Source organism: Haemophilus sputorum HK 2154 (assembly GCF_000287615.1).
Taxonomy (GTDB): Bacteria; Pseudomonadota; Gammaproteobacteria; order Enterobacterales; family Pasteurellaceae; genus Haemophilus_A; species Haemophilus_A sputorum.
Map to the genome: position 1 here is coordinate 115,344 of NZ_ALJP01000009.1, position 115,343 is coordinate 230,686.

Consider the following 115,343-nt stretch of genomic DNA (forward strand, 5'->3'; position numbering starts at 1 on the left):
TTTAGCCGCTTGGATTTTCGCTTCGTTACCGGTTAATCAGGCGCAGCCAAAAGGGGAAATTACGCTATTTTTAGTCAGTAATGGCGTTCATACTGATGTGGTTATGCCCTTGAAAAATGAGATTTTTGATTGGACTAGTGTTGTAAATCCAGTCGATACTATTACTGATGATGCCAATGTAGCCTATGTCGGGTTAGGATGGGGGGAGCGTAATTTTTATTTGTACACGCCAGAATGGAAAGATTTAAGTGTATCTAATGCACTTGGGGCATTAAGTGGGTTAAATCGCACACTGATTCATATCACATATTATAACTTTGAACCAAAAGAAGATGATTATATCGTGAAATTTTCTGCTACTTCTGAGCAATATCAACGGTTAACAAAATTGCTATCGGAGAGTTTTAAGCAAGAAGATGGGAAAACTATCTTACTTAAAGGTATTCATTATCAGTCTAATGATGCTTTTTACGAAGCGAAAGGGCGTTATCATTTATTTAATACTTGCAATACTTGGTTAAATGACCGATTAGTAGAAAGTGGGCTGAAAGGTGTTTATTGGACGCCATTTTCCTCACCATTGCTAGATTTGTATCGGTAGTTTCTAGTTTTCAAGCTAGCCTAATAGACCGAGCTGCTTGTAGTAGAGGTGGAGAAAAAGCAAAATAAAAAAGCAGATCACAATGATCTGCTTTTTTGTATTCTCTAGAGAAAATTAAGCGTTACCGCCAGTGATTTTTGCAACTTCTGCTGCGAAATCTTCTTCAACTTTCTCGATACCTTCACCAACTTCTAAACGGATGAAGTTAGAAACTTTAGTATTTACAGATTTTAAGTAGTCACCTACAGATTGTGAAGGATCCATTACAAATGCTTGACCGGTTAATGAAACTTCACCGGTGAATTTCTTCATACGGCCTTCAACCATTTTTTCTGCGATTTCTTTTGGTTTACCAGAGTTGATTGCGATGTCAATTTGGATTTGACGTTCGTGTTCTACTACATCTGCAGAAACATCTTCTGGGTTAACGAATTCTGGTTTAGAAGCAGCAACGTGCATTGCAACTTTTTTCAATTCATCTTCAGAACCTTCACCAGCAACTAATACACCGATTTTTGCACCGTGTAAGTATTGTGCGATTACTTGGCCTTCTAAGTATTGAACACGGCGGATATCCATGTTTTCACCGATTTTTGCTACTAATGCAGCACGTTTTTCTTCAAATTGTGCTTTTAATGCATCGATAGTGGTGCCTTTGTTTGCTGCAGCAAAATCAACAACTTCGTTTGCTAAGCCTAAGAAGCCAGCATCTTTTGCTACGAAGTCAGTTTCACAGTTCATTTCAACTAATACGCCGAAACCTGCGCCAACGCGTGCAACGATTACGCCTTCAGCTGCTACACGACCAGCTTTTTTAGCTGCTTTAGCTTGACCTGATTTACGCATGTTGTCGATTGCTAATTCGATATCACCGTTTGCTTCTACTAACGCTTTTTTACATTCCATCATGCCAGCGCCAGTACGCTCACGAAGTTCTTTTACTAATGATGCTGTAATTTCAGCCATTTTAATATCCTCAGAATAAATTTAGATAAGAAAACAGGGACGATATTTTGCCCCTGTTTTTGGTAAATGAAGGGCTAAAGCCTCAGAATTATTCAGCTGCTAATTCAGCTTCAACGTTTGAACCTTTACCTTCTTTGATTGCAGCTACAGCTGAATCTAAGTAAAGTTGGATCGCACGAGTTGCGTCATCGTTACCAGGAATGATGTAGTTTACGCCATCCGGTGTAGAGTTGGTATCAACGATAGCAAATACAGGAATACCTAAGTTGTTTGCTTCTTTGATTGCGATATGTTCGTGGTCTGCACCGATTACAAAAATTGCATCAGGTAAGCCGTTCATATCTTTGATACCGCCTAAGCTTAACTCTAATTTTTCTAACTCACGGGTACGCATTAACGCTTCTTTTTTAGTGATTTTGTCAAAAGTACCGTCTTGAGTTTGAGCTTCTAAATCTTTTAAACGTTTGATTGATTGACGAACAGTTTTCCAGTTAGTCAACATACCACCTAACCAACGGTGGTTAACGTAGAATTGTTGGCATTCTACTGCTGCTGCTTTAACTGCTTCAGATGCTGCACGTTTTGTACCAACGAATAATACTTTACCGTTGTTGCTTGAAATGCGAGTTAACTCAGCTAATGCTTCGTTGAATAATGGTAAAGTTTTTTCTAAGTTGATTACGTGAACACCGTTACGCGCACCGAAAATGAATGGTTTCATTTTTGGGTTCCAGTAACGAGTTTGGTGACCATAGTGAACGCCCGCGTTAAGCATATCGCGCATAGAAACTTGTGCCATAAGAATTTTCCTTTTATGTTGTTTGCCTTGCCACTTATGAAAGACAAGACGGGGTTTAGCCTCCACATATCCTAGAAAATCAACGATTTCTCGCACCCCAATCTCTAGCTGATGATATGTGTGTGTTTTAGTGTTAAAAAATAAATCCTGTTTAACGTCTATTAGATAGACGAAAAACGGGCGAAATTATGCCAAAAAAACAACCAAAAATCTAGTATAAATTTGCAAGCGGTCGAAAAAATTTGACCGCTTGTAAAAACTAAATCGCATAAGCGCATTCATAACGAGGCTTACCTAACATGAGCTGTTTATTATGGAAACTTTGTAAGGTACCACGATGACCAACACTGATGATAATACTCTCCGGCAACCAATGTTTTACGGTTCGATAAAGCACCGCCTCAGTTGGTTCATCTAAGGCAGAAGTGGTTTCATCTAGGAAAATCAATTTAGGTTTCGCTAGAATAATACGCACGAACGCAACACGTTGTAATTCACCGGGAGAGAGTGTTGCTTGCCAATCAGTCTCGATATCAAGTGCGTGTGTATATTTATCTAATGCACACACTTCCATCGCTTGCTTAATTTCAAAATCAGTTGCTTCAAGGTGAGGGTAGCAAATTGCCTCACGTAAGGTGCCTTGTGGCATATAAGGTCGCTGAGGTAAGAACAATTGCGAATCAGTACAAGTATGTTCAGCCTCACCAAACGTTTCAAACGGGTAGATACCTGCAAGTGCCTTTAACAAGGTCGTTTTACCGGCACCTGAGGCGCCTTGAATCAGCAATGCATCTCCTGCTTGTAACTCAATATTGATATCTTGTAGTAGCACTTTACCTTCAACATCTTTTAACCCAAAATTTTTAAGATGGAAGCCATTTGCACAAGGCATAGGTTTCTTTTCTGGTAGTGCATCTAGGTTATCTAAGGTTGTAAAAAAGCCATAAAGACGATTTAACCTGGCTTGATAAAGGGTAAATTCCTCATAAAACAGGCGGAAAAATGAGAGCGCGCGCATTAAACGGTTAAATGATTGAACCGTTTGGTGCATATCCCCAAGGCTGGCACTACCTGCAAAGAAGCGCGGCGCTTGTAGCATCAGCGGCAGGATCATTGCGATTTGCGTGACCCCAGTATTAAATCCATCTAATCCCAACATTTTGCGCACAATTTTCCAACGATTTTGAATAATTGCCTCAAATTTATGTTGCAAATGCGTCTGTTCTTTCTCTTCGCCTGAATAAAACGCGATACTTTCAGCGTTATCTTGAACACGAATCAGAGAATAACGATAATCCCCTTGTAGTTTTTCTTTATTAAAGTTGAGATTGATCAGTGGGCGACCAATCCAAATTGACAAGGTAGTAGCAATCAAAATAAAAAGATAGATAAAGAACACGACGCCTTTTGGTATTTCAAGGCCAAATAGCGGAAGAATACCTGAAAGCCCCCAAAGAATAATGGTAAATTCAATTGTCGCAACCACCGAATTAACGACACCGCGCACCATTTCAATGGTTCCTGAAATGAATGCTGTGGCATCTTGTTCAATACGTTGGTCGATGTTATCTGGTAATTCTTTCTCATATTGAACACGAAAGTAATTTTTGTTGTTTAACCAACGCAATAACATCTCTTTATTTAAACTTTCCAGCCATCGAATTTCAACCATTTGGGTCAGAAAATAGTTGAGAATAGAGTGAATGATTTTAGTGATGACTAAAAGTGCATTGATGCCCGCAAAGAACCAAAAGGCACTGGCATCTTTGTCTTGCAAGGATTTATATAATCCGTTGTAAAAAAAAGAATTAAGCACGCTAATGCGCACTTCAAGTAACACCATTAAGAGAAGTAATAATGCCAAGACGATGGCTTTAGGTTGATTAGCTTTTTGCCAACAAGGGCGGGTAATATGCCAGAATTTCTGCCCGAAGGGTGTTTGGCGGATTAGATAAGCGCTAATCACTAGCCCACATGAGGCATAAATAAGCGCCATTATCAGCCAAGAAAAACTTTGGTTGAGTTCAGTTTGCCAATTCATGAATGGTAGAATGTTAGATAAAATCTCTATGACAAAAGGTGCGCGCGAGGCACACCTTCTTGATTACGATGCAAGCGGTCGAATTTTCGTAAAAATTTACCAAAATGAGACCGCTTGTTTTTTTATGTTTAGAATGAATATTCCATATTTGCCCAGTAAGTACGTGGCATACCTAACACCGCAAAGCTGCGGTCATATTGTCCACGTTGAACTTGCCAGTAGTGTTTGTTGAAGGCATTTTCAACGCCACCACGGAAAGTTAGGCTTTGTTTATCACCCATTTTTACTACATATTTTGCGCCGAAATCTACAGTGGTGTAAGAAGGCAATTTGTAGTTTGCAGCTGTATCTTGGTAAGAGCTACCGTAGTATTGTAGTGCTGCATTTAAGGTTAAGTTTGGTACAAATGCAGGATCCCATTCAATAGCAGATTTCGCAATCCAGCGTGGGCTGGTTACTTGTACACCGTTAATAATCGTGTCTTTAAAGGTTGGGAAATCAAATACTTTCGCTTGGTTATATGCCATGCCGATAGATGGACGTAGGCTATTGTTTAACAAGCTTGCATAGGCATTGAATTCTACGCCACGATTACGTTCTTTTCCGTGTTCTTTACCTGCCAGTGATTTCATCGCCTTGGTATTACCACGAATGATGCCTGGACGACGGATTTCATAAACGCTTAAAGTGGTGGTTAGCCATTCATCCCAGTTTTTACGTACACCGACTTCAAGTTGTTTACTCACGCGTGGGCTATTCATTTCCCCAGTTTCTGGATCGGCATTACCTGGTTCTAAATCTTCTAAATAGTTACTGTAGAAAACGGTATCTGGATTTACACTATATGCTAATGCCACCATTGGGCTGAAACGGTTAGCTGTTAATTTTGTGCCATCAGTTTTGTCTAATTGCTTAATCCATTGGAAACGTCCACCCAGGGTTAAGCGAAGGCTATCTTCTATAAAACCAAGTGTGTCAGCAAACGCAAAGCTGCGAGCGGTAAGTTTGCTGTCGGTGTTTTGAGTGGTTGGCGCTAAACTAAAGCTTGAAGCAAGATTGCCAAAAGTTGGTGAATAAATAGAACCGCCAGAAATACGACCATTGGTTTTTGCACTATTATCGTGGTCACGTTGACGAACCACTTGATCATAAGAAAGGTTCCAGTTGTGAGAAACTAGGCCCGTAGCTAATTCACCTTGTAATTTCAGGTTGCCACTGGTTGTGCGGGTGCGGAAATCAAAGCCACGAATACCCGTTACATCAAAATTACCATTTTGTTTAATTGAAGTGATTTGACCAAATGCACCATCGTATCTTGATTCCATATGACCTAAACCACCTGAAAGCATCATGTTGTATGGTAAATCATATTCAAAGGTTCCCATCACAGTTTCATCACGCGTTGTTTGACCAATCCATGCTGGGTTTAAGTTAGTTTTGCCATTAGGGGCAGAAGGTACGGTATAGCTTAAGTTTTGCAAGTCTTGCAAACGTGCACGACCACCATTGGTATCACGTTTATTGATCATGTAATCTACGCCAACACGTAATTTATCACCACGATAATCCGCGCCAATCGCTAATTCTTTAGCTAATTCATCATAATGATTACGTGCGGTATCGCCATCACGATATTTCCCGCTAACGCGTACGCCCCATTCTTTGTTTTGTCCAAAACGACGACCAAAATCGAAGGTTTCTTGTAAACGATTATTGCTATACCAACCAAAACCAATTTTATTGATATCTTCATCGGTTGCGCGTTTGGTTTCAACATTCATTGAAGCGCCTGCAGAGCCTTCAGGATCCATCCCTGTCGTTGCAGTAGATGCCCCTTTAATTAACTGTGCTGCAGCAACGCCGGCGGTTGGCGTATTATAAGTTGAGTATAATCCAGCTAAGCCATTTACACTGATTTGGCGAGCATCTAGCTGTAAGTTACGAACATAAACGCCAGAAATTGTATTAGTTTCGCCACCGAAGTTCATCACTGAAGCATCAGTTTTCGCAATCGCATCAACCACGTTACGTGGTGCTTTGTCTGCAAATGCTTTTTCATCATAATTCACGACAGCAATAGGTGAGTTGAATGCAGTTTGACGACCTAATAGACTTAAATTGACGATTTCTTTTTGTTTATCGCCAGCCGCTTTGGCTTTTTCAAGTTGAGCTGTAACATCAACGTGTTCTAAATCTGTTGCGCTTTCATTAGCAAATGCAAAAGCAGGAAGGGCAAATAATGCCGTATAAATCATGTTGTGTTTGAATTTCATAATAACCTATCAAATTTAATAAAAAGAATTAAAAATGGCTGAGTATATTACCTGATATTGAAATGAAAATCGCTCGCAACTGATTTGAATTTACGTTAATTTACAACGAAAGAGTGAGGAGAAAGGAAATAAAATAAGGAAAGCAAGCGGTCAAATTCTTTTCATTTTTTGCAAAAAAATCGAAAAATTTAACCGCTTGTATCAAAGTTTATTATGGCGCATCACCACGTAATGCTCTTGGGAAGAGAATATTGTTTTCTAAATGGACATGCTCCATTAAATCTGCCGAGAAGGTTTTTAAACCCGCATAAAGCGTAAGCCAAGTATTGCAAGCACCTTCTGGCGGAGTAAGGTTATTCGTTAATTTTTGAATATCCTCTAAATCTCGGCCGGCTTCATCATGCTCAGATTCCATCACTGAAATTGGCATTGCAGCCATTGGGCCTCGACCAGATTTAATCAATGGGAATAACACTTGCTCTTCTTTCATCATATGATTTGTTAAATCATCATAAACTTTACGCACAATATAAGCTAAACCTTTCGGGCAGTTAGGATGATCTTGATGTACGCTTTCTACTTTTTCCGCCATCATAATCAGATCCGGTAATTGCTCACGGTGCGTGTTGTGATAACGCGGAATAATAAAATCAACAATTTCCGCTAACGGAGCTTCAGACCAGTTACGGGTTGATTCACTTGGCTGTTCCGCAATTACAGCAAGAGAAGCTTCAATCACGCTTACATCTAATCCTTTAGCTTGCGCTGCAGCAGCTAAAGTTTGTTTTCCACCACAGCAGAAATCCAACCCTAATTTTAAAAATAGAGAAGTTGAACGAGGTAATTTGGTGGCAATTTCACCTAAAGTTAAATCTTGATAGGACATAATCAGCTCCATAAAAGAAAGGAAAAATAGTTGAGTTATATATAAGGATTTTACGCCGAGAGGAAGAAAGAGAGAATAATCAAAAATGGGTATGTGTTCGTATTCTTTATTGACTAAAACGGATAATTTTGGAGTGAAATTCATAAACTTCAAACAATTTTAGAATTGCTATTGTCATTTTAATCTTAATGTTATATAAATTTGACTTAGACAATTACTATAATAAAAAATTCATGTTTAACGTATATTTTAAGGATTAAAATATGGACGAAACTTCTTCTTGCTATATTCAAACTCAATCATACTACGCCCATTCTGCGCAAGATAAACATCTTGACGGCACGTTCCACCTAACCATCCTAATGTGTGCCAAACACCGCAGCCAAAAGTTCGATGAGAGCCGAGGTCGTCTGAAAAACGGTAAATCCTACCGCGTCATCGCCACTTCATTAATTGAAGCCGGTGTGGATGTGGATTTCCCGCTGGTAATGCGTGCCGAAGCAGGCTTAGACAGCGTTGCCCAAGCCACCGTTATGCGCTTGACCGCTGACAACTTTTCAGACGACCTCATTCCACAGATTTTCGACTTTTCAACACTTCAAGCTAATTTATATAGCTTGTTCGTTAAATTTTGCGCGTTTTGAATTTGGAGAATCGATGTGAATTTCAACTATATAGCCCATGTCCGCAAAGCAGACGGGCAACCGCAATCTTTGCAAACCCATCTGACGGAAACCTCCGAGATCGCCAAATTATTGGCAGCCAAGCTGGATTTGGAGCAGGAGGGCGAGTTACTCGGACTCATGCACGATTTCGGCAAATATTCTCACAAATTCCAAAAATATATCCACGATGAAACTGGGTTGTTCAATCCTGACTTGGATGATGAAGAAAGTACGCCGAACGGCAGTAAAGTGGATCATTCCACCGCCGGTGCACAATGGGTTTACCGCGAATTGAGAAAAATTGGTGCAGAGCAGGGCATCGGCGAATTGTTCGGACAAATGCTGGGTTTATGCATAGCATCACACCACGGTGAAGGCTTGATTGACTGTTTGGATGGAGAGGGTAATCCGAAATGGATTGAGCGGTTTAATAAAACTGATGAACTGACGCATTTGGCAGAATGCGAGCAAAATGCCGATGAAGTCGTTCAGCAAAAAGCACATGAATTGGCAGGAGAAAACCTGATTCGCAACCTGCTCAAAGCAGTAAAACTGATACTTTCCGATTCAACGACTAATGACAAAATTAAAGAATTCTATCTCGGCTGCCTGACCCGCTTTTTATTCAGCTGCCTGATTGATGCCGATCGTATCAACAGTTCGGATTTTGAACGGGAAGCGCAAAAAGAAGTCCGTCGCTTGACGGAAAAACCTGATTGGCAAATGGTGATTGATCAAGTGGAAGCCAAATTAGCAGGTTTTCAAAACCGTTATCCTATTGACGAAATCCGCCGTCGAATTTCCAGCGACTGTCTAAAAAGAGCGGTCGACCCTCAAGGTATTTATACACTCACAGTGCCGACCGGCGGCGGTAAAACATTGGCCAGTCTGCGCTATGCCCTTCATCATGCGCAAAAGCACAATCTAGATCGCATCATCTACATCATTCCCTATACTTCCATCATCGATCAAAACGCCCAAGTCGTACGCGAAATTCTTGGCGAAGATTGGGTACTGGAACATCATTCTAATCTAGAACCCGAAAAGCAAAGCTGGCAGGACAAACTGCTGTGCGAAAACTGGGATAAACCCATTGTCTTCACCACGATGGTGCAGTTTCTAGATGCGTGGTTCGGCGGCGGTACGCGCGGCGCGCGCCATATCCACCCCATGACCAATAGCGTTTTGATTTTTGATGAAATTCAAACTTTGCCGGTGAAATGCGTCCATCTGTTTTGCAACGTATTAAATTGGCTAACGAAATTCGGTAAAAGCACGGCGGTTTTGTGTACGGCGACGCAGCCTTTGCTCGGCGAATTGGGTTTGCAGAATTTTCCTGAAGATAAAAGGGGAGCCATTACCGCACGTGGTTTGTTAAGATTGCCTGAAAACGCTGAAATCATGGGCAAGTATCAGGATTTAGATAAATTATTTGCTGATTTATCACGCGTAGAAATCCGATTCAACGAAAAATCAGGCGGTTGGAATGTGGAAGAAGCAGGCACATTTTTGCTGGAACAATTTCAGACGACCCCAAGCTGCCTGTTTATCGTCAATACAAAAAAATGGGCGCAGGAGCTTTATCAATATTGCCAAAAGCAGAATGTGCCGCCAGAGGCCTTGTTTCATTTAAGCACCCACCAATGCGCGGCGCACCGCAAAGCGATTTTTGACACTATCAAAGCTCGTCTAGAAAACAAAGAACCAGTTATCTGCATCAGCACCAAGTTGATTGAAGCAGGCGTGGATATTTCCATGGCTTGCGTGATTCGTGCTTTGGGCGGATTGGACAGCATTGCCCAAGCGGCGGGGCGTTGCAACCGGCATAAAGAAGTAGATAAAGGATTGGTTTATGTATTGAATTTACAGGAGACAGATTTCTCACAGATACTTCCTGACATTGCAGTTGGGAAGGAAAAAGCGGCAACTATTTTCAGAGAGTTTGAAGAAAAAGATATATTACAGCCCAAAGCCATGAGTCGATATTTTGAGCTTTATTTTTATAATCGTAGCGATGAGATGGTATATCTCATAAATGAAAAAGACAAAAATGATGGTTTACTGCACTGGTTAAGCGATAACTGCTTCAATGCCGGAGCAAAATTTAAAGGCTATTTCAAGAATGATATTTTGAGAAAGCGTGATTTATATCCGTTACTTATGCAGTCCTTTAAAAGTGCAGGACGTATTTTCCAAGTTATTGATGCTCCAACCCGCTCCGTGATTGTGCCGTATGGTAAAGGCAAGGAATACATCACTACTTTATGTGGGGCGTGGGATGTAAAAGAGATGAGTGAAGCAAAGAAAAAAGCCCAGTCTTACAGCGTGAACGTCTTTCCAAAAGTGTGGAATAAGTTACAAGAGAAAAAAGCTCTGCATGAAACCATTAAAGGTTCGGGCATTTATTATCTAGATGAATGCCATTACAACAATGAATTCGGCTTGTCTTTAGATAAGATAAGCGAAATGACTTGCTATATATCTTAAGGAGTAATATGGACTATAACAACCATAAATTCAGTTTCCGTGTCTGGGGGCGGCAAGCCTTGTTTACCGACCCCGTCACCAAAATTGGCGGCGAAAAATTCAGCTACCAAGTGCCGACATACGAAGCCATTAAAGGCATCGTTAAGAGCATCTATTGGAAACCCACCTTGATTTGGTATATCGACCGCATCCGTGTGATGAAACCCATCCGCACCCAAAGCAAGTCCACCAAGCCACTGGATTGGAACGGCGGCAATACTTTGGCGATTTACACCTTTTTGCAGGACGTGGAATACCAAGTAGAAGCCCATTTTGAATGGAATGATCATTGGGAAGAATTGGCAGGCGACCGCAATTTCGGCAAACATATCGCCATTGCCAGAAGAATGTTGGAACGTGGCGGGCGGCAGGATATTTTTCTTGGCACGCGCGATTGCCAAGGCTATGTCGAGCCATGCACTTTCGGCGAAGGCGAAGGGTTTTACGATGAAATCGATAATTTAGATTTTGGCCTGATGTTCCATAGTTTCGGCTATCCCGAAGAAACTGGAAAGCCTGAATTGGTCAGTCGTTTTTGGATGGCGAATATGCAAAATGGTGTGATTGAATTTCCAAGCATCAATGACACAGAAGGTCGTCTAAAAACTCGATTTATCCGTAAAATGAAGCCTGAAAAACCGTTTAAGCGCGGCGAGAATGTGGAACTGGTGGAAGATGAAGCCAAGGAGCTGGGGTTATGAGCTGGATGCAGAAACTTTATCAGACGTATGAATATGTCCAAGAACAAGGTTTGGATGATGAAGACTTGGCATTGCCGTTTCATATGTCTAAAGCGGTTCACTTAAGAGTAGTTTTAAATGACAAAGCGGAGCTTGTTCATGCAGAATCAATTAAAAGACAATTACCTATTCAGGCACCTGAAAACGTATTAAATAAAGCAGGTTCAACAATAGCTCCTAGTGCACTTCATGATAGTTTGAAATATATTGCTAAAACGGCAGAAAAATATCTGACTATTGAATATATTAGCGAAGTGGCAAAGAAGAGAGCTCCACAAAAAGGCGGAAAAAAATGGCAAGAATTTTTAGTAGGCTCAGAAGATAAGAAGCGACAATTTCTAGATAAACAAAAGCAAGAATATAAGGAAAGTTTTATAGCTTATGAAGAACAATTATTCAATTGGGTTCAATTTAGTAACCTACCAGAATTAAAAATTGTTTTGCAATATATTCAAAAAGGCTCATTGATTGAAGATTTGTTAGCGAAACAGATTTTTTCTTTCAAAGACAATATATTGTCGTCTGGAAAAAATGATCCTTTTAGCTTGACTGTTATATGGGCTGTTGAAATACCTAACGATCTACATTCTGATCTATGGAATAAGCCGCGGATACAGAATCAGTGGATTGAGTATCAAGAAAGTCTGATACAAAAAGGTCGCCATAAATCTTTATGTTGTATTACCGGAGATTTAGATTATCCGACTGAAGCCTATCCGAAAATAAACGGTAATGCCAAATTGGTTTCAGCTAACGATGATACCGGATTTACCTTTAGAGGAAGATTTTATGGTGATAAAGATAATGGAGCTAAATCAGAATTAGGCAGTCAGGCTGTGATACTAGGAAAAAATGCTTCACAGAAGGCATTTAGCGTATTGAAATGGATGATTAATCGACAAGGAATACGAAATGGTAAGCAAGTAATTTTAGCTTGGTCGAGCAATTGCATATCGGATGAAGATAAACTTCTATCAGATCTTTATCAAGACGATGTCGTTTATACTTCTTTATTTGCGAAAGATAATATTGATCATTCAGCTGATCTTGGTCTAAAAACTGTGGAACAATTAAAGAAAAAATTCCATGGCTATAAAGAAAAGCTGGCAGCTAATGAGCAGATTTCTTTATTAATGGTTGATGAGCCATCGAAAACGGGTGGCAGAATGTCTTTGACATTTTATCAAGAGAAATTAAGGGATGATTATTTCCGAGATTTAGACGAATGGCAGGATGATTTTGCTTGGTATCAAAAATATAAATCCTCTTGGATTTTTGCTGCACCGTCCTTAGAACGTATTGCAGAAGTAGTGTTAACCAAGACGGAGTTTGGAGATAAGGACAGAAAATCGAGAAGACAGCTTTATGCCCGCCTTCTGCCTGTGATTTCAGGTGGTAAATCGGTGCAGATCCCTTATGACTTGGTGCAAAAAAGTTTTCAGGTAGCCTGTAATCCTTTTGCAAATCATCGCCCCGAAGACGGAGAAAAAATCCGCTCTGAAAATTGGCAAAGAAACATCGGCGTCGCCTGTGCCTTATACAAAGGTTGGTACGCCCGTAAATATACATTACAACGGAGATATTCTATGAGTTTAGATACTAAAAACCGCTCGCGCGATTATTTGTATGGTCGATTAATTGCACAAGCAGAAAGCATGGAGTGGTATGCCTTATATTTGCAGAATGGCAAAAAAACACCGACTCGAGCAACTAATGCAGAACGTTATTTCCAGCAATTTGCACAAAGACCATATAGCACATGGAGAAATCTTGAAAGTGAGAAGTTGGTACCGTATAGAAATTATTTAACGAGTCAAGGAAAAGATTTCTATAAAGACGCCATTAGTGAAATTGTCGAGTTATTTGAAGTCAATGATTTCACCCGAGACGACAAATTAAGCGGTGAATTTCTTTTGGGCTATCACTGCCAAAAAATGGAAATAGCCCGCCGTATTGCCGAGCTTTCCGCCAACAAATCCAAAACTGATGAATAATCCAACTTAAAGGAAAACCAAAATGAGCTTAACCAAAAAAATCGACTTCGCCCTCATTCTGAAAGTAACCAACGCCAACCCTAACGGCGACCCTTTAAACGGCAACCGCCCGCGTGCTGATTTCCAAGGTTTCGGCGAAATGACCGATGTGTGCTTGAAACGTAAAATCCGCGACCGCCTGCAAGACGGTGGCGAGAGCATTTTTGTACAATCGGACGAAAAGAAAACCGATGGCATGACCAGCCTAGCCAACCGTGCTAAAGACAAAGATGTCGGCTTGGGTGCGGATGCCTTTAACGCCAAAAAAGCCAACAAAGATGATACCGCCAAGAAAGCCTGTGAAAAATGGCTGGACGTACGTAGCTTCGGACAAGTCTTTGCATTCAGCGGCGACGGCAGCAGCGGCATATCCATCGCCGTGCGCGGCCCCGTTACCATTCAATCCGCATTCAGCGTTGAGCCGATAAACATTACCAGCACCCAAATCACCAAAAGCGTCAGCGGCGAAGGCGATGGCACGAAAAAAAGCTCCGACACCATGGGCATGAAACACCGCGTCGATCACGGCGTGTACATTGCCTTTGGTGCGATGTCGCCGCAGCTTGCCGAGCGCACCGGCTTTTCAGACGACGATGCCGAAAAAATCAAAGCCGTACTCACCAAACTCTTTGAAGGCGACGCATCATCCGCCCGCCCCGAAGGCAGCATGCAGGTGTTGAAACTCATCTGGTGGGAGCACAACAGCAAATCAGGACAATACTCTTCCGCTAAAGTGCATGGCAGCCTGAAAGTGAATGCCGATGGTAGCTATGAACTGGAAAAACTTGATGGTTTAACTCCGCAAGAAATCGACGGCTTCTAAAATATTTAAAAAAATGACCGCACTTTCAACCGAAAGCCAAGGGGACAATCAGGACACGCGTCTGATTCCCCTTTCCGCCCTGCAACACTACGCCTTTTGTCCGCGCCAATGCGCGTTGATTCACAACGAGCAGGCGTGGGCGGAGAACTATTTGACCGCGCAGGGAAAGGCGCTGCATGAGCGGGTGGATTCGGGCGAGCCGGAAACGCGCAAGGGCGTGCGCTTTGAGCGGACGGTGCATGTGTCGGCGGAGAAGCTGGGCATCAGCGGCGTGTTGGATTTGGTGGAAGTGGATACAAAAACAGGCCGTCTGAAACCCGTGGAATACAAACGTGGCAAGCCCAAACCCGACCCGATGGACGAAATCCAGCTTTGCGCCCAAGGCTTGTGCCTGGAAGAAATGACGGGGCAAATCGTCTCTGATGGCGCGCTGTGGTATATGCAAACCCGCCACCGTATCCCCGTCGTGTTTTCAGACGACCTACGCACCCAAACTCTCGCCACCATCGCCGCCGTGCGCGAACTTCTAAACAGCGGACAAACTCCGCCGCCCGACTACGGCAAACGCTGCAAAGCCTGCTCGCTGGTGGAGATTTGCCAGCCGGAGTTGCTGGGGAAACGGGATAGGAGTGTGGGGTATGTAGCGGAGTTGTTTGGTAAATGCTTTTGATTTATTGGTATTTTTAGGAGAATATATGAAAATATTTTTCGTTATTGTTTGGTTGCTTTTGGCTTTTATTACAAATATTTTTGATAAGTCTTTTCTGGGATTGAATCCTAATAGCTGGTCCATGATATTTGGTGCTTTGTCGTTATTATTTGGAGCTAGTTACATGAGAGATAGATTTGTTAAAAATAATATAAGTGCTAATTTAAATGGAGATAATATACAAAATATTCAAAATTCTGGAAAAATTAATGGCAACATAAATATTAATCAAATAAACAAAAAGGATTAAAAAATGGTTTTGGGAAAAAAATTAACATTATCTCAGGGTGAAAATTCTGTATCTTTACAAAATCAAGGAGACATCACTGGTAATATAAATATTGGGCTTTCAGTTTCTGAAATTCAAAATCTATTTGAGGAACTATTTTCTGATAAGTTACCTAGCTTGATAGAAAATGCAAGATCTGAATCATATAGAGCCATTGCAGATTTAGCATTTAAATTCCATGAAAAGCTAAATTCAACTGTCGATGAGGCTGTAAGTGGTCGAATTGATGAAGAAATGGAGAAAAGATTTGCTTCTTCTGAAGTACAAAGTTTAATTAGTGAAATGGTTAACCAAGTTGGGACAAAGAATGATATTTCATTAAATGAGGTATTGGCAAATTTGTTAATGGATAAACTAAGTAGTAATAATAATGATTATTTAATCAATCAAGCTATATCATATCTAAAATACTTAAACAAGGATCAGGTGTTTTTCTTGTGTTTCATCAAATGCCTTAGAAAGCCTCTTTATGTTTCGGTTCAGCATGATGATGGAGAGTTTTATAGTGATTTTTTTAACGTTTATCAAAAGATTGTTAGTAATGTTAATTCAAAAGAATCCCAAACTAATTTAATACAACAGGCAAAGGAACTTTACAAGAAATATATAAACGGTATTTCAAAATTCTTTATGGAGAATATTTCTTCCCCTGTAAATATTGATTTACTCGCTTTGAATAATATGGTTTTTTCTGATAAATCTTATAAGATTAATACGTTAAAACTTTTGGGTGATTCTCTAGGCGTAAATAATTATAAAACAGAAAATATAAAAACTGACTTCCCAGATCTTATTGAGTTTATTGAATTTATGAAAATAGATGTTTCTGAATTTGACGCGTTAATTAAGCCATTAACTCCATTTGGAGAATGTATTGCGAAAAATTGCAATATAAAAATTGATTAAAAATCGTAGTGTGTATTTAGGCATGTATATTGATGGATTATTTGCTTTTTATTTCAAGCTATCTACAAGTATGATTTTTTAGACAGTCTAAATTGACAAGCCGGTTCAAAACAAAACTGCTGTCAAACCTTAAGGAGTTCTACATGCGCAAACTGCAAAACACACTCTATATCACCACCCAAGGCAGCTATCTGCATAAGGAGCGGGAGACGCTGGTGGTGGAGCAGGAGCGTAAGAAGGTGGCGCAGTTGCCGGTGCATTCCATCGGGCATATTTTCTGTTTCGGGAATGTGCTGGTATCGCCGTTTTTGTTGGGATTTTGCGGTGAAAATAATGTGAATTTGGCGTTTTTTACCGAAAACGGACGTTTCCTGGGACGGCTTCAGGGGCGGCAGAGCGGCAATGTGCTGTTGCGTCGGGCGCAGTATCGGGTGTCGGAGCAAAATCCCGTGCCAATTGCACGCAATATCATTGCGGCGAAGATTCAGGCGAGTAAGCGGGTGCTTCAGCGGCAGATTCGCAATTACGGCGAGAATGCGGCGATTCAAAGTGCGGTCGATGCTTTGAATATTTCGCTGCGGCAGTTGAAGGGCGCGGCCGAACTAGACGTGGTGCGTGGTATTGAGGGCGATGCGGCGGCGCGTTATTTCGGCGTGTTCGGGCAGCTTTTGAGCGAAAAAAGCGGTTTTTCTTTTGACGGGCGCAACCGCCGTCCGCCCAGAGACGGGGTGAATGCGCTGTTGTCGTTTGTGTACAGCATTTTAGGTAAGGATATCAGTGGCGCGCTGCAAGGCGTGGGGTTGGACCCTCAGGTGGGCTTTTTGCATGCCGACCGACCGGGGCGCGATAGTTTGGCGCAGGATATTTTGGAAGAATTCCGCGCGTGGTCGGCAGACAGGTTGGTGTTGTCGCTGATTAACCGAGGACAAATCAAACCGCAGGATTTTGTTACCGAGGCGAGTGGCGCGGTGAGCCTGAAGGCCGATGCGCGTAAGCTCTTGTTCCAAGCTTTGCAGGCGAAGAAGCAGGAGAAAATCGTTCATCCGTTTTTAGGCGAGGAAGTGGAAATCGGGCTGCTGCCGTATATTCAGGCCATGCTGTTGGCGCGGCACTTGCGCGGAGATTTAGCGGAATATCCGCCGTTTTTGATGAGATAAACTATGTTAATGCTGATTACTTACGACATTTCTTTTGACGATCCAAACGGGCGAGCACGATTGCGCCGCATCGCAAAACATTGCTTAGATTACGGCGTGCGGGCGCAATATTCGGTATTTGAATGTGATGTCACGCCCGACCAGTGGGTCATATTGAAAAACAAACTGTTGGAAACCTACGACCCCACATGTGACAGTCTGCGTTTTTATCATTTAGGCAGTAAATGGCGTAATAAAGTGGAACATCATGGCGCAAAACCGGCTGTTGATATATTTAAAGATATACTTGTCATTTAGTTCGCTAACCTATTGTTCTCATTAAAACCCTGATAGGATAGCGATCCTTATTTTCTTTAACAATTTGAATAAGTTAATAATTTGTGTAACAACTAAATGTTAGTTATACTTCCTGATACTCCTTATATTTTAAAGGATAGCGAAATACAGTAAATAACTTACTGATTTTTATCATCTTTTTATATAGGGAGCAGCCGCCTTCGGGCGGCTGTGTGTTGAAACATTAAAAAAGCGGCTTGCCTCCGCTTTAGTCTCAAGCAGCCGCCTTCGGGCGGCTGTGTGTTGAAACACTTTACACCAGTAGTTGCTGGCGCTGGCGCAAAAGCAGCCGCCTTCGGGCGGCTGTGTGTTGAAACGATAGGGATGCAAAAAAGGCCACCAATACTCCGCACGCAGCCGCCTTCGGGCGGCTGTGTGTTGAAACTTTTAAATGGTAAACAAGGAGAATCCATATGGAAGCAGCCGCCTTCGGGCGGCTGTGTGTTGAAACCGTCATATAGCGATCACGCGCGTAAGAAGTTACCCGCAGCCGCCTTCGGGCGGCTGTGTGTTGAAACCGGAAACAATTAACGCTACTCTTGATCAAGATGCGCAGCCGCCTTCGGGCGGCTGTGTGTTGAAACTTCAATAACAACAGTTGTGATACGTTTTTGTTGGCAGCCGCCTTCGAGCGGCTGTGTGTTGAAACCGTATGAATGGGCTTTATCTGAATTAGTCAAAGCGCAGCCGCCTTCGAGCGGCTGTGTGTTGAAACTGGTTAGGCTATTACCATAGCCGCGCCCCTTGCTTGCAGCCGCCTTCGAGCGGCTGTGTGTTGAAACTTTATATCTTGCTCGCATCCAATCAATATGGGAAAGCAGCCGCCTTCGAGCGGCTGTGTGTTGAAACTTTGAGTAATGTCGAGCGTGCAAAGTTTGTCTCGCGCAGCCGCCTTCGGGCGGCTGTGTGTTGAAACTTGCCGATCAAGAGAAATTAAAAGCAATGTTTGATGCAGCCACCTTCGGGTGGCTATTTTTACTTAATTGATTAAGAAAGGAAAAACTATCTATATTTATTCCCCATACCCTTCACAAATTGCTTGCCAATCGGTTTCATTAAAATGAATACCTAAGCGGGTTTGCTCTTTGTGAAAAGAGCGAAGAAGGCGGTTGAGGTTGTCTTTTTTCCAAGCATCATTGGGGTGAATTTTACATTTGTCAAAATCAATCAGCCAACATTGACCTTTCTCATCAAGCAAGATGTTATGAATATTTAGATCAGTATGGCAAACTTGGCGATCATGCATTGCGCGAATGACCTTTCCAATTTGATGATATTGCGCAAGAGGAAGAGGAGCTTGTTGTAACAATTTGCTTAGATCTTGCGTGTTAGGAATCTTTTCAATCATAATTTCTGCACGATAATAGCAGTGATGTTTTTCAATTTGAAAAGCAATAGGCTGTGGAACAGGTAGCCCCCATTGGTGCATTTGTTTAAGTAAATCAAACTCTTGTGCTGCACGTGTTTGAGCGAAAGACAGGAACCAATACTGATCTTTAACCAACTTACCAAATAATCCACCTCGATAATAATGACGTAAAACGATATCTCGCCCTAATTCGTGTTGTGCATTTAAAAACCAAGTAATACCGCGCCCTTTTGAATAGCCTAACAAGCGGTCAGATTTTTCAAAATTTTTGCAAGCGAAGAGTTGTTCGATAAATGGCTGTTCGGCGGTGGGGACTAAATCTGAATTAAAGTGCGTGTAAATCATATTGTTAATGTTATCTAAGCTGAATGAGCGCATTTTAGTGCTATTTTTTTTGATGTCAATTTGCTAGAATTCCGCTCTCAAATTTAGAGGAACCCGAATGAATATTATCTCCACTGAGGCGCAAAAAGTTCGCCAAGCATTGTTGGCTAAGGGCATTGAAACCCCAACAGTTGAATTAACTCAAGATAAAGATACTCGTCGTGCAGAAATTCAATCTCATATGCGACAGGTAATGGAATTACTTGGGCTGGATTTAACAGATGACAGTTTGGAAGAAACGCCACATCGCCTTGCAAAAATGTATGTTGATGAGATTTTCAGTGGGTTAGATTATGCAACATTCCCGAAAATTACGAATATTGAAAATCGCATGAAAGTAAGCGAAATGGTGTTGGTTGATGATATTACTTTAACTTCTACCTGCGAGCATCATTTTGTGACGATTGATGGTAAAGTTGCGGTGGCATATTACCCGAAAAAATGGGTGATTGGGCTGTCTAAAATTAACCGTGTGGTGCAATTTTTTGCACAACGCCCGCAGGTTCAAGAGCGTTTTACTGAACAGATTCTTACTGCATTTCAAACGATTTTAGAAACCGACGATGTTGCAGTTTATGTCAAAGCAACACACTTTTGTGTGAAATGTCGCGGGGTAAAAGATACCAACAGTTATACGGTAACCTCAGCATTCGGTGGTGTCTTCTTAGATGATCGAGAAACCCGCAAAGAATTTCTCCAGTTAATTCAAAAATAATTTTGCAAGCGGTCTGATTTCGTTAAAAAATGACTAAATTCGACCGCTTGTTCGTTAGATAAAGATGAAAATAGCATTAGGCATAGAATATGATGGCGCGCGTTATTTTGGTTGGCAACGCCAAGATGAGGTTGAAAGCGTACAACAAACATTAGAAACGGCACTTTCAAAGGTGGCCAATGCACACGTTGAGGTATTTTGTGCAGGTCGAACCGATTCAGGTGTGCATGGTACAGGACAGGTGGTGCATTTTGAAACTGATGCGATTCGTCCAATGCAAGCTTGGTGTTTTGGTACAAATGCTAATTTGCCAGATGATATTGCCGTGAAATGGGCGGTAGAAGTAGATGATTCATTTCATGCAAGATTTAGCGCAACGGCAAGACGTTATCGTTATATTATTCTAAATCAAAAATTACGCTCAGCCATTTTACCTAAAGGGGTATCGCATTATCATGTCGATTTAGATCATGAAAAAATGCATGAGGCAGGGCAGTATCTATTAGGTGAAAATGATTTTACCTCTTTTCGTGCTGCGAAATGTCAATCACATACGCCGTGGCGAAATGTACACCATCTTCAGGTAAGCCGCCGTCAGAATTATATTATTGTTGATATTCAAGCTAATGCTTTTGTTCATCATATGGTCAGAAATATTGTTGGCAGTTTGATTGAGGTAGGTCAAGGTAAACAACCGCCTATTTGGATAAAATGGCTACTTGAGCAAAAGGATAGAACATTAGCCGCACCAACGGCAAAAGCAGAAGGGTTATATTTAGTTGATGTGATTTATCCTGAACATTACGGCTTACCACATAGTTCACTCGGTCCGTTATTTTTGCCCGATGAAGCATAAAAAAACAGCTAATTAAGTAAACTCAATTAGCTGTTAATCAATTAGTTTAATGAGAAATTAATGTTCTTTTTTCTCTTTTAAGCGAATCAGTTGAGATTCTAATTTGGTTTGTACTTCATTGATTGCCGTATAGAGATCAGCATGCGTTGCTTTTGCAACTAAATCACCTAATGGAGAACCGATAGTTGCTTCTACTTCATAGTCATTAGGTTGTTTATGAATCATAAAGTGCGGATTGATAAGCTGGGTATGGAATTTATCCAATTTTGCCAAACGATCTTCAATATGACTACGAATAGCAGGGGTAATGTCCATTTGTTTACTAGAGATATTGAGTGTCATAATGTTGCCCTCTTTATGATTAGGTTGTGTTTTGGTTTAGTTTTAAAGTATGCTTTTCATAAGAAAATATCAAGGCTGATTACTGAATAAAAGTGAATTTTGTGATCTAGTTAACATTTTTAAATGCCCTTAGCCGATAATCTAAACAAAAAGAGGGAATAATGGACAGTAAGAGTAAATTTCCGCCATTTCAATGGCGTTTTCTTCATCCTCGTTATTGGGGATTATGGATTGGATTAGGTTTTTTCCGTTTACTACTTTGCCTACCTTATCCAGTATTAGTCTTTATTGGTAAAGGATTAGGCAAGATCTTTGCTGCATTAGGATTTGGTAAACGCCGTATTCGTATTGCGCGCCGTAATCTCTCACTTTGTTTTCCGCATTATAGTGAAGCAGAAATTGATCGTCTGATCGACCAAAATATTGAATCTGTCGGCATGGCGATTATTGAAACAGGGATGGCTTGGTTTTGGTCCGATAAACGTATTCTTAAATGGTCTCGCATTGAAGGATTAGAGTATCTGAAAAATCAACCTGAAGGAACAGGGATTATTTTTGTTGGAGTCCATTTTTTAACACTAGAATTAGGTGCAAGAATTGTTGGGTTACATCATCAAGGAATAGGCGTGTATCGCCCTAACGATAATCCGTTATTAGATTGGATTCAATTTCGCGGACGAGTACGTTCAAATAAAGCGATGTTAGATAGAAAAGATCTACGAGGCATGATTAAAGCATTGAAAAAAGGCGAAACCATTTGGTATGCACCAGATCATGATTATGGGCGTAAAAATAGCGTGTTTGTTCCGTTTTTTGCAGTAAAGGATGCGTGTACAACCACTGGCAGTTATATGCTACTGCGTTCAGCATCCAATAGCGAAGTGGTGCCATTCTCTCCAATTCGTCATGCGGATTATTCTGGCTATACAGTAAAAATTTCTCCAATGGTTGATTTTAGCGATTGCCAAAATGAATATGATACGGCTGTAAAAATGAATCAGCTCGTTGAGCAAGAAATCTTACAAGCACCAAGCCAATATATGTGGCTGCATCGACGCTTTAAAACCAGACCAGATATGGATTCACCAAGTCTTTACGATTAAAAATTTAGCACATCAATGTTAATTGATGTTTGAAAAGCATTTTTTAATAAAAAATACTTGCATATTTCAAATGAATTGCGCAAGCTATTGAACACACAAGCATCATAAAAAGAGGAAAATATTATGTCTATGCCTTTATTTCATGGCAGTATTGTTGCACTCGTTACGCCAATGACACATGGTGAAGTAAACTACACAGAATTAAAAAATTTAGTAGATTATCATGTAAAATCAGGTACGCACGCGATTGTCTCAGTGGGAACAACCGGAGAATCAACTACTTTAAGCATTGATGAAAATGTAAAAGTGATTAAAAAAACCGTTGAATTTGCTGATGGACGAATTCCAGTGATTGCAGGTACTGGCTCTAATGCAACAAGCGAAGCTATCACGCTCACTAAATTATTAACAAATTCAGGCGTTGCAGGTTGTTTAAGTGTTGTGCCTTACTACAATAAACCGACCCAAGAAGGCATGTATCTGCATTATAAAGCAATTGCGGAATCAACAGATTTACCTCAAATTTTATATAACGTACCAGGACGTACCGGTAGCGATTTAAAACCAGAAACGATTGCTCGTTTATCTAAAATTGAAAATATTGTGGGCGTTAAAGAAGCGACGGGTGATTTAAGTCGCTTACCGCTGATTAAGCAACTTGCAGGCGAAGATTTTATTTTCTTAAGCGGTGATGATGCAACCGGACTAGAGGCAATGAAATTAGGTGCTCAAGGCGTGATTTCTGTTACGAATAACGTTGCCGCAGCTGATATGGCAAAAATGTGTGAACTTGCATTAGCGGGTAAATTTGAAGAAGCGGATGCTATCAACCAGCGTTTAATGGCACTTCATCACGATCTGTTTATTGAAGCGAACCCAATTCCAGTTAAATGGGCAGCTTATAAATTAGGGTTAATTAGTGAACCGAATTTACGCTTGCCATTAACTACTTTATCAGAATCAGCACAACCAGTGGTATTAAAAGCATTACAACAAGCTGGATTGATTTAGTCTTTTTCAACATAAAAGCTCAATATGGATAATATTGAGCTTTTTTTGCGTTTTCTTGGTACAATCAGGCATAACTTCGCGAACAAGCGGTTAAAATGTTACAATTTTTTGCAAATATTTAATTAGATTCCTCAATGAAATCACTGATACCTTTTCTTTCTTTATACCGTACCCACTGGGGGCGTTTACTTCTCGGCGTTATTTTAGCGATTACCAGCCTTTCTGCTAGCATCGGTTTGTTAAGTTTATCTGGTTGGTTCCTTGCCGCTTCTTTTCTTGCTGGTTCTGCACTGGTTTTTAACTTCTTTTACCCATCTTCTGGTGTACGTGGTTTAGCGATTGGACGGACTGTTTCTCGTTATTTTGAACGTTTAGTGACTCATGATGCGACTTTTAGAGTACTCGCTAATTTACGCGTGACTATCTTTAAAAAATTGATTCCATTAAGTCCAAGTGGATTAAAGCGTTATCGTAATAGCGAATTATTGAATCGCTTAGTGGCTGATGTAGATACGTTAGATACCCTTTATTTAAATTTGGTTACGCCATTTGTAAGTGCCTTAATGGTGATTGCCTTTATGGCTATTGGCCTTTCTTTTGTTTCTGGCTTACTTGCAGTTATTATTTGCGGAACGTTATTAGCCTTATTAGCGATTTTTCCAACCGTTTTTTATCATTTAGGCAGAAAATTAGGACAGAATACCGTACAAAGTCGTGCGCAATATCGAGCACAGTTTATTGAATGGATTCAATTACACGCAGAATTCTTGTTATTTGGTTTAGTACCAGAAATGACGACAAAACTGCAAAAAACTGAAGAACAATGGTTAGAACAGCAAAGTAAAGAGAGTCATCTCACAGGCCTATCAAATGCTTTATTAGTTTTTTCAAATGGCATCTTGTTGTGCGTGGTCATCTATTTAATTTCTAGTGCGATTCATGCGCCAACGGCAGATTATCCACAAGCGTTAATTGCGTTAGTAATTTTCTGTGTGATGGCATCAACCGAAATTTTAATGCCGATTGGCGTGGCGTTTTTACACTTAGGTCAAGTTATTGCCGCGGCTGAGCGTCTTAATGAAATTACTGAACAACCCGCACAAGTGAGCTTTAATGGTTCAGCAACTTGGCAAGAAGTTGTATTAAATCAGCCCTTAATTAAATTTGATTCAGTCTCATTTGGCTATCCAATGCAATCAGAAATGGCAACTAAATCGATCTCTCTATCCATTAAAGCAGGTGAAAAAATTGCGATTGTAGGAAAAACGGGAAGTGGGAAATCCACCTTATTCCAATTACTTAATCGAAATTATGCACCTACAAGCGGTCGAATTTTGTTGAATCATTGCGAAATTGCGGATTATCCGGAAGCGGTGTTACGTCAACATTTAGTCACATTAAGCCAGCGTGTCCATATCTTTAATGCCTCATTAAAGCAAAATTTATTGATGGGGAATCCAAATGCTTCAGATGCACAATTACTTGAAGTGTTAGAAACGGTTGGTTTAGTTTATTTGAGCGAAGAGGGGCTATCTCTTTGGTTAGGCGAAGGTGGTCGACCGTTATCTGGCGGAGAGCAACGTCGTTTAGGGTTAGCACGAGTATTATTAAGTCAAGCAGATGTGATCTTATTAGATGAACCAACAGAAGGGTTAGATCGTGAAACCGAGCAGCTAATTTTACGATTGATTTTATCGCATTGTGCAAATAAAACCCTATTGATGATTACGCATCGCTTAAAAGGTTTATCTGAGTTTGATCGTATTTATCAGATAGATAATGGACAATTAGTCAATTAACCTGTTGAGCAACCTTAATTTAAAAGAAAACGAAAAAATGGTATATTTTCACGAAATTGTGAAATGGTAGTATATGGCAAATTATTCAGAAATTAGTATGGCTTATGCAGGTGTCTGCCAAGCTGCAAAATTAGTGCAAGAGTTAGCACATACTGGTCAAGTCGAACAGAAAGAGGCTTTTGAAACTTTAATTAAAAGTTTGTTGGTTACCTCCCCAGAATCTACGCTTAACGTTTATGGTGATAGCCTTGCTAATTTAAAAGTAGGCTTTGAAACTGCTATGGCGCAACTTAGCAGTGGCCAAGGTAAGCTAGATACTGAAATCGGGCGTTATTGGATTAGCTTATTAGCGCTTGGGCGTAAATTGAATCAAAACAGTGACGCAAAAACACAGTTAGCACAGCGTTTGCAGCAAATTAAACGTCAGCTTTCACTTTATGATGATAATGTGATGGCAGATCAAATGATTGCAAATTTAGCCGCTATTTATAGCGACATTATCAGCCCGCTTGGACAAAAAATTCACGTCTTTGGATTACAAGATTATTTAGTTCGCCCAGACATTCAACACAAAATTCGCGCGGTATTATTAGCCGGTATTCGTTCAGCGATTTTATGGCAGCAAGTGGGCGGTACCCGTTGGCAATTTTTATTTTCACGCCGTAAAATTTTTGACCATGCACGTGAACATTTTCAATCAATTTATTAACCATTGAATATACGGAGAAATCTTAATGGAACTGACAGCCTTAACCGCATTATCGCCAATTGATGGGCGCTATCAAGATAAAACAGCCGCGTTGCGCCCAATTTTTAGTGAATTCGGTTTATTAAAATATCGTGTGACAGTGGAAGTACGCTGGTTACAAAAACTGGCTTCGCACGCACAAATCAAAGAAGTTCCAGCTTTTTCTGAAAAAGCAAACGATTACCTTAATCAGATTGTTGCCAATTTCTCATTAGAAGACGCTAATCGAATTAAAGAAATTGAACGTACAACCAATCATGATGTAAAAGCGGTTGAATATTTCTTAAAAGAAAAATGTGAGGCGTTACCAGAATTACACGCGATAAATGAATTTATTCATTTTGCTTGCACCTCGGAAGATATCAATAATACTTCTCATGCGCTTATGCTTAAAACGGCGCGTGAAGAGGTGTTATTACCAGAATGGAAAAAAGTGATTGATGCAGTAACTGAGTTAGCAAAACGCTATCAGCATATTCCATTACTTTCTCGTACACATGGACAACCAGCTAGCCCAACGACGATTGGTAAAGAGATGGCAAACGTAGCTTATCGCCTACAACGCCAATACAAACAATTAGAAAATGTAGAAATTTTAGCGAAAATCAATGGGGCGGTAGGTAACTACAATGCGCATCTTTCGGCATATCCAGATGTTGATTGGCATACCTTTAGCCAAGAGTTTATTGAACAATCTTTAGGCGTGACTTGGAATCCATATACTACACAAATTGAACCACATGATTACATTGCTGAGTTCTTTGATTGTGTAGCTCGTTTTAATACGATCGTGATCGATTTTGACCGTGATATGTGGGGCTACATCGCATTAAATCATTTCAAACAACGTACCATTGCAGGGGAAATTGGATCTTCAACCATGCCACATAAAGTTAATCCAATCGATTTTGAAAACTCTGAAGGTAACTTAGGGTTAGCAAATGCGGTGATGACCCACTTAGGGCAAAAATTACCAATTTCTCGTTGGCAGCGTGATTTAACCGATTCTACGGTATTAAGAAATTTAGGTGTAGGATTAGGTTACGCGTTAATTGCTTATGCCTCAACCTTAAAAGGCATTAGTAAATTAGAGGTAAATGAACAGCATTTACGTGATGAGTTAAATCAAAACTGGGAAGTGTTGGCCGAACCTATTCAGACCGTAATGCGCCGTTATGGCATTGAAAAACCGTATGAAAAACTCAAAGAGTTAACACGTGGTAAACGTGTTGATGAGGCGGCAATGCGTGCCTTTATTGACAGTTTAGCTATTCCAGATGCAGAAAAAGCGCGCTTAAAAACAATGACACCGGCAACGTATATTGGGTATGCGGTTGAATTGGTTGAAAAACTATAAACCGAAATTTGTAAAATTTAATCAGAAAATGACCGCTTGTGAGCAATATAAGGCTTGCAAGCGGTCTGTTTTATTAGATAATTTACCATTATTTTAGGCAATGATTGCCGTTATCTGGAAATTGAGAAAAGCATGCAGACAAAAATCAAAACTGCCGCAATTAAATTGCAATTAACTAACGAAGCGCTTGTTCAAACAAAAGTGGAAGATAATGTAATCGCTGAAGTGCCAGTGGCTTTAGTGTATAACGGTATTTCCCATGCGGTGATGATGGCAACGCCGCAAGATTTAGAGGATTTTGCGCTTGGGTTTTCTTTAAACGAAGGCATTATTTCGAATAAATCTGAAATTTACGGCATGGATATTGTTCCTCAGTGTGAAGGGGTGGAAGTCCAAATTGAAATGGCAACCCGTTGTTTTGTTGCATTAAAAGAAAAACGCCGTGCGATGACTGGCCGAACAGGGTGCGGCATTTGTGGAGTAGAGCAGCTAGAACAGGTAAACCAAAGTCGCCAATTAGCACAAAAAAATGATCGCTTGAAACAAGTAAACCCGCATATTTTGGCAGAATGTTTAGCGCAATTAGAACAAGCTCAAACATTAGCGCAAGAAACTGGCGCGAGCCATGCAGCAGCCTTTTTCTCCTTAGACGGTAAGCTTCTGGCAATTCGAGAAGATGTGGGGCGACATGTCGCTTTAGATAAACTTATCGGTTGGTATGAAAAAGCAGAACGACCAGTTGGATTTGTCTTTGTGACTAGTCGGGCAAGTTTTGAAATGGTGCAAAAGTGTCTAGCTGTTGGCATTGAAATGCTGTGTGCTATTTCTGCAACAACGGAAATGGCGGTAAATTTAGCAAAAGAAAATCAATTTACGTTATTGGCATTTGCAAGAAAAGGGCGAGCCACAATTTATGCGGGAGAGCATCGTTTAGCGATTTAGTCCCTTTTTATCTTATATTTCGCCTTTTAGTGTTTTTCTGCTATAATTCCAACAATTTTTGGCATAAATGCCACCATTTTTTTGTTATGTTAGGAACAACGAATGTCTGAACTCAATCAACCGAATTACGATTCTTCAAGTATTAAAGTTTTACGTGGTCTGGATGCAGTAAGAAAGCGCCCAGGGATGTATATTGGTGATACCGATGACGGCACCGGTTTACATCACATGGTATTTGAAGTTGTTGATAACGCGATTGACGAAGCGTTAGCGGGTTATTGTAAAGACATTATCGTTACGATTCATTCAGATAACTCAGTTTCAGTGCAAGATGATGGCCGTGGTATTCCTGTTGGGATTCACCCAGAAGAAGGTGTGTCTGCAGCTGAAGTTATCATGACTGTACTTCACGCAGGTGGTAAATTCGATGATAACTCTTATAAAGTGTCTGGCGGTTTACACGGTGTAGGTGTTTCTGTAGTTAATGCACTTTCATCTAAATTGCAATTAACTATTCGCCGTGAAGGTCATGTTCACGAACAATTCTATAGCTTAGGTGAACCTGACGCACCATTAAGCATTATTGGTGATACTGAAAAAACAGGTACCATGGTGCGTTTTTGGCCAAGCCTAGAGATTTTCAAAAATAAAACTGATTTTGAATATAAAATCCTTTCAAAACGTTTGCGTGAACTTTCTTTCTTAAACTCTGGCGTATCTATTCGATTAGTTGATGAGCGTTCAGGTCAGGAAGAACATTTTAAATATGAAGGTGGGATTAAAGCCTATGTTGAGTATTTAAATGAAGGCAAAACGCATATTCATAATACGCCTTTCTATCTTTCTACTGAAAAAGATGGCATTGGCGTTGAAGTTTCTTTGCAATGGAACGATAGCTATAACGAAAACGTATATTGCTTTACCAATAATATTCCACAGCGTGATGGTGGTACGCACTTAGCAGGCTTCAGAGCAGCATTAACTCGTGCATTGAAAAACTACATGGATAATAGCGGTGTGCTTAAAAAAGCAGATGCGAATATTGATGCTTCAGGTGATGATGCGCGCGAAGGTTTAGTCGCAGTGATTTCTGTAAAAGTGCCTGATCCAAAATTCTCTTCACAAACAAAAGATAAATTGGTTTCTTCTGAAGTGCGTGGTGCAGTAGAAAGTACCATGAATGAAGCATTAGCAGAATATTTAGCTGAAAATCCAGATGATGCGAAAAATATCGTGACCAAAATTATTGATGCTGCACGTGCACGTGAAGCTGCGCGTAAAGCGCGTGAAATGACACGCCGTAAAGGTGCGTTAGATTTAGGTGGATTACCAGGTAAATTAGCGGATTGTCAGGAAAAAGATCCTGCGCTTTCAGAATTGTACTTGGTGGAGGGGGACTCTGCGGGTGGTTCGGCAAAACAAGGTCGTGATCGTAAAAACCAAGCGATTTTGCCATTGAAAGGGAAAATTTTAAATGTAGAGAAAGCACGCTTTGATAAAATGCTTTCTTCTCAAGAGGTTGCAACGTTAATTACCGCATTAGGAACGGGAATTGGTCGTGAAGATTATAACGTTGAGAAATTACGTTATCACAAAATCATTATCATGACCGATGCCGATGTCGATGGTGCGCATATTCGTACTTTATTGCTGACTTTCTTCTATCGTCAAATGCCAGAATTGATTGAAAACGGCTACATTTATATTGCGCAACCGCCACTATATAAAGTGAAAAAAGGTAAACAAGAGCGCTATATCCAAGATAATGATGAAATGGCGCAATATGAAGTTGATATTGCTTTAGAAGGTGCAGGGCTTTATGTTAGCGAAGATGCGCCAGCATTAAGTGGTGTGTCATTAGAAAGTTTAATTGGTCAGTATAATGATGTACAAAAACGTTTTGAACGTTTAGTTCGTCGCTACCCACAACCATTGTTAAATGAATTGATTTATACACCAGCACTTTCAGCTGAATTAGTGAAAGATCAAACAAAAATGACCGCTTGGGTAGAACAATTTGTCAACGCATTAGTGTCTAAAGAAACCAGTGGCAATTTCTACCGTGGTAATCTGTTCTTCAATGCTGAGCGCCAAATTTATGAGCCAGAAGTGATTGTTACTACACATGGTATGGATACAACTTATCGTATCGATTTTAATTTCATTTCTAGCCAAGAATACCAAAGCATTGTGGCATTAGGCGAACAACTAAACGATTTGTTAACCCCAACGGCCTATGTAATGCGCGGTGAACGACGTCAAGCAATTAGCAGTTTTGCAGAAGCTTTAGACTGGTTAGTGAAAGAATCTCGTAAAGGCTTAACGATTCAGCGCTATAAAGGATTAGGTGAGATGAATCCGGAACAGTTATGGGAAACAACGATGGATCCGGTTTCGCGTAAGATGTTACAGGTAAATATTACAGATGCTATTGCGGCAGATAAATTATTTAGCACGTTAATGGGCGATGAGGTAGAGCCACGACGTGACTTCATTGAAAGCAATGCATTGTATGCGCAATTAGATATTTAACAGAAAAAAGAAAGATAGCGAAAGTTATCTTTCTTTTTTTGTTTCTGGGAATGTGATTTTGGGTTAGCGATAATTTTCTTGAGAATTTGCAAAAATAGTCGTTGATTTATGTCAAGCATAACTATTTTTAATTAGATTTTTCAAAAAATTACGTTAAAATGTAAATTAGTTGAAATTTATTCATATTTATTTAAAGAGGTGATGTTATGAAACTAACGCTTTTAGGTGCAGCTGGTGGTATCGGTCAAACTTTAGCTTTGTTATTAAAACTAAATTTACCTGCAGAATCAGAGCTAGCTTTATATGATATTTCTCCAGTAACCCCAGGTGTTGCGGTGGATATTAGCCACATCCCAAGTGCTGTAAAAGTGAAAGGTTATGCTGGTGATGACTTAGATAAAGCATTAGAGGATGCACATATGGTGCTAATTACTGCAGGGATTGCACGTAAACCGGGTATGACTCGTGCAGATCTCTTTAATATCAACGCGGGAATTATTAAAAACCTTGTAGAGAAAGTGGCGGAGATTTGTCCTAAAGCTTGTATCGGTATTGTCACGAATCCAGTAAACACTTTAGTACCGATTGCTGCACAAGTATTACGCAATAAAGGCATTTATGATAAAAGAAAGCTTTTTGGTGTAACAACCTTAGATGTTGTACGTGCGAAGAGTTTTGTTTCCGAGCTGAAACATCAAAATCCAACTACTGTTAAAGTTCCTGTTGTTGGTGGGCATTCTGGTCCAACCATTCTACCTCTCCTTTCACAAGCCCTTTCTCGTGGTTTAAAAATTGAACTAAGAAAAGAAGAAATTGAGTATTTAACTCATCGTATTCAAAATGCTGGTACAGAAGTTGTTGAAGCAAAAGCTGGTGGCGGTTCTGCGACTTTATCAATGGCTGAATCTGGTGCACGTTTTGCCATTGCAGTATTTAAAGCTCTGTTAGGTGATGGCTGTGTTCGTTATGCTTATGTTCAAACACCAGAAGGAAGTGGCTTACCAGAATTCTTTGCTTGCCAAGTACGTTTTGGCTTAGAAGGCGTAGAGGAAGTATTGCCATTAGGTGAGTTAAGCGCTTATGAAAAAGCTAAATTACAAGAAATCGATAGCATTTTAAGAGATGATATTCAAAAAGGTTTAGATTTCGTGAACAATGAATCTGAAAAAGCGTAATTGGAGAATAGTCTATGCAGATAACTAAAGATGCCATCGCAGGTACATTAGAATCTAGCGATGCACAAATTCGTATCGCGCCAAATAGCTCACTTGAAATTGAACTGAATAGTTCTGTGGGTAAACAATTTGGTGATGATATTTTAGCGACTATCAATGAAGTGCTAGCGCAGTTCAACGTCACTGCCGCAAAAATTATTGTTGAAGATAAAGGCGCATTAGATTGTGTATTACGAGCAAGATTAAAAGCAGCACTTTTGCGTGCAACCGATGAAGCTATTGATTGGGAGAAAGTGCTATGAGTGAGCCGATTAAATTAAGAAGAAGTATGTTATTCGTGCCGGGTTCTAATGCGGCAATGATTAGCAACACTTTTATTTATAAGCCAGATTCAATTATGTTCGATCTTGAAGATGCGGTGGCATTAAAAGAGAAAGATTCTGCGCGTATTCTAGTGGCACACGCATTACAACACCCACTTTATCAAGAAATTGAAACAGTGGTACGTGTAAACCCACTTGATTCTGAGTTCGGATTAAACGACCTAAATGCGGTTGTCAGAGCGGGCGTTGATGTAGTACGTATGCCGAAAACTGAAACGGCACAAGATGTGGTGGATATGGATTTAGCCATTACAGAAATTGAAAAAGCGTGCGGACGCGAAGTAGGCTCAACCAAAATGCTAGCAGCGATTGAATCTCCATTAGGGATTACCCAAGCAAATCAAATTGCTACCGCTTCAAAACGGTTAATTGGTATTGCACTTGGTGCGGAAGACTATGTGCGTAACTTAAAAACTGAGCGTTCGCCAGAAGGGATTGAATTATTATTTGCCCGTTGTTCTATTTTACAAGCAGCACGTGCGGCTGGTATTCAGGCTTTTGATACGGTTTATTCTAATGCGAATAATGAAGAAGGCTTCTTAAAAGAGGCTGCATTGATTAAACAGTTAGGCTTCGATGGTAAATCTTTAGTTAACCCTCGTCAAATTGAGCTTTTGCACAATCTTTTTGCACCAACACAAAAAGATGTAGATCAAGCAGAGAAAATTATTGCGGCAGCAGAAGAAGCTGAACGTAATGGTTTAGGTGTCGTTTCACTTAACGGCAAAATGATTGATGCGCCAATTATTGACCGTGCAAGATTAGTGCTTGAGCGTGCAAAATCAGGCATTCGTGAAGAGTAAGGGAGAAAGAAGATGACAACCAGAGAACAACGTGTTGCAAAATTTAATGCCAATCGCCCAGTTTACCAAGCTGTACCAAAAGCTGAATCTCTCGCTCGCACTGCAAAAGATCGCAAAATTTGTGAAAGTTTAGAAGAGGCTATCCGCCGCTCAGGCTTAAAAGATGGCATGACAGTTTCTTTCCACCATGCATTCCGTGCTGGGGATTTTGTGGTAAATATGGTCATGAATAAAATCGCTGAAATGGGGTTTAAAAACTTAACTTTAGCGTCAAGTTCATTGATTGATAGCCACTATCCAATTATTGAGCATATTAAAAATGGTGTGGTAACCAAAATTTACTCATCAGGATTACGTGGTCAATTAGCGGATGAAATTTCAAAAGGTATCTTAAATGAGCCGGTTAATATTCACTCTCACGGTGGCCGTGTGCATTTAGTGAAATCCGGTGAGCTTAAAATTGATGTCGCATTTTTAGGCGTACCAATGTGCGATAAATTTGGTAATGCTAACGGCTTTAGCGGCAAAAGCAAATGTGGCTCACTGGGTTATGCCAAAGTAGATGCGGAATATGCAGATAAAGTGGTGTTATTAACCGAAGAATTTGGAGAATACCCATTAAATCCAATCAGTATTGGGCAAGATCAAGTTGATTTAATCGTACAAGTTGATGAAGTGGGCGATCCGAAAAAAATCGGTGGCGGCGCAACACGTATGACGACCAATCCGCGTGAATTGTTAATTGCCCGTAAATGTGCGGAAGTTATTTTCAATTCTGGCTATTTTAAAGATGGCTTTTCATTACAAACCGGCTCAGGTGGTGCAGCATTAGCAGTAACACGTTTCTTAGAAGAAAAAATGCACCGTGAAAATATTACTGCAAGTTTTGCCTTAGGTGGTATTACCTCAAGTATGGTGGCATTACATGAAGCAGGGCTCATTAAGAAACTGATTGATGTGCAATCTTTCGACAAAGATGCCGCAGAATCGTTAGCTCGCAATCCAAATCATATTGAAGTTTCAGCTAACCAATATGCAAACTTTAGCTCAAAAGGCGCATCAGTTGAACGTTTAGACGTGGTTATTTTATCCGCATTAGAAATTGATACGAAATTTAATGTGAACGTATTAACGGGTTCTGATGGTGTGATTCGTGGTGCCTCTGGTGGTCACTGTGATACGGCAGCCTCTGCACAAGTGGCAATTATTGTTGCCCCACTCGTGCGTGGACGTATTCCGACGGTAGTTGAAAATGTGATTACTTGTGTAACCCCTGGTGAAAATATTGATATTTTAGTGACCGATCATGGCGTTGCTGTAAACCCTAAACGTCCAGACTTGATCGAAACTCTAACTAATGCAGGAATTGCCTTATTCACTATAGAACAGCTTTGTGAGCGTGCTTATAGCATTACTGGCAAGCCAAAAGATATTGAATTTACAGACAAACCTGTGGCGGTTGTACGTTATCGTGATGGCACAGTTATTGACACGGTTTACCAAGTAAAAGCGTAAGATAGAAAATAACAAGCGGTCATATTTTGCAAAAGATTTCCAAAACATTCTCGACAGAAGGTGTAGATATTTCACTTGAAGCACTACTTCAAGCACGTGAAGATCGCGCTTTCTTGCAACAACAATTGTTAGCGAAGCATCAACAAACCTTGCTTTCATTCACGTTAACGGCAGTCGGTGGCGTGAAAAAAAATGAATTGTATGATTATCTTTTTGCAAAAGGATTGGAAAATCTGACCGCTTGTTTTAATCGGCTCAACATTAAACCTATTGAGGCATTGATTCGTCCACTTGAAACCGGGCATGAAGCGCTTTTTGTGTTAGCTATTGAAGCGACAACACTGAAAAGTGAAATGATTGCTTTGGAAGATAGTTCACGGTTATCTAGACTGTGGGATTTCGATGTAATAGATAAAAATGGAAAGTTGTTGAGTCGAGCTGAATTTGACTTTCCTCCAAGATCTTGTTTGCTTTGTGAACAAGAAGCAAAAGTATGTGCAAGGCATCGTACACACACAATTGATGAGATTTTGGCGGAAATGCAAAATCGTGCGCAAGCGGTTTATTTTGCAGAACGGATTGCAGAATTAGCCTATAAGGCATTATTAAAAGAGGTTTATCTTAGCCCTAAACCTGGGTTGGTTGATTTAGAGAACAATGGTTCGCACCAAGATATGACCGTGCAAACCTTTGAGCAAAGTGCAGAAGCCCTTCGTCCTTATTTTTTGCAATTTGTGCTAAAAGGGATGACAACTTATAAAGTCGATATTTCGCAAATTTTATCGCAAATTCGACCGCTTGGAATGCTCGCTGAAAAAGCGATGTATCAAGCGACTCAAAATGTGAATACGCATAAAGGCGCGATTTTTGCTTTTGGCTTAGTTTGCACTGCGATTGGTCGGCTATATGCGCAAAATAAGCCGTATGATGTAACAGCGATTTGTCATCTGGTAGCAGAAATGACGCAAGGCATTTGTGATGAACTGAAGCACTACCCGAAAGATCAACCTTTAACGGCGGGTGTGCGTTTTTATCAGCAGTACGGCTTAACAGGTGCAAGAGGGGAAGCTGAAAGTGGTTTTATTCTCGTGCAACAAGCGTTAGCAATGCTTCAATCGTATCAAGATAAATCTTTCGAACATCAATTACAAATTGCATTACTTTTCTTTATGCAACACAACCAAGATACAAATGTAGTCAATCGCGCAGGGATGAGTGGCTTAAGTTTTGTTCAAACTGAAGCTGTCAAGCGGTTAGAAAATAAAGAAATTTTACAAAATGCGACAGCGTTAACACAGAGTTTAAGGGAATTAGATCAGGCTTGTGTTAAACAGAATATCAGCTGTGGCGGAAGTGCTGATTTAGTCGCATTAACGGTTTTTTTTCTATCATTATAACTTTCATATAGAGGTGAAATATGGCGTTATCTAAAACGCAGAAACTAGCAATACTGGTCGCGATTCCAGTGCTATTTTTCTTAATCCCTGCGCCAGAAGGGCTTTCTTTGATTGCTTGGCGTTTATTAGGTATTTATATTGCAACTATCGTGGGGCTTGTGATTAAGCCTTATGGTGAGCCTGTTATTTTATTAGCAGCTGTTGCAGCATCCGCAGCAACGATCGGTAATACCGCAGGTGCTGAAAAATTAGTGAAAGTGGGACAAACCCTTTCAGGTTATCAATCCGGCACAACGTGGTTGATTTTCACAGCCTTCACATTAAGCTCTGCTTTTGTGATTACTGGTTTAGGTAAACGAATTGCCTACTATATGATCGGATGGATTGGTAATACAACCTTACGTTTAGGTTATGTTACGGTATTCTTGGATTTACTATTATCGCCAGCAACCCCTTCAAATACCGCACGTGCGGGTGGGATTGTATTCCCAATTATCAACAGTGTGGCGGTAGCACTAGGTTCTGATCCTGAAAAATCACCAAAATTAGCTGGACGTTATTTATTATTAAATGTCTATATGACGGTAAAAACAACCAGCTATCTTTTCTTAACCGCAATGGCACCTAATGCATTAGCGCTTTCTATTATGGAGCCGGTATTAGGTTTTAAAGTGAACTGGATAGAATGGTTCTTAGCGGCATCTGTACCAGGTCTACTTTGCTTATTTTTAATTCCGTTAATTTGCTATTTCATCGCAAAACCGGAACTTAAACATGTAGATAACAAAAATATTGCGAAAAAAGGCTTAGAAGAATTAGGCCCAATGAGTATGCGTGAGAAATCATTAGCGGTGTTATTTGTGTTAGCGCTTTTTGGCTGGATTTGTGCTGATTTCCTTGGCGTAAACTCAACAACCGTTGCACTTATTACTATGGTGCTTTGTATCGTATTAAATATCGTTTCTTGGGATGACGTACGTAAAAACAAAGCAGGCTGGGATACCTTAATTTGGTACGGCGGTATTATCGGGATGTCAAAAATCCTTGAAAATGCGAAATTCTTTGAATGGTTAGCGGATACTTTAAATAAACATTTAGATTTCGGTGACCACGGTATGTTGGCACTGGTTGTTATCTTAATCTTAAGTGTTTCTGTCCGTTACTTATTTGCTTCTGGTGGTGCTTATGTAGCAGCGATGATCCCAGTATTTGCAACAGTGGGGAAAGTGGCAGGTGCGCCAGTTGAATTATTGACGTTAGGTTTACTATTTGCTAACTCGTACGGTGGTTCGGTAACGCACTACGGCGGTGGCCCAGGTCCAATTACTTTTGGAGCGGGCTATAACGATATCAAATCTTGGTGGACTGCAGGTTTCATCATTGCCTTTGGTAGCCTATTAGTACATACCACTATTGGTTTCGGTTGGTGGAACTTCCTGATGAGTATGGGCTGGTTACCAACAGCTGGACACTAAACTAAAATAGAAAAGGCTGAACAATTGTTCAGCCTTTTTGCGATTTTGAAAATTATTTATTAGCAATAATTTTTGAGCCATCTGCAAATTCAATGCTCATTGGTCCAATGATCGTTTGGATATTACTGTTAGGATTTTCAACCGTTGAGCGGAATTCAGCAGGAATATTTTCTAAGGCTGTGGTTTCATTAAATATTGCTTTTGCTTTTACTGGAATAGCATCTGCAAAATCTAATGGTAAATTTGCTACGTAAAGAATTTTACCTTCAAATGAATAAGCACTAATCCAGTGAATTGCTTTAATTGCTTTATCTCCAGTATTTTCAATGTCATAGGTAACGGAAACTGTTGCATTACCTTTGGCATCTTTTGTTAAAGCACGTTTAGTCGCCGTGATTTTTACAGCTTGCTCAAACTGTGTTTTTGCATCTTGAGCATCAACTTTTTTCTCTTGGGTCGCTTGTGCATTATTTGCTGGTGCTACTTTTTTCTCCTCGTTGCAAGCTGTTAATGCAACTGCGCTGGCAATTAAAGTAGTAAATAAAATAGATTTATTAAATTTCATTTAGCGTTCCTTCATTAAAATATGTAATAGCCTTAATCCTTAATAATGACATTAAGTTTTTGCATTATACGAGGAAGAGCATGGCATACACAGTATTTAAAGGTAAATTTATTAAAATCTAATTAAGCAACTTTTGCCATTTCAAATTCAATTAACATCATTAAAATATGGATAACTTTAATGTGGATTTCTTGTGTGCGGTCAGCATAACGGAAATGCGGTACACGGATCTCAACATCTGCTAATCCAGCCATTGCTCCACCATCTTTACCGGTCATTGCAATCACTTTCATGCCTTTTTCTTTAGCCACTTTAATAGCATTTAACACATTCTTAGAGTTACCTGAGGTAGATAAGCCAAAGAGTACGTCACCTTTATTTCCAACCGCTTCTAGATAACGAGAGAAAACATAATCGTAACCAAAATCGTTACTGACACAGCTTAAATGGCTAACATCTGAAATCGCGATTGCTGGGTAACCTGGACGATTTTCACGGTAACGACCAGTAAGTTCTTCAGCAAAGTGCATTGCATCGCAATGTGAACCACCATTACCACAAGAAAGCACTTTACCGCCTTGTTTAAAACTGTTTGCAATAAGTAGAGCAGCATCTTGAATCAATTGAATGTTTTTTTCATCATTCATGAATTTATCAAGTAGATCTGCTGCTTCTTGTAATTCTGCTTTAATTTCTGCTAAATACATAAAATTTCCTTAACTTAAAAAGAGTAGCGAAAGAAATTAACTTTCGCGGTGAATAATAAAATCAGCTAATGCTTTTAAAGCGCTAGTGTCAAAAGAGAGTTGCGCTAACGCATCTAAGGCTTGCTCATACAAATCTTGTGCTTTTTGTTTTGCGCCCTCTAACCCTAAAAGTTTTGGATAAGTACTTTTATGGAGATATTCATCAGCACCAACCTGCTTACCAATTTTTTCGGTTTCGCCAATAACATCTAAAATATCATCTTGTACTTGAAAAGCTAATCCAATAGCTTGCGCATAACGTTGTAATTGTATCCGGATATGCATATCGTTTGCGGATTGAGAGAGATTGAGTCCCATCATGACCGATGTTTCAATTAGTGCACCTGTTTTATTCCGATGGATTTGCTCTAATTCCGCGAGACTGACCGATTTATCTTCGGCAATCAAATCTAAACTTTGCCCGAAGCACATACCTTTCGCCCCAGCAGCGGTTGCAAGCGCGCTAATTTGTGCAACTTTTTGCGAATCGGTTAATTTCTCATCATCGCTAATCAACGAGAAAGCCATACTTTGCAATGCATCGCCAGCCAAAATAGCGGTGGCCTCATCAAAAGCAATATGGCATGTTGGATTTCCACGGCGAAGCGCATCATCATCCATTGCGGGTAAATCATCATGCACTAGAGAATAGGCGTGAATGGATTCCATTGCCGCCGCGCTAGTGTCTAATTTATCTAGCGAGACACCGAGCATTCTGCCAGTTGCATAAATTAAAAATGGACGTACGCGTTTTCCACCTAACAATACGGCATAAGCCATCGCTTCAGTTAAACGAGCATTAGGATAATGTTTTAATGCTGATTGAATAAAATCGTTAATTCGTTTTTGGAAAAATGCGAGATCGTCAGAAAGCGTATAATTCATGATTAGTTATAATCCGTTAATTCTGCTTGTTCGTTTTTATTTAAAAGAATTTGAATGCGTTGCTCCGCATTTTGTAAGCGTTCTTGTCCTTGCTGAACTAATTTTACAGCATGCTCAAATTCATTTAGCGCTTCTTCAAGTGGCAATTCACCAGATTCTAATAAACTGACAATATTTTCTAATTCTTTCAGCGTTGCCTCAAAGGATGGCGGGGCCGTTACACTTTTTTTAGCCATAAATTTTGCTCAATATTGAGAAATACCAATATGGCAAGTTTACCTGTCGAATAGCGGATTTGCAAATAACTTGCATTGCTAAATAAAGAAAAATGATTGAAGCAAGAGGTAAAAAATTCTATGATGCGATTACTTTATTGACTTTATTTTACTTAGAGAAAAGGAATACAAACATGACAAAAGTGATTCACACTGAAAATGCACCAGCAGCAATTGGCCCTTATGTACAAGCGGTTGATTTAGGACAATTAGTGTTCACATCAGGACAAATTCCAGTCGATCCGAAAACGGGCAATATTCCTAGTGAGATTACCGCGCAAGCTCGCCAATCGCTTGAAAATATTAAAGCGATTATTGAGCAAGCAGGACTTTCGGTTGCAGATATTGTGAAAACCACGGTTTTTGTTAAAGATTTGAATGATTTCGCAACCGTAAATGCGGAATATGAAGCGTTTTTCCGTGAAAATGCGCACCCTAGTTTTCCAGCCCGTTCTTGTGTGGAAGTCGCTCGCTTACCAAAAGATGTTAGCTTAGAAATTGAAGCTATTGCGGTAAGAAAATAAACAAGCGGTCATTTTTTAAGATTTTTTTGCGAAATGAAAAAGAAACCTAAAGCGATTTTACCAACTTGGCAAGTTCCAGATTCAATTCATGCTTTCACGACATTGCGTACAGGTGGGGTAAGCCAAGCCCCATTTGATAGTTTTAATTTGGGCGATCATGTGGGAGATAGCATTGATGATGTTATGGAAAATCGACGATTATTAACAGCACAGTTTGGTTTACCGCAACCACCACTGTTTTTAGCGCAAACGCATAGCACTAAAGTGATTCGTTTGCCTTATTCAGGTGAGTCGGTTGAAGCTGATGCGGTTTATACCAATCAAGCAAACCAAGTCTGTTTAGTCATGACAGCAGATTGCTTACCTGTATTATTCGTGAGTCAAAATGGCCAAGAGATTGCGGCCGCACATGCTGGTTGGAAGGGGTTATGTGATGGAATTTTAGAAAATACTATTGCAGAATTTACTTGCCCGACATCAGAAATTCAAGCTTGGCTCGGACCTGCTATTGGTGCAAAAACTTTTCAGGTTGGTCAAGAAGTGGTTGATAAATTTGTAGCACAGAATGCTCAAGCGATAAATGCTTTTGTGCCAGATGAAAAGCAACCAGGAAAGTATTTAGGCGATATTTATCTTCTGGCTAAACAGCATTTGAATAAATTGGGCATTACCTCAATAAGTGGCGGAGAGCATTGTACGGTTAGTGAGCCGGAAAAATTCTTTTCTTATCGAAGAGAAAACCGAACGGGAAGAATGGCGACGCTTATTTGGCGAAGTGAATAAGCAAAGAGGCTTTATGATTATTCATAAAGCCTCTTTTTGTAAAACTTTTAATCAAAATGACCGCTTGTAAATATTGAGATGTCTATTTTTGACTTTTCTTGAACGCTCTTCGTTTTTTAAAAAAATCACTAATTTGTTGGCTGCAAAGAGAACCTAATACTCCACCTTGAATATTGAGTAAATGATTCATCTTAAAATCTTCAAAAAGATGAAAGCGAGAGCCAATTGCACCGGTTTTATAATCACTAGCACCAAAGACCAAACGACCAATTCGGCTATGCAAAATAGCACCAGCACACATTGCACAAGGTTCAAGGGTGACATATAAGGTGCAGTCAGTTAAGCGATAATTTTGCAGAGATTGTCCCGCCATGCGAATGGCCATCATTTCAGCGTGAGCGGTAGGATCATGCATGAGAATAGATTGATTCCAACCTTCACCAATGATTTCACCAGTAGAGCTCACTAATACCGCGCCAACAGGAATTTCACCCAGCGCTTCTGCTTTTTGCGCCAGCTTAATAGCATATTCCATCATGGTAATATCCATTTCAGATGGGATAATTTGGCAATCAGTATAGGATTTCTTAATAAACATAATGGAGCAATTTTAAAATTAAAGGTGGAGAAATCTCCACCTTTAGCTTTACATATTAAACTGGATTAGCGACGACCGCGGTCATTAAAGCGTTTTTCTTTAAAGCCACCTTTACGATCTTTGTTAAAACCATTATCACGTTCGCCACGGCGACGGTCGTTGCGGCGGTCATTACGACGATCATCACGGCGTCCACGATCTTCAAATGATTGACCTGATTGGCTACCAGCTGGACCTAATAATGACATTTGCATTTGTTTATTTAGCACACGAGATTTTTGTGCAAAATGTTGTACTAAATGGTTAGGCATGCCTTGCGGTAACTCAATTGTAGAGTAAGTATCATATAGCTTGATATGTCCGATATAACGGCTGTTAATATCGCCTTCATTTGCAATAGCACCTACAATATGACGGACTTCTACACCATCTTCACGGCCGATTTCAATACGGTATAAATCCATAGCCACACCGTTATTTTCACGATGTTCACGACCACCACGCTCACTACGACGATCATCACGATCACGACGTCCACGTTCTTGACGAGCAGGGCGAATTGCAGGGTCTGGTGGCAGAATCAGTTTTTGTTTCTCTTGTAACATCATCATCATTGCTGCAGCTAATTCTTCATGATCTTGATCTGCTGTAAATAAATCTTCAAGCAATTCACGATATTTTTCTAAATCATGATGTTCTAATTGTTTAGCAACGCGTGCTTTGAATTTCGCCCGGCGTTTTTCCATGAGCATTTCATGGTTTGGAATCGAAACTTCATCAATTGGCTTTTTCATCAAGTTTTCGATGTTGCGCAATAAACGGCGTTCGCGTGGTTCTACAAATAATAATGCACGACCAGAACGACCAGCACGGCCCGTACGACCAATACGGTGAACGTAAGATTCTGCATCAAGTGGAATATCGTAGTTTACCACTAAGCTGATGCGTTCAATGTCAATACCACGAGCAGCAACGTCAGTTGCAACTAAAATATCTAAGCGACCAGATTTTAATTTATCTAAGGTTTGCTCACGCGCTTGTTGGGTCATATCTCCGTTTAATGCTGCAGTACGGAAGCCATTACGTTCGCATAATTCAGTAATATCAACCGTACCAGTTTTTGTGCGAGTGAAGATAATCGCAGCATCAAATTCTTCTACTTCTAAGAAGCGTAATAAGGCATCGTTTTTACGGAAGCCATTCACTAACCAATAGCTTTGAGTAATGTCTGGCGCAGAACGTTGCGTAGCTTTAATTTTTACCTCTTGCGGGTTTTTCATAAAACGTTTAGTGATGCGACGAATTGGCTCTGGCATGGTTGCAGAGAAGAGTGCAGTTTGATGATTCTCTGGTAGTTCTGCCATCACGGTTTCAACATCATCAATAAAGCCCATGCGTAACATTTCATCAGCTTCATCTAATACGATAGATTGTAAGGCTGAAAGATCTAATGTACCGCGGCGAATATGGTCAAGAATACGACCAGGTGTGCCTACAACGACTTGTGAACCTTGTTTTAATGCACGTAATTGAATGTCATAGCGTTGACCACCATAAACGGTTACAACACGAACACCTTTCATATTTTTAGTAAATTGTTCACAGGCATCAGCAACCTGAATAGCTAACTCACGAGTAGGTGCCATAACTAACATTTGTGGATGGCGAGCGTTCGGATCAATTTTTGAAAGTAATGGAAGAGAGAACGCGGCTGTTTTACCACTACCAGTTTGTGCCATGCCTAAAACATCGCGACCTTCTAGTAGGTGCGGAATAGTTTCTTGTTGAATAGGCGATGGGGTAACGAAACCGATTTGGTTAACGGCATCAAGAATAGATTGAGGAAGACCTAAGTCTGCGAAAGTAATTTGTGATTCAGTTGTCATAAAAATCCAATAATAAGCGTGTTGAACACGCAAAAAATAATAGGGTGCCGAGCACCTAAGAATTGCTAGGTAAATAGAAAAGAAAAAGTGAAGCAAACAAATGCTTAAACGATATCCCGTGAGTGCAAGCGGTCGGATTTTAGCTGTGTTTTGCAAAAAAAACAGATAATTTGACCGCTTGTTCGTTCCTAATTATTCCCCAACAATAGCCGGAGTTGTTTGAAAACCTGTCAACGCATCCTGATTACGAAGTTGTGACAGTTCAAACAAAGCAAAACGATACTCAACGAAGTTAAACACTTGGTTTGCTAAAGCAAGACGAAAGAGGCTAATAGCTTCTTCTCTTTCATTTGATTTGAGTTTTTGTTTTGCAAGATAAAAATACGTTTCAGTTAAAAGTTCTGCATAATGTGCGCTATTCGGTTGCGCCATCGCATCAATTTTTGAACGTAATTGTGCAAGTGAAAGTTCCCCTAAGAAATAGCGAACAACATTAGTTCCCCAAAAATCAGGTGATAAGTTTTTTGCACGTTTCATTAAATTAGCTTTTGCCTCAAGGGGCGTCAATTCTAATTCATTGAAATAAAGCCATAATGCACGATAAGGATCTTTCGGTTCATCTTCGTAAAAACGGATTAAATCCCGTTCTGCTTCAGAGTATCGTCCACTGTAATAAAAAGATAGACCTCGATTTAAATAGGTATAACTATAAGTAGAGTCTAATTCTAAAACGGCATTAAAGGCATCAATTGCACTATCGTAATCATCATCTAATAGTAAATAAAGCCCCATATAATTGTAGGCTGCTACCATTTTTTGATTAAGAGATAATGCTTGTGAAAAATCATAACGAGCAAGAGACCAAAGGCCGAGGCTATCGTAAAGAACACCTCGTTCAAAATAAAGATCTGCACGTTCTGAATTGCTTAGTTTCGCTTCCTCTAAAACTTGGCTTAAACGAACCACCATAACTTCTTGATCGAAGCGTAATTGTGGGTTAAGTTCTGCCAGTGCTAACTTATCGCTAGAAATCATTTCAGATGTACTTCTACTCATACAACCTGAAAGCAAGAATCCCGCTAATAAATTAAGAAAAAAGAATCGAAAAATTTTAGTCTGTAGTGACATGCGTAACACAGCCTTGGGAAAATCAGCCTCAAAAGAGGCTGATATTATTCACTAGATTTCAGCCTGTTCGGTTAATTCTGCAGGCGTTTCTTCAGGAGTTTCTGAGGCAACATTATTCAAGTCTTTCATTGTTAAGCGGATACGATTTTGACGATCGATTTCTACAACTTTCACTTGAACTTCTTGACCTACAGTTAGGTAGTCAGAAACACGTTCTACACGAGCATCAGTAATTTGAGAGATATGTACTAATCCCTCTTTACCGCCTAAGATAGAAACGAATGCACCGAAATCTACAACACGGGTAACTTTACCAGTATAAACTGCATTTACTTCAACTTCTGCCACGATATCTTCAATACGCGCCATTACTGCTTTAGCAGCATTATTATCCGTTGCTGCAATTTTTACAGTACCATCATCATCGATGTCAATAGACGTGCCTGTTTCTTCAGTTAATGCACGAATAGTTGCACCACCTTTACCGATAACATCTTTGATTTTCTTCGGATCAATTTTCATGGTGTGGATACGCGGTGCGTAGTCTGAGATATCTGCACGAGGTGCAGGAATGGCTTGTTCCATTACACCTAAAATATGCATACGAGCACCTTTAGCTTGGTTTAACGCAATTTGCATAATTTCAGGGGTGATACCTTCAATTTTAATATCCATTTGTAGTGCAGTTACACCTTCACGTGTACCAGCTACTTTAAAGTCCATATCACCTAAATGGTCTTCATCACCTAAAATATCAGAAAGCACAACAAAGTTGTCATTTTCTTTTACTAAGCCCATTGCAATACCCGCAACAGCCGCTTTAATTGGTACACCAGCATCCATGAGCGCTAAAGATGCACCACAAACAGAAGCCATTGATGATGAACCGTTTGATTCTGTAATTTCAGAAACCACACGTACAACATATGGGAATTCTTCTGCACTTGGCATCACAGCTAATACGCCACGTTTTGCTAAGCGACCGTGACCAATTTCACGACGTTTTGGAGAACCAATACGACCAGTTTCACCTACAGAGTATGGAGGGAAGTTATAGTGGAATAAGAAACGATCTGATTTCTCACCTGTTAATTCATCAATAATTTGTGCATCACGCTCAGTACCTAATGTTGCAACCGCTAATGCTTGGGTTTCGCCACGTGTGAAGATAGCAGAACCGTGAGTGCGTGGTAATACACCTGTGCAGATGTCTAATGCACGAACTGTGTCTTTAGTACGTCCATCAATACGAGGTTCGCCTGCTAAAATACGACCACGCACGATTGAGCTTTCTAATGCAGTAATAATATCGATGATCGCACCTTCAGAAACGGTTTCGTCTTCTGCGGTTAATGTTGCAATTACTTCTGCCTTGATTTCATCAATTTGTGCGTAACGAGCTTGTTTTTCAGTAATACGGTAAGCATCACCAATACGCACTTCTGCTAAAGCTTTTACTTTGTTGATTAAATCTGTATTTGGTTCTGGTGCAACCCAATCCCAACGAGGTTTGCCAGCCTCACGAACGAATTCTTTAATGTTTTCAATTACAACTTGTTGTTGTTGATGACCGAATACTACGGCTGAAAGCATTTGTTCTTCGGTTAATACATCTGCTTCAGACTCTACCATTAACACAGCTTTGTCTGTACCAGCAACAACTAAGTCTAAACGGCTTTGTTTTTGTTCTGAAATGGTTGGGTTTAATACGAATTGATCGTTGATGAAACCAACGCGTGCTGCACCGATTGGGCCGTTAAATGGTACGCCAGATAAAGAAAGTGCAGCTGATGCACCAATCATCGCGACTAAATCTGGGCTAATTTGTGGATTAACAGAAACCACGGTCGCAATAACTTGAATTTCGTTGAAGAAACCTTCAGGGAAAAGAGGACGAACTGGACGGTCGATTAAACGGGCAACTAAGGTTTCGCCTTCAGATGGACGGCCTTCACGTTTGAAGAAACCACCAGGAATACGACCTGCTGCGTAAGTACGCTCTTGATAATCTACAGTTAATGGGAAAAAGTCTTGACCTTCTTTTACATCTTTTTTAGCAACGACAGTAACAAATACAGTAGTGTCGTCCATGCTTGCCATAACGGCCGCGGTTGCTTGGCGTGCGATCGCGCCAGTTTCTAAGGTAACGGTATGCTGACCGTATTTAAATTGCTTGACGATTGGAGTCATAAAAAATCCTTTATGCTAATAATATCTATACTTATGTTTATTTCTAAAATTGCGACTAGCAGAAAGGTTTTGCTGTCAAAGCATTTCTGATAGCCGCCTCTCAATATAAGAAATAAACGGAAAGCATTATACAGACTTTTTCGGCTAAAAGCGCCGATTTCTTATGAATTTACAAAAAAATCCCCAAAATTGACCGCTTGTAACGGAAATCCACAAGCAATTGACAAAAGTTTTGCTATACTTTGACCTTTTTAAGAATAGTATGGAAATTATCCTAAAAGGTTTTATCGTCTCTTTTGGCTTAATTGTCTCAATTGGCGCACAAAATGCTTTTTTACTTAAGCAAGGCATTATTAGGCAGCATGTTTTTTGGATTGCCCTCATCTGTTTTGTCGGTGATGTATTATTGATGGGGTTAGGTGTACTAGGCTTAGGTTCAATTTTGGCTGAATTGCCTGTGTTTAGTTTAGTCATTGCGCTATTGGGCTCGGCATTTTTATTGACTTATGGTAGTCGTTCATTTATTACGGCATTCAAAAGTGCTGATGTATTAGCGATGAATGGGCCACAATCAGCTAGTTTCAAAAAAGTATTATGGATTGCCTTTGCCATCACTTTTTTAAATCCTCAAGTTTATATTGATACCGTGATGATTTTAGGTGGTATTGGTGGGCAATTAGATTTTAGAGGCAAGATAGAATTCCTCATAGGCGCCTTATCTTGTTCGTTACTGTGGTTTTTTGGGCTAGGGTATGGGGCACAATTTCTTTCCCCCTATTTTAAAAAACATCGCACTTGGCAGATTTTAGATATACTTACCGGGCTAATCATGTATGCCATCGCTGCAAGTTTATTGTTCTACGCATTTCATCTTGCGAAACAGATTTTGGATTTTTAATCGATAATTTTTTAAGTTATGACTACAGAAATAATTAACTACGAAGGCGTTGAGCAAATGCCGATTAAGCGTTTTACTGAAGATGCTTATTTAAACTATTCGATGTATGTAATTATGGATAGGGCATTACCGTTTATTGGTGATGGCTTAAAGCCTGTACAGCGCCGTATTATTTATGCGATGTCTGAATTAGGCTTAAATGCTTCGGCAAAATATAAAAAATCGGCTCGTACTGTCGGGGATGTGTTAGGTAAATTCCACCCACATGGTGACAGCGCTTGTTATGAAGCTATGGTGCTGATGGCACAACCATTTTCTTACCGATATCCACTCATTGATGGGCAAGGAAACTGGGGTGCACCAGATGATCCTAAATCATTTGCAGCCATGCGTTATACCGAATCTAAACTGTCTAAAATGGCAGAGATTTTGCTTGGCGAGTTAGGGCAAGGTACAGTTGATTACCAGCCTAACTTTGATGGAACATTAGAAGAGCCAAAATATTTACCTGCACGTTTGCCGCATATTTTACTTAACGGTACCATGGGGATTGCTGTGGGAATGGCAACCGATATTCCACCGCACAATCTTAATGAGCTAGCAGACGCCTGTGTCATGTTGTTAGATAATCCGAAAGCAGGTTTAGCGGATTTACTTGAAGTGGTACAAGGGCCAGATTATCCAACAGAAGCAGAAATTATTACGCCAAAAGCAGACATTGCAAAAATGTATGAGCAAGGTAAAGGCTCAATAAAAATGCGCGCAACTTGGCGTAAAGAAGATGGCGAGATTGTGATTACAGCGTTACCACATCAAGCTTCGCCTTCAAAAGTGATTGAGCAGATCGCCACTCAAATGCGTAATAAAAAATTGCCGATGGTAGATGATATTCGTGATGAATCTGATCATGAAAATCCGATTCGCTTGGTCATTGTACCACGTTCCAATCGGATTGATTTTGATGGTTTGATGGATCACCTATTTGCCACTACTGATCTTGAGAAAAACTATCGAGTTAATATGAATATGCTTGGGTTAGATGGTAAGCCGGCAGTCAAAAACTTAGTAGAAATTTTAACAGAGTGGTTAAGCTTTAGACGTACTACGGTGACTCGTCGTTTAAATTATCGACTGGATAAAATTTTAAACCGTTTACATATTTTAGACGGTTTACTGATTGCGTATTTAAACATTGATGAAGTGATTGAGATTATTCGCAATGAAGATGATCCAAAAGCAGAATTGATGGCTCGCTTTAATTTAAGTGAAATTCAAGCGGAAGCAATTTTAAATTTACGCTTACGTCATTTAGCAAAATTAGAAGAGCATGCTCTACAAGCAGAGAAAAGCCAACTTGAAAAAGAGCGCGATGAATTGCAATTAACGTTAAGTTCTGAACGTCGTCTTAACACGTTAATTAAAAAAGAAATCCAGGCGGATGCCAAAACCTTTGCTAGTCCTCGCCGTTCTCCATTAGTTGAGCGTGCTGAGGCAAAAGCTATTTCAGAAAGTGAGCTTACCCCGACCGAAGATGTGACGGTAATCCTTTCTGAAAAAGGTTGGGTGCGTTGTGCAAAAGGCCATGATATTGATGTGCAAGCATTAAGTTATCGCGCGGGTGATGGATATTTAGCTCATGTGCGTGGACGTAGCAATCAGCCAGTTGTTTTCTTAGATAGCACGGGGCGCGCTTATACATTAGATGCCAATAGCTTACCATCAGCACGTTCGCAAGGGGAGCCAATTACTGGTAAAATCAGCTTGCCAGAAGGCGCAACCGTACAACATGTGTTGATGGCTAATATGGATGCGAAAATTTTAATGGCCTCTGATTCCGGTTATGGTTTTATCTGCCAATTTGAAGATTTAGTTTCGCGTAATAAAGCAGGTAAAGTGGTAATTAGCTTAACTGAAAACGCGCAAGTATTGGCACCGCAATATATTGAAGCGAATGAGAATATATCTCTTGTGGCGATGAGTAATGTTGGGCGAATGTTAGTCTTCCCAATTACCGAGTTACCAACACTTTCAAAAGGTAAAGGAAATAAGATTATTAACATTTCCGCGGCAGCCGCTAAAGCGGGGACTGAATTATTAACACGTTTATTGCTGATTAAACCAACCAGCTCTCTCGTCTTTATTTCAGGTAAACGTAAAATCACTTTAAAACCAAGTGATATTGACAATTATCGTGGTGAGCGAGCAAGAAAAGGATCACAATTAGTCCGTGGATTAAGTACGAATGCGACAGTAGAGATCGTAGACTAGGCTAACAAGCGGTGAGATTTTGCGAAAGATTTGCAAATCCTCACCGCTTTTTTTTTCGTCTCATTTCTTGTACAATGAGCCACTTTATCAGCCTATTTACTTACCTAATCGAAGCGGATGACAGCGTTATGCAAACCGAACTGGCAAAAACCATTCCAGAACTGATCAATTGGACCAAAGAGAGAGAATTTTCGCTTTCGTTATCCAGCGATCGCCTCGCGTTTTTATTGGTGATTTCCATTTATAATAATGAACAAACGGATGGAGAATTGCTTGAAAGCGATTTAATCGATCTATTTCGTTATGTTTCCCAAACATTTGAGCAATCAGAAAGTAGCTTGAGTCAACGTGCGAATAATGCTATCAATGATTTGGTTAGACAGCGCTTTTTAAATCGTTTTTCTAGTGAGTTTACCGAAGGGCTAGCGATTTATCGCCTAACCCCGCTTGGCGTGGGTGTAGCAGATTATTACGTTCGCCAGCGTGAATTTTCCACCTTGCGTTTATCGATTCAATTATCGATTGTGGCTGATGAGATCCAACGTGCTTCAAATTCTGCAGAAGAAGGCGGAGATGAGCGTTTTTGGCGTAACAATGTTTTTGCGCCATTAAAGTATTCGGTGGCAGAAATTTTTGACAGCATCGATCTTTCACAACGAATGATGGATGAAAATCAGCACCAGATTCGTGAACGAATCGCAGAATTATTAAGCCAAAACTGGCATGAAGCGATTACGAGCTGTGAACGTTTGTTAGATGAAACTTCTGGCAACTTACGTGAATTACAAGATACTCTCAATGCCGCTGGCGATAAACTTCAATCACAATTATTACGTATTCAAAGCTGCTTAATTGGGCGTGAAGATTTAGATTTTATCGATCAACTCATAGTGAATTTGCAGAATAAATTAGACCGAATCATGAGTTGGGGACAACAGGCGATTGATCTTTGGATTGGTTACGATCGTCATGTGCATAAATTCATTCGTACTGCGATTGACATGGATAAAAACCGTGTATTTGGTCAACGCTTACGCCAATCTATTCAAGATTACTTTGAATCGCCTTGGTTATTACATATTGCGAAAGCGCAATCTCTTCTTGATTTACGTGATGAGGATGCCGCATTAAATGAAGCAGAGGCTGTCGGTGAGTTGCCAACGGAATTGGAATATGAATCACTTTCTGATGTACAAGAGCAGATCATAGCCATTATGCAAGCACAGCTGGCACCATACCGTGATAAAGGCAAACCAATGGATTTAGGTGCAATCTTGCGTGAGCAGCTTGCTAGATATCCTCAAACCCGACATTTTGATGTGGCGCGTATTATTGTGGATCAGGCTGTTAAATTAGGCATGGCAAGTTTAGATAGCCAAGCAGTTTACCCAGAATGGCAAGCGATTAATGACACTGGCGCGGAAGTTCAAGCGAACGTGATTGATCAATATAACAAATAACAAGCGGTAGAATTTTTCTCCCAATTTGCAAATAAAATGACCGATAGAGAATTACAGATGACAGAGCAGACCCAAGACCTTATCTCGCCAAAATTGGCATTGGCTATTGCTAATCCAATCTTTCCGCAGTTAGACAGCCAATTACGTATTGGTAAACACATCAATATTGAACAGCTAGATGAGCATGCTTTTTTAATGGATTTCCAAGCAGAGCTAGAGCAGTTTTATCGTCGTTATCATGTTGAATTGATTCGTGCACCAGAAGGCTTTTTCTATTTACGCCCGAAAGCATCTAGTTTAATCAATCGTGCTGCAATGTCTGAAATGGAAATGCTAGTGGGGAAAGTGTTGTGCTATCTCTATTTAAGTCCAGAACGTTTAGCCCAACAAGGGATTTTTAGTCAAGATGAGGTTTATGAAGAACTGCTTAATCTTGCTGATGAAGCTAAATTGCTTAAAGCGGTAAACCCTCGTTCTACCGGCTCTGACTTAGATCGCGCAAAATTAGTAGAAAAAGTTGGGGGCGCATTACGCCGCTTGGCTCGTATCGGAATTATTACTCGCGTGGGTGAGCAAAATAGCAAAAAATTTATTATTGCTGAATCGGTATTCCGCTTTGGCGCAGATGTCCGTAGTGGCGATGATCCGAGAGAAGCGCAATTACGCCTAATTCGTGAAGGGGAAGCGACAACGCCGGCGCTACTTGCTGAACAAAATGTTGACTTGATGAAAGAGTCAGACAACCCAGATGAAATCGAAGAGAACGACGAATAATTATTGAGTGGGATTTATCCTGTGAGAAAGTATGTGGTGCTATGAAAGCCACCCTACGAGAGAATCAAAATGACAGAAATAAACGAATTATTTGATGAGCCGAGTATGGCAGATTCGCAAAACGTAACAGAAATCGCACCGCTTGCAGTTGGAGCGAATCATCATGTGGCACGCGGTAAATTCCGCTCATTAACGCTCATTAACTGGAATGGCTTTTTTGCCCGTACTTTTGATTTAGATGATCTCGTTACCACCCTTTCAGGGGGAAACGGTGCAGGTAAATCAACCACCATGGCGGGTTTTGTAACAGCGCTTATTCCAGATCTTACGCTTTTAAACTTCCGAAACACCACAGAAGCAGGTTCAACCTCAAGCTCTCGTGATAAAGGTTTATACGGTAAATTAAAAGCGGGTGTATGTTATGCCGTATTAGAGTCATTGAATTCACGTGGACAACGTGTTGTGACTGGTGTTCGCTTACAGCAAATTGCAGGGCGTGATAAAAAAGTGGATATTCGTCCATTCTCATTACAAAACATTCCAGCAACCCAGTCGATTATCAGCGTATTAACCGAACAGGTTGGCGATAAAGCGCGTGTGCTAGCGTTAAATGAGCTAAAAGAACAGTTTGAAGGCACAGAGATTACTTTTAAGCAGTACCATGCGATCACTGATTACCACAGCTTTATGTTCGACTTGGGTGTTTTACCAAAACGCCTACGTTCACCGGCAGACCGTAGCAAATTCTATAAATTAATTGAAGCCTCGCTATACGGCGGGATTTCAAGCGTGATTACCAAATCTCTGCGCGATTACCTATTGCCAGAAAATACTGGTGTACGCCAAGCTTTCAAAGATATGGAATCGGCATTACGCGAAAACCGTATGACATTAGAAGCGATTAAGGTTACGCAATCTGATCGTGATATGTTTAAGCGTTTGATTACTGAATCAACCAATTATGTATCAGCAGATTATATGCGCCATGCTAATGAGCGTCGTGGTAATGTTCAGTTAGCATTAGAACATCGCCAAGCGTGGTCGCAAACTAAATCGCAACTTACCCTTGAGCAACAACGCTTAGTCGAATTTAGCCGTGAAGTGGCAGAAATTACTGAAAACGAGCAAGGATTAGAGGCAGAATATAATTCTGCGAACGATCATCTCAATTTAGTGATGAATGCGTTGCGTCATCAAGAAAAAATCGAACGCTATCAAGATGAAGTTGAAGGGCTGCAAGAAAAATTAGAAGAACAGCAAATGGCGTTGGAAGAAGTGGCCGATAATATGGATCACGCTCAAGCGCAGGCTGATGAGGCTGATGATCAAGTAGAAGCTTTACGTAGCCAATTAGCAGACTATCAACAAGCGTTAGATGCCCAACAAACGCGTGCTTTACAATATCAACAAGCGATTGCTGCGTTAGAAAAAGCGAAACAATTATGTGGTTTACCTCATTTAGACTTACATAATGTGGAAGACTACCATGCTGAATTTAATGCTCAAGCAACAGAATTAACAGATGCCGTGTTCGATTTAGAACAGCGTTTGTCGGTTTCTGATATGGCAAAAGATCAGTTTGAAAAAGCGTATGAATTAGTTCGCAAAGTTTCTGGCGAGATTGACCGCGCCCAAGCATGGGATGAAGCGCGTCAATTATTAAGTGCTTTCCCAGAACAGAAAATGCAAGCAGCACAAGCGGTCACTTTACGTCAAAAATTAGCAGATTTAGAGCAACGCTTAGCGCAACAAGCACAAGCTGAAGCTTTATTAGCGCAGTTTAATCAAAAAGCACAAACCGCATTTAGCCAAGCAGAAGAATTACAAGATTACGCAGATAGCCAACAAGCGCAACTTGAAGAGGTTGAAGCGGAGTTAGCAGAATTGGTGGAACAACGTTCTGAGCAACGTCAACAACGTGAACAGATTAATCAGCAATATGCCCAATTAGCTAAAAATGCACCAGCATGGCATGCGGCACAATCGGCACTCACACGTTTAGAAGAACAGTGCGGTGAGACGTTTGAAGCAAGCCAATCTGTCATGCGTTTTATGCAAAATATGCTGACCAAAGAACGTGAGGCAACACTAGCGCGTGATACGCTTGCGCGCCAAGAAGCGGAGTTAGATGAGCAAATTAGCCGATTAAGCCAACCAGATGGCGCTGATGATCCTCGTCTAAATCAATTAGCAGAACGTTTTGGTGGCGTATTACTTTCTGAATTATATGATGATGTATCGATTGAAGATGCTCCTTATTTCTCCGCACTTTATGGTGAAGCGCGTCATGCGATTGTTGTGCGAGATTTAGAAGCAGTTAAACATCAGTTAGAAAAATTAGAAGATTACCCAGAAGATCTTTATTTTATTGAAGGTGACCCAGCAGCATTTGATGATGCGGTATTTTCTAGCGAAGAATTTGGCGAAGGCGTAATTGTTAAAGTCTCTGATCGTCAATGGCGCTATTCTAAGTTCCCTGAAGTTCCGTTATTTGGCCGTGCGGCTCGTGAAAAACATTTAGAAACTTTAAAAGCGCAGCGTGATGAGATTACTGAAGAACATGCTGAGCAGGCATTTGAAGTACAAAAATGTCAGCGCTTACAGCAACATTTAAGCCAGTTCGTGGGAACGCATTTGACTTTAGCATTCCAAGATAATCCGGAATCACATATGCAAGCATTAGCGGCAGAGCGTGCGGAAATTGAGCGTGCTTTAAATCAGGCTGCAGGTGAAGAACAGCAACTTCGTCAGCAATTAGAGAGCTTAAAAGCGCAATTGCAAATGTTAAGCAAAATTCTACCGCTTGTAGGCTTACTTGCGGATGAAACTTTAGCAGAACGCGTGGAAGAGTGTCGTGCACAATTAGATGAAGCGCAAGAAGACGAGCAATTTATTCGTCAATTTGGTGCGACATTAACTCAATTAGAGCCGATAGCAGCCGCGTTGAAGAGCGATCCTGCAAAATTTGAACAGTTAGAAGCCGAATATGCAACGCAAAAAGCGATGCAAAAACAAGCTCAACAAAAAGTGTTTGCCTTGTCTGATGTTATGCAACGCCGTGTGCATTTTGGCTACCACGAATCTATTAGTGCTGAAGGTTCTGCATTAACTGAACAATTACGTTCACAATTAACGCAAGCACAGCAAATGCGTGAACAAGCGAAAGAGGCACTTCGTCAAGCACAAGCACAATTTAGTCAATACAATCAAGTATTAACAAGCTTGCGTAGTGCTTATGAAGCGAAAAATCAGATGTTAGAAGAGCTGATTCGTGAAATTGATGATCTTGGCGTTCGTGGTGATATTGGTGCGGAAGTGCGTGCAAGAGATCGTCGTGATGAATTGCAACAACGTTTAAGCCAACAACGAGCAAGAAAAGGCTATTTAGATAAGCAATTAGGTTCGATCGAAGCGGAAATTGAAAACCTTAATCGCTTGTTGCGTAAAGCAGAACGTGATTATAAAGCACAACGTGAATTGGTTGTTCAAGCCAAAGCAAGTTGGTGCTTGGTATTAAAACTTTCTCGCAATAGTGATGTGGAAAAACGCTTGAATCGCCGTGAATTAGCATATCAATCTAGCGATGAATTACGCTCGATTTCAGATAAGGCTTTAGGTGCATTACGTACAGCCGTTGCAGATAACGAATACTTACGTGATAGCTTACGTGCTTCTGAAGATAACCGTAAACCAGAAAATAAAGTGGCATTCTTTATTGCGGTTTACCAACATTTACGTGAGCGAATCCGTCAAGATATCATCAAAACCGATGATCCAATTGATGCGATTGAGCAAATGGAAATTGAACTAGCTCGCTTAACAAATGAGTTAACGAGTCGTGAGAAAAAATTAGCAATTAGTGCAGAATCGGTTGCGAACATTTTACGTAAAACCATTCAACGTGAACAAAACCGCATCTTACAACTTAACCAAGGCTTGCAAAACATTGCCTTTGGTCAGGTTAAAGGTGTTCGTTTAGTGGTGAATATTCGTGATACGCATGCGATTTTGCTTAACGCGTTAAGTGAAGATCGTGAAGCGCATAAAGACTTGTTTGATAGTCAAAAACTAAGTTTCTCAGAAGCTTTAGCGATGTTATACAAACGTGTGAATCCGCATATTGAAATGGGACAACGCACACCGCAGACTATTGGTGAGGAATTATTAGATTATCGTAACTACCTAGATTTAGAAGTTGAAACCTTACGTGGTGCAGACGGTTGGATGCGTGCAGAAAGTAGTTCACTTTCAACCGGTGAAGCGATCGGTACGGGGATGTCAATTCTTTTGATGGTTGTTCAAAGCTGGGAAGAGGAATCTAGACGTTTACGTGCGAAGGATATTCTTCCGTGTCGCTTGTTATTCCTAGATGAAGCAGCACGTTTGGATGCGATGTCTATCAATACCTTGTTTGAGCTTTGTGAACGATTAGATATGCAATTATTGATTGCCGCACCAGAAAACATTAGCCCAGAACGTGGTACAACTTATAAATTGGTACGTAAAATTACCAATAACCAAGAGTATGTTCATGTGGTTGGATTAAAAGGTTTTGGGCAGCAATAAATAATCTGTTACTAGAACAAGGCAAACAAGCGGTGATTTTTTCAGTTCTTTTTGCAAAAGAATGAGAAAATTTGACCGCTTGTTTTTTTACAACAAAAGGAACAAATAATAATGATGATTTCAAGAACAGAGTATCGGCGCCTTGCGCTATTACGGGTGTTAGCTTTTTCGCTTTCTGCTTTTATTTTTAATACCACAGAATTTATTCCTGTGGCATTACTTTCAGATATTGCGCAGAGCTTTGAAATGGAAACATCAACCGTAGGGTTGATGATTACCGTTTATGCTTGGGTAGTCTTTTTAGCTTCTTTACCGTTGATGTTATTTTCAGCAAAAATAGAACGTAAAAAACTGTTAATGCTACTGTTTACGGTATTTATTATCAGCCATGGCTTATCCATTATTGCTTGGAATTTTGAGGTTCTGTTGATCTCACGTATTGGCATTGCGTTAGCTCATGCCCTATTTTGGTCGATTACAGCTTCTTTAGTGATTCGTGTTGCACCTAAAGATAAGAAACAGCAAGCATTAGGTTTATTAGCTTTAGGAAGTTCATTGGCAATGATTCTTGGTTTGCCGCTAGGCAGAATGATTGGACAAGCGTTAGATTGGCGTTCTACTTTCGCAGTAATTGCAGTGATTGCTTGTGTAATTATGTTGGTGATGTGGAAATTATTACCGCACTTACCGAGCCAAAATGCAGGTTCATTGAGTAGTTTACCGGTTCTAATAAAACGCCCGATGCTAATAGGTATTTATTTAACGACTGTCATAGCGATTTCAGGACATTTTACGGGGTATAGCTATATTGAGCCATTTATCGTTAAAATCAGCCAAGTTAGTGCAGAAACCGGAACAGCCATTTTATTAGTTTTTGGTTTAGCTGGCGTAATGGCTAGTTTCATTTTTGGACGTTTATATAAACGCATGCCAAATAAATTTCTTATGGGATGCCTTGGGCTAATTATTTTAATGCAATTTAGCTTATTGCCATTTAGTGAACATATTTCTGTGATTTTTGTTGTCGTTTTCTTATGGGGAATGGGTATTACGGGGCTTAGTATTGCCTTGCAGATGAAAGTATTGGAATTAGCACCAGATGCTACAGATGTGGCAACCGCGATTTATTCTGGTATTTATAATATGGGAATCGGTGGCGGCGCGCTTATTGGAAGCCTTGTGATTCAACATCTTAGTTTGGCTCAAGTAGGCAATGTTGGTGGTGCATTTGTTTTAGTCGCATTGCTTTGGCTGGGCTTCCTTTTTATGCGATTTGCTAGCAATCAGAAAAACTAATTTAGCTATAAAAAATATGCCCTCAAATGAGGGCGTATTTTATTTCTCAATAAATTGATTACTTTGTTTAATCAGCTGTAAGAAGATTGGAAGTGGAGGGCGCTCCACTTTTTCTTTCTCACCTTGTGCATTAAATTTCTCAAATTTGCCTTTACGATTAAGATGATATTGTTCTCCATCTGGCAGTATTGCAACATTCCAATCTAAATTAGTCGCTAAAATAAATACACGTTCGTTTGCTTCACTTAAATCAACACCTTGTGCATAGGATTTAATTGGTGTAGTGACTCCAAAGAATTGACGTAAGATCGTCGGCATAAAATCAAGGTGGCTAGAAAGTTGATGGTATTTTTTCGCATCACCTTGCCAATAAACAATAAATGGCACTCGAATATGCGCTTGGCTAAAGTCATTTTTAAGTTGCTCTGATGGTGCTAAGTCAGAGGTAATCACTACTAGGGTGTTTTTTAACGTGCCTTGTTCAGCTAATTCTTGCCAAATTTGGTTGAATAATTTTTGGTCTAAATCAGTTAGGTTTTCAGAGGCCGTGAGTTCTAAATAGCTAAGGAACGGTTTTGTGATATCTCTTTGCACAAACCATTTATACCAAGCATTCAGCGTGTTTTCATTCCCTGTTGTTTTGGGAAGCTTGAATTCTTTTAGCATTGCACGTTGATAAATTGGTGCTTTAAAGCTGTTATAAGAGAACAATCCAAATTGATATTGTTCTTTCTGGAATACCTCAATAAGAGGTGAGGCCGTTTTTTCGCTTAATACAGAATCAAGATATTTACCACTTAGGCTGTAGAATAAGCCAAGCGTACTGGCAGTTGGGTTATCTGCAGCCGCATAATGATTAGCAAATTCATGCGAGTTTAAGCTAATCGCTTTTAATGATGGCATGAGCTGCGTATTGACCTTTTCAGGTGCTAATCCACTAATATTGACTAATAACAGATTGACTTTCGCTGATTTCGTTACCTCTATTGCTTGTTTTGGATAATTCAAATAGAAACTATCAACTCGCCCCATGTTCTCAGCTTGTTGTTCTAGTTCTTCAATATCAATTAGCCCATGTTTTTCCAAGAAACTACGTGCGGTCATTGGGTAAGAAAGCGGATAATTTGCTTTTTGTGACGCAATTGGGCGGTTTAGGTTAGTATCGGCCCATGCATAAATTAAGTGAGTCGCAACAAAGCAACTTAAGAAAAAGCTCGCAACATATTTCCCCCAAGTTTGGCGATTAAAACTACGTAGTTTCTGCCAACACCAACGGGAGTAAAGCATTTCCATTAACAAAATAAGTGGCATGGGAACAAAAAGTAGCTGCCATTGGCGTGCTAGTTCGCCGTTATCTGGATTGACTAATAAATCCCAAACTAAAGGAGAAAGATGGAGATAGAATTGTTTGAAAACTTCGGTATCAAGTAGTAATAATGTTTGCCCGAATGTGGCAAAGATTACCGAAAATGCACGAAAACCACGGACATTTTTGATCACAAAACTCAGTGGAAAAAGAAGTAGCAAGTAAAAGGCAAAAACAACGAAGCTGAAATGGCCAAATAAACTAATAAAGAAATAAAGTTTGCCAGAAAGGGTATTGGGCCAATCGGCATTAAAGGCATAACGAGAAGCAATTAAAATCGCCAGAATAATATTAAATAGTGCAAACCAATGCCCCCATGAAATACGGTTAGCAGTTTCTTCACGGTATTGGCGGGTATTGGCAGGCAGAGTAGCTTCTTTCAGGCGATTTAACATAGCTTTAAATTATTGTTTGGTTGGCGCGAGTGCGTTTTGAAGCGTATTTCCGAACGCTTGAGCTAAACGCTCACGTTGCACTTCATCTTTAGCATTATTACGAATAATGTTCGTCACTAAATTACCTAATGCCATTAACGCAAGATCATTCGGTGCTTTATGTTGTTCAAGAACAATAAAAAGATCTTGGATTAAATTATCAAGTTGTTCGCTTTTATATTTGGATTGAATTGCCATAGGGATTCCTCTAAAAATTGGCGTGATAGTAACATAAATTGGAGAAAAAATAGAGGGCAGAAAGGGCAAAAAAATGGAAAAGCGGATCGAAAAAAGTAAAAAATCCAGTTGAATATAGTCTGTTATTTTACTAAAATGCCTACCATTAGTAAAATTTCAGACTATTGGTTGGAGGATAAAAACGCATGGTAAGGATGGAACAGTTAGGACATTCCATTACATATATCAAACAAATGTACACCCTTTGGGCAAAAAATGAAGGGCTAGATAACGTCCATGTATTATGGATTCTTTGTAGCCTTTTACGACATCCACATCATAGTCAACAAGAAATTTGCACAGATTTTTTTATTCCAAAACAAACATTATCGCCAATTTGTAAGAATTTATTAAAAGAGGGCATTATTGAGCCCGCTGCAGTTTGTTTAGATAAAAGAGAAAAACGAATTCAGTTAACTGAAAAGGGTAGAGCATTTGCTGAACCTATGATGGCACGTTTAAACATGCTAGAAAATAAAGTGTTTACTCGTTTAGGAGAGGAAAAAAGCGAGGTATTGATTACATTAACTCGCCAATTAAGTGAATTCTTAGGTGAAGAAATTCTAAGCGACATTGATGCTGCCAAATAAATTTGCAAAAGTTTGAGAAAATTAAACCGCTTGTTTTCTAGTTTAGGCATAGCCTATTTATCACAACTTTAAGAAGTAGAATGTTTTGCTTCAGTATTAAATAAAACATGATTGCTTTGTTAAAAAGCGATGAATGTTAAAAGTTTATTAGTCTTACGGAGAATCTATGACAACAGATAATAAAAAAACCTCCACAGGTAGAAAAGTACTGATTGTAATCACTTTGATTATTGTATTAGTCCTTTTTGCTGGTGTGACAGGAATGCAAAAATTTATCTCATTTAAAAAGAGTGAAGCGGCAGCCAATATGCCTGAAAAGGTTAGTCAAGTTACTGCAATGACGGTGAAAACACGTGAATGGACACCGCAAATTGCTGCAGTAGGTTATATTCGCCCTAATCAAGGTGCAATGTTAAGTGCACAAGCTTCTGGTACGGTTACGCGTGTAAATGTGAAATCAGGTCAACGTGTTAATAAAGGGGATTTATTAATAGAGTTAGACGATGCAGTTGAAGAAGCAACATTAAAAGCCGCGCAAGTTCAATTACCAAACGCGAAAGCAACACTTGATCGTTACCGTACTTTAGTGGCATCCAATAGTGCATCAAAAGCAGAATTAGACAATGCCCAATCAACTTACAATCAATTACTTGCGAACATTGAATCTCTAAAATCATCAATTGGTCGTCGTAAAATCTATGCCCCGTTTAGTGGTGTCGCAGGTATCGTGAATGTGAACTTAGGCCAATATATTGCTACAGGAACAGAAATTGTGCGTGTGGAAGACCAAAGTTCAATGAAAATTCGTTTTACTTTGCCACAAACTGATGTAGAGAAAATTGCGGTAGGTCAGAAAGTGACAGCAGAAATTGATGCACTTCCAGGTCAGACATTCCCTGCAAATATCATTGCGATTGATCCTGCTGTTGATCGTAATACTGGTTTAATTAACCTTGAAGCAGTCATTACTGAAGGTGGGGAAAAATTGCTTTCAGGTATGTTCGCTCGTTTAAACGTGGCATTACCGACTAAACAAGAACAAATTGTGGTGCCTCAAATTGCAGTTACATACACCATGTATGGTGAAACCTTATATGTATTGCAACCACTTTCAGATGAAGATAAAAATAAATTATCGGCACAAAATCCTGATAAAGATTTAAGCAAGATGTATCGTGCAAAACAAACGGAAGTGAAGACTTTAGATCGTAATGGCATTTATGCCTTATTATCAAAAGGTGTGAAAGCTGGAGACTTAATTGTTACTGGCGGTTTCCAACGTTTAGAAAATCATGCATTAGTCGAAGTTTCTGATCAAGAAGCGGTAGGGGTTATTCAACCGGCTAAAGATTCAAAACTTTAATTGGGGTTTTTAATGAAATTTACTGATATTTTTATTAAACGACCGATTTTGGCGATATGTATTAGCTTGCTGATTACGATTCTTGGCTTGCAATCTATCAACAAATTACAGGTGCGGGAATATCCAGAGATGACGGTTTCTATCGTTACCGTTAGTGTTAACTATTCGGGGGCTGATGCTAGCCTTATGCAGGCATTGGTTACCTCTCAACTAGAGGAAGCTGTCGCGCAAGCGGATAACATTGACTATGTAACTTCTTCAAGTAGTCCAAGTACTTCAAGAGTAACCATTAAGATGAAGCTGAACACTAACCCTCAAATGGCGTTAGCTGATATTTCAGCTAAAGTAAATGCGATTCGTGCGAAATTACCAAGTGGTATTGATGATCCATCAATTAGTGTTTCATCTGGTTCAAACGATGCGTTGATGTATATTCGCTTTGTTTCTGATGAGTTAAGTACGCCACAAATTACAGACTATATTGACCGTGTTGTAAAACCGCAATTCTTTACGGTTAACGGCGTTTCTAGCGTAGAGGTTTTTGGTGCTTCAACCTTTGGTTTACGAATTTGGTTAGATCCAGAAAAAATGGCAGGGAATAACCTTTCTGGTGCTACAGTTTTATCTGCTTTAAGCGCGAATAACTTGAGTACAGCAGCTGGTAGCGCAAATGGTTATTACACGGTTTATAAAAACAAAGTGGAATCAACTACGCCTTCTGTTGCTGAATTAGAAAATGTAACGATTTCGACAACATCAGATGGTCGTACTATCAAATTAAAAGATATTGCAACAGTTGAATTAGATAAATATCAAGATGCCTCACGAGCAGTAGCTGATGGTAAAGATGCGGTGGTATTAGCGGTTTCAGCAGCAACAACTGCAAACTCACTAACTGTTGCAAAAGATATTTACCCAACCTTTAAGCAAATTCAACGGAACTTACCGGATTCGCTTAATGGGGAAATTATGTATGATAAAACCATTGCAATTGATAGTTCAATTAAAGAGGTTTATAAAACAATTATAGAAGCAACGGTTATCGTATTAGTGGTGATTATCCTCTTCTTAGGCTCATTACGCGCGATGATCGTGCCAGTTGTGACGATTCCAATTTCATTGATTGGGGTATTATTCTTCTTACAAATGTTCGGCTTCTCAATTAACTTGCTGACGCTATTAGCCTTGATTCTTGCTATCGGCTTGGTGGTGGATGATGCGATCGTTGTGCTAGAGAACGTAGAACGCCATGTAAAAGAAGGAAAATCGCCATTCGATGCGGCAATTATTGGGACACGTGAAATTGCAATTCCCGTTATTTCAATGACCATTACTTTGGCGGCAGTATATTCACCGATGGCATTGATGGAAGGCGTGACTGGCTCACTGTTTAAAGAGTTTGCACTTACGCTTGCGGGTGCGGTATTTATTTCAGGGATTGCTGCATTAACGCTTTCGCCAATGATGTCTAGCCGAGTATTAAAAGCACACAGTGAAGAACATGAAAGTGGTTTTGCTAAATGTGTTAATGGCATGCTAGATAAAATGACAAGCTGCTATACAAATATGTTAAGGGGCGTAATGGCAGTCCGTTGGTTTGTCGTTGTGTTTGCTATCGGTATTTTTGCAACGTTACCAACGTTATTAACATCTTTATCTAGTGAAGTTGCACCAACTGAAGACCGTGGTTTCATTGTTGGTATCGGAAATGGTCCATCTAATACAAACTTAGACTACACGCAACAAGCAACTGAGCAGTTCAATGAAAAAGTTAAAGCGCTTCCAGAAGTGGCAGCAATGATGACAGTTTCTGGTTTTAACGGTACCAACAGCGCGCTTTCAATTATTTCATTAAAAGATTGGAATGAGCGTGATCGTGAACGTGCCGCGATTGCTGCTGATGTCTCAAAAATTGCTAAACAAATTGTTGCGATGGATATCAATGCAATTTCGTTCCCAGAAATTTCAACTGGTGAAAACGGCTTACCGTTCTCATTAGTGATTACGACAGCGGATGATTACAATAAGTTAGCACAAGTTGCTGGTGATGTGTTAGCAAAAGCACAATCTTCAGGTCAATTTTTCTTTGCGAATTTAGACTTGAAATTTGATACGGTAACAATGAAATGGAAATTTGATCGCGAAAAAATGGGAAGTTATGGTATTACTATGCAACAGGTGAGCCGAACATTAGGCGCATATTTATCTGGTGCAATTATTACGCGTGTAGATATTGACTCTCGAGCTTATCCGATTGTTTCTCAAGCAATTCGAAAAGATCGCCTAAATCCAGAAGATTTAATGAAATTCTATGTGAATACCGCAAGTGGTGAAACGATTCCGCTTGGTTCGATCGTTACATTAGAATTAGCGACAGAACCAGCTTCATTAAATCGAATGAGCCAACTTAACTCGGCTACTATTAGCGGTGTTGTGTCAGGTTCAATTGGTGATGCAGTAAATTGGGCAAAAGCTGAATTAGATAGAACATTGCCACAAGGTTACCAATACGATTTTAGATCTGAAGCACGTCAATATGTTCAAGAAGGTAGTGCAATGGCAATGACTTTCGCTTTAGCGGTGGTGATTATCTATTTAGTGCTTGCAATTCAATTTGAATCTTGGCGCGATCCAATGGTAATTTTGGTTTCTGTACCGTTAGCTGTGAGTGGCGCATTGCTAGTATTAAATATTCTTGGTATTGGCAAAGTTGCTGGAGCCACCTTAAATATTTATTCACAGGTTGGTTTGGTAACGTTAGTTGGGTTAATTACGAAGCACGGTATTTTGATGTGTGAAGTAGCAAAAGAAGAGCAATTAAATCACGGATTATCGCGTTTTGATGCCATTGTTCATTCAGCAACTATTCGTTTACGTCCGATTCTAATGACAACAGCTGCGATGGTAGCGGGCTTAATTCCATTACTATTAGCTTCTGGCGCAGGTGCGATTGCCCGTTTTAGTATGGGGATGGTGATTGTGGCTGGTTTAAGTATCGGTACGCTCTTTACCTTATTCGTATTGCCAGTGATTTATACCTTCTTAGGAGAACGTCACAAACCATTACGTGAATTTGATGAAGAAAAATATGCGAAACCCGCACTAGAAAAAACAGATATTGAACAACAAGCATAATCTGTATTGACTGACAAGCGGTTAGATTTTTGCAAAAATTTGCAAGAAACTAACCGCTTTTTCTATTGTCAATTTCTGTTAAAATAGGCATATTTTGATGATTATGCACGCATCAGCTTGCTGATTTTCATTACAGCAAGTCGACTCTTTTAATTATTTTCAAACAAGGATATTCAAATGACCAAACCTTTAAGTGTGGTAATTCTAGCAGCAGGAAAAGGCACGCGTATGTATTCAGACTTACCAAAAGTCTTACATCCAATTGCGGGCAAACCTATGGTAAAACATGTTATTGATACGGTAAAACACCTTAATGCACGCCAAATCAATTTAATTTATGGCCATGGCGCTGATTTATTAAAAGAAAGATTAGCGGATGAGCCAGTTAATTGGGTTTTCCAAGCAGAACAATTAGGCACAGGTCATGCGATGCAACAAGCAGCGCCATTTTTTGCAGATGATGAAAATATTGTGATGCTTTATGGTGATGCACCGTTAATTCAGCAATCGACGCTTGAGCGTCTTATTGCGCAAAAACCAGAAAATGGTATTGCACTATTAACGGTTAAGTTAGACAACCCAACGGGTTATGGTCGTATTATCCGTGAAAATGGCTCGGTGGTTGCGATTGTTGAACAAAAAGATGCTTCGGCTGAACAGTTAAAAATCCAAGAAGTCAATACTGGCGTTATGGTAGCTAGCGGTGCAAGCTTCAAAAAATGGTTAGGCAATCTCAATAACAATAATGCGCAAGGCGAGTATTACATTACAGATGTGATTGCGATGGCAAATGAAGATGGATTCCAAGTACAAGCGGTGCAAGCTGATGAATTTATGGAAGTTGAAGGGGCAAATAACCGTCTTCAACTAGCGGCACTTGAGCGTTTCTATCAGAAAAAACAAGCGGAAAAATTATTGCTTGCTGGCGTAACTTTAATCGATCCAAGTCGTTTTGATGTACGTGGTACCGTTGAACATGGAAAAGATGTGTCTATTGACGTTAACGTAATCTTAGAAGGAGATGTTAAGCTAGGTAACAATGTTAAAATTGGTGCGGGTTGCGTCTTAAAAAATGTGACCGTAGGTGATAATGTAGAAATCAAACCATATTCTGTGTTAGAAGATGCAGTGATTGGTGAAAAATCTGCAATTGGTCCTTTCTCTCGCTTACGTCCTGGCACTCAATTAGCTGAAGGTGCGCATGTCGGTAACTTTGTTGAGATTAAAAACGCACAAGTAGGTAAAGGCTCTAAAGTGAATCACTTAACTTATGTTGGTGACGCTGAAGTTGGTAGCAATGTGAACATTGGTGCGGGTGTGATTACTTGTAACTACGATGGCGCAAATAAATTCAAAACTATTATTGGCGATGATGTGTTTGTTGGCTCAGATAGCCAATTAGTTGCACCAGTTGAGATTGCTAATGGTGCGACCATTGGTGCGGGTTCAACCATTACTAAAAATGTGGCTGAAGGCGAATTAGTGATTACACGTGTTGCACAAAAACATATTCAAGGTTGGCAGCGACCAACAAAGAAAAAATAATGTAAAACATATGATTTTGTTTTCATGAATAAATTAGCTCCGATTTAGGTTGGGGCTATTTTGTTGTTTGGGGTTCTAGCCCCTCAATGCTAGAATAAATTGACTATAATGGAATATAGGTAAGGCAATATGAAGAAGGCTTTGGTTATTGCAAATGAAGCTTTTATGGATAATTTTCTTCCAGATTGGAAAGCCCAATTTGAGTTTGAGTATTACAGTGAAAAAATGGGGCAGAAGCAGAGTTTACCTGCGATTCAACAGAACGCTTATGATGCGCTTTTTGTAGATGATGAAGGTCTAAGTTATGACGAAGACACCTTCTTTTGTTGGTTACGCGTGCTGAAAGAAGAGGGGATTTTAGCTTTAAAATCGAAAGCGGGTATTTCACCTTTGGCATTACATCAACCATTTAGTCAAGTTGTTAGCTATCAAGAAAATACTAATGTGAATGTTTGGCTTTATTTTAAAGACACCAAACGTTTAGGTAAGAGCTATATTGATATTTATGTTGATTTTAATAATGCTCTATTGCGAAATGATTTAATGAGTGCGCTAGAATCCTTAGAAAATATGGCACTATTGGATCCAGATTCTCCAGCTGCTTTTTTAGCAAAGGTGCAAACCTTGCAAAAAGCAGGAGTTACCAATCAAGAAGAAACGGTTTTTCAGCGTTATTTACGTTATAAGATAAATATTTCTGCTCATCTTTTCAATGTATGTAGTATTTTATTAGCTGGTAATTATCAAGAAGGGTTTAAAGCACGTGAGAAGCTTTTTGAGCTTGTTGAAGAACTATTTCCTGAACGTCGCAGCCCATTTCCACCAAAAGATGAATGGCTTAAAGAAAAGCGCTGGAAAGGAGAGTCTTTAGCTAATAAACATTTGGTCATTTGGAGTGAGTTTGGTTTGGGCGATGAGATTATGTTTGCTCAACTAGCGCATATGCTGAAATTGCAAGGCACTAAAAAAATTACATTAGTGGCACAAAAGCCAATAATTTCATTATTACAAACGCATCCAGATATTGATGAAGTCATTATTCGCGAGAATGCTAATGCCGAACTAACGCATTTCGACTATTGGGTTTATCCTCATGCAATTTTAGCTCATGTGACAATGCCTTTTCAGCTTCAGCCGAAAAGAATACCTTATCTATCTGCAATACCAGAGAAACAACCACTGTTTTGCAAAAAAATTATTAAAAATGACCGCTTGAAAGTAGGCGTGGTATGGCGAGGTGATCCGTCGCATGAAAATGATGCTAATCGTTCTATTCATGATTTGGGGCCGATAGAGAAATTATTTAATAGCGATAATGTTGATTTCTATTGTTTGCAAAAAGAACAAAATGAGGCTGAAAAAGATTTATTAGCACGTTATCAAGTGACGGATTTATCCGCTGATTTACATGATATGGCGGATACTGCTGCGGCAATTAGCCTGTTAGATTGTATTGTGACGGTAGATACATCAGTGGCACATGTGGCTGGCGCATTGAATAAGCCAACATTGTTGATGCTTTCTTATGTTGTTGATTGGCGTTGGGGAAGCTACCAGCGAGAGAATTTGTGGTATCCGAATATGGAATCTATTCGCTGGCGTGCGATGATTGAAGATTGGCATTATGTGATTGATGAAGTAAAGCAAGCTTTAGCTAAAATCTCAGCAAGTCGATAAAATCGAACAGGCGCTAAATCAGCGCCTGTTTTGCATTAACCATCAAATTCTTCGCCAGTTTCGTCCCATTTAAAATTCAGTGCGACGGAGTTTAAACAAAAACGTAAGCCAGTTGGAGGAGGGCCATCGTGAAAAACATGACCAAGATGAGAGTCACAATTACTACAACGAATTTCAACTCGATGACGACCTAAAGAGTAGTCGTCTAGATAACGTAGTGCTTCATCTGAAACGGCTTCATAAAAACTTGGCCAGCCGCATCCTGCATCAAATTTTGTATCAGAACGGAATAGTGCGGAATGGCAACGTGCGCAACGATAAGTTCCCACACGGTTTTCTTCTAAAAATTTACCCGTAAATGGCATTTCCGTGCCGTGGTTAATGAGAATTTCAACTTGTTCTTCCGTAAGTTCATCAATATCTTTAATCATTTTATCCTCTAAAATTTTACTTAAAAGATAGCTAAAAAGTTCCGAAAAGCAGAGATGTTTTTTACCTAAAAAGCGTTATTTTTATCAAATTTGACATGGATCATAAAAATAGAATCTGATATAGTGATTACGTTCTTTAGGCGTGTTTGCTGCATAAAAACATATGCTATAATGTAAGCATCTTTACAGAGATAGTCTTTCAAGTAAAGAACAATTTTGTTTAACTTTAATATAGGTGAAAAAATCTATGGCTATTAAAATTGGTATTAACGGCTTTGGTCGTATCGGTCGTATCGTATTCCGCGCAGCTCAACTTCGTGATGATATCGAAGTTGTAGGTATCAACGACTTAATCGATGTTGATTACATGGCTTACATGTTAAAATATGACTCAACTCATGGTCGTTTCGACGGTACTGTTGAAGTTAAAGATGGTAACTTAGTGGTAAACGGTAAAACAATCCGCGTAACTGCTGAGCGTGATCCTGCTAACTTAAAATGGAACGAAATCGATGTTGATATCGCTGTTGAAGCAACTGGTTTATTCTTAACAGACGAAACTGCTCGTAAACACATTACTGCAGGTGCGAAAAAAGTAGTTTTAACTGGTCCATCTAAAGACGCTACACCTATGTTTGTAAATGGTGTTAACTTTGATAAATATGCTGGTCAAGATATCGTTTCTAACGCTTCTTGTACTACAAACTGTTTAGCGCCATTAGCGAAAGTAATTCACAATAAATTCGGTATCAAAGATGGTTTAATGACAACTGTTCACGCAACAACTGCAACACAAAAAACTGTTGATGGTCCATCTGCAAAAGACTGGCGTGGTGGTCGTGGTGCATCACAAAACATCATTCCATCTTCAACAGGTGCAGCGAAAGCAGTAGGTAAAGTATTACCAGCATTAAACGGTAAATTAACTGGTATGGCATTCCGTGTACCTACACCAAACGTGTCAGTAGTTGACTTAACTGTAAATTTAGAAAAACCAGCTTCATATGAAGAAATTTGTGCAGAAATCAAACGTGCTTCAGAAAATGAAATGAAAGGCGTTTTAGGTTATACCGAAGATGCAGTAGTTTCAACTGACTTCAACGGTGCAACTGAAACTTCTGTATTTGATGCTGCAGCAGGTATCGCATTAACAGATACTTTCGTGAAATTAGTTTCTTGGTACGATAACGAAACCGGTTACTCTCACAAAGTATTAGATTTAGTTGCTCACGTTTATAACTACAAAGGTTAATTGCAACTTGCTATGAAAAACGCCACTCAATGAGTGGCGTTTTGTTTTGTTTAAAGTTAAATGGTTGAAAAACTTTGGCTAAATTAAATTAGTCATTGAAGTAGAGTGGGTTTTTTTGATATATTTATACGCAATTTTTTCACATCATTATTCATGCAAATGCATGAGCAAATTAGTTAATTGACGGATATTCAATATGTTTAAAAAATTTTTAGGATTGTTTTCTAACGATCTTTCAATCGATCTCGGTACAGCAAATACGCTAGTTTATGTAAAAGGACAAGGCATCGTACTTGATGAGCCATCTGTAGTGGCTGTCCGTCAAGATAGAATTGGTTTATCAAAAAGCATTGCGGCGGTTGGAACAAACGCTAAATTAATGTTAGGCCGTACCCCAAGAAGCATTACTGCAATCCGTCCAATGAAAGATGGTGTGATTGCGGATTTCTTCGTAACGGAAAAAATGTTACAACACTTTATTAAGCAAGTTCATACTAATAACTTTATGCGCCCAAGCCCACGCGTGTTAATTTGTGTGCCAGCTGGTGCAACGCAAGTTGAACGTCGCGCAATTAAAGAATCTGCAATGGGAGCAGGTGCGCGTGAGGTTTACCTTATTGAAGAACCTATGGCTGCAGCGATTGGTGCTGGTTTACCAGTACATGAAGCAACAGGTTCAATGGTGATTGATATCGGTGGTGGTACAACAGAAGTTGCAGTGTTATCATTAAATGGTATTGTTTACTCAACTTCAGTGCGTATTGGCGGTGATAAATTAGATGATGCAATTGTTGCGTATGTTCGTCGTCATTTTGGTTCAGCAATTGGTGAAGCAACTGCTGAACGTATCAAAAAAGAAATTGCATTAGCAACGATTCGCGATGAAGACGAAGTTAAAACTATGGATGTACATGGACATAATCTTGCAGAAGGTGCACCGCGTACATTTGAATTAAATTCAAGACATGTATTAGAAGCGATTGAGCAGCCATTAGATGGCATTGTTGGCGCAGTAAAATCTGTGCTAGAACAATGTCCTCCAGAATTGGCTGCAGATATTTTTGAACGTGGTATGGTGTTAACTGGCGGCGGTGCTTTATTACAAAATTTAGATATTTTACTTTCAGAAGCCACAGGTGTACCAGTAATTGTTGCAGATGAACCATTAACTTGTGTTGCAAGGGGTGGTGGTCAAGCATTAGATATGATTGACATGCATGGTGGAGATGTATTTAGTCCAGATGAATAATTTCGGCATCTAATCTAATAAATACTGAATGGATAATGGTTTTGCCATTATCCATTACCTTTTTCTAGTTCTATTCTTTTAATTCATTCTAAAGAAACAATGAAGCCTATTTTTGCTAAAGCCCCTTCTCCTGGCGTTCGACTTTTCTTAGCTATCTGCTTTTCTATTGCGTTGATTGCTTTTGATGGAAGAAGTTCTGCGTTGATTCATTTTCGTAATATGCTTGAAACGGCTGTTAGCGGATTGTATTACTTTGCCAACACGCCTCGTTCAGTATTAGATGGGGTCAGTAATAACTTTATTGATAACAATAAGCTTCAATTAGAAAATAAAGTTTTAAAAGAGCAGTTGCGTGAAAAAAATGCCGATTTACTTTTATTAGATCACCTTAAAGTTGAAAATCAACGATTACGCTTGCTATTAAGTTCTCCTTTGCGTCAAGACGAATATAAAAAGATTGCAGAGGTGTTAACGGCAGAGATGGATAGCTATCGTCAACAGGTGATTATCAATCAAGGGCAGGACACAGGCGCTTATGTTGGACAAGCTATTATTGATGAGCGTGGTGTAGTTGGACAAGTTATCTCAGTAGGAGAAAAAAGCAGTCGAGTATTGTTGATTACAGATATTACTCATGCAATTCCAGTACAAGTATTACGGAATGACGTACGAGGTATTGCCAATGGTACAGGTCATAATGATGAGTTAATTATTGATAATTTGCCTCGTTCAGTTGATATTGTTAAAGGAGATGTATTAGTAACCTCAGGGTTAGGCGGACGTTTCCCTGAAGGATATCCGGTTGCGATTGTAGAATCTGTGGCAAACGACACCAAAAGCCAGTTTGCGCGTATTGTCGCTAAACCACTAGCTTCGTTAGACCGTTTACGTTACCTATTATTGCTATGGCCAACAACAGAAGAATTACGTAAACAAAAAAGTTTATCCCCACAGCAGGTGCGAGATGTCGTTGAAGAACGTAGAAATAGTACAAATCCGATTGAACGATTGCGCTCCTTAGCACAGAAAAAGGAAGAAGTAACAGAAGAAAATAGTAAAGAAAATGTTACTGAACCGAATGATGAGTCTGCAGAAAACCCAGCAGCTTTACCGGAAAAAGATAGTGATGAAAATCATCACACTGATGTGGGAGCAGAGTAGTAATGAGACAAACTTTTTTTCAGATTTTTATCTTAGCCTTTATTTTCATTGTGGCATTTGTGCTAGAAATTATGCCATGGCCTAATGATTTTCAGGGATATCGCCCAACATGGGTAGTATTAGTTTTGCTTTATTGGGCGTTAGCGTTACCAGATAAAGTTAGCGTAGGTACAGCATTTGTTGTTGGTATTATTTGGGATCTTGTAGTGGGTTCGATTTTAGGGATTCATGCATTAGTATTGTCTATTGCCATTTATATCATCACTAAGAACCACCAAATATTGCGTAATTTATCGCTTTGGTTACAAAGCTTATTAGTGATGCTATATGTTATTTTTATTCGTTTCATGATTTTCTTTATCGAAATGGTATTAAATAATGCAGAGTTTAATAACCAACAAATCGTGGGTGCAATAATTAGTGGTATCCTTTGGCCATGGGTTTTTTTATTGATGCGCCAAGTAAGACATCAATTACGATTACATTAAAATGATAAGTAGCCTTTCTTTTGATTTTTCCGAGGATTATCGCCCATTAGCTGCCAGAATGCGTCCGCACACGTTGGCAGAGTATATAGGGCAAAGCCATTTATTGTCTGAAGGAAAACCACTTTATCGTGCAATTCTTGCAGGGCATGCACATTCAATGATTCTTTGGGGGCCTCCGGGAACCGGTAAGACAACGTTGGCTGAGATTATTGCGGGGCATTTTAATGCTGAAGTTGAACGGCTTTCGGCTGTAACTAGCGGCGTAAAAGAGATTCGAGAGGCAATTGAACGCGCTAAAATCAATCAACAAGCAGGACGACGAACCTTATTATTTGTTGATGAAGTACATCGTTTTAATAAAAGCCAGCAAGATGCCTTTTTACCATATATCGAAAATGGCACAATTATTTTTATTGGCGCAACTACTGAAAATCCTTCCTTTGAATTAAATAACGCGCTACTTTCACGTGCGAGAACTTATATTCTCAAGCCTTTGCAAGCGGTCGAAATTTTAAAAATTTTGCAAAATGCGTTAGCAGATAAAACCCGAGGATTAGGTTCAGAATCCTTTGTATTGGAAGATGATGTGTTATCGCTTCTCAGTGATTATGTAAATGGTGATGCGCGTTATGCACTAAGCTGTTTAGAACTTATGGCTGATATGGCGCAAAGTACTTCAAAAGGAAAGCTATTAAATAAAACATTGTTAACGGAAATATTAGGCGAGCGTCAAGCTCGATTTGATAAGGGCGGTGACCGCTATTACGATCTTATTTCTGCGTTACACAAATCTATTCGAGGTTCTTCACCAGATGGCGCTTTATATTGGTTTACTCGCATTCTTGCAGCAGGAGGTGATCCACTTTATGTTGCAAGACGCTTGCTAGCGATTGCTAGTGAAGATGTGGGGAATGCAGATCCTCGAGCAATGCAAATTGCATTGGCTGCTTGGGATTGTTACACTCGGGTTGGTGCTTATGAAGGCGAGCGGGCAATAGCACAAGCGGTTATTTATTTGGCGGTAGCACCAAAAAGCAATGCGGTTTATACGGCTTTTAATCAAGCAAAAAAATTAGTCAAAGAAACAGCTGATTATGATGTGCCTGAGCACTTACGAAATGCACCAACTGCGTTAATGAAATCTTTAGGATATGGTGAAGAGTATCGTTATGCGCACAATGAACCGAATGCTTATGCTGCTGGCGAAAATTATTTTCCACCTGAATTATCTGAAACAGTGTTTTACATACCAAGTGAACGAGGAATGGAAAAACAAATTAAGGAAAAAATGGCTTGGCTAAAAGCGCAAGATGAACAGAGCGAACAAAAACGCTATAAATCATAAATGAGTTTGCAGAGAAATCTATGTTTGATATTTTACTTCCCGCTTGGCTTGCGGGATTACTCCTCGCCTTTATAACTGCGCCATTAGGTGCTTTTGTCGTTTGGCGAAAAATGGCCTATTTTGGAGATACACTCTCTCATTCCGCATTATTAGGCGTTGCTTTAGGCATCTTTCTTGAAGTTGATCCTTATATTGCTGTAATTGTGATGACTATATTGCTGGCTTTAGCATTAGTATGGTTGGAGCATAAAACGAATTATTCGATTGATACTGTGCTTGGTATTATTGCTCATGTTAGTCTCTCTTTGGGCGTTATTACTATCAGTTTGCTTGATAATGTTCGGGTTGATCTGATGTCATATTTATTTGGCGATTTGTTAGCCATTGATTATCAAGATGTCATTTTCATTGGCATTGGCGTTTTCGTGATTGCTATTGTAGTCAAATTGTTTTGGCAGAAACTACTCTCAATTACGATTAGCCCTGAACTTGCTCAAATTGAAGGATTAAATGTTGCACGCCTTCGCCTTTTATTGATGACTTTGACAGCATTAACTATTGCATTAAGCATGAAATTTGTTGGCGCACTTATTATTACCTCTTTATTGATTATTCCTTCTGCAACAGCTCGTTTATTTGCTAGAACACCTGAAAAAATGGTGGGATATGCTATTTTATTTACTATTTTAGCCATTTCAGGTGGCTTATCTCTTTCTTGGTGGAAAAACACACCAGCCGGTCCTTCTGTGGTGTTATGCGCAGGAATTTTATTTTTACTTGGACTAACACGCCGAAACCGAAATTAGCGCAGCTTGGCTTTAGATTTAGATCAAAAAGCATTGAACTATTACAATCGGCTATAAAATTATTCGGATTTGCCTATTGAATTCGGGAAGGGATTCTCCGAAAATAATAAAAAATAACCCTATTATTTTAAGAAGAAAATTATGTGTCAATTACTTGGAATGAATTGTAACACGCCAACTGATATTACTTTCTCTTTTGAAGGTTTCCGACGGCGCGCTGGTATTTGCGATCAGCATACAGATGGTTTTGGAATTGCTTTTTTTGAAGGAAAAGGCGTCCGTATTTTTCGAGATAATCGCCCTGGTGCATCCTCACCTATGGCAGATTTAGTCAGCCAATATAAAATTAAAGCTTATAACGTTATCTCTCATATCCGTAAGGCGACACGAGGCGATGTTAATTTAGAAAATACTCATCCTTTTATTCGTGAGCTGTGGGGAGAAAACTGGGTTTTTGCCCATAATGGCACGGTAGAAGGTGTTAAACCTTGTCCAGATTGTCACTATCAGCCAATTGGTACCACAGATTCTGAAGCTGCATTTTGCTGTTTGCTTTCAAAATTAAAAGAAAAATATCCAGCTAAACCATCAGATAAAGAAATTTTTGATGCAGTAGTAGAGATTACCTCTCAAATTGCAGAAGCCGGTGTATTTAATTTTATTTTATCAAATGGGCATTGGATGATTGCTCGTTGTTCAACCCGTTTATATTATGTTAGACGTAAAGCTCCATTTAGCAAAGCATTGCGTGATGATGATGTGGAAATCGATTTTAGCCAATATACCACTCCAAATGATAAGGTAACGATTATCGCAACGCAGCCATTAACCAAAAATGAAAAATGGCAAAAGATGAAAAATGGCGGTTATGTGATGTTTAAAGATGGTGATTTGGTTGAAGAAATCGAAGGAACACTACCAGATAACCAATCACACGTTTAATTCAAAAATATAAGAAATAGACTGTACCTTAAAAGTTAGACTAAATCATTAACTGACTAGGTGCAGTTTTTTTATAACTAAATATAATCAATTATTCTTTCAATAAGTCAGAAAATTTTTGATCCTGCTCACAATTTCAAAAGAATCGCCTTTCTTTATTTTTAAGCTCTTCTACAATAGTCTCGTTTTTAGTATTAAAAACATACAATTCAATTTAATTTCAGATATCACAAGGGTCTTTTTATGAAAATTTTAACTTGGCCTGTGGTTGCAGGTGCTGCACTTGGTATCGTTGCGCCACTACTTACTTATAATGGCAATCCCGGAAATATGGGATTTTGTGCGGCTTGTTTCTTACGCGATACGGCAGGATCGCTAGGCTTACATCATGCATCGCCATTACAATATCTTCGCCCAGAACTCATAGGATTAGTGTTAGGTGCATTAGCTAGCGCTTTCTTATCTAAAGAATTTAATCCACGTGGTGGCTCAGCACCACTTGCTAGAATTAGTTTGGGTTTTTTTGCTATGCTGGAGCACTCATTTTCCTAGGTTGTCCATGGCGGGCTTATTTGCGATTAGGTGGTGGTGATCTTACGGCAATAGCGGGTATCGTAGGATTATTTGTCGGTGTATTAGGCGGCATTTTCTTCGCTAATCGAGGATTCTCATTAGGTAAGTCTAAGGAACAAAGCCAATCTTCAGGTTTAATTGGTCCAATTTTTACCGTGATTTTGCTTGTTTTAGCCTTAACTCAATTTAAATTTGGTGAAAACCTAGCAATTTACACCTCTGAAAAAGGCCCAGGTGCACAACATGCGGCAATTTGGATGTCACTTGCTGGTGGATTACTTCTCGGTGTGCTGATGCAAAAATCGCGTTTTTGCACAATTGGGGCATTCCGAAACTTTATCCTCTTCCGTGATGCGCATTTATTAAATGGTGTGATTGCATTGATCGTTTTTGCGGCAATAACCAATGCCTTATTAGGTCAATTCCATTTAGGCTTTGAAAAACAACCTATCGCGCATAACGATTATCTCTATAACTTTCTTTCTATGGCGCTTTGTGGGCTTTGTTTTGCATTAGGTGGTGGTTGTCCAGGTAAACAATTAGTGAATATAGGTGAAGGAAATAATGATTCAGCACTATTTGTATTAGGTATGGTACTTGGTGCTGCGGTTGCGCATAACTTCGGTTTTGCAGCCTCTCCTACAGGTGTTGTAACCTTCACACCTTATGTTTTAATAGCTGGTTTTGCAGTTTGCCTATATATTGCTTTAACTAATAAATCTGAGGCTTAATAGGTTTATCGGAAAAATAAAAGGACTGAATGAAATCAGTCCTTGAATTTAAATATGTAAACTAACGTTTAGGGGCTCTATTCAGAGCCCCTATTTTTATTATTTGAAGATGATGTCATCTTTTGGATCGTAATCTGTTGCGTTTAATACTTTCTTCTCTTCAAAGTATTTTTTCAACATTTCCGCATCAATAAAGCCTGTATTTACATAAGTTGGGTGAGTTTTCATAATTGGATAACCATCACCACCCGCAGTTAAGTAATCAGGAATAGAGATTTTGTAAGATTTGTTCATATCTAACGGAGTACCGCCAACTTTCACATCAGAGATAGTTTTAGCTTGACGATCAACTACCATAGAGATATTGGCAAATTGTGGATAGCCACCAGTATCAGTTTCTTTTAATGCAACCGTTGTTAAGAAATCCACTAATTCTTGGCCTTTTAACTCAATAGTAGAGATCATATTACCGAAAGGTTGAACTGAAAGAATTGAACGATAAGTTACATCACCTTCAGGAATTGAAGTACGGATACCACCACCATTCATAATCCCAATATCAGCTTTCACGCGTGTACGTTGAGAATCTGCAATTAAACGACCTAAGTTGCTTTGATGGAAACGAACTGTTTCACGACGACCATCAAAAGTTCCGCCTTTTACTTCACCAACTTTGATACCAAGGGTTTTGTCACCTTCATCTTGGTATTTTTTCAACTCAGCATATAGCGCTTCGTCAGCTTTAATTTCTGGTTGATAGAGTTCATATTCTTTTGAACCATCCTCTTTCTTAATGGTTTTTTTCAAGTTAATTGGAATTAACTCATATTTTACTAATGTAGTTTTGCCATCTTTAAATTCGAAATCTGCACGACCTAAATATTTACCCCATTCACCCGCTTGCATAATCCAAGTTCCGTTTTGGAAATCTGGTTTACAAGCCGAGCCTGGAATGTATTTTTCGATAAATTTACCTTGTTCATCAAAACAAACTGTATCATGCGTATGACCACCGATAATCATATCAAATGCACCTGCTGGTAATGCACGAGCCATAGAAACATCGCCAGGTGCATTGGTACCGTGTTTACCATCTAGATACCAACCCATATGTGTTAATGCAATACGCACATCTGGTTTTTCTTTGCTATCGTTAAGCGTTTTTAAGACTTCTTGAGCAGTTTTAGTTGGATCTTTAAATTCCACGTTTCCTGTTACATCTGGGTTACCTAATTTTGCAGTATCTTCAGTTGTTAAACCAACAACGACCACTTTCAAACCACCTTTATCTAATAAAATATAAGGTTTAACTAAAGGTTGGTTTGTCCGTTTGTTGATTACGTTTGCTGATAAGAATGGGAATTTGGCCCATTGTTCTTGCATGGTAAGAATTTGAAGTGGAGAATCAAACTCATGGTTACCTAATGTCATTGCTTCATAACCGATTGCATTTAACCCCTCAACATCAGGGCGAGCATTTTGCATATCGGATTCAGGCACGCCAGTGTTTAAGTCACCTGCGTTTAATAAAATCACAGAACCGCCTTTTTCGCTGACCTCTTTTTTAATGGCATCGATCATCGTTTTTTGCGGAGCTAAACCAAATTCACCTTTGTTATTATGCCAAAAGTGACCGTGAATATCATTGCTGTGCAATACAGTAAAAGAATAGGTTTTACCTTGTTCGTATGCCATAGCTGATGTTGCAGAAAGTAATGCAACTGAGATAAGCGTTTTTGAGAATTTCATGATTTTCCTTATATAGTGAGTAACGAAGAAATGAGAATATCGGCGTTATGCAAAAAATAGCACTAATAGCCAAGTCATTCCGGCAAGAACCATCGCCATAAAAACAGCTGCAGATCCGATATCCTTAGCTCGACCAGAAAGTTCGTGGAATTCAGAACCGATACGATCCACGACCGATTCCACTGCACTGTTTAGCAACTCAGCCACAAGAATAAGCAAAACGGAGCCGGCAAGTAGTGTTTTTTCAACGCCGGTATTGCCTAAATAAAGACCGATAGGAATAAGTACACAAGCCATCCAAACTTCTTGACGAAAGGCTGCTTCATGTAAATAGGCTGCTTTAAGCCCTTTCATGGAGTAACCTGCAGCACGAAAAACGCGTGCAAGGGTTGCTTTGTTTTCTGGTTTCATAAAATTATCCTGCAATAAAATATTGCCTTATTCTAGCCTAAAGGGAGCAGTTGGGCTAAAAAAATTTTCAATAGACACCATAAAAATTGAACTGTTTTGTAAATTTTTGCAAAAAAAATAGCAAAAATGACCGCTTGGCTATTCCATATAATCTATTTTTAAGCTAATCTCAAGCTCTCAAATTTTTAGGTGGATAGACGGCTAAACCGCTATCTTTTAGTTGTTATATAAAAGTGAACATTTTATGAGTACTTCATTTACATCAAAATTACTTGGCGGTAATTTGGTATTGCGCATTGCAATCGGGTTAGTGCTAGGGCTTGCATTGGCACGCTTGAACCCAGAATGGGCAAAGGCAGTGGGCGTTTTAGGTCAATTTTTCGTAAAATCATTGCGTGCAATCGCACCAATTTTGATTTTCTGCATTGTTTTATCCACCATTGCGAATAAAGAGGTGGGTTCTGACAGTAAAATCAAACCGATTTTAGTGTTATATCTTGTTGGTACCTTTGTTGCTGCGTTAACTGCGGTCATATTAAGCTTTATCTTCCCAACCAAGTTAAAATTGGTTGCCGCAGCTGAAAATATTGCACCACCAGAGGGTATTGGTGAAGTGATTAAATCAGTCACATTTAACTTAGTCGATAACCCATTACAAGCTTTAGCGAATGGTAATTTTATCGGCATTTTAGTTTGGGCAATTGGTTTAGGTCTTACTTTACGCCATGCTTCACCTTCAACTAAAACTTTCTTAGCTGATTTTTCTGAAGCTGTTTCAGGCGTAGTGAAATTTGCGATCGCGTTAGCACCAATCGGGATTTTCGGTTTAGTAGCAGAAACTTTCGCAATCAGTGGTTTTGAAGCATTTCGTGGTTATGCACGTTTATTAGGCGTATTATTAGGTGCGATGGCGATTGTTGCATTTATCTTAAATCCATTACTTGTATATCTCAAAATTCGCAAAAATCCATTCCCACTAACTTTCATTTGCTTACGTGAAAGTGGTGTAACTGCATTCTTTACGCGTAGTTCTGCGGCAAATATTCCAGTAAATATGGGATTATCAAAACGTTTAGGTTTACGTGAAGAAATTTACTCATTAGCAATTCCGCTTGGCGCAAACATCAACATGGCTGGTGCTGCAATTACAGTAAGTGTTTTAACTTTAGCTGCAGCTTATACACAAGGTATCGTGCCAGATTTCTCAACAGCATTATTATTAAGCGTTGTAGCATCTATTTGTGCTTGCGGTGCATCAGGTGTTGCTGGCGGTTCATTATTGTTAATTCCTTTAGCATGTAGCTTATTTAACATTCCAAATGATGTGGCAGCACAAGTAATTGGTGTAGGCTTCATTATCGGTGTGATTCAAGACTCTGCAGAAACTGCATTAAACTCATCAACTGACGTGTTGTTTACGGCAGCAGTAAGTATTGCTGAAGATCAGAAAGCAGCGTAATTATTAGCGTATAACAAGCGGTAAGATTTTGCATTTATTTTGCAAATCTTACCGCTTTATTTTTTGGTAAGTATCAGAAAATTCGCTATAATCCCTTCGTTTTATCGGCGCATCCAGTGCCGATGTTTTTATATAAGAGAAGATATGTTTCAAAATAACCCCCTATTAGCGCAGTTAAAGCAACAAATTGAAGCCAGTAAAGAATATGTAGAAGGCCGTGTAAAAGCTTCTGATAAAGCATTTGGTTTTTTAGAATGTGAGAAAAAAGCTTATTTCATTCCGCCAGTGGAAATGAAAAAAGTAATGCATGGCGATATGGTTAAAGCAGTGGTTAAGCGTGATGGCGATAAAGAATCGGTAGAAATTGATTCATTGCTAGAACCTATGCTAGATCGTTTTGTTGCGCAAGTTCGCTTTAATAAAGATGGAAAATTACAATTAGCCGTAGATCATCCAAGCATTAAACAAAATATTAGTGCTAATACGCATAAAAAGGTGACTGAAAAATTAGAAAGTGGCGATTGGGTGGTCGCACAATTAAAAACGCATCCGTTACGTGATGATCGTTTTTTCTTCGCGCAAGTAACGCAATTTATCTGTAAAGCGGATGATAATTTTGCACCTTGGTGGGTAACATTAGCTCGACATGAACAACCTCGTGAACCGGTGAGCAATGAACCGAATTATACTTTGCATGATGAGTTGGATAGAGAAGATCTTTCTTCACTCTATTTCACGACTATCGATAGCCCAAGCACACAGGATATGGATGATGCACTCTATATTGAGCCCCTAATGCAAGCAGAAACCCAAATAGGTTGGCGTTTAGTGGTGGCAATTGCAGATCCAACGGCGTATATTCCATTAAATTCAAACATTGAAAAAGCTGCACGCCAGCGTTGTTTTACCAACTATTTGCCGGGCTTTAACATTCCAATGTTACCGCGCGAATTATCTGATGATCTTTGTTCTTTGGTGCCAAATGAAAAACGCCCAGCATTAGTGGCTTATATTACGACGGATTTAGAAGGGAATTTAACGCAAGACGCGACCTTTACTTCCGCATGGGTGGAATCCAAAGCTAAATTAGCTTATGACAACGTTTCGGACTATTTAGAAGGCATAGAGAATGCGTGGCAGCCAGAATCGGATGAAGTTAAACAACAAATTGATTGGTTGCATCAATTTACTCAAGCACGTATTCAATGGCGTGCAAAAAATGCCTTATTATTTAAAGAATCGGGCGATTATAAATTTGAGTTAGCTGAAGATGGCGAAGTAAAAGATATCCATGTCGAATATCGTCGTATTGCTAACCAAATTATTGAAGAGTCGATGATTATTGCCAATATTTGCTGTGCGAGATTCTTAGCAGAACACGCTAAAACCGGTATATTCAATACCCATTCTGGTTTTGACCCGAAAAATTATGAAGCGGTGAGAGCTTTCTTATTGAGTACATTAGGCACAGAAGAAAATATCGCTGAACTAACGCAACGATATAGCCCTGAACGTTTAGCAACATTAGAAGGCTATTGCGATATGCGTCATGATATTGAGTCTTTCCCTGAAAATTATTTGGAATTACGCTTACGTCGTTATTTGACTTTTGCTGAGTTTAAAGCTGAAGTTGCACCGCATTTTGGTTTAGGAATTAGCCATTATGCGACTTGGACATCTCCAATTCGTAAATATGGAGATATGGTTAACCATCGTTTAATCAAACAAGTGTTATTGAATCAGCCAATTCAGGCGGTAGAAGAGAGCGTATTAGCGCGTTTACAAGAAGCGCGTCGTCAAAATCGTTTAGTTGAGCGCGATATTGCTGATTGGTTGTATGCCCGTTATTTACAACCAATGGTTGAGCAAGCGGTCGAATTTGAGTGTGAAATTGCAGATGTTTCTCGTGGCGGATTACGTGCGAAAGTGATTGCAAATGGTGCTCAGATCTTCGTGCCATTTTCGACTATCCATTCAAACAAAGATGAAATTGAATTTAGAGCGGAAGAATTAGCGCTTTATATTAAAGGCGAAAAAGCTTATCAAATTGGACAGGCTGTTAAAGTTAAATTAACAGAAGTACGATTGGATACCCGTTCAATTGTGGGTAATCTTATTTAGTTGACAAGGCGGAGTGAAAAAGTAGCTCCGCCTTTTTACAAGGAGAAACCATGGCAACCTATATTGTGGGAGACTTACATGGCTGTTTTGACGAATTTCAACGGCTATTAGAAAAAGTCGCCTTTGATCCAACCGAAGATGAAATTTGGTTAACGGGCGATTTAGTCGCAAGAGGGGAAGATTCTTTAGCTTGCTTACGTTTTGTGAAATCATTAGGTAGCAAAGCGCAAATGGTGTTAGGAAATCATGATTTGCATCTATTATCGACATTGCTTGGGATCAAACGTGTGAAACCAAACGATAAAGTTGATGCTATTTTCCAAGCTGAAGATCGTGAAGATTTGCAAAATTGGCTTAGAAATCAACCGCTTGTTGCGCAACATCCGAAACATGGTTTTTTATTAGTTCATGCGGGAATTAGCCCTCAATGGGATTTAGCTACCACGCTAGCTTGTGCAAGAGAAGTAGAGCAAACATTACGAAGCGAACATTATGCAGATTATTTAGCACAAATGTATGAAAGCCAACCTGATTATTGGCGAGCAGATTTAACAGGAATCGCGCGTTGGCGTTACTGCGTGAATGTGTTTACTCGTATGCGCTTTTGCTATGCGGATGGGCGATTAGATTTTGCTTGCAAAGCACCAATAGAAGAAGCCCCTAAAGAATTATTACCTTGGTTTGCACTTGATAACCCACTCTATGAACAAACGCCAATTATTTTTGGACATTGGGCAAGTTTAATGGGAAAAGCTAACCGAAAAAATATTTACGCTTTAGATACTGGGTGCGCTTGGGGGCAATATTTAACAATGCTACGCTGGGAAGATAAACAGCTTTTTACCCAACCAAGACTTAAATAGTATAAATAAAAAATCCCAGTTCAAGGAACTGGGATTCAGAATAATGGTGCGACTAGCTGGACTCGAACCAGTGACCCCCACCATGTCAAGGTGGTGCTCTAACCAACTGAGCTATAGTCGCAAAATATGGCGCTATTCTAACGAAAAAATAAAAGGCTGACAAGGCAGAATACGTTGTTTGCTTTTATTTTAAACATAAAAAAGTGCTAAAAATTAGCAGTAAACTAAAAGTTATTAGACAAGCGGTTTAATTCTAGAATTTTTTTACAAAAAAGTCAGGGCAGTGCCTGACTTTTTCTTTTTGCTAAAGCAAATTATTCTTCGCCTAATTCGCCCATTGCAGTAATGCTAAAACCTGCATCAACGTGTAATACTTCACCTGTTACGCCAGACGCAAGGTTTGAACATAAGAATGCCGCTGAGTTACCTACATCTTCAATGGTTACTGTACGACGTAGTGCTGCAGTTTGCTCGAAAGCGGCTAACATTTTCTTGAAGTTTTTAATGCCAGATGCTGCAAGTGTACGAATTGGGCCTGCTGAAATTGCGTTTACGCGGATACCTTCTTTACCTAAATCTGCTGCCATTACACGCGTTGCTGCTTCTAATGATGCTTTTGCTAAACACATTACGTTGTAGTTTGGAATCGCACGCTCTGCGCCTAAGTAGCTTAAAGTTAGTAATGAAGCATCTTTATTTAAGAATGGACGAGCTGCTTGTGCCATTGCCACAAAGCTGTATGCACTAATATCATGTGCAATACGGTAGCCTTCGCGCGTTGCTGCATTAACATAGTCGCCATCTAATTGGTCACCAGGTGCGAATGCGATTGCGTGCACAAAACCGTCAAATTTTTCCCATTTTTTGCTTAATTCGGCAAAACAGTTTTGGATGCTTTCATCAGTTGCAACATCTAAAGGTAATACGATATCTGAACCGAATTCTTTTGCAAATTCTTCAACGCGTGGTTGTAATTTATCGTTTAAATAAGTGAAAGCTAATTCTGCACCTTGTGCTTTCATCGCTTTTGCGATGCCGTATGCGATAGAACGGTTGCTTGCAAGACCAGTGATTAAAATGCGTTTGCCTGCTAAGAAGCTCATAAAATTTCCTCTTTTAAATAAATCGGGGTAAAAAACCTTGCAAATTATACCTAAAAAATGACCGCTTGAGCAAATCTCCCTTGGGGGAAATCCACCAACAAGCGGTCTGATCTGACCTGATTTTTACAAAATGCTATTTTATTGCAATCATAGAACCGAAGTTAAAACATTGGAACCAAAGCTCAACTTGTGAGAAACCTGCATTCTTCAAGCGGATCTTATGGGTTTCAATGCTATCGGTTAGCATTACGTTTTCTAGCGCAGTTCTTTTTTGACTGACTTCTAATTCACTATAACCATTAGCGCGCTTGAAGGTGTGGTGTAAATCAATGAGTAATTCGTTCATTTGCGTATTCTCAAATGTGAATTTTTCTGAAAGTACCACTATGCCGTTTGGATTAAGACCTTGATAAATTTTATCTAAGAGAGCAAGGCGATCTCTTCGTGGTAAAAATTGCAGCGTAAAGTTGAGTACAACCATAGAGGCATTTTTGATTTCGACTTCGCGAATATCTGCACAATGAATTTCCACAGGCACATCAGAATGATAAGCCTGGATATGCGCACGACAACGTTCAACCATTGGCAGTGAGTTATCCACGCCAATGATTTTAACATTTTCCGCTTGAATATTACGTCGCATAGATAAGATTCCCGCACCACGAGAGCAGCCTAAGTCATAAACTTGCGAATTCGGTGTGACAAAGCGCTGGGCTAACATGCCGATTGCGGTAATAATGTTGGAATAACCTGGTACAGAACGTTGGATCATATCCGGAAATACTTCTGCAACAGATTCATCAAAGGTAAAATCGCCTAATTTTTCAATTGGCGTAGAAAAAAGGGTATCTCGATTCATTATTCTTCCTTATCAATAAATTTTTGAATAGCTCGCACAACAGTTTCAGGTTTTTCTGCGTGAACCCAATGTTGCGCATTCGCTACAACAAACACTTGCGCTTTAGGGCATTGTGCTAACACGGCTTCGGTATCTTTTGCTTGAATATAATCAGATGCGCCACCTTTAATAAATAAGGTTGGTTTTTCAAAGAAAATTGGTTGCCAGCCCATTAAATTTGCATAATTGGCTTGAATGGCGGTTAAGTTAAATCTAAAACTGTCAGGCTTCTTCGGATCAAAGGCTTTAAGCATAAATTGCTGTTCAGCTTCGTCTTTTACAAATTCACTTAGAATCGCTTTCGCTTCTTGTCGAGTTTGTGGCGCTTTTTCTTTCACAGCAAAGAGTCCGGCAAAATTATTATTATGTCGATGAGTAGGATTATTAACCGGTGCAATATCAATTACGACCAGTTTTTCAACTAAGTCTGGGGCGATGTGCGCTAATGTCATCGCAATTTTCCCGCCCATAGAATGACCGATAACGATGCAATCTTTCAGTTGTAGATGAAGTAGGAGAGCGCGTAGATCTTCAGCCATTAAAGTATAATTCATCTCATCAGCATGAAAAGAAAGCCCGTGATTACGTAAATCGACTCGTAGAATGTTAAATTGTGCAGCAAAAGATCGGGCAATAATCCCCAAGTTATTCATATCACCAAATAGTCCATGCAGGAAAACCATTGTTTTTGCAGAATGGTTTTCTGTCGCGGCTTGGTACTGATAATGTAGAAGCGTTTGTTTTGTCATAATGTGATGATTTTGTATTATTTTTTAAATAAGAATCTATAAAAAGATCTGCGAAGTGTATTATAATGCTTAGAATTTTTTGAAATCAAATAATAATCCGTGAATCGGGGAGATCAGATGAAAAACATTGAAGTCGATGATGAATTATACCAGTATATTGCCAGTCGGACACAATCAATTGGTGAAAGTGCTTCTGATATTTTGCGTCGTTTATTGCGTTTGCCTTCCTCTCCACAACCTTTTGTATTGGTGCAACAAAATACGCTAAATGAACTTAAAGAATTGGTTACTGAGAAATCGTTGAAAAAACCAGTAAAAAATGATCCTGAAACTCATTTGGAGAAAACAGTTCAGCGAGTAGAAAAAGTTTTAAAATCAGAAGCATTTACGCAAGAGAGCAAAAATGTAGTACGTTTTTTGATGTTGCTAAGCGTATTACATAAAGCAGATCCTGAAACTTTTTCTCAAGCAACAGAATCTATTCGAGGCACGGAACGTACCTATTTCGCTAAAACAGAGCAAGCATTATTGAGTCATGGCAGTAGTGTGAAAGCTAAACAGATTCCAGATTCACCATTTTGGGTGGTAACCAATAATAACACTAACCGTAAAGGTTTAATTGTTACGGGTGTGATGGAGTTTATGCAATTACCAAAACACCTGATTGAACGCGTTAAAATGTTATTCGTGTAATTATGCTAACCGTTGATTGTTTTCTTCCTCAATATTGGGCTAATCAACAACCTGAGCGAACTGCCTTAATTTGGAATAAAGGTAGTTCGCCTTTTTTTCCACAGTTACAAAGTCAGTCGATGACATGGAGCCAATTAAATAAGTTAATTACCCAAATCTCGGATAAATTTCGTGGCAATGTCACGAAAAATAATATTATTGCCTATTGTGGTGAATCTCGTTTTTGTGGATTGCTTAGTTATTTGGCGGTAATTGTGTTAGGTGGGCGTATTGTGATGCTGAATCCAGCATTAAAAATATCCCAGAAAAATGCCATTTTAACTGATATCGGCGTAGATTTTTTGATAACCGATCAGGATTTTTTATCTATTGAGAATCAAAGTAATTTTGACTTTGTTGGTTATGATAATATTTCTCAAGCATTAACTTTGACCTTAACTTCAGGTTCTTCAGGAAAGCCTAAAGCGGTAGTGCATACCGTTGCAGACCATCTTGCAAATGCAAAAGGCGTTTGTGAGCTGATGGCGTTTTCTCATACAGATAGCTGGTTGCTGAGTTTGCCGTTGTTTCATGTTTCTGGGCAAGGCATTGTTTGGCGTTGGTTATTACAAGGCGCAACTTTACAAATTTGCGAAGATAAATGTGATTTTATGGACGGGCTTGATAAGGTTTCTCATGCATCACTAGTGCCGACACAATTACAACGTTATCTTGAACAACGCCAACAGCCATTAGATAAGCCGAAATCTATTTTATTGGGTGGCGCATTTATTCCGCCTGAATTAGTTGAATTAGCTAAAAAGAGAAACATTGTCACGTTTTCTGGTTATGGTATGACAGAAATGGCATCCACTATCTGTGCGGGAAGAAATGAATCTCATAATGTTGGCTATCCGTTATTAGGTCGAGACGTTCGATTAGTTAATCAAGAAATTTGGGTAAAAGGTGCAGGGCTTGCTCAAGGTATTTGGCAAAAAAATGGTGAAATTCGACCGCTTGTAAATGCAGAAGGTTGGCTACAAACTAAAGATAAAGGCGAATGGAATGCCAAACATCAATTGATGGTATTAGGACGATTAGATAATATGTTTATCTCTGGCGGAGAAAACATTCAGCCAGAACAAATTGAGCAACAAATTTATAGTTCAAATTTAGTCTCGCAAGCTTTTGTATTACCGATTGAAGATAAAGAATTTGGTGCTAGACCGGTAGCCTTTATTCAATTTAAAGAAAATCATTTTGAGGCTGAAAGCACTAAACTTCAGTGTTATTTAGCCGAAAAACTTGAAAAATTTAAACAACCTATTCGTTATTTTCCGTTAGATATAGCTAAATGGCAGGCACAAGGTACAATTAAGATTTCAAGAACATTACTTCAACAACATTTAATTGAATTATTAGAAGCAGAAAAAACAATATGATAAAACAGATTTATATGCCATTTATGTTGGCATTTGCCGTGGTTTCTGGTGTGAGTTTATCCGCATCAGCTGCGTTACCCTCTGAAAAAGCCCTACAAACGGCAATTGAAAATACTAAAAAACTTGAACAAACAGAAGAGAATAAACAGCAACTTCAGTTATTGGAAGATACGCTAGCGTTTATGACTCAAACTGAAAAAGTGAAAGCAGATAATGATGCGCTAGTGGCAGAGATCACAGGTGCGCATAAAGCGATCGCAGCGAGTAAAGCAAATTTTGAGAAACTAAAAGCGCAAACTTTACCAACTTCAGAAAAATTAGCTGAACAAGACATCAGTGCACTTCAAGCCTTGCAAGAAGAAACGCAAGCAGCACTTGAAAAAGCGCAAAATGAATTAACGGCAACGAATACCAAACTCATTGCCCAAAATGCTGCGCCTGATAAAGCTCAAGCTTCACTTTCAGCAAATGCAAAGCGTAAATCAGCATTAAATACCGAATTAGCTAATTCGGCTCTTTCAGATACAGCTAAAAATAAGATTGAAGCAGAACTAGCTTTATTAGATGCGCAGAATAGCTACAGCCAAACTTTATTGCGTGGCAATGAAGAATTGAGTTCGCTATATAACGCTAGATTAGATGAGAAAAAGCAAGCACAACAAAATCAACAACAACTTCTTAGCCAAATTCAGGAAGCACTTAATATCAAATTAGTACAGGCTTCTAAAAATAAGGTGGAAGAGGCGGAAAAATCTCAACAAAAAAATAAAAATACTAATCCGGTCATTAGTAAAGAGTTAGATTTTAACACTTCTATTAGTGAAGAATTACTGAAAAAAACAACAGAAATTAGCCAGTTATCACAAGATAATTTACGTATTAAAAACGTATTAGATAATCTCCAACAAACGCAGCGTAATATTGAAGAACAAATTAGTTCTCTTCAAGGTACGTTGGTGCTATCTCGTATTATCAATAAACAACGCCAGTCTTTACCGCAAGATAAGGTAATTAAAGGTCTATCAAAGCAGATCGCAGATTTGCGCGTCCGCGTTTTTGATATTTCAGAATTTAAAGATAGTTTAGTAGATACGCAAGCTTATATTTCAAAGTTAGAAAGCCGCGAAAAAACAACATTCACTGATGCAGAAAAAGCTCAGCTAGAAGAAATTCTACAAACGCGTAGCAAAACTTTATCTGAATTGCTGAAGCTACTAAATAATCAATTGAATTTATCAATTAACATTGAGCTGAACCAACAACAAGTTAAAACAATCAGTGATGCACTACAACAAAAACTCCAACAGCAGAGCTTTTGGGTAAAAAGTAATAGTGAAATGGATCTTGAGTGGTTTACTCGTTTCCCTGGATTAGCAGGTTATGAGTTAACCGAGATTTCGAAAAAATTAGATTTCTCTAATTGGAAAGATAACCTCGGTTTAGCTGGCTTACTGATTGGCGGATTAAGTTTATTAACCTTCTTTATTCGTCGTCAGCATGATCGTATTAAACAGAAGCTAACGAAAATCAACAACAGCATGTTAACTGTTCCAACGGATAGTCAATGGAATACACCAATGGCTATTTTCTGGACTGTGGTGTTGTGTTTACCAAGCACATTCATGTTCTTAATTGTGTTTGTATTGGTCACCTATATTTGCTTCCTTGACCCAACGGAAGTTTGGCCTTGGGGCTTAAAAATGGCGTTTTATTGGCTTTACTTTGCCTTCATGCTAGCAATGTTACGCCCAAATGGGATTGCTTATCGCCATTTCAATATGCCGCAAAGTAGTAATGCCGTATTTAGAAAAATTCTCAAACACTCGGTTTGGGTAATCGGTTTATTATTAAATACATCAATCTTTAACAATGCGACAGAATATGGGATTGCCTACGATGTGATTGGTCAGGCAATGACTGTATTAGTTCTAATTAGTGTGTTATTTGTGGTTGTACCAGGCTTTCGAATGGGAATCGCAACTTATCAAAAAGCAGCATCTTATAGACGTGATGCAAAACCAATGTTGCTAGGACTTGTTCGTATATTATTAGTTTTAGCACCGATTGCGTTAATTGTTTTAATCGTTATGGGCTATTACTATACTGCCTCACAAATTATTGAACATCTTGTTGCAAGTTATTTTGCAATTGTAACTTGGATTATTATCCGAAATATGGTCTATCGTGGCTTTAATGTCTCTTCTCGTCGTCTTTCTTATCGAAGATTACAGGAGAAGCGCGCATTAGCTCAGGCAAAAGCACAAGCACAGCAGAATGGGCAAGAGCAAACAGTCGAGACTGAAGATAGCGCCTTAGTATTGCAAGATGATGCGATTTCAGTGAGTGATATTAAAAATCAAATGCTCAAAATCACAGATTTAGTGCTTTGGACTGCATTATTTGGTTTGCTTTATTGGGTTTGGTCAGATCTTGTTACAGTGGCGTATTATTTGAAAGAGATCACATTGTGGCAACAAGCAACGACAACTGAAGCAGGTACGGTAATGGAGTCCATTACCTTGCTTAATCTGTTGGTAGCAATGATTGTATTGATTGTGACCTACATCTTAGTGAAAAACTTAGGTGGTCTGTTAGAAACCTTAGTATTCTCTAATTTGAATCTCTCACAGGGTACGCCTTATACAATTACAACAATCTTTACCTATTTATTGATTATTATTGGTGCAAGTATTGCGTTTGCATCATTAGGGATGTCTTGGTCTAAATTGCAATGGCTATTTACCGCATTATCCGTTGGTTTAGGTTTCGGTATGCAAGAGATCTTCGGTAACTTCGTTTCAGGGATTATTATCTTGTTTGAACGCCCTGTACGAGTGGGGGATATGGTAACCATTGGAAGCTTTAACGGTACTGTATCAAAAATTCGTATTCGTGCTACAACTTTAATTGATAATGACCGAAAAGAGGTTATCGTACCAAATAAAGCCTTTATTACTGAACGTGTCGTCAACTGGGCATTAACTTCAAGCATGACCCGCTTGGTAATTACAGTAGGTGTAGCTTATGGTTCAGATCTTGAATTAGTTAAACGCTTACTACTTCAAGCTGCGGAAGAAAATGAGGCGGTATTAAAAGATCCTGCACCAGCAGCATATTTCTTAAGCTTTGGTGCAAGTACCTTAGATCATGAATTGCGTGTTTATGTAGGACAATTAAGTGATCGAGTCAGAACCATTGATGCACTTAACCGCAGAATTGATGAGCTATTTATGGCAAATAATATTGAGATTGCCTTTAACCAACTAGATATTTTTATTAAAAATCAAGCGACGAACGAAGAGGTGAAGTGGGGAACTGAACCGCTTGTTCCCGTAAAAAAATAAGGACACAACATGGCAGGCAACAGCATTGGACAACTTTTTAAAGTCACGACGTTTGGGGAATCTCACGGCATTGCATTAGGATGTATTGTCGATGGTGTGCCCCCTAATATGGCATTATCAGAAGCAGATATTCAACCTGATTTAGATCGCCGTAAACCCGGAACATCTCGTTATACCACACCACGCAGGGAAGATGACGAGGTGCAAATTCTTTCTGGCGTATTCGAAGGAAAAACGACAGGAACAAGCATTGGGCTGATTATCAAAAATGGCGATCAGCGTTCAAAAGATTATGGCGATATTATGGATAAATATCGACCAGGTCATGCTGATTTTACTTACCAGCAGAAATATGGCATTCGTGATTATCGCGGAGGTGGTCGTTCTTCTGCACGAGAAACAGCTATGCGTGTGGCGGCTGGTGCGATTGCGAAAAAGTATTTGCGTGAACAATTTGGTATTGAGGTAAGAGGTTATCTCTCTCAAATTGGCTCAGTAAAAATCAACCCTGAAACGGTTGCAAGCATTGAGCATATCAATTGGCAATATGTGGCTGAAAATCCATTCTTTTGCCCAGATCCAGTTGCTGTAGAACAGTTTGATGCATTGATTCGTGAGCTTAAAAAAGAAGGTGATTCTATTGGAGCAAAACTCACAGTGGTTGCCGAGAATGTGCCAGTTGGCTTAGGCGAACCTGTATTTGACCGATTAGATGCTGATCTTGCCCATGCGCTGATGTCTATCAATGCTGTAAAAGCGGTTGAAATTGGTGATGGTTTTGCAGTCGTTGAGCAAAAGGGCAGTGAACACCGTGATGAAATGACACCAAATGGCTTCTTATCAAACCATGCTGGCGGGATTTTAGGCGGTATCAGCTCAGGCCAACCGATTATTGCCAATATTGCTTTAAAGCCAACTTCAAGCATTATGGTGCCAGGAAAATCAGTAAACTTGAATAATGAAGCGGTTGAGCTCGTCACGAAAGGACGTCATGATCCTTGTGTGGGTATTCGAGCGGTACCGATTGCAGAAGCGATGATGGCGATTGTTTTGCTTGACCATCTTTTACGCTTCAAAGCGCAGTGTCGTTAGACAAGATATAACAAGCGGTAGGATTTTTTTTCTTTTTTGCAAAGAATAGTCAAAATCCTACCGCTTGTATTTTATCCCTATCGAGTCCAAAGCGTTTTTTTCGGCATGAGCATTTTTGTGCCAGTATGTTTGATACTCTCTAATTTAAATTCCCACACATCATTGGCTTTTAAGCGTGCCATGGGGTAGTGATGATAATAAATGGCTAATGCTGCGGTGCGTTTATCCTCTTCTTCTAAACAATTCGCAGTAGCTGAGAATTGAATCCCTTCCAATTCAGAAAATTTGTCAATTTGCAGGCTTATTGTGCCGACAATTTGGTTATTACCTAGCATGATTTGTCCATGCCGAGTACTTTTATTTGTTAAAATAATCAGGCGAGCTTGTTCATCGTCAAAAGCATAAAAACAGTTTGCAGCCCAGAAATCACTTTCAGATTTTGCAGCAAAATTCACAATATGGTTATTTACAATAAATTGAACAATATGTTCTGGTAGCTTTATCACACTGACTCCTTGAATATAATCCGACTAAATTACTGTGATAAAATGATATAAAATAAAAGTGAATTAGGCTAGTACTATTTGGAAAGGAAAAATAAAAAGGTAGAAACCGAAGTTTCTACCTAAGGGATTAGTGATGTACTGCAATCATCATCGCAATCACAAAACTAGCAAGCGCCAGTAAAAAATTTCTCATAGAAAATGCAGTGTTGCTTTTGAAAGTTTTGATAGAGAAAAGCACATAAAGCGCGACAAACAGGAATTTTCCATATAACCACCCTAAATCGCCGAATGAGTAGACTTCATTACTGGTATAGGTGTAAACCACAATTGCTCCACTAACTAATAATAGTGTATCAATCAGATGTGGTGCGATTTTTAAAATTTTATACTGGCGCCAATTCACATTTTTTTGCGCTAGAAATCCACGACAAAGCAATAAAATCAGGCTTAAATAGGCAAAGCCTGCATGGCTGTGAATCAGTTTAGGTAATAATTCAATTGATAGCATTACGCCTCCACAATTTCAGTTTTTAAGTATTGAAAAATATCACGATAATTTTTCGCTGGTTTATTTGCTTCTTTTTCTTTTTGCGCGCCACGAATTAAATTACGCAAGTGTTGGCGATCAAGTTGCGGATATTCGTTAAGTAAGTTACTTAATGCGGCATCTCCCATATTCACTAATTGATCACGCACTAATTCTAATTTGTGTAACAAAGCTTGTTGTTGATTGTGGCGATTTTTTACTTTATCCAGTGCTTCTTGAATTGGTTCTGGATCACGATTGCGTAATAACTTACCAATAAATTGAATCTGACGGCGACGAGCCTCTAGTTTAAAACTTTGCGCTTGTCGAATCGCTTCTTTTAAATCGTCATCTAACGGAATTTTTTCTAAATTCTGTGGAGTCAGTTCAATCAATTCTGCACCAAGTTTTTTAAGATGTTCCGCATCTCGTTTAATCTCGCTTTTGCTGACCCAGATAATTTCTTCTTCCTCATCTGTCCAGTCGATTTCATTTTTACTACGTTTTTTCGCCATAATGGTTTCCTGTGCGGTTTCCCACAAAACATTGAAAGGGATAAAAGTGCGATATTTTAACAGAAAATTCAGGTAGAATATATGCCAAGATTAGTTGGTTAATTGGGAAATACTATGTCAATTACGACAAAAGCAGCGCTTCAGGCGCAAGAATTAGAACTTCGAGAAGCGGTTGAATTTGCGTTGCAAATTGCAAAAAAAGCAGGCGCAGAAGCTGAAGTGGGAGTAACGAAAGTCTCAGGGCTGTCTGTTTCCACTCGCTTAATGAATACTGAAAATATTGAATTCAATAACGATGGTTCACTTGGGATCTCGGTCTATTTAGGGCAGAGAAAGGGCAATGCTTCTACCTCAGATTTACAGCCGAAATCTATTCAACAAGCGGTTGAATCTGCATTAGGGATTGCAAAATATACTTCAGAAGATGAATGTGCCGGATTAGCTGATAAAGATTTGATGGCGTTTGATGCACCAGATTTAGACCTTTATCATGAAGCACAAATCAGTGTTGATGAAGCAGTAGAGATGGCGAAAACGGCGGAAGAAAGTGCACTTAATGTTTCAGAACGTATTGTAAATAGTGAAGGGGCTACTTTTAATTCTCATAGTGGTGTTCGCGTTTATGGGAATACACATGGCATGCTACAAAGCTATCTTTCTAGTCGTTATTCGCTTTCATGTAGTGTGATTGCTGCATATGAAGAGCAATTAGAACGAGATTATGAATACACGGTTTCTCGCGAGCTAGATGCGTTAAGCTCACCGATTTGGGTTGGACAGCAGGCTGCAATTAAAGCTGAAGATAGGCTAAATCCACAAAAAATTGCGACATGTGAAGTTCCTGTGATTTTTTATAATGAAGTCGCAACAGGGCTTATCGGGCATTTGGCGGGCGCAATTAGTGGGGGCGCGTTATATCGCAAATCCAGTTTTTTACTTGATAAACTAGGTACTCAGGTATTGCCTTCATGGTTTGAGATTTCAGAACGACCACATTTGCGTAAACAATTAGCTTCTAGTGCTTTTGACAGCGAGGGAGTTAGAACGCAAGATCGTGAAATTATTACTGATGGTATCTTGCAAACCTATCTGATGACGAGCTATTCAGGGCGGAAAATGGGCCTACCAAGCACCGGACATGCTGGCGGGATTCATAACTGGTTAGTGAAACCTAATCGTAGCGGTGGATTAAATACATTGTTAGCAGAAATGGGAACGGGGCTATTAGTGACAGAATTTTTAGGTTCCGCAATCAATCCTGTTACTGGAGAATATTCTCGAGGGGCGGCAGGTTTTTGGGTTGAAAATGGAGAAGTACAATATCCAGTTGCTGAAATTACTATTGCTGGGCAACTTCAAGAAATGTACCAACAAATTATTGCGGTAGGAGATGATATTGAACATCGCTCAAACATTCAAACCGGTTCGATTTTATTAGAAAAAATGAAAGTCTCCGGTCAATAATCACTTAAGAAAATGCCCGCTTGAACGTTAACAAGCGGGCATTTTTTATGAAAGTTTTACCAATTATGACCAACCGCCATTGCGACTACGGCGTTTAGGTAGAATGATTGGTATGATTAGCCCAAGAAGAAGACCAACGACTAATACCGAACCGCCATAAATAAAATACTGAATTGCAATCGTGCGCTTTTCAGCATCTTGCATAATTTCCAGATTACGGTTCTTATTTTTAACGATTTCTAATTCGCGTTTTAATTGGGCATTTTCTTCAAACAAATTACTACTTTGTTTTTCAGCATCTTGGCTGCGGCGTTGCATCTCGGCTGTACGTCTTTGCCAATCGCTATCCATATTTTTAAGTTTTGCTGTAAGAGTTTGAACTTCTTGTTGTAGCTGTGGAATTAACTCTCTTGGACTGGCAGTTTGAGATATTTCGCTAGCTAACACCCAGCCTTCACGGTTACGGCTATCACGAATCAACACAAAATTATCTTTTTTGTCTAATACAGTAACGGGTTCACCTGCTTGGATAGAACCAGAGATTTTAAATTGGTTGCCAGCACCTTTACGCATATAAGTAGTGAGATTTTCGGCAATGTAATCGGCTGCGAAAGCTTGCGCGCTTGCACCGAGTAATACGGCAGAAAGTAGCGCTGTTCGTAGTTTTTTCTTCATAAAGAATCCTTGAATCATAGAAAGCATTTCTAAAATATTTTCAGCAAAATAGCTTAGAAATCGCTGCTAATAAGAGGGCAATAAATTGCCCTCTTCACTTGCAAAATTAGTAAAAAATTGCGTGTAAAATGTAATAAACAATAATTGAGAGAACCGCTCCAGCAGGCAATGTAACAAACCATGATGCTACGATGTTGCGGATAATGCCAAGATTGATTGCTGCAATACCACGCGCAAAACCAACTCCTAAAATCGCCCCAACTAAAGTTTGAGTAGTTGAAATAGGTAAACCTGTGCCTGATGCTAATACAACTGTAACTGCACAAGCAAATTGAGCAGCAAAACCACGGCTTGGAGTAAGTTCGGTAATCCCTGTACCTACCGTTGCCATCACTGATTTACCCATTACCGCTAAACCAACACCCATACCAAATGCGCCTAAAGGTAATACCCATGGCGCCATTGGTGCTTTATCAAGAATCTGACCACCATTATTGATGATAGATTCTACTGCAGCTAATGGACCAATTGCATTTGCTACGTCATTTGAGCCATGCGCGAATGCCATTGCACAAGCTGTTAATAACATCAAAATACTGAAAATTTTCTCAACGCCACTAAACCCACGTTGTTCTTTGACTTTAGACATAAAACGAGCGCTTCGGAAATAGATATAACCGAAAATCGTTGCAAGGATAGCTAAGCCAAATGAAACGAAAAAAGTTTCCCAATTTGAAAGGTGTAAACCAACGTGTTTTAAACCTTTTGAAATTGTTACAATAGAAAGAATAAAAATGGTAATTCCCATGTAGAACGGGCCATATTTTGTAGCTTGTTTAAATGGCTTAGAACGGTTAAAGATCAATTTTTGCGAGTTAACGAAAATCGCAAAGGCAACAATACCAGCTAATACAGGCGTAATAAACCAGCTACCAACGATACCTGTTAATTGTCCCCAACGAATTGATTCTGGGCCAGAAGTAATTACCGCAAAGCCAATTACTGCACCAATAATCGTGTGAGTACCAGAAACTGGCCAGCCTTTTTTGGTTGCCACAATTAACCAGATCCCCGCAGCACATAATGAAGACATCATGCCAAGCACGAGTACCCCAGGTTCGCTAACAAACATATCCGCTTTAATGATCCCGCTTTTAATTGTGTCTGCGACTTCACCACCAGCTAAATATGCACCAGCTAATTCAAATACCATCGCGATGATAATTGCTTGTTTAACAGTAATTGTGCCAGAACCAACAGAAGTTCCCATTGCATTCGATACATCATTTGCACCAATACCGAAAGCCATTAGAAAGCCGAGTACGGCGGTAATAATTACTAATATTGAGCCATATTCTTGCAATAGTTGCATAAATTCTCCTATGCTTTTGCCAGCATTAGCTCAATACGTGAACCAATACGTTGAGCTTGATCAGCTAAAATGCTGACACGTTCGATACATTTATATAAAAACATTACGTCAATTGGATTAAGATTTGCTTCGAGCCCAAATAGCGTACGACGTAATGAAACTTGCAGTTGATCGGTATCATCTTCAATTTTATCAAGTTCTAGGATCATCTCATTTACGAAACGGCGTTCACGTCCGCGGAAGCCTGTTTCAAGTAATTCATCTAATTCACCTAATACTTTACGGACTTGGCGGCAAGAATCGAGACTGCGGAAAAGGAATTGACGGAAAGCTGGTTGCATAATTTCTGGTACAACCAAATGGCGCCCCATAATGCGTCCTGAAATATCTCTTGAATAGTTAGCTAGCTTATCGAGCTGGGTCACGATTTCTAATAAATCGGTTCGTTCGACGGGGAGGAATAAACCTCTAGGGAGTTTTAAGCGAATTTCACGTTTTAGACTATCGGCACGGCGTTCTAAATCAATAATTTGATTGCGAACTTCTTCGGCTTTGTCCCAGTCATGGTTGAAACTTGCTTCAAAAAATGGCTCTAATAATTCACTACATTCTGTTACTTTGACAGAAAGTTGCTTTAGAGGTTTGAGTGGCGATTGTGCGAATAAACCTAAAATGTTATTCATTGCCATAAAATTTCTCCATATATAGATAAGATATTTTGCTGATTTCTGTAAAAGAATTCGGCATCATTTTACTTGATCCATGTGGAAAAATCACGAAATAAGACAATGGTTGTATAGCTTTTCTACGGATTTGCAAAAAAATTGTTAAAAATGACCGCTATTCCTTTACATAGTTAGTCAAATGTAAATTTTACGGTGGTCGATGGTCTAATCTGTTGACACTTCCTTACTTGCTAGTTGAGAAATAAGTCTCCATAATACGCCCTGTTTTCGTTACCATGGTTGGTACAGATAAAGATGAACTTGTCTGTTTTTTAATGGAATCTCCTTGTTAAAAATATAAAAGCGAAAACACCAAAAAAGGCGTGAATGGATTTCACGCCTTTTTCGTTTGGTTAAATATGGTGGATCACCAATCGCTTTCCAGCATGGGTAATCACTTCTGCATCAAGATTGAAGATGGTTTTTAAATTCTCTTCGGTAATTATTTCTTCAGGGCTGCCGATCATGGCAATTTCACCTTGTTTCATTGCGATAATGGTATCCGCATAGGCTGCTGCCATGTTGATATCATGTACGACCATAATTGTCGTTAAATTAAGTTCGTCGGTTAGTTGACGGAGTAACCGCATTAAAGATCTAGCATGAAACATATCTAAATTATTAAGCGGTTCATCTAATAAAACGTGGCTAGTTTGTTGACAGAATGTCATTGCAATTAGTGCACGTTGGCGTTGTCCGCCCGATAATTCACTTAAATAACGAGATTCAAGTTCAGTGAGTTCAAATCGTTGCAATGCTTCATCAACCACTTGATTGTCTTTTTCGCCAACTTTACCTTGATGGTGAGGGTAGCGACCAAACATCAATAAATCACGTACAGTAATACGGCTATGAATAACGTTATCTTGTGTAAGAATTGCCAAATGTTGGGCAATTTGGCGAGAAGGCGTTTCAGAGAGATTTAATGTATCTAAAGTAATTTTGCCACTTTGCAAAGATTGCAGGCGAGCAATCAGTGAAAGTAGTGTCGATTTTCCCGCACCATTTGCTCCAATAAGGGCAGTAATGCCACCATTGGGAATAGTTAAATTGATATTATTAAGAATGGTGGATTGCCCAATTTTGTGTGAAACATTTTCAACTTTAATCATAATTATTTACTATTCCTTAACATTAAATAGATGAAAATTAGCCCGCCGACTAATTCAATGACCACGCTTAACACCCCTTGCATGCTGAGTAAATGTTCAAAAATGGCTTGCCCTAGAATGAGTGTAATGGCAGAAATTAAAAAGACCATCGGGATTCTAACAGCATGATTCACGACAGGGCTAAGTGCATTAGCAATCGCGCAAACTAACAAGCCTAAAAAAAGAATCGGCCCAACTAAGGCAGTTGAAACAGAAACAAGCAACGCACAACAAATTAGTAAGCGGTAAGAGAATTTCGCATAATCTAAACCTAGCCCAATGGCTTTATCTCGACCTAGTAATAATACATCGAGTTGATGACGCTGCATCCAAATCCAAATAGCACTAACAAGCGTGACAATGCCACCAATTGCTAATAATGTTGGATTTGCACTATTAAAACTAGCAAATGAAGAGCCTTGAGTGACTGCGAAATCTTCAGGCGAAATCATTCGTTGCAGTAAATTATTCACACTTCTAAAGAATACGCCAAAAATCACGCCTACTAAGATCATTCTTGCTAAGTCATTATTTTCTTTGTTAATCAATTTGAATAGGAATAGGGAGCCTGCAAGCATTAAACTTGTTTCGAACGCAAATTTTTCGGCGATGCCTAAACTCGCAAAACCTATCCCGCCCAGTAAAAAGACGAGTACGGTTTGAATGAGCAAATAGAGCGAATCAAATCCTAAAATGCTAGGGGTTAAAATAGGGTTGTTGGTGAGTGTTTGAAATAACAAAGTGGACACACCAATGCTATAGGCCACTAACAATAATAATAAGAGTTTTTTGCCCCTAAATGACAAGGTAAAAGCCCAATCTCCTTGATGGTTAAACATCATGAAAAATAGACCGCTTGCAACTAATCCAAACGCAAGGAAAAATAAATAGAAAGAAGCTTTACGCATGTTTTTTCCCCTTAAAGAGTAAATAGAGGAAAATTAGTGTGCCAAGCATACCGAACATGGTAGAAATCGGCACCTCATAAGGGTGGTTGATAATTCTGCCTAATATATCGCACGCTAGCACAAGGTTGGCACCTAATAACACCACAGCTGGTAAATTACGGCGAAGTCTATCTCCAGAGAGTCGAGAAATGATGTTAGGCACAACAAGCCCAATAAATGGAATTTGCCCTACAGTCACAACAATGACTGCGGTAATCATGGCAACAGTCAGTAAGGCAAGCCAAGTCATTTGTTTATAATTTACGCCCAGATTCGTACTAATGTTTTCGCCTAAACCAGCAATGCTGAGTCTGTCCGCCATAAAATAAATCACAATCGCCAAAATTGCCGTTAGCCAAAGCAGTTCGTAACGCCCAGCCAATACGCCAGAGAAATCACCAGAAAACCAGAATGAGAGTAATTGTAGTGAATCCGTTTCGTAAGCAATAAAGGTAGTCACAGCTTCGATAATGTTACCGAATACAATACCAACTAACGGCACCATCAGCTGTTGGTAATCGGGGAGATGTCGAAGGAGTAACATAAATACACCCATACCAATTAAGGCAGAGACTGTGGCAAACGACATTTTAAATAGTAAATCAGAAGCTGGGAAAAGTAGAGAAACGATCAAAACGCCCAATGCAGCGCTTTGGCTGGCACCAATCATGCCAGGTTCTATAAAGCGGTTTTTGAGCACAATTTGTAATACCATTCCTGCCACACTCAGTGTTGCACCGACAAGAATAATGGCGAGTGTTCGTGGAATACGGCTAATTAAAAGTAAGCTAAGTTGTTCTGATTGGCTAAATATGGCTTTCCACTCGAAATCCCCTACGCCAATGGATAAACTACATAAGCTTAATAAAAAAAGTAAAATTAGATTATAAACGGTTAGTTTATGCATAAACGCTCAGATGAATAATCATAAAGAAAAAAAGATGGCATAGCGTATGCCATCCTAAAGGTGCTTATCGGCTAAATGCTTGTTTAATATTAGTTAAATCTTCACGCATTTGTTCTACACTACCGGCTGCTAAATAAGCTGAACTGCTTAAATAGATAATTTGGTTGTTTTTCCATGCTTTTGTTTGATGAACTAATTCATTATCTAGCACTTCTTTGGCTAATTTTCCTTCTTGACCAATTGCGGCAGTTCTATCTAATACAAACAACCAATCTGGATTCACTTTTTGGATAAATTCAAATGAGGCAGGCTCGCCATGGCCAGTCCCTTTGGTGGCAATGTCTTTTGCAGCCATTGGGATCTCTAATGCTGAATGTACCCAACCTAAACGGCCTTTATCCCCAAAGGCAGAAATTTTTCCACCATTGACTAAAATAATTAAACCATTTCCTTTATCTTTCACTGCAGCTTTGGTTTCGTTAATTAAGGTTTCCAATTCAGTCACCAATTTTGCAGCTTCAGCTTCTTTATCAAATAATTGTCCAAAGGTTTTAATATTATCTAAGCCTGCTTGTAGCGTGTTGACATCAGCCGGAGCGGTAACATCAATCGTTTTAGCAATGCTATTTAATTCATCAAATTTTTTGGCTGCGCGGCTGCCCACAATAATCAGATCAGGATGAAGACGATTTAATACCTCATAATTAGGTTCAAAAACCGTACCAATCACTTCTGTTTTTTCAGTGATCGGACGCAAGAAAGGCAAGGTTTTAGCGACATCAGCTGTTCCAATCATCGGCACACCTAGATGTGCGAGTGAATCAATTGCAGCTGCCTCAAACACTGCCACTTTAGTTGGGGTTTGCGCAAAGGTTACTTCACCGCGAGCGGTTGGAATGGTTACTTCTTTTGCAAAAGTGTTACTGGTTAATGTTGCTGCAAGCGTTAGTGTAAAAAGGGCTTTTTTGAACATAGAGAATCCTCCTGGTTACAACTGAAAATAATTCTCAATGATTTTATTCATTTTTTTACATATGTAAAGAAAATTGTAACAATCTTAGTCTCATTGCGGAGATAAATTTTCATTTAGTTCAAATTAGGCTAAACTAGTAATCTCATTCCTCATTTTGATGTCATTTCTGAGAAAGATCATGTCTGAAAATAAGCCTGTAAGCAAAGAACGAAGTAAAGATAAACAAGTTGAGCAAATTGCTATTACGCCTCACTCTATCGAAGCTGAACAAGCGGTGTTAGGTGGCATTATGCTTAGTAACGAGCATTGGGATAGCGTAGCAGAACGTGTCCAACCAAGCGATTTTTACAACTATGCACATCGAATTATTTTCGAGCAAATGACTGAACTAATGCGCAATAATCGACCAATCGATATCATTACGTTAGATCAGGCGCTTAAAGATAAAGGTGTGTTACAAGATGTTGGTGGTTTTGCTTATTTAGCTGAGCTCTCTAAAAATACGCCAAGTGCAGCGAATATTCTTGCTTATGCGGATATTGTTCGAGATCGTTCTGATCTCCGAAGTGTCATCAGTGCAGGTAATAGCATTGCTGAGATGGCCTACCATACACAAGGACGAAATGCGAAAGAGGTATTGGACGAGGCAGAGCGTATCGTTTTTGATATTGCAGAAAAACGAGGCAGTGGCAGCGAAGGCCCACAAAATGTAGATGATATTTTAATGAGTACGCTTGCTCGGATTGAAATTCTTTCAAAAAATAGAAATAACGGCGGGGTGACGGGCGTAACAACCGGCTTTACTGATTTAAACCGCAAAACTGCCGGCTTACAGCCTTCGGATCTTATTATTGTTGCCGCGCGCCCATCTATGGGTAAAACAACATTTGCAATGAATCTATGTGAAAATGCTTCGTTAATGGATGTTGAAGACCCGACGGATTTAGACGAACAGGGCAGACCGAAAAAGAAACCGGCGAAACCAGTATTGATTTTTAGTCTTGAGATGCCGGCTGATCAGATTATGATGCGTATGTTGGCCTCCCTTTCGCGCGTAGATCAAACTAAGATCAGAACGGGGCAAATCCACGATGATGAAGACTGGGCAAAAATTTCTTCAACTATGGCGATTTTGCAAGAGCGTCGTAATATCTTCATTGATGATAGCTCTGGTTTAACACCAACAGAAGTTCGCTCAAGAGCGCGCCGTGTCTATCGTGAAAACAATGGGCTCAGCCTGATTATGGTCGATTATTTGCAACTTATGCGTGCACCAGGCTTCTCTGAGAACCGAACTCTAGAAATTGCTGAGATTTCCCGTTCTTTAAAGGCACTTGCAAAAGAATTGCAAGTCCCAGTTGTTGCGCTTTCGCAGTTAAACCGTAGTTTGGAGCAACGCGCGGATAAACGCCCAGTCAACTCGGATTTGCGTGAATCTGGCTCTATTGAACAAGATGCGGATTTAATTATGTTTATTTATCGAGATGAAGTGTATAACGATAACTCCGATCTTAAAGGGGTCGCAGAAATTATTATCGGTAAACAACGTAACGGTCCAATTGGGCGAGTTCGATTAACTTTCCAAGGACAATATTCACGCTTTGATAATTATGCAGGACCGGAATATGACGACGAATACTAATTTATGTGCCATTTATAAAAGCACTAAAAAAGAAGGTATGTTTCTCTATGTGGCAAAACGTGATCAGTTTGATGCGGTGCCAGAGGCATTACAACAGATTTTCGGAAAGCCACAATTTGTTATGCTGTTTAATTTAAACGGACAAAAGCCACTCAAGCGGGTAAAAAATGAAGAGGTTTTACAAGCTATTCAAACGCAAGGCTTCTTTTTACAAATGCCACCACCGCCAGAAAATTTATTAACGGCATTCCGCCAAGCTCAAATGAAAGGAGAAATCTGATGCGTTGTCCTTTTTGTGGTACAGAAAATGCTAAAGTAATTGATTCACGTGATGCGGCAGATGGTTATCAAATTCGTCGCCGTCGTGAATGTTTAAATTGCAAAGAGCGTTTTACAACCTTTGAATCAGCTGAATTGTTAATTCCCTATATTGTGAAAAATAACGGCGCACGAGAGCCGTTTAACCCAGCAAAATTACGTGCGAGTTTGCAAAAAGCATTAGAAAAACGCCCAGTTAATGCTGAAGATTTGGAACGTGCGATTACTCGAATCACGCTTAATTTACAAGCTACGGGAGAACGGGAAGTGCCAAGCAAATTGGTTGGAGAGCTAGCGATGGAGGCATTAAAAAGCCTAGATAAAGTCGCTTATATTCGGTTTGCTTCAGTTTATTTAAGCTTTGATGATGTGAAAGAGTTTTCTAATGAAATCGCAAAATTAAGCGAGAAATAAATAAAACAACAAGCGGTCATATTTGTAAAAAGTTTTGCAAATATGACCGCTTTAAACATTATAGCGTAGCTAATGCAGCGTCATAGTTTGGTTCGTTTTTAATTTCAGAAACCAATTCACTATATAAAACGTGGTTATTTTCATCTAAAACAATGACGGCACGAGCAGTTAAACCAGCGATTGGGCCAGTGGTGATGTTTACGCCTAATGCATCATGAGCTTCTTTGTGACGGAATGTTGAGAGGTTTACAACATTTTCAATGCCTTCCGCGCCACAGAAACGTGCTTGGGCGAAAGGTAAATCTGCAGAAATACATAATACCACCGCATTATTTAATGCCGCTGCACGTTGATTAAATGTGCGAACAGAGGTTGCACACACACCAGTGTCAATACTTGGAAAAATATTCAATACTTTGCGTTTGCCCGCGAAATCAGCAAGCGTCACGTCAGAAAGGTCTTTATTCGTGAACGTTAAACCATTGACTTGTTCGCCTTGTTTAGGAAAATTACCAATTACTTTGATTGGATTTCCCATCATAGTCACTTGAGACATATTTGCTCCTTTTATAGTCTAGAAAAATTCTCGGGTATTATATCGGCTTGTATTGAGACTGAAAAGGATTCTGTAGTTTCCCTTCTGCTTTCCCTTATGCAAGCGGTCAAATTTTGAAATGGATTTGTAAATTCTTGAGAGTAATGTCACAAAATGGGTAAGGACTATTCGACAATTTAAGGTTGAAGTGGTAGGGTGTCAGTAATCTTTCTATGGTTTTTTTGTTCTGTTATTTAATAAGGAATGCCATATGTCATCTCTAAATTATCCTTTCAAATTTGGTGTAACTGTATTAGCTGCTCTAGTGTTATCTGCATGCGGTAGCAGTGGCAGTAATTCTAATAGTGCGCCACCTGTAAATAATCAAGTTCAACAAACGCCACCAACGCCTACCAAGAATCCTGAGGTTCAGCCTAAGCCGCAAACTGAAATCAGTCCAAAGACTACACCAAATAATCAATCACAACCACCTAAAGTCAATATACCTGCAAATAACGTAGTTCAAGCTAATCCACAAACTGGCCGTGAAACAGGCGCAGTATTGGTTGCTTCAGGTCGTGGTGATAAGGCTTCTATGCATCGGGTAGAGATGAATAATTATACCCCTAAAATGAGTTCAATTAATGTTGAAGGAACTGATGTTGACATTGGTATCCGTGGACTTACAGCAAAGCATTGGCTCAATTTTTTAAAAGAAAAAAAGAAAAGACGTTTTGATGTATGTTGTGGTATCTATTCAGATATGCGTTTTGGTTCAAATAGTGGCTTGATTGATAAGAGCCATATTTATTTCTTCTATAATGGCAACCCAACTAACGATATGCCGACAACAGGTACGGCATCTTATGTTGGTCATGCGATTACTTCAGTAGATCTTAATCCATTAGACCATAGAGATCTCTATCAAGGCGATTCGCAATTTAATGTGGATTTTGGGAATAAAACATTAAATGGCGCATTAGATATTCGAAATTTTCATGCAGACATTAATGCAACAATTGCGGGCAACTATTTTAACGGTACAGCAAATTCATCATTAGTATCGACAGGACGCGTAGAAGGTAAATTTTATGGTTCTCAAGCAAAAGAACTGGCTGGGTTCGTTCAAGCAAATGATAATAGTTGGGGCGCGGCATTTGGCGCAAAGCAAGAATAACTGTTTTAAAATTAAACGAAACAATGCCAGCTTAATGTTTGCTTTGTTTTAGAATAACGTCGCTATCTTTTTAGAAAATAGCAACACATAACTTCACAAAATTGACAAAGAATATAGACAACTTAGAACTGAAATGGTAGGCTCTTGTCAATCCTTTTAGGATAGTTATATTTATTGTTTAGTTTAATAAGGAGTATTACATGTCTTCTGTAAATCACGTATTCAAATTTGGTGCAACTGCATTAGCAGCTTTAGTTTTATCTGCATGTGGCAGCAGTGGTGGCGGTAGTAACAATAATGAGGCTACCCCAGCGAATAATCAAACACAACAAAACCAATCTAATCCATCTGCTGCTAACAATTCAGCACAGCCTAATCAGCAAGCAAGTAGCGGAACAGGAGCTGCACTTGTGGCTTCTGATAGTACCAGTCTTTCTATTCGTCGTGTAGAACTCAAAGGTTATAATACCACTAGCATCAATGTAGATGGAACTAATGTAGCAATTGGTTTTCCAGGAATTTCAGCTGGTGATTGGTTAAATGCTAAAGCTAATGGACGTGATTTAAAAGTGTGTTGTGGTATATATTCAGATATGCGTTTTGGTCTTACTGATAGCTTAGATGATAATGGCAATGCTTATGTATTCTATAATGGCAATCCAACCCGTAACATGCCAACCAGCGGAAGTGCATCATATTCTGGTCAATCTATCATTTCAGCTAATGTTCCAGCATTAGATAAAGAAGGTTTCTACACCGGCACTTCACAATTTAATGTGGATTTTGGCAACAAAACATTAAATGGCTACTTAGGGATCAATAATATTCAACCTGTGAACATTAATGCCTCTATTTCGGGTAACAGCTTTAATGGTACAGCTACTTCCTCATCATTACCGTCTGCTGGGCGCGTAGAGGGTAAATTCTATGGTGATCAAGCGAAACAGCTTGCTGGATTAGCACAAGCGAATGATAATAATTGGGGTGCCGTATTCGGTGCACAAAAACAATAATTAGTTAATTTCAACAATAATAAAGCAAGCCTTGTGCTTGCTTTATTTCTCTTCTTATACTCAAAATGAAATTCACAAAAACTTTTTTATATTCTGTACTCGGTATGACGTGCGCAAACTTAGCCAATGCTGAAGTCGCACAATCTAAAAATGACAATCTAGATGATAACATTCAGGTTGCCACACCCAAATTTCAAGCGCCCACTGTTCAGCCTAAAGTGAATAATCAAGGCTCAGTTTCTATGACTAAAGCTGAGTTGGCACAACATCCAGATTTAATTATACGGGGAATGATTCCTGCGGTATTACAAAATAATGAAGAAGTTGTCTCATTACTATTACCCTTATATCGAGAAATCCCTCAAAAAGATCCCGTCTTGCTGAGTTGGGCAGAAGCGATTGATACGCGCCATCAAGGGAATTATAGTGAAGCTGCGCAGCGTTATCGTACCTTGTTTACTCAGCATTCTGATATCTTACCGCTACGTTATCAGCTTGCTCAGGCACTTTTTTTGAATAATGATAATGAAGCGGCAAAAGATCAATTTCAAAAATTACGTGCAGAAGAGATGGCGCCAGAAATGACAGCCGTCATTGACCAATATTTATCGGCATTAAATCAGCGTGACCAGTGGAAATTTAGTGGCGGTGTCAGTTTTCTGAATGAAACGAATATCAATAATGCACCTAAAGCTGGTACGCATATTGGTAGCTGGCAAGCCTGGAAAAAAGAAAGTGCACAAGGGCTTTCCTATTCATTAGGTTTGGATAAAAAATGGTCTTTACCAAATAACTTTTTTACTCAACTTGGACTTGATGGTCAAGGTAAGTATTACTGGGATAATAAAAAATATAATGAGTTAAATGTACGCCTAGGCTGGGGATTAGGCTATCAAACCTCTCGTTTGGAATTATCTTTAACGCCATTTACTGAAAAACGTTGGTATAGTGGCGGCTCTAGCGGAAGTGATGCACTAAAACAGTATTCAAAAAATTCTGGTGCCCGTTTTGATATCAGTTACTGGCTTAACCCTCGTTGGCAAATTTCCTCTGCATTAGAATATGGCGAGCAACGTTATGATTGGCGTAAGCATTTAAACGGCAATAATTACTTGTTCTCTAACACATTACTCTATGTTCCGAAAAGTGGCCAATATTGGTTTGCAGGGTTAGATTATTCTCGTGAAAACACGCGAGATAAAGATAATGCTTATCAACGAATGGGTAGTCGACTTGGTTGGGGACAAGAATGGCCGTGGGGCATATCTAGCCGAATTACGCTTTCTTATGCTAAACGTCATTATCAAGCGGTAGATTTCTTTAATATTCGCCAGAAAAACCGAGAATATGCTTCAACATTAACCCTGTGGCATCGCGATCTCTATTTCTGGGGCATTACACCTAAAATCACTTGGTCTTATCAAAAGGTGAAAAGTAATCATCCTTTCTATGGCTATGATAAAAACCGTGTATTCTTAGAAATGAGCAAAACATTCTAGCGATAAGCGGTCGTTTTTTTCGAGTTTTTTACAAAAGGAATCATCATGGATTTAGCGTATCTTGCCGAATTACCAAAAGAAGAATTTTTCCTTCGCCGTCAACGGGTATTTGAGCAAATGCAAGACAATTCGGCGTTAATTGTGTTTACAGAAACGGAAAAACGCCGTAATAACGACTGCGATTATCTTTTTCGGGCAGACAGTTATTTTTGGTATCTCACAGGGTTTAATGAACCGCAATCTGCTTTGTTACTCATAAAAAAAGAAGGGCTGTGCCGCAGCATTTTATTTCTGCGTGAGCGTGATCCGCTGATGGAAACTTGGCATGGTAAGCGTTTAGGTGTTGCCCAAGCACCAAGCGTTTTAAATGTGGATGAAGCTTTTGATATTACGCAAATTCAATCAATTTTTGCAGAAAAAACACAAAACTTGACCGCTTGTTATTATGCTCAAGGCTGGCAAACTTGGGGGGATGCCATCGTTCAATCTTGTTTTGATGAGGTAATTGATTGGCGTTTGATGCTATCTGAAATGCGCTTAATAAAATCTGAAGCTGAAATCGCATTGATTCAACAAGCTTGTCATATTTCTGCGTTAGCGCATATTCGTGCAATGAAACAGACTCGTCCAAATCGTTATGAGTTGGAAATTGAAGGCGAGATTCAACATGAATTTAGCCGTTTTGGCGCGCGTTTTCCTGCTTACAATAGTATTGTTGCTAGTGGAGAAAATGCTTGTATCTTGCATTACAACGATAACAATGCCGTATTGCAAGACGGTGATCTTTTGTTGATCGACGCGGGCGCTGAATTTGCTCATTATGCGGGCGACATTACGCGAACTTTTCCGATTAACGGAAAATTTAATGAAGCTCAGCGCGCGTTGTATCAATTAGTGCTAGATTCGATGAAAGCAGCAGTCAAACATCTTGTGCCTAATAGCTCATTCAAAGTAGCTAATGAGGCTGCTATGGAGGTAATGACAGATGGTTTACTGGCACTAGGTATTCTTAAAGGTGAGAGAGAAACGCTATTAGCAGAAAAAGCAGTGAAGCGATTTTATTTGCATAGCTTAGGGCATTGGCTAGGGTTAGATGTGCATGATGTTGGCGATTATGGACAAGAAAAAGATCGCCCGTTACAAATTGGTATGGTGCTGACTGTTGAGCCTGGGCTTTATATTCCGTCTGATGCGGATGTCCCAGAACAGTATAAGGGGATTGGTATTCGTATTGAAGATAATCTGTTGATTACTGAATATGGAAATAAAAATCTTACCTCAGGTTGTCCAAAAGAAATTGCCGATATTGAAGCAATCATGGCAAATCATTAACACTATCAGAAAACAAAACTGCCCCGAAAGGGGCAGCAAGCGGTAAGCTTCTAAAGCAATTTTGCAATTAGCCACCAATTGAGGCTAAATTATTTCGCACACCGCTATCACCGATATGCAAGTAGTGATGCTCTCGTTTCCCTTGCAAAGCGGCTTTTAGGCGAGCTTGTAACTGATAAACTGAAGCCTCTTCAGTTAACAAATCTCGTAACTCAATTCCTTCTTCTCCAAACAAACAAAGATGTAATTTGCCTGTGGCAGAGACGCGAAGACGATTACAACTTTGGCAGAAATTCTTCTCATAAGGCATAATCAGCCCAATTTCGCCTAAATAATCAGGATGACGCAATACTTTCGCCGGGCCATCGGAAAGTGCACGGTTTTGTAATTGCCAGCCCTCACGCAATAATCTTTCCATGACAGATTGCCCAGAAAGATGTTGCGCATGGAAGAAATGATCCATTTCACCAGTCTGCATCAATTCAATAAAACGCATTTGGATAGGTTTATCTTTAATCCAAGCTAAAAATTTATCTAATTCTGAAGCGGTGTATTGCTTCATGAGTACGGCATTAACTTTAATTTTTTGATAGCCAATTTCAAACGCGCGATCGATACCTTTTAAAATAGACTGTAACTTATCTTCGCCGGTAATAAGCTGGAATTGGCGTGGATCTAAGCTATCTACACTTACGTTAATATCAGTAATACCAGCTTGTTGCCAATGTGCTACATCTTTTAATAAACGATAACCGTTAGTCGTTAAGGCAACTTTTCTAATTCCCGAGGTTTGTGAAATCGTATGCGCAATTTCAAGAAAATCTTTGCGTAGAGTTGGTTCTCCACCAGTAAGGCGGATCTTTTCCGTCCCCAATTCCGCAAAAGCAACTGCCAAACGCTGAATTTCAGGTAAGGTTAAGAAAGTTTGTTTATGCGCAGGCGGTTGATAGCCGTCTGGCAGGCAATAGGTGCACTTAAAATTACACACATCGGTAATTGATAAGCGCAAATAAGTGTATTGTCGGTGGAAGCGATCAACCAATCCAGAGATGGTAGATTCTTCCCCTATATTTTTGATAGGAATAGTTTGCATGGACACCTTTCTAAACACGAGAGGAAGTTCCGTTTCCAAAACTTCCCGGCACCAAATAGTATATTTTCTGCTTGATGCGGCATTGTTACCTTATTTTCGCAACTTAGGTAAACAAGCTCGGAGCCTAAATTAAAATCCTATTCTAATAAGCTGATAAAATAACGCAACTAAAATTATCGGATTTACCCCATTTACGTTAATCATTTTTGCAAAAGAATGCGTAAAATAAACCGCTTGTGATATGATAACGCTTTCATAAAAGGAGTATAAAATGAAAAATAAATTCGTCTTTCTTGCAGCGTTAAGTGGCTTCTTTTCGATTTCTTTAGGCGCATTTGCTGCACATGGGTTAGCTAGTAGCCTTGATGAAAAAGCGATGAGCTGGATCCATACTGGCATTCAATATCAAACCTTTCATACGCTTGCCTTACTTGTGTTAGGCTTATTCCAAATTGCAAATAATTTACAAAATCCGCCCGCTTGTCGCGCTAAAGCCTTTAATATTATTGGTGGAAGCTGGTTCTTAGGTATTCTTTTATTTAGTGGCAGCCTTTATGCTTTAGCGTTAGGTGCAAGTAAAGCTTTAGTTTGGGTTACCCCAATTGGTGGTACCGCTTTCTTAGTAGGCTGGGCCGCTCTTGCTTTTATTAGTTGCCAAAATCGTAAGCAAGCGCAATAAGTTGAATAAAAATGAATAAATTAGCTTTATATTGCCGTGCTGGTTTTGAAAAAGAAATGGCGGGGGAAATTAACGATAAAGCCGCTCAACTGGGCGTGTTCGGTTTTGCCTCGGTTAAAGAGAGCAGCGGTTATGTGATTTTTGAGTGTTATCAAGCAGGCGATGCAGATAGATTAGCCAGAGAATTGAGCTTAAAAGATCTGATTTTTGCGCGTCAAATGATTGTGGTTGGCGATTTATTACAAAATTTGCCCGAACAAGATCGTATTAGCCCGATTCTCGAACAATACCAAACACTCAATCCAATTAACAGTAGCGATGTCGTAGTTGAAACGCCTGATACTAATGAAGCCAAAGAACTGTTAACCTTCTGCCGTAAATTTACTGTGCCATTGCGTAACCATTTGAAAAAAGCAGGTTATTTAGGCAAGTCTGATCAGGCAAGAAATAGCATAACTTTGCATATTCTGTTTATTCGTTCTGGTTGTTGCTATGTTGGGTATGCGTATAATTATAACCGTTCACCATTTTTGATGGGCATACCCCGTTTGAAATTTCCATCAGAAGCACCAAGTCGCTCAACATTGAAATTGGAAGAAGCGATTTTAACTTTTATACCTCAAGCAGAAGAGAAAAAACGATTCAGTGATTCAATGACAGGCGTGGATCTAGGCGCTTGTCCAGGGGGATGGACTTATCAGCTTGTTAAACGCGGTGTATTTGTCTATGCGGTTGATCACGGCAAAATGGCGGCAAGTCTTAATGAAACGGGGCGCATTGAGCACTGTGCTGAAGATGGCTTTAAATTCCAACCACCTAAGCGTAAAACAATTGATTGGCTAGTTTGTGATATGGTAGAACAGCCTATTCGCATCAGTAAACTGATTGCAAAATGGTTGATTAACGGTTGGTGTCGAGAAACGATTTTTAACCTTAAATTACCGATGAAAAAACGCTATCAAGAAGTGCAGCTTTGTTTAAATTATTTAAGTGAAGAATTGGCTAAAAATGGTTTCCGTTTTAGCATTCAGGCAAAACATCTTTATCACGATAGAGAAGAGATTACCGTGCATATTGCAGTGCAAAAATAAATAGCAAACAAGCGGTAGAATTTTCACAATAATTTGCAAAATGCTTGTAAAATCGAACCGCTTTAATTAAACATAAAAACAACAAATAAGAGGAAAACACAATGACATTAAAAATTGGGGTAGTCGGCGCAGGTGGACGAATGGGACGTAATTTAATTACGGCAGTCGCAAATGCAGAAAATGCGACTTTAACTGCAGCTTTTGAGCGTGCAGGATCTTCACTGATCGGCGCAGATGCTGGCGAATTAGTTGGCGTAGGTAAGTTAGGCGTTGAGATTAAAGCGACGCTGGCAGAAAATCCTAATTTTGATGTATTGATTGATTTCACTCGCCCTGAAGGTACGCTTGAGCATATTGCTTTCTGTGTGGCCAATCAAAAGGCAATGGTAATCGGCACAACGGGTTTTGATGATGCAGGTAAACAAGCGATTCAAACTGCAGCAGAAAAAATTAGTATTGTATTTGCTTCAAATTATAGCGTTGGGGTGAATTTAGTATTTAAGCTGTTAGAAAAAGCGGCAAAAGTGATGGGCGATTATTGCGATATTGAAGTGATTGAAGCTCATCATCGCCATAAAGTAGATGCGCCATCAGGCACGGCACTGTCAATGGGTGAACATATTGCTAAAACGCTTGGACGTGATTTAAAAACGCATGGCGTATTTGAGCGTCATGGTATTACAGGCGAGCGTAAACGTGATGAAATTGGTTTTGCGACTATTCGCGCAGGCGATGTGATTGGTGAACACTCTGTGTGGTTTGCTGATGAAGGCGAACGTGTGGAGATTGCGCATAAAGCTTCAAGCCGTATGACCTTTGCTAACGGTGCAGTTCGTGCTGCTAAATGGGTTGCAAATAAATCGAATGGCTTATTTGATATGACAGATGTGTTAGATTTGAATAATCTATAAAATTAAAAATGTAATGATATTGATGCGTTAAAAACACCTTTTTATTATAAGGGTAGCGCAAGTAAGGAAATCCAAATGACCAAATTCAACAACATTGAAACCACCTTAGTTCAACTAGGTAATCGTACAGATCCTCGCACAGGTGCGGTGGC

Annotated in this window: 99 protein-coding genes, 1 tRNA gene, 2 pseudogenes, 1 CRISPR repeat array and 1 riboswitch (2 of these 104 cut by a window edge); of the genes and pseudogenes, 66 read left to right on the forward strand and 36 right to left on the reverse strand. The window is 39.5% G+C overall.

Translation table 11 applies throughout. The annotated features are described in order from the left end of the window. Nucleotides 1-601, forward strand: the 3' portion of a protein-coding gene (locus tag HMPREF1128_RS03065; protein WP_007525373.1) for a TIGR02117 family protein. The gene continues 77 nt to the left of window position 1, outside the view; 601 of the gene's 678 nt are visible here — the last part of the coding sequence; its start codon lies off the left edge, out of view; it ends in the stop codon at nt 599-601. Nucleotides 602-715: 114 nt separating this feature from the next. Here HMPREF1128_RS03065 and tsf read toward each other — a convergent pair whose 3' ends face one another. From tsf to ytfE, 5 genes are all read right to left on the reverse strand, one after another. After that, nucleotides 716-1,567: a translation elongation factor Ts gene (gene tsf, locus HMPREF1128_RS03070; RefSeq protein ID WP_007524524.1), complete on the reverse strand. Its 852-nt coding sequence runs from the start codon at nt 1,565-1,567 to the stop codon at nt 716-718. An 88-nt stretch (nt 1,568-1,655) separates the two neighbouring features. Next, the gene (gene rpsB, locus HMPREF1128_RS03075) at nt 1,656-2,366 is read right to left on the reverse strand and encodes a 30S ribosomal protein S2 (RefSeq protein WP_007524596.1); all 711 of its coding nucleotides are present in this window, start codon (nt 2,364-2,366) and stop codon (nt 1,656-1,658) included. A 259-nt stretch (nt 2,367-2,625) separates the two neighbouring features. Further along, on the reverse strand, nt 2,626-4,407 hold the full coding sequence (locus HMPREF1128_RS03080; protein WP_007525157.1) for an ABC transporter ATP-binding protein/permease: 1,782 nt from the start codon (nt 4,405-4,407) through the stop codon (nt 2,626-2,628). Between the two features lie 128 nt (nt 4,408-4,535). After that, the gene (locus HMPREF1128_RS03085) at nt 4,536-6,680 is read right to left on the reverse strand and encodes a TonB-dependent siderophore receptor (protein ID WP_007524978.1); all 2,145 of its coding nucleotides are present in this window, start codon (nt 6,678-6,680) and stop codon (nt 4,536-4,538) included. A gap of 211 nt (nt 6,681-6,891) precedes the next feature. Beyond that, entirely contained in the window at nt 6,892-7,566 is a 675-nt protein-coding gene (gene ytfE, locus HMPREF1128_RS03090; protein ID WP_007525560.1) for an iron-sulfur cluster repair protein YtfE, read from the reverse strand. A gap of 326 nt (nt 7,567-7,892) precedes the next feature. On the opposite strand from ytfE, the pseudogene HMPREF1128_RS10375 reads away from it, so the two are divergent. The 10 genes and pseudogenes from HMPREF1128_RS10375 to cas2 form a co-directional block, all read left to right on the forward strand. Next, a pseudogene (locus HMPREF1128_RS10375) lies at nt 7,893-8,093 on the forward strand (hypothetical protein); the annotation flags it as partial. 132 nt (nt 8,094-8,225) lie between these two features. Further along, a complete protein-coding gene (locus HMPREF1128_RS03100; RefSeq protein WP_010129883.1) occupies nt 8,226-10,718 on the forward strand; it encodes a CRISPR-associated helicase/endonuclease Cas3 in 2,493 nt (830 codons plus the stop codon). 8 nt (nt 10,719-10,726) lie between these two features. Then, nucleotides 10,727-11,458: a type I-C CRISPR-associated protein Cas5c gene (gene cas5c, locus HMPREF1128_RS03105; protein WP_007524461.1), complete on the forward strand. Its 732-nt coding sequence runs from the start codon at nt 10,727-10,729 to the stop codon at nt 11,456-11,458. Further along, nucleotides 11,455-13,491: a type I-C CRISPR-associated protein Cas8c/Csd1 gene (cas8c, locus tag HMPREF1128_RS03110; RefSeq protein ID WP_007524562.1), complete on the forward strand. Its 2,037-nt coding sequence runs from the start codon at nt 11,455-11,457 to the stop codon at nt 13,489-13,491. The genes cas5c and cas8c overlap by 4 nt, the downstream gene beginning before the upstream one ends. 22 nt (nt 13,492-13,513) lie before the next feature. Then, entirely contained in the window at nt 13,514-14,353 is an 840-nt protein-coding gene (gene cas7c, locus HMPREF1128_RS03115) for a type I-C CRISPR-associated protein Cas7/Csd2 (RefSeq protein WP_007524600.1), read from the forward strand. Nucleotides 14,354-14,366: 13 nt separating this feature from the next. Then, nucleotides 14,367-15,023, forward strand: coding sequence for a CRISPR-associated protein Cas4 (gene cas4, locus HMPREF1128_RS03120; protein WP_007524822.1), 657 nt, complete (start codon nt 14,367-14,369; stop codon nt 15,021-15,023). 25 nt (nt 15,024-15,048) lie between these two features. Then, complete coding sequence (locus tag HMPREF1128_RS03125) at nt 15,049-15,312, forward strand: hypothetical protein (protein WP_010129881.1); 264 nt, start codon at nt 15,049-15,051, stop codon at nt 15,310-15,312. Nucleotides 15,313-15,315: 3 nt separating this feature from the next. Then, the gene (locus HMPREF1128_RS03130; RefSeq protein ID WP_007524278.1) at nt 15,316-16,257 is read left to right on the forward strand and encodes an LPO_1073/Vpar_1526 family protein; all 942 of its coding nucleotides are present in this window, start codon (nt 15,316-15,318) and stop codon (nt 16,255-16,257) included. A gap of 143 nt (nt 16,258-16,400) precedes the next feature. Beyond that, complete coding sequence (gene cas1c, locus HMPREF1128_RS03135; RefSeq protein ID WP_007524424.1) at nt 16,401-17,414, forward strand: type I-C CRISPR-associated endonuclease Cas1c; 1,014 nt, start codon at nt 16,401-16,403, stop codon at nt 17,412-17,414. 3 nt (nt 17,415-17,417) lie between these two features. After that, complete coding sequence (cas2, locus tag HMPREF1128_RS03140) at nt 17,418-17,711, forward strand: CRISPR-associated endonuclease Cas2 (protein ID WP_007525467.1); 294 nt, start codon at nt 17,418-17,420, stop codon at nt 17,709-17,711. Between the two features lie 190 nt (nt 17,712-17,901). Continuing rightward, nucleotides 17,902-18,666: a CRISPR direct-repeat array (repeat unit 32 nt; unit sequence GCAGCCGCCTTCGGGCGGCTGTGTGTTGAAAC). A gap of 96 nt (nt 18,667-18,762) precedes the next feature. Here the strand turns inward: cas2 and HMPREF1128_RS03145 are convergent. Beyond that, the gene (locus HMPREF1128_RS03145; RefSeq protein WP_035530222.1) at nt 18,763-19,464 is read right to left on the reverse strand and encodes a 3-deoxy-D-manno-octulosonic acid kinase; all 702 of its coding nucleotides are present in this window, start codon (nt 19,462-19,464) and stop codon (nt 18,763-18,765) included. Between the two features lie 97 nt (nt 19,465-19,561). Between HMPREF1128_RS03145 and folE the strand changes: the two genes are divergently transcribed. After that, a complete protein-coding gene (folE, locus tag HMPREF1128_RS03150) occupies nt 19,562-20,218 on the forward strand; it encodes a GTP cyclohydrolase I FolE (protein WP_007525494.1) in 657 nt (218 codons plus the stop codon). Between the two features lie 64 nt (nt 20,219-20,282). Beyond that, nucleotides 20,283-21,074: a tRNA pseudouridine(38-40) synthase TruA gene (truA, locus tag HMPREF1128_RS03155; RefSeq protein WP_007524605.1), complete on the forward strand. Its 792-nt coding sequence runs from the start codon at nt 20,283-20,285 to the stop codon at nt 21,072-21,074. A 57-nt stretch (nt 21,075-21,131) separates the two neighbouring features. Here truA and hpf read toward each other — a convergent pair whose 3' ends face one another. Continuing rightward, complete coding sequence (hpf, locus tag HMPREF1128_RS03160) at nt 21,132-21,416, reverse strand: ribosome hibernation-promoting factor, HPF/YfiA family (RefSeq protein ID WP_007525155.1); 285 nt, start codon at nt 21,414-21,416, stop codon at nt 21,132-21,134. 161 nt (nt 21,417-21,577) lie between these two features. Here hpf and HMPREF1128_RS03165 point away from each other — a divergent pair, with 161 nt between their 5' ends. From HMPREF1128_RS03165 to HMPREF1128_RS03225, 13 genes are all read left to right on the forward strand, one after another. Further along, nucleotides 21,578-22,519: a Kdo(2)-lipid IV(A) acyltransferase gene (locus HMPREF1128_RS03165; protein ID WP_007524655.1), complete on the forward strand. Its 942-nt coding sequence runs from the start codon at nt 21,578-21,580 to the stop codon at nt 22,517-22,519. Between the two features lie 123 nt (nt 22,520-22,642). Then, entirely contained in the window at nt 22,643-23,530 is an 888-nt protein-coding gene (dapA, locus tag HMPREF1128_RS03170) for a 4-hydroxy-tetrahydrodipicolinate synthase (RefSeq protein WP_007524800.1), read from the forward strand. 134 nt (nt 23,531-23,664) lie between these two features. Then, nucleotides 23,665-25,329 carry a heme ABC transporter ATP-binding protein/permease CydC gene (gene cydC / locus HMPREF1128_RS03175; RefSeq protein ID WP_007524455.1) on the forward strand — a complete coding sequence of 555 codons (1,665 nt, stop codon included), beginning with the start codon at nt 23,665-23,667 and terminating at the stop codon, nt 25,327-25,329. A gap of 73 nt (nt 25,330-25,402) precedes the next feature. Next, nucleotides 25,403-26,038 carry a high frequency lysogenization protein HflD gene (hflD, locus tag HMPREF1128_RS03180; protein ID WP_007524721.1) on the forward strand — a complete coding sequence of 212 codons (636 nt, stop codon included), beginning with the start codon at nt 25,403-25,405 and terminating at the stop codon, nt 26,036-26,038. 25 nt (nt 26,039-26,063) lie between these two features. Next, entirely contained in the window at nt 26,064-27,434 is a 1,371-nt protein-coding gene (purB, locus tag HMPREF1128_RS03185; protein WP_007525455.1) for an adenylosuccinate lyase, read from the forward strand. Nucleotides 27,435-27,566: 132 nt separating this feature from the next. After that, nucleotides 27,567-28,376: a formate dehydrogenase accessory sulfurtransferase FdhD gene (gene fdhD / locus HMPREF1128_RS03190; protein WP_007525287.1), complete on the forward strand. Its 810-nt coding sequence runs from the start codon at nt 27,567-27,569 to the stop codon at nt 28,374-28,376. Between the two features lie 102 nt (nt 28,377-28,478). Then, on the forward strand, nt 28,479-30,908 hold the full coding sequence (gene gyrB, locus HMPREF1128_RS03195) for a DNA topoisomerase (ATP-hydrolyzing) subunit B (RefSeq protein ID WP_007524937.1): 2,430 nt from the start codon (nt 28,479-28,481) through the stop codon (nt 30,906-30,908). A 206-nt stretch (nt 30,909-31,114) separates the two neighbouring features. Beyond that, nucleotides 31,115-32,083 carry a malate dehydrogenase gene (gene mdh / locus HMPREF1128_RS03200; protein ID WP_007524050.1) on the forward strand — a complete coding sequence of 323 codons (969 nt, stop codon included), beginning with the start codon at nt 31,115-31,117 and terminating at the stop codon, nt 32,081-32,083. Between the two features lie 14 nt (nt 32,084-32,097). Continuing rightward, nucleotides 32,098-32,385, forward strand: coding sequence for a citrate lyase acyl carrier protein (gene citD / locus HMPREF1128_RS03205; RefSeq protein WP_007525453.1), 288 nt, complete (start codon nt 32,098-32,100; stop codon nt 32,383-32,385). A gap of 8 nt (nt 32,386-32,393) precedes the next feature. After that, the gene (gene citE / locus HMPREF1128_RS03210) at nt 32,394-33,269 is read left to right on the forward strand and encodes a citrate (pro-3S)-lyase subunit beta (protein WP_029495355.1); all 876 of its coding nucleotides are present in this window, start codon (nt 32,394-32,396) and stop codon (nt 33,267-33,269) included. Between the two features lie 12 nt (nt 33,270-33,281). Beyond that, entirely contained in the window at nt 33,282-34,784 is a 1,503-nt protein-coding gene (gene citF / locus HMPREF1128_RS03215; protein WP_007524939.1) for a citrate lyase subunit alpha, read from the forward strand. Nucleotides 34,785-34,810: 26 nt separating this feature from the next. After that, a complete protein-coding gene (citG, locus tag HMPREF1128_RS03220; RefSeq protein WP_007525194.1) occupies nt 34,811-36,181 on the forward strand; it encodes a triphosphoribosyl-dephospho-CoA synthase CitG in 1,371 nt (456 codons plus the stop codon). A gap of 20 nt (nt 36,182-36,201) precedes the next feature. Further along, nucleotides 36,202-37,656, forward strand: coding sequence for an anion permease (locus HMPREF1128_RS03225; protein WP_007525284.1), 1,455 nt, complete (start codon nt 36,202-36,204; stop codon nt 37,654-37,656). Between the two features lie 52 nt (nt 37,657-37,708). Here the strand turns inward: HMPREF1128_RS03225 and HMPREF1128_RS03230 are convergent, their stop codons facing one another. From HMPREF1128_RS03230 to xseB, 4 genes are all read right to left on the reverse strand, one after another. Further along, nucleotides 37,709-38,221, reverse strand: a complete 513-nt coding sequence (locus HMPREF1128_RS03230) for a hypothetical protein (RefSeq protein WP_007525386.1) — start codon at nt 38,219-38,221, stop codon at nt 37,709-37,711. Between the two features lie 122 nt (nt 38,222-38,343). After that, on the reverse strand, nt 38,344-38,928 hold the full coding sequence (gene lpcA / locus HMPREF1128_RS03235) for a D-sedoheptulose 7-phosphate isomerase (protein WP_007524368.1): 585 nt from the start codon (nt 38,926-38,928) through the stop codon (nt 38,344-38,346). A 36-nt stretch (nt 38,929-38,964) separates the two neighbouring features. Further along, complete coding sequence (ispA, locus tag HMPREF1128_RS03240; RefSeq protein ID WP_007524174.1) at nt 38,965-39,852, reverse strand: (2E,6E)-farnesyl diphosphate synthase; 888 nt, start codon at nt 39,850-39,852, stop codon at nt 38,965-38,967. Nucleotides 39,853-39,854: 2 nt separating this feature from the next. Next, nucleotides 39,855-40,088 (reverse strand): exodeoxyribonuclease VII small subunit, encoded by a 234-nt coding sequence (xseB, locus tag HMPREF1128_RS03245; protein WP_007524374.1) that lies wholly within the window; start codon nt 40,086-40,088, stop codon nt 39,855-39,857. 173 nt (nt 40,089-40,261) lie between these two features. On the opposite strand from xseB, the gene HMPREF1128_RS03250 reads away from it, so the two are divergent. Then, a complete protein-coding gene (locus HMPREF1128_RS03250; protein ID WP_007524446.1) occupies nt 40,262-40,651 on the forward strand; it encodes a RidA family protein in 390 nt (129 codons plus the stop codon). 33 nt (nt 40,652-40,684) lie between these two features. Continuing rightward, nucleotides 40,685-41,434 carry a peptidoglycan editing factor PgeF gene (pgeF, locus tag HMPREF1128_RS03255; protein ID WP_007524135.1) on the forward strand — a complete coding sequence of 250 codons (750 nt, stop codon included), beginning with the start codon at nt 40,685-40,687 and terminating at the stop codon, nt 41,432-41,434. An 82-nt stretch (nt 41,435-41,516) separates the two neighbouring features. On the opposite strand, the gene tadA is transcribed toward pgeF, so the two are convergent. The 4 genes from tadA to pnp all read right to left on the reverse strand — a co-directional run bounded on the left by tadA (nt 41,517) and on the right by pnp (nt 47,236). Next, a complete protein-coding gene (tadA, locus tag HMPREF1128_RS03260; protein WP_007525539.1) occupies nt 41,517-42,032 on the reverse strand; it encodes a tRNA adenosine(34) deaminase TadA in 516 nt (171 codons plus the stop codon). A 65-nt stretch (nt 42,033-42,097) separates the two neighbouring features. Then, nucleotides 42,098-43,918, reverse strand: a complete 1,821-nt coding sequence (locus HMPREF1128_RS03265; protein WP_007525333.1) for a DEAD/DEAH box helicase — start codon at nt 43,916-43,918, stop codon at nt 42,098-42,100. A 192-nt stretch (nt 43,919-44,110) separates the two neighbouring features. Next, a complete protein-coding gene (gene nlpI / locus HMPREF1128_RS03270; RefSeq protein ID WP_035530104.1) occupies nt 44,111-45,046 on the reverse strand; it encodes a lipoprotein NlpI in 936 nt (311 codons plus the stop codon). A 51-nt stretch (nt 45,047-45,097) separates the two neighbouring features. Further along, nucleotides 45,098-47,236 (reverse strand): polyribonucleotide nucleotidyltransferase, encoded by a 2,139-nt coding sequence (gene pnp / locus HMPREF1128_RS03275; protein ID WP_007524142.1) that lies wholly within the window; start codon nt 47,234-47,236, stop codon nt 45,098-45,100. Nucleotides 47,237-47,498: 262 nt separating this feature from the next. Between pnp and HMPREF1128_RS03280 the strand changes: the two genes are divergently transcribed. The 6 genes from HMPREF1128_RS03280 (at nt 47,499) to HMPREF1128_RS03305 (ending at nt 58,498) form a co-directional block, all read left to right on the forward strand. Next, the gene (locus HMPREF1128_RS03280; protein WP_007524676.1) at nt 47,499-48,134 is read left to right on the forward strand and encodes a LysE/ArgO family amino acid transporter; all 636 of its coding nucleotides are present in this window, start codon (nt 47,499-47,501) and stop codon (nt 48,132-48,134) included. Between the two features lie 18 nt (nt 48,135-48,152). After that, nucleotides 48,153-50,402 carry a DNA topoisomerase IV subunit A gene (parC, locus tag HMPREF1128_RS03285; RefSeq protein WP_007525411.1) on the forward strand — a complete coding sequence of 750 codons (2,250 nt, stop codon included), beginning with the start codon at nt 48,153-48,155 and terminating at the stop codon, nt 50,400-50,402. Between the two features lie 128 nt (nt 50,403-50,530). Further along, nucleotides 50,531-51,862 carry a chromosome partition protein MukF gene (gene mukF, locus HMPREF1128_RS03290; protein WP_007524904.1) on the forward strand — a complete coding sequence of 444 codons (1,332 nt, stop codon included), beginning with the start codon at nt 50,531-50,533 and terminating at the stop codon, nt 51,860-51,862. Between the two features lie 57 nt (nt 51,863-51,919). After that, the gene (gene mukE / locus HMPREF1128_RS03295; RefSeq protein WP_007524274.1) at nt 51,920-52,636 is read left to right on the forward strand and encodes a chromosome partition protein MukE; all 717 of its coding nucleotides are present in this window, start codon (nt 51,920-51,922) and stop codon (nt 52,634-52,636) included. Nucleotides 52,637-52,705: 69 nt separating this feature from the next. After that, nucleotides 52,706-57,202, forward strand: a complete 4,497-nt coding sequence (gene mukB / locus HMPREF1128_RS03300; protein ID WP_007524512.1) for a chromosome partition protein MukB — start codon at nt 52,706-52,708, stop codon at nt 57,200-57,202. Nucleotides 57,203-57,316: 114 nt separating this feature from the next. Then, entirely contained in the window at nt 57,317-58,498 is a 1,182-nt protein-coding gene (locus tag HMPREF1128_RS03305) for a sugar transporter (protein WP_035530227.1), read from the forward strand. A 39-nt stretch (nt 58,499-58,537) separates the two neighbouring features. Here the strand turns inward: HMPREF1128_RS03305 and HMPREF1128_RS03310 are convergent, their stop codons facing one another. After that, on the reverse strand, nt 58,538-60,259 hold the full coding sequence (locus HMPREF1128_RS03310) for a DUF3413 domain-containing protein (protein ID WP_007524190.1): 1,722 nt from the start codon (nt 60,257-60,259) through the stop codon (nt 58,538-58,540). A gap of 9 nt (nt 60,260-60,268) precedes the next feature. After that, nucleotides 60,269-60,496: a YejL family protein gene (locus tag HMPREF1128_RS03315; RefSeq protein WP_007525198.1), complete on the reverse strand. Its 228-nt coding sequence runs from the start codon at nt 60,494-60,496 to the stop codon at nt 60,269-60,271. Between the two features lie 194 nt (nt 60,497-60,690). On the opposite strand from HMPREF1128_RS03315, the gene HMPREF1128_RS03320 reads away from it, so the two are divergent. From HMPREF1128_RS03320 to HMPREF1128_RS03340, 5 genes are all read left to right on the forward strand, one after another. Continuing rightward, nucleotides 60,691-61,125, forward strand: coding sequence for a MarR family winged helix-turn-helix transcriptional regulator (locus tag HMPREF1128_RS03320; RefSeq protein ID WP_155819761.1), 435 nt, complete (start codon nt 60,691-60,693; stop codon nt 61,123-61,125). Nucleotides 61,126-61,291: 166 nt separating this feature from the next. Then, nucleotides 61,292-62,488, forward strand: a complete 1,197-nt coding sequence (locus HMPREF1128_RS03325; RefSeq protein WP_007525533.1) for an efflux RND transporter periplasmic adaptor subunit — start codon at nt 61,292-61,294, stop codon at nt 62,486-62,488. A gap of 12 nt (nt 62,489-62,500) precedes the next feature. Next, the gene (locus tag HMPREF1128_RS03330; protein ID WP_007525315.1) at nt 62,501-65,623 is read left to right on the forward strand and encodes an efflux RND transporter permease subunit; all 3,123 of its coding nucleotides are present in this window, start codon (nt 62,501-62,503) and stop codon (nt 65,621-65,623) included. A gap of 177 nt (nt 65,624-65,800) precedes the next feature. Continuing rightward, on the forward strand, nt 65,801-67,168 hold the full coding sequence (gene glmU / locus HMPREF1128_RS03335; protein ID WP_007524110.1) for a bifunctional UDP-N-acetylglucosamine diphosphorylase/glucosamine-1-phosphate N-acetyltransferase GlmU: 1,368 nt from the start codon (nt 65,801-65,803) through the stop codon (nt 67,166-67,168). Nucleotides 67,169-67,333: 165 nt separating this feature from the next. Continuing rightward, nucleotides 67,334-68,845 carry a glycosyltransferase family 9 protein gene (locus tag HMPREF1128_RS03340; RefSeq protein ID WP_231287862.1) on the forward strand — a complete coding sequence of 504 codons (1,512 nt, stop codon included), beginning with the start codon at nt 67,334-67,336 and terminating at the stop codon, nt 68,843-68,845. Between the two features lie 35 nt (nt 68,846-68,880). Here HMPREF1128_RS03340 and msrB read toward each other — a convergent pair whose 3' ends face one another. Beyond that, nucleotides 68,881-69,276, reverse strand: coding sequence for a peptide-methionine (R)-S-oxide reductase MsrB (msrB, locus tag HMPREF1128_RS03345; RefSeq protein WP_007524291.1), 396 nt, complete (start codon nt 69,274-69,276; stop codon nt 68,881-68,883). 247 nt (nt 69,277-69,523) lie between these two features. Here msrB and gap point away from each other — a divergent pair, with 247 nt between their 5' ends. The 8 genes and pseudogenes from gap to yedE all read left to right on the forward strand — a co-directional run bounded on the left by gap (nt 69,524) and on the right by yedE (nt 77,823). Then, complete coding sequence (gene gap, locus HMPREF1128_RS03350; protein WP_007524544.1) at nt 69,524-70,528, forward strand: type I glyceraldehyde-3-phosphate dehydrogenase; 1,005 nt, start codon at nt 69,524-69,526, stop codon at nt 70,526-70,528. Between the two features lie 196 nt (nt 70,529-70,724). Then, nucleotides 70,725-71,777: a rod shape-determining protein gene (locus HMPREF1128_RS03355; protein ID WP_007524330.1), complete on the forward strand. Its 1,053-nt coding sequence runs from the start codon at nt 70,725-70,727 to the stop codon at nt 71,775-71,777. A 99-nt stretch (nt 71,778-71,876) separates the two neighbouring features. Then, nucleotides 71,877-72,938: a rod shape-determining protein MreC gene (gene mreC, locus HMPREF1128_RS03360; RefSeq protein WP_007524673.1), complete on the forward strand. Its 1,062-nt coding sequence runs from the start codon at nt 71,877-71,879 to the stop codon at nt 72,936-72,938. Nucleotides 72,939-72,940: 2 nt separating this feature from the next. Next, the gene (gene mreD, locus HMPREF1128_RS03365; RefSeq protein ID WP_007525498.1) at nt 72,941-73,426 is read left to right on the forward strand and encodes a rod shape-determining protein MreD; all 486 of its coding nucleotides are present in this window, start codon (nt 72,941-72,943) and stop codon (nt 73,424-73,426) included. Nucleotides 73,427-73,430: 4 nt separating this feature from the next. Next, the gene (locus HMPREF1128_RS03370) at nt 73,431-74,771 is read left to right on the forward strand and encodes a replication-associated recombination protein A (RefSeq protein ID WP_035530230.1); all 1,341 of its coding nucleotides are present in this window, start codon (nt 73,431-73,433) and stop codon (nt 74,769-74,771) included. Between the two features lie 20 nt (nt 74,772-74,791). Next, nucleotides 74,792-75,577: a zinc ABC transporter permease subunit ZnuB gene (gene znuB / locus HMPREF1128_RS03375; protein ID WP_007524645.1), complete on the forward strand. Its 786-nt coding sequence runs from the start codon at nt 74,792-74,794 to the stop codon at nt 75,575-75,577. A gap of 141 nt (nt 75,578-75,718) precedes the next feature. Then, nucleotides 75,719-76,519 carry a class II glutamine amidotransferase gene (locus tag HMPREF1128_RS03380; RefSeq protein WP_007524100.1) on the forward strand — a complete coding sequence of 267 codons (801 nt, stop codon included), beginning with the start codon at nt 75,719-75,721 and terminating at the stop codon, nt 76,517-76,519. A 243-nt stretch (nt 76,520-76,762) separates the two neighbouring features. Continuing rightward, nucleotides 76,763-77,823, forward strand: a pseudogene (yedE, locus tag HMPREF1128_RS03385) (YedE family putative selenium transporter). 99 nt (nt 77,824-77,922) lie between these two features. Here the strand turns inward: yedE and ushA are convergent. Next, entirely contained in the window at nt 77,923-79,572 is a 1,650-nt protein-coding gene (gene ushA / locus HMPREF1128_RS03390; protein WP_007525337.1) for a bifunctional UDP-sugar hydrolase/5'-nucleotidase UshA, read from the reverse strand. A gap of 45 nt (nt 79,573-79,617) precedes the next feature. Beyond that, nucleotides 79,618-79,983 carry a diacylglycerol kinase gene (locus tag HMPREF1128_RS03395; protein ID WP_007525465.1) on the reverse strand — a complete coding sequence of 122 codons (366 nt, stop codon included), beginning with the start codon at nt 79,981-79,983 and terminating at the stop codon, nt 79,618-79,620. A 244-nt stretch (nt 79,984-80,227) separates the two neighbouring features. On the opposite strand from HMPREF1128_RS03395, the gene sstT reads away from it, so the two are divergent. The 3 genes from sstT to apaH all read left to right on the forward strand — a co-directional run bounded on the left by sstT (nt 80,228) and on the right by apaH (nt 84,426). Beyond that, nucleotides 80,228-81,442, forward strand: a complete 1,215-nt coding sequence (gene sstT / locus HMPREF1128_RS03400; RefSeq protein WP_007524602.1) for a serine/threonine transporter SstT — start codon at nt 80,228-80,230, stop codon at nt 81,440-81,442. A gap of 144 nt (nt 81,443-81,586) precedes the next feature. Further along, nucleotides 81,587-83,563, forward strand: coding sequence for an exoribonuclease II (locus HMPREF1128_RS03405; protein ID WP_007525447.1), 1,977 nt, complete (start codon nt 81,587-81,589; stop codon nt 83,561-83,563). Between the two features lie 50 nt (nt 83,564-83,613). Then, nucleotides 83,614-84,426 carry a bis(5'-nucleosyl)-tetraphosphatase (symmetrical) ApaH gene (gene apaH, locus HMPREF1128_RS03410; protein WP_007524168.1) on the forward strand — a complete coding sequence of 271 codons (813 nt, stop codon included), beginning with the start codon at nt 83,614-83,616 and terminating at the stop codon, nt 84,424-84,426. 44 nt (nt 84,427-84,470) lie between these two features. Here apaH and HMPREF1128_RS03415 read toward each other — a convergent pair. The 4 genes from HMPREF1128_RS03415 to HMPREF1128_RS03430 all read right to left on the reverse strand — a co-directional run bounded on the left by HMPREF1128_RS03415 (nt 84,471) and on the right by HMPREF1128_RS03430 (nt 87,176). After that, nucleotides 84,471-84,547 (reverse strand) — tRNA-Val (locus HMPREF1128_RS03415). Between the two features lie 193 nt (nt 84,548-84,740). Then, nucleotides 84,741-85,529, reverse strand: coding sequence for an enoyl-ACP reductase FabI (locus tag HMPREF1128_RS03420; RefSeq protein ID WP_007524796.1), 789 nt, complete (start codon nt 85,527-85,529; stop codon nt 84,741-84,743). Between the two features lie 133 nt (nt 85,530-85,662). After that, on the reverse strand, nt 85,663-86,388 hold the full coding sequence (gene cmoA / locus HMPREF1128_RS03425) for a carboxy-S-adenosyl-L-methionine synthase CmoA (RefSeq protein WP_007524925.1): 726 nt from the start codon (nt 86,386-86,388) through the stop codon (nt 85,663-85,665). Further along, nucleotides 86,388-87,176 (reverse strand): alpha/beta fold hydrolase, encoded by a 789-nt coding sequence (locus tag HMPREF1128_RS03430; protein WP_007524907.1) that lies wholly within the window; start codon nt 87,174-87,176, stop codon nt 86,388-86,390. The genes cmoA and HMPREF1128_RS03430 overlap by 1 nt, the downstream gene beginning before the upstream one ends. Before the next feature lie 117 nt (nt 87,177-87,293). Between HMPREF1128_RS03430 and seqA the strand changes: the two genes are divergently transcribed. Genes seqA through aroC form a run of 4 tightly spaced genes read left to right on the forward strand, consistent with a single transcriptional unit; the run spans nt 87,294 to nt 93,726 of the window. Further along, nucleotides 87,294-87,869, forward strand: coding sequence for a replication initiation negative regulator SeqA (gene seqA / locus HMPREF1128_RS03435; protein ID WP_007525235.1), 576 nt, complete (start codon nt 87,294-87,296; stop codon nt 87,867-87,869). Nucleotides 87,870-87,871: 2 nt separating this feature from the next. Beyond that, the gene (gene menE, locus HMPREF1128_RS03440) at nt 87,872-89,290 is read left to right on the forward strand and encodes an o-succinylbenzoate--CoA ligase (RefSeq protein ID WP_007524926.1); all 1,419 of its coding nucleotides are present in this window, start codon (nt 87,872-87,874) and stop codon (nt 89,288-89,290) included. Then, on the forward strand, nt 89,287-92,634 hold the full coding sequence (mscK, locus tag HMPREF1128_RS03445) for a mechanosensitive channel MscK (protein ID WP_007523980.1): 3,348 nt from the start codon (nt 89,287-89,289) through the stop codon (nt 92,632-92,634). The genes menE and mscK overlap by 4 nt, the downstream gene beginning before the upstream one ends. Before the next feature lie 9 nt (nt 92,635-92,643). Next, nucleotides 92,644-93,726: a chorismate synthase gene (aroC, locus tag HMPREF1128_RS03450; RefSeq protein ID WP_007524203.1), complete on the forward strand. Its 1,083-nt coding sequence runs from the start codon at nt 92,644-92,646 to the stop codon at nt 93,724-93,726. A 77-nt stretch (nt 93,727-93,803) separates the two neighbouring features. Here aroC and HMPREF1128_RS03455 read toward each other — a convergent pair whose 3' ends face one another. From HMPREF1128_RS03455 to yjgA, 3 genes are all read right to left on the reverse strand, one after another. Beyond that, complete coding sequence (locus tag HMPREF1128_RS03455) at nt 93,804-94,232, reverse strand: PNPOx family protein (protein WP_007524898.1); 429 nt, start codon at nt 94,230-94,232, stop codon at nt 93,804-93,806. Nucleotides 94,233-94,359: 127 nt separating this feature from the next. Beyond that, nucleotides 94,360-94,740: a SirB2 family protein gene (locus tag HMPREF1128_RS03460; RefSeq protein WP_007524723.1), complete on the reverse strand. Its 381-nt coding sequence runs from the start codon at nt 94,738-94,740 to the stop codon at nt 94,360-94,362. After that, nucleotides 94,740-95,273: a ribosome biogenesis factor YjgA gene (gene yjgA, locus HMPREF1128_RS03465; RefSeq protein WP_007524887.1), complete on the reverse strand. Its 534-nt coding sequence runs from the start codon at nt 95,271-95,273 to the stop codon at nt 94,740-94,742. The genes HMPREF1128_RS03460 and yjgA overlap by 1 nt, the downstream gene beginning before the upstream one ends. Nucleotides 95,274-95,387: 114 nt before the next feature. Here yjgA and pmbA point away from each other — a divergent pair, with 114 nt between their 5' ends. Then, nucleotides 95,388-96,737 (forward strand): metalloprotease PmbA, encoded by a 1,350-nt coding sequence (gene pmbA, locus HMPREF1128_RS03470; protein ID WP_007525070.1) that lies wholly within the window; start codon nt 95,388-95,390, stop codon nt 96,735-96,737. A gap of 63 nt (nt 96,738-96,800) precedes the next feature. On the opposite strand, the gene HMPREF1128_RS03475 is transcribed toward pmbA, so the two are convergent. The 7 genes from HMPREF1128_RS03475 to HMPREF1128_RS03505 form a co-directional block, all read right to left on the reverse strand. Beyond that, on the reverse strand, nt 96,801-97,412 hold the full coding sequence (locus HMPREF1128_RS03475) for a TIGR04211 family SH3 domain-containing protein (protein WP_007525182.1): 612 nt from the start codon (nt 97,410-97,412) through the stop codon (nt 96,801-96,803). Nucleotides 97,413-97,518: 106 nt separating this feature from the next. Continuing rightward, a complete protein-coding gene (locus HMPREF1128_RS03480; protein ID WP_007524566.1) occupies nt 97,519-98,784 on the reverse strand; it encodes an inorganic phosphate transporter in 1,266 nt (421 codons plus the stop codon). Between the two features lie 8 nt (nt 98,785-98,792). After that, entirely contained in the window at nt 98,793-99,473 is a 681-nt protein-coding gene (locus tag HMPREF1128_RS03485; RefSeq protein WP_007523984.1) for a TIGR00153 family protein, read from the reverse strand. Nucleotides 99,474-99,862: 389 nt separating this feature from the next. Then, entirely contained in the window at nt 99,863-100,621 is a 759-nt protein-coding gene (locus tag HMPREF1128_RS03490; protein WP_007524162.1) for an iron ABC transporter ATP-binding protein, read from the reverse strand. Between the two features lie 2 nt (nt 100,622-100,623). Beyond that, nucleotides 100,624-101,568, reverse strand: a complete 945-nt coding sequence (locus HMPREF1128_RS03495; protein WP_007525105.1) for an iron chelate uptake ABC transporter family permease subunit — start codon at nt 101,566-101,568, stop codon at nt 100,624-100,626. Then, nucleotides 101,561-102,514, reverse strand: a complete 954-nt coding sequence (locus HMPREF1128_RS03500; RefSeq protein WP_007525276.1) for an ABC transporter permease — start codon at nt 102,512-102,514, stop codon at nt 101,561-101,563. Before HMPREF1128_RS03500 ends, HMPREF1128_RS03495 begins: the two co-directional genes overlap by 8 nt. Before the next feature lie 64 nt (nt 102,515-102,578). Then, nucleotides 102,579-103,487 (reverse strand): siderophore ABC transporter substrate-binding protein, encoded by a 909-nt coding sequence (locus tag HMPREF1128_RS03505; RefSeq protein ID WP_007525309.1) that lies wholly within the window; start codon nt 103,485-103,487, stop codon nt 102,579-102,581. Nucleotides 103,488-103,665: 178 nt separating this feature from the next. Here HMPREF1128_RS03505 and HMPREF1128_RS03510 point away from each other — a divergent pair, with 178 nt between their 5' ends. The 3 genes from HMPREF1128_RS03510 to nrdR are packed head-to-tail and all read left to right on the forward strand — an operon-like array spanning nt 103,666 to nt 105,861. Then, nucleotides 103,666-105,129, forward strand: a complete 1,464-nt coding sequence (locus tag HMPREF1128_RS03510) for a replicative DNA helicase (RefSeq protein WP_007524467.1) — start codon at nt 103,666-103,668, stop codon at nt 105,127-105,129. Continuing rightward, nucleotides 105,113-105,409 carry a YcgL domain-containing protein gene (locus tag HMPREF1128_RS03515; protein WP_007524590.1) on the forward strand — a complete coding sequence of 99 codons (297 nt, stop codon included), beginning with the start codon at nt 105,113-105,115 and terminating at the stop codon, nt 105,407-105,409. Before HMPREF1128_RS03510 ends, HMPREF1128_RS03515 begins: the two co-directional genes overlap by 17 nt. After that, entirely contained in the window at nt 105,409-105,861 is a 453-nt protein-coding gene (nrdR, locus tag HMPREF1128_RS03520) for a transcriptional regulator NrdR (protein ID WP_007524664.1), read from the forward strand. The genes HMPREF1128_RS03515 and nrdR overlap by 1 nt, the downstream gene beginning before the upstream one ends. A gap of 58 nt (nt 105,862-105,919) precedes the next feature. Here the strand turns inward: nrdR and tpx are convergent, their stop codons facing one another. Then, a complete protein-coding gene (gene tpx, locus HMPREF1128_RS03525) occupies nt 105,920-106,417 on the reverse strand; it encodes a thiol peroxidase (RefSeq protein WP_007524810.1) in 498 nt (165 codons plus the stop codon). Between the two features lie 250 nt (nt 106,418-106,667). Between tpx and HMPREF1128_RS03530 the strand changes: the two genes are divergently transcribed. The 4 genes from HMPREF1128_RS03530 to pepP all read left to right on the forward strand — a co-directional run bounded on the left by HMPREF1128_RS03530 (nt 106,668) and on the right by pepP (nt 111,417). Beyond that, nucleotides 106,668-107,573, forward strand: a complete 906-nt coding sequence (locus HMPREF1128_RS03530; protein WP_007525088.1) for a Slam-dependent surface lipoprotein — start codon at nt 106,668-106,670, stop codon at nt 107,571-107,573. 200 nt (nt 107,574-107,773) lie between these two features. Next, a complete protein-coding gene (locus HMPREF1128_RS03535) occupies nt 107,774-108,586 on the forward strand; it encodes a Slam-dependent surface lipoprotein (RefSeq protein WP_007525245.1) in 813 nt (270 codons plus the stop codon). Nucleotides 108,587-108,651: 65 nt separating this feature from the next. Then, nucleotides 108,652-110,085 (forward strand): surface lipoprotein assembly modifier, encoded by a 1,434-nt coding sequence (locus HMPREF1128_RS03540; RefSeq protein WP_007525432.1) that lies wholly within the window; start codon nt 108,652-108,654, stop codon nt 110,083-110,085. A 45-nt stretch (nt 110,086-110,130) separates the two neighbouring features. Further along, nucleotides 110,131-111,417, forward strand: a complete 1,287-nt coding sequence (pepP, locus tag HMPREF1128_RS03545) for a Xaa-Pro aminopeptidase (RefSeq protein ID WP_007524288.1) — start codon at nt 110,131-110,133, stop codon at nt 111,415-111,417. A 67-nt stretch (nt 111,418-111,484) separates the two neighbouring features. On the opposite strand, the gene moaA is transcribed toward pepP, so the two are convergent. Continuing rightward, nucleotides 111,485-112,510 (reverse strand): GTP 3',8-cyclase MoaA, encoded by a 1,026-nt coding sequence (gene moaA, locus HMPREF1128_RS03550; protein WP_007524240.1) that lies wholly within the window; start codon nt 112,508-112,510, stop codon nt 111,485-111,487. Continuing rightward, a riboswitch (molybdenum cofactor riboswitch) is annotated at nt 112,498-112,645 on the reverse strand. Its footprint overlaps the gene before it by 13 nt. A gap of 136 nt (nt 112,646-112,781) precedes the next feature. Between moaA and HMPREF1128_RS03555 the strand changes: the two genes are divergently transcribed. From HMPREF1128_RS03555 to HMPREF1128_RS03570, 4 genes are all read left to right on the forward strand, one after another. Continuing rightward, nucleotides 112,782-113,189 carry a DUF423 domain-containing protein gene (locus HMPREF1128_RS03555; protein WP_007524057.1) on the forward strand — a complete coding sequence of 136 codons (408 nt, stop codon included), beginning with the start codon at nt 112,782-112,784 and terminating at the stop codon, nt 113,187-113,189. A gap of 11 nt (nt 113,190-113,200) precedes the next feature. Continuing rightward, nucleotides 113,201-114,280, forward strand: coding sequence for a 23S rRNA (cytidine(2498)-2'-O)-methyltransferase RlmM (gene rlmM / locus HMPREF1128_RS03560; RefSeq protein WP_007524436.1), 1,080 nt, complete (start codon nt 113,201-113,203; stop codon nt 114,278-114,280). 101 nt (nt 114,281-114,381) lie between these two features. Beyond that, complete coding sequence (gene dapB, locus HMPREF1128_RS03565) at nt 114,382-115,191, forward strand: 4-hydroxy-tetrahydrodipicolinate reductase (protein ID WP_007524734.1); 810 nt, start codon at nt 114,382-114,384, stop codon at nt 115,189-115,191. A gap of 75 nt (nt 115,192-115,266) precedes the next feature. Continuing rightward, nucleotides 115,267-115,343 carry the 5' portion of a methionine biosynthesis PLP-dependent protein gene (locus HMPREF1128_RS03570; protein WP_007523994.1) on the forward strand. Its footprint extends 1,057 nt past the window's final position, so only the first 77 of its 1,134 coding nucleotides appear in the window; its start codon is at nt 115,267-115,269; the stop codon falls past the right edge of the window.

Excerpts from the sequence above, each read along its gene's own strand:
- tsf (WP_007524524.1), bottom strand. The coding sequence starts at position 1,567 with ATGGCTGAAATTACAGCATCATTAGTAAAAGAACTTCGTGAGCGTACT.
- rpsB (WP_007524596.1), bottom strand. The coding sequence starts at position 2,366 with ATGGCACAAGTTTCTATGCGCGATATGCTTAACGCGGGCGTTCACTAT.
- HMPREF1128_RS03080 (WP_007525157.1), bottom strand. The coding sequence starts at position 4,407 with ATGAATTGGCAAACTGAACTCAACCAAAGTTTTTCTTGGCTGATAATG.
- HMPREF1128_RS03085 (WP_007524978.1), bottom strand. The coding sequence starts at position 6,680 with ATGAAATTCAAACACAACATGATTTATACGGCATTATTTGCCCTTCCT.
- ytfE (WP_007525560.1), bottom strand. The coding sequence starts at position 7,566 with ATGTCCTATCAAGATTTAACTTTAGGTGAAATTGCCACCAAATTACCT.
- cas5c (WP_007524461.1), top strand. The coding sequence starts at position 10,727 with ATGGACTATAACAACCATAAATTCAGTTTCCGTGTCTGGGGGCGGCAA.
- cas8c (WP_007524562.1), top strand. The coding sequence starts at position 11,455 with ATGAGCTGGATGCAGAAACTTTATCAGACGTATGAATATGTCCAAGAA.
- cas7c (WP_007524600.1), top strand. The coding sequence starts at position 13,514 with ATGAGCTTAACCAAAAAAATCGACTTCGCCCTCATTCTGAAAGTAACC.
- cas4 (WP_007524822.1), top strand. The coding sequence starts at position 14,367 with ATGACCGCACTTTCAACCGAAAGCCAAGGGGACAATCAGGACACGCGT.
- HMPREF1128_RS03125 (WP_010129881.1), top strand. The coding sequence starts at position 15,049 with ATGAAAATATTTTTCGTTATTGTTTGGTTGCTTTTGGCTTTTATTACA.
- HMPREF1128_RS03130 (WP_007524278.1), top strand. The coding sequence starts at position 15,316 with ATGGTTTTGGGAAAAAAATTAACATTATCTCAGGGTGAAAATTCTGTA.
- cas1c (WP_007524424.1), top strand. The coding sequence starts at position 16,401 with ATGCGCAAACTGCAAAACACACTCTATATCACCACCCAAGGCAGCTAT.
- cas2 (WP_007525467.1), top strand. The coding sequence starts at position 17,418 with ATGTTAATGCTGATTACTTACGACATTTCTTTTGACGATCCAAACGGG.
- HMPREF1128_RS03145 (WP_035530222.1), bottom strand. The coding sequence starts at position 19,464 with ATGATTTACACGCACTTTAATTCAGATTTAGTCCCCACCGCCGAACAG.
- folE (WP_007525494.1), top strand. The coding sequence starts at position 19,562 with ATGAATATTATCTCCACTGAGGCGCAAAAAGTTCGCCAAGCATTGTTG.
- truA (WP_007524605.1), top strand. The coding sequence starts at position 20,283 with ATGAAAATAGCATTAGGCATAGAATATGATGGCGCGCGTTATTTTGGT.
- hpf (WP_007525155.1), bottom strand. The coding sequence starts at position 21,416 with ATGACACTCAATATCTCTAGTAAACAAATGGACATTACCCCTGCTATT.
- HMPREF1128_RS03165 (WP_007524655.1), top strand. The coding sequence starts at position 21,578 with ATGGACAGTAAGAGTAAATTTCCGCCATTTCAATGGCGTTTTCTTCAT.
- dapA (WP_007524800.1), top strand. The coding sequence starts at position 22,643 with ATGTCTATGCCTTTATTTCATGGCAGTATTGTTGCACTCGTTACGCCA.
- cydC (WP_007524455.1), top strand. The coding sequence starts at position 23,665 with ATGAAATCACTGATACCTTTTCTTTCTTTATACCGTACCCACTGGGGG.
- hflD (WP_007524721.1), top strand. The coding sequence starts at position 25,403 with ATGGCAAATTATTCAGAAATTAGTATGGCTTATGCAGGTGTCTGCCAA.
- purB (WP_007525455.1), top strand. The coding sequence starts at position 26,064 with ATGGAACTGACAGCCTTAACCGCATTATCGCCAATTGATGGGCGCTAT.
- fdhD (WP_007525287.1), top strand. The coding sequence starts at position 27,567 with ATGCAGACAAAAATCAAAACTGCCGCAATTAAATTGCAATTAACTAAC.
- gyrB (WP_007524937.1), top strand. The coding sequence starts at position 28,479 with ATGTCTGAACTCAATCAACCGAATTACGATTCTTCAAGTATTAAAGTT.
- mdh (WP_007524050.1), top strand. The coding sequence starts at position 31,115 with ATGAAACTAACGCTTTTAGGTGCAGCTGGTGGTATCGGTCAAACTTTA.
- citD (WP_007525453.1), top strand. The coding sequence starts at position 32,098 with ATGCAGATAACTAAAGATGCCATCGCAGGTACATTAGAATCTAGCGAT.
- citF (WP_007524939.1), top strand. The coding sequence starts at position 33,282 with ATGACAACCAGAGAACAACGTGTTGCAAAATTTAATGCCAATCGCCCA.
- HMPREF1128_RS03225 (WP_007525284.1), top strand. The coding sequence starts at position 36,202 with ATGGCGTTATCTAAAACGCAGAAACTAGCAATACTGGTCGCGATTCCA.
- HMPREF1128_RS03230 (WP_007525386.1), bottom strand. The coding sequence starts at position 38,221 with ATGAAATTTAATAAATCTATTTTATTTACTACTTTAATTGCCAGCGCA.
- lpcA (WP_007524368.1), bottom strand. The coding sequence starts at position 38,928 with ATGTATTTAGCAGAAATTAAAGCAGAATTACAAGAAGCAGCAGATCTA.
- ispA (WP_007524174.1), bottom strand. The coding sequence starts at position 39,852 with ATGAATTATACGCTTTCTGACGATCTCGCATTTTTCCAAAAACGAATT.
- xseB (WP_007524374.1), bottom strand. The coding sequence starts at position 40,088 with ATGGCTAAAAAAAGTGTAACGGCCCCGCCATCCTTTGAGGCAACGCTG.
- HMPREF1128_RS03250 (WP_007524446.1), top strand. The coding sequence starts at position 40,262 with ATGACAAAAGTGATTCACACTGAAAATGCACCAGCAGCAATTGGCCCT.
- pgeF (WP_007524135.1), top strand. The coding sequence starts at position 40,685 with ATGAAAAAGAAACCTAAAGCGATTTTACCAACTTGGCAAGTTCCAGAT.
- tadA (WP_007525539.1), bottom strand. The coding sequence starts at position 42,032 with ATGTTTATTAAGAAATCCTATACTGATTGCCAAATTATCCCATCTGAA.
- HMPREF1128_RS03265 (WP_007525333.1), bottom strand. The coding sequence starts at position 43,918 with ATGACAACTGAATCACAAATTACTTTCGCAGACTTAGGTCTTCCTCAA.
- nlpI (WP_035530104.1), bottom strand. The coding sequence starts at position 45,046 with ATGTCACTACAGACTAAAATTTTTCGATTCTTTTTTCTTAATTTATTA.
- pnp (WP_007524142.1), bottom strand. The coding sequence starts at position 47,236 with ATGACTCCAATCGTCAAGCAATTTAAATACGGTCAGCATACCGTTACC.
- HMPREF1128_RS03280 (WP_007524676.1), top strand. The coding sequence starts at position 47,499 with ATGGAAATTATCCTAAAAGGTTTTATCGTCTCTTTTGGCTTAATTGTC.
- parC (WP_007525411.1), top strand. The coding sequence starts at position 48,153 with ATGACTACAGAAATAATTAACTACGAAGGCGTTGAGCAAATGCCGATT.
- mukF (WP_007524904.1), top strand. The coding sequence starts at position 50,531 with ATGCAAACCGAACTGGCAAAAACCATTCCAGAACTGATCAATTGGACC.
- mukE (WP_007524274.1), top strand. The coding sequence starts at position 51,920 with ATGACAGAGCAGACCCAAGACCTTATCTCGCCAAAATTGGCATTGGCT.
- mukB (WP_007524512.1), top strand. The coding sequence starts at position 52,706 with ATGACAGAAATAAACGAATTATTTGATGAGCCGAGTATGGCAGATTCG.
- HMPREF1128_RS03305 (WP_035530227.1), top strand. The coding sequence starts at position 57,317 with ATGATTTCAAGAACAGAGTATCGGCGCCTTGCGCTATTACGGGTGTTA.
- HMPREF1128_RS03310 (WP_007524190.1), bottom strand. The coding sequence starts at position 60,259 with ATGTTAAATCGCCTGAAAGAAGCTACTCTGCCTGCCAATACCCGCCAA.
- HMPREF1128_RS03315 (WP_007525198.1), bottom strand. The coding sequence starts at position 60,496 with ATGGCAATTCAATCCAAATATAAAAGCGAACAACTTGATAATTTAATC.
- HMPREF1128_RS03320 (WP_155819761.1), top strand. The coding sequence starts at position 60,691 with ATGGAACAGTTAGGACATTCCATTACATATATCAAACAAATGTACACC.
- HMPREF1128_RS03325 (WP_007525533.1), top strand. The coding sequence starts at position 61,292 with ATGACAACAGATAATAAAAAAACCTCCACAGGTAGAAAAGTACTGATT.
- HMPREF1128_RS03330 (WP_007525315.1), top strand. The coding sequence starts at position 62,501 with ATGAAATTTACTGATATTTTTATTAAACGACCGATTTTGGCGATATGT.
- glmU (WP_007524110.1), top strand. The coding sequence starts at position 65,801 with ATGACCAAACCTTTAAGTGTGGTAATTCTAGCAGCAGGAAAAGGCACG.
- HMPREF1128_RS03340 (WP_231287862.1), top strand. The coding sequence starts at position 67,334 with ATGGATAATTTTCTTCCAGATTGGAAAGCCCAATTTGAGTTTGAGTAT.
- msrB (WP_007524291.1), bottom strand. The coding sequence starts at position 69,276 with ATGATTAAAGATATTGATGAACTTACGGAAGAACAAGTTGAAATTCTC.
- gap (WP_007524544.1), top strand. The coding sequence starts at position 69,524 with ATGGCTATTAAAATTGGTATTAACGGCTTTGGTCGTATCGGTCGTATC.
- HMPREF1128_RS03355 (WP_007524330.1), top strand. The coding sequence starts at position 70,725 with ATGTTTAAAAAATTTTTAGGATTGTTTTCTAACGATCTTTCAATCGAT.
- mreC (WP_007524673.1), top strand. The coding sequence starts at position 71,877 with ATGAAGCCTATTTTTGCTAAAGCCCCTTCTCCTGGCGTTCGACTTTTC.
- mreD (WP_007525498.1), top strand. The coding sequence starts at position 72,941 with ATGAGACAAACTTTTTTTCAGATTTTTATCTTAGCCTTTATTTTCATT.
- znuB (WP_007524645.1), top strand. The coding sequence starts at position 74,792 with ATGTTTGATATTTTACTTCCCGCTTGGCTTGCGGGATTACTCCTCGCC.
- HMPREF1128_RS03380 (WP_007524100.1), top strand. The coding sequence starts at position 75,719 with ATGTGTCAATTACTTGGAATGAATTGTAACACGCCAACTGATATTACT.
- ushA (WP_007525337.1), bottom strand. The coding sequence starts at position 79,572 with ATGAAATTCTCAAAAACGCTTATCTCAGTTGCATTACTTTCTGCAACA.
- HMPREF1128_RS03395 (WP_007525465.1), bottom strand. The coding sequence starts at position 79,983 with ATGAAACCAGAAAACAAAGCAACCCTTGCACGCGTTTTTCGTGCTGCA.
- sstT (WP_007524602.1), top strand. The coding sequence starts at position 80,228 with ATGAGTACTTCATTTACATCAAAATTACTTGGCGGTAATTTGGTATTG.
- HMPREF1128_RS03405 (WP_007525447.1), top strand. The coding sequence starts at position 81,587 with ATGTTTCAAAATAACCCCCTATTAGCGCAGTTAAAGCAACAAATTGAA.
- apaH (WP_007524168.1), top strand. The coding sequence starts at position 83,614 with ATGGCAACCTATATTGTGGGAGACTTACATGGCTGTTTTGACGAATTT.
- HMPREF1128_RS03420 (WP_007524796.1), bottom strand. The coding sequence starts at position 85,529 with ATGAGCTTCTTAGCAGGCAAACGCATTTTAATCACTGGTCTTGCAAGC.
- cmoA (WP_007524925.1), bottom strand. The coding sequence starts at position 86,388 with ATGAATCGAGATACCCTTTTTTCTACGCCAATTGAAAAATTAGGCGAT.
- HMPREF1128_RS03430 (WP_007524907.1), bottom strand. The coding sequence starts at position 87,176 with ATGACAAAACAAACGCTTCTACATTATCAGTACCAAGCCGCGACAGAA.
- seqA (WP_007525235.1), top strand. The coding sequence starts at position 87,294 with ATGAAAAACATTGAAGTCGATGATGAATTATACCAGTATATTGCCAGT.
- menE (WP_007524926.1), top strand. The coding sequence starts at position 87,872 with ATGCTAACCGTTGATTGTTTTCTTCCTCAATATTGGGCTAATCAACAA.
- mscK (WP_007523980.1), top strand. The coding sequence starts at position 89,287 with ATGATAAAACAGATTTATATGCCATTTATGTTGGCATTTGCCGTGGTT.
- aroC (WP_007524203.1), top strand. The coding sequence starts at position 92,644 with ATGGCAGGCAACAGCATTGGACAACTTTTTAAAGTCACGACGTTTGGG.
- HMPREF1128_RS03460 (WP_007524723.1), bottom strand. The coding sequence starts at position 94,740 with ATGCTATCAATTGAATTATTACCTAAACTGATTCACAGCCATGCAGGC.
- yjgA (WP_007524887.1), bottom strand. The coding sequence starts at position 95,273 with ATGGCGAAAAAACGTAGTAAAAATGAAATCGACTGGACAGATGAGGAA.
- pmbA (WP_007525070.1), top strand. The coding sequence starts at position 95,388 with ATGTCAATTACGACAAAAGCAGCGCTTCAGGCGCAAGAATTAGAACTT.
- HMPREF1128_RS03475 (WP_007525182.1), bottom strand. The coding sequence starts at position 97,412 with ATGAAGAAAAAACTACGAACAGCGCTACTTTCTGCCGTATTACTCGGT.
- HMPREF1128_RS03480 (WP_007524566.1), bottom strand. The coding sequence starts at position 98,784 with ATGCAACTATTGCAAGAATATGGCTCAATATTAGTAATTATTACCGCC.
- HMPREF1128_RS03485 (WP_007523984.1), bottom strand. The coding sequence starts at position 99,473 with ATGGCAATGAATAACATTTTAGGTTTATTCGCACAATCGCCACTCAAA.
- HMPREF1128_RS03490 (WP_007524162.1), bottom strand. The coding sequence starts at position 100,621 with ATGATTAAAGTTGAAAATGTTTCACACAAAATTGGGCAATCCACCATT.
- HMPREF1128_RS03495 (WP_007525105.1), bottom strand. The coding sequence starts at position 101,568 with ATGCGTAAAGCTTCTTTCTATTTATTTTTCCTTGCGTTTGGATTAGTT.
- HMPREF1128_RS03500 (WP_007525276.1), bottom strand. The coding sequence starts at position 102,514 with ATGCATAAACTAACCGTTTATAATCTAATTTTACTTTTTTTATTAAGC.
- HMPREF1128_RS03505 (WP_007525309.1), bottom strand. The coding sequence starts at position 103,487 with ATGTTCAAAAAAGCCCTTTTTACACTAACGCTTGCAGCAACATTAACC.
- HMPREF1128_RS03510 (WP_007524467.1), top strand. The coding sequence starts at position 103,666 with ATGTCTGAAAATAAGCCTGTAAGCAAAGAACGAAGTAAAGATAAACAA.
- HMPREF1128_RS03515 (WP_007524590.1), top strand. The coding sequence starts at position 105,113 with ATGACGACGAATACTAATTTATGTGCCATTTATAAAAGCACTAAAAAA.
- nrdR (WP_007524664.1), top strand. The coding sequence starts at position 105,409 with ATGCGTTGTCCTTTTTGTGGTACAGAAAATGCTAAAGTAATTGATTCA.
- tpx (WP_007524810.1), bottom strand. The coding sequence starts at position 106,417 with ATGTCTCAAGTGACTATGATGGGAAATCCAATCAAAGTAATTGGTAAT.
- HMPREF1128_RS03530 (WP_007525088.1), top strand. The coding sequence starts at position 106,668 with ATGTCATCTCTAAATTATCCTTTCAAATTTGGTGTAACTGTATTAGCT.
- HMPREF1128_RS03535 (WP_007525245.1), top strand. The coding sequence starts at position 107,774 with ATGTCTTCTGTAAATCACGTATTCAAATTTGGTGCAACTGCATTAGCA.
- HMPREF1128_RS03540 (WP_007525432.1), top strand. The coding sequence starts at position 108,652 with ATGAAATTCACAAAAACTTTTTTATATTCTGTACTCGGTATGACGTGC.
- pepP (WP_007524288.1), top strand. The coding sequence starts at position 110,131 with ATGGATTTAGCGTATCTTGCCGAATTACCAAAAGAAGAATTTTTCCTT.
- moaA (WP_007524240.1), bottom strand. The coding sequence starts at position 112,510 with ATGCAAACTATTCCTATCAAAAATATAGGGGAAGAATCTACCATCTCT.
- HMPREF1128_RS03555 (WP_007524057.1), top strand. The coding sequence starts at position 112,782 with ATGAAAAATAAATTCGTCTTTCTTGCAGCGTTAAGTGGCTTCTTTTCG.
- rlmM (WP_007524436.1), top strand. The coding sequence starts at position 113,201 with ATGAATAAATTAGCTTTATATTGCCGTGCTGGTTTTGAAAAAGAAATG.
- dapB (WP_007524734.1), top strand. The coding sequence starts at position 114,382 with ATGACATTAAAAATTGGGGTAGTCGGCGCAGGTGGACGAATGGGACGT.